The sequence below is a fragment of the Streptomyces sp. CA-294286 genome, assembly GCF_050947155.1.
Taxonomy (GTDB): Bacteria; Actinomycetota; Actinomycetes; order Streptomycetales; family Streptomycetaceae; genus Streptomyces.
Map to the genome: position 1 here is coordinate 2,948,384 of NZ_CP192005.1, position 115,343 is coordinate 3,063,726.

The following is a 115,343-nucleotide window of genomic DNA, read 5'->3' on the forward strand; positions in this document are numbered from 1 at the left end:
TGCGCGGTCGCCGTCGAGGGAGAGGTGCGGCTCTCACTGCGGCTCCCCGGCGCGGCGCGCTCCCGCTGTTCGGCTCCCGCTGTACAGCTCCCGAGGTTCGGCTCCCACTGTGCGGCTCTCGCGGTGTGACGCTCACTCGTAAGGGTGTGAGCGGGCCCCGGTTCAGCGGAATCGGGCGCGCGGCCGTCGGGACGCGCCCCGTCCGCCGATATGTTCGGCCCACCGTCACGATTACCCCGGCAGCCGACAGGTGGGACTCCCCTTGAATATCCGCATGCTCGGACTCTCGTCCGTCGTGGTGTTCACCGTTCTGCTGCCGTTCGCGGGAGCGTCGGCAGGACCTGCCGAACCGGCGGGTGCGCCCGCGGACCCGGTGCAGGCGGCGCCCGCCTCCGTGCAGGAGGGGACGACGGGACCCGCGGCCGGCGTGGCGGCGGACGATCCGAAGGCGGGCCGGCCGGAGCGCGCGCACGCGCAGTGCGGTCCCGAAGTGGCTTCCCCCGAGGGGGTGGAGGCGCAGACCTGCGTGCTCACGGAGGGTCGGGGCTCGTGGGCGCGTACGTACTACCGCAACGCGACCGGGACGGAGCTGGACGCGGTGCTGACCCTCATGGGCCCCGCCGGGCGCTCGGTGCGCGTGCGCTGCCCGGTGGGCGCGGAGGACGAGCCGGGGGCCTGCGAGACGCCGCACGGTCCGGCCGGTCGGACGACGGTGGGCCGGGGGAGTGCGCAGGAGCCCTGGACGGCGGTTGCGGAATTCGCGGGTCCGGAGGCAGACGGTCCGTTGCTGCTGCGATCCGGTAGCAACTCGGCTGTTCCTGACGCCGGATGACCGATCTTTGACCAGTCCATGATCGATACGTGACCGATTCTGCTGAGACTTGATCAGATGCCCGAGCGGGCGGAGATAGTGAAAGGCCCGATCGCTGGCGACGGGGGATGCACCAGCGACCGGGCTCCTAGAACGGTAACAAGAGATCTGCTGTTCGCAAATTCGATCTCGTGTATTCAGACAGGGATTTACCCACCAGTACGGGGAGTTGTGACCGGAGTCACCGCGTCCCCTCCGTCCCGTTGTGCGACATGCAACGGATGCCTCAGCTGAGGGTGACCTGCCGGTTGGTGAGGCCGCCGCGGGAGCGGCGCTCCTCGGCGTTCAGCGGGGTGTCCGAGGCGAGTGCGTCGGCCAGCCGCCCGGCGAACTCGGCGGCTGGCTTCTCGCACTCCTCCGCCGTCATCGCGCTCGGCAGGTCCCAGACCGGGACGGTGATCCCGTGCGCGCGGAACGAGCCGACGAGGCGGGTGCCCTCGCCCAGCGAGGAGGTGCCGGCCGCGTGCAGCCGGGCCAGCGCGTCGAGGAGCTTCTCCTCCGGGTGCGGCATGGCCCAGCGCAGATGGTTCTTCTCGGGCGTCTCGCACCAGTAGGCCGAGTCCACGCCGCTCAGCCGTACGGTCGGGATGGCGGCGGCGTTGGCCCGCTCCAGCGAGGCGGTGACCTCGGCGTTGGCGTTGTCGCTGTCCGGCACCCAGAACTCGAAGCCGGTGTGCACGGTCGGGGCGAAGGGGGCGTCCGGGTCCAGCAGGTCCTGGAGGCGCGGGCCGTCGGCGGGCGCCTTGTCGGCCGCGACCGGGTTGCCCGGCTCGGCGGACAGTGCCCTGGTGAGGGTGTCGGCGAGGTCGCGGCTCAGGTCGCCGGACGGGGTGTCGTTCTGCAGCCCGAGGAGTACGGATCCGTCCTCGCGGCGCAGTGCCGGCCAGGCCATCGGCAGGACCGTGGCGAGCGTGACGGAGGGAACGCCTTCCGGCAGCCCGCCCTTGAGGGTGAGGGCGACGGTCGCGGCCGGGACCAGCTCGCGCAGGGCGACCCAGTCGCACTCGCCGGGCAGGCCCTCGAAGGGGCGCTGGACCAGCTCGGTCACCGCGTGCGAGGCGGCACGGCCGTGACAGGCCTTGTAGCGGCGGCCGGAATCGCACGGGCAGGGCTCGCGCGCCCCGACCACCGGCACCGGCTCGTTGCTGGCGGCCTGCGGCTTGGCTGCCTTGGTCTGCGGGCGCTTCTTGGCCATGCGTGCTTCTCCCCTTGCGGCTGTGCGGTGTCGGCGCGAGCCTAGCCGCAATGGGGGAGCGGGGGTTTGCGGTGCGTACGCGGCTTCGGCCCCAACCGGCGGTCGGCGGGCGCGTGGCCCGCGTACGGCGGTCGCTCGCGTCGGGGCGAGCCGGGCCCCTCCCCGGCAGTGCGCCGGTCGCTTGCCTTCGGGGTCGGCCGTACTCCCCGGCGAGTCGTCCCCGGAGGAGGTCGGCACGTCTCCGCGAGTCGTCGGCGGAGGAGGCCCGTGCGGGGGCGTGCACGCCCCCGCGAACCGTCCCGGAGGAAAGCCCGTACGTCCCTGACGTGGCGTGCGTCTACAAATCGTCCAAGGGGATGGCGAAGTCGAGGGAGGGCGGCGCGACCCGGGTGGCGAAGTCGTGGTGCCGGTGACCGTCGTCGAGCTCCACCCACACCGTCACCTCGCCGGACGCCCTGTCGTCCCGTACGCCCCATGCCTGGGCGAGTGCGCTGATGATGTTCAGCCCGCGACCGCCCCTGGCGGTGACCGACGGAGTGGCCGGAACAGGTCGGGTCGGACCGCCACCGTCCGTCACTTCCACGGTCAGCCGTCCCGTCGGTCCGACCCCCCATGCGGCCCGGACGTCGCCCTCGCCGACCTCCGCCGCGTTCCCCAATGGCCTGCCGTGGCGGCAGGCGTTGCTGAGAAGTTCGGAAAGGATCAGTACCGCATCATCAATGATCGATTCGGACACGCCTTTTGCGTACAACTCCGCACGCATCTGACGTCTTGCCGCTCCCACACCGGCAGGACCATGTGCAATGGCCATGCACGACGACGTGGGCACCTCCTGTGCCTCCACCAACGCCACCCCCGAGACCTCCTTCGCCCCCACGCCACCGTTGAATTCCCCAATGGCCTGGACCGGAAACCGGCCAAGCCCTGGCCAGTGAGGCACTGGCATCGATCGAATACGGTACGGATGCGCCAGCGCACTCCCCGTAGTCACCGCCGGACGGTTCGGGCGTGGGCGACGCCGTGAACCGGGTCAGCCGCGGCCGAGCTGGGCGAGGACCTGCTTGGGGCGGTTGGTGATGATCGCTTCCACGCCGAGGCGCACGCACATCTCGACGTCCTCCGGTTCGTTCACCGTCCAGACGTGGACCCGGTGGCCGGCGCGGTGCAGCCGGGCGATGTACCCGGGGTGGTTGCGCACGATCCGCATGCCGGGACCCGCGATCCCGGCGCCCGCCGGGAGCCGCCCGTCACGCAGCCGGGGCGTCACGAACTGCATCAGGTACACCGTCGGGATCGCGGGTGCGGCGAGGCTGACACGGTGCAGGGAACGCGCCGAGAAGCTCATGATCCGTACCGGCGGCGGCACGTCCGGCTCCCCCGGCGGCTTGTCCAGGCCGAACCGCTTCAACATCTCCAGCAGCCTCCCCTCGACCCGGCCGGCCCACCGGGTGGGGTGCTTGGTCTCGATGGCCAGTTGCAGCGGACGACCCGCGTCCGCGACCAGTCCGAGGAGTCGCTCCAGGGTCAGTACGGAGGTGAAGTCGCCGGGCTCGCTGCTGCGCTCCGGCTCCCGGCCCGGGTCCCAGTCCGGGCTTTCGGCGCTCTCCTCGCGGCCCTTCCAGGAGCCGAAGTCGAGGGCGGCGAGATCGGCCAGTTCGAGGGTGGAGACCGCGCCGCGGCCGTTCGACGTACGGTTCACCCGGCGGTCGTGCACACAGACGAGGTGGCCGTCGGCGGTCAGGCGCACATCGCACTCCAGGGCGTCCGCCCCGTCCTCGATCGCCTTCCGGTACGCGGCCAGGGTGTGCTCGGGGGCCTCCTCGGAGGCTCCGCGGTGGGCGACTACCTGAATGGTCTGCTGTCGTGCGTGGGTCACCGCGACATGGTGTCACCGACGCGGGGCAGGTGTACGCGAAGTGCGGACGCGGCGGCCGGCGCAAGGGGCTCGGCGGCCGGACGGGCTCCCTCGTGGGAGTGCACGGACGCGTCCGTTTGGTCCGTAATAAAGGATGCCCGGCCGACACACAGGTCCCGCTTACAGTGCTCTGACGTGCTGTGGGAAAAGCTGACGCCACACACTTGAACGACGTGCGCGAAAAGTGCGACGAACCGACCCAGGACGACGTGGAACCGAGGAGAGAGCTGTGAGCACCGAGAACGAGGGCACTGCGGTACCGGCCGCCCCGTCGGCACCGCCACCGCCTCCTGCTCCGGTCGAGGACACCCCTCCTGCTCCGGCCGGGGGGCCGGGGACCGCGCCGGACGGCCGGGTCCGGGACGAGGGCGTTCGGGCTGCTCCGGCCGGGGGCGCGCAGGCCGGACCTGCTGAGACTGCTGGACCTGCTGCCGCTTCTGGATCCGCCGGACCTGCCGGGCCTCCGGACGCTCGGACTCCGGATGCTCCGGTTCAGGGGGATCCGCCATCGGTCGCTCCGACGGCTCCGGCCTCGGGAAGCGGAAGCCCGGCGGCTCCCGCGTACCCGCCTGCCTCCGGACCGCTGCCGCCTGCCACGGGAGCCGCTCCCGCTCACGGGGGAGCGCCTACGCCCGGGAATCCTCCCGCTCACGGGGCTGCTCCTGCCCACGGTGCTGCTCCCGCTCACGGGGGTGCCTGGCCGCCCCCGCCGCCCGCCTACCCCTCCTCGTACGGCACCAGCGGCGGTCACGGCTCCGGACAGGGTCACTCCGGCACCTTCGGCCACCCTGGCGACGGCGGGAGCGGTGGCAGCGACCCCTGGGCCGCCCCGCTGATGGCCGACGCTCCGCCGCCCAAGAACAAGGGCCGCGGTGGACTGCTCGCGGCCGTTCTGGTCGCCGCTCTGGTCGCCGGCGGCCTGGGCAGCGGGATCGGCTTCTGGTTGGCGAACCGCCAGGCCGACTCCCCCGGCGGATCCACCACCATCTCCGCGGCGGGGAACCCGCAGGACTTCAAGCGCGAACCGGGCAGCGTCGCGGGGGTTGCGGGCAAGGCGCTCCCCTCGGTCGTCACGATCGACGCGCAGGGCGGCAACGGCGAGGGCGGCACGGGCACCGGGTTCGTCTACGACAAGCAGGGCCACATCCTCACCAACAACCACGTGGTGGCCTCGGCGGCCGACGGCGGCGACCTCTCCGTCACGTTCTCCAACGGCAAGAAGTACGCCGCGGAGGTCGTCGGCCGGGCCCAGGGGTACGACGTCGCGGTCATCAAGCTGAAGAACCCGGAGAACCTGGCCCCGCTGCCGCTGGGCGACTCGGACAAGGTCGTCGTCGGCGACGCGACGATCGCCATCGGCGCCCCCTTCGGCCTCTCCAACACGGTCACCACCGGCATCATCAGCGCCAAGGACCGCCCGGTGGCCTCGGGCGACGGCCAGGGCAGCAAGTCCTCGTACATGAGCGCCCTCCAGACGGACGCCTCCATCAACCCCGGCAACTCCGGCGGCCCCCTGCTCGACTCGCGCGGCGCGGTGATCGGCATCAACTCCGCGATCCAGTCCGTACCCAGCGGCGGCTTCGGTTCCGGAGGCGGTCAGTCCGGTTCCATCGGTCTCGGTTTCGCGATCCCGATCAACCAGGCCAAGTCCGTCGCCCAGCAGCTCATCAGGACGGGCAAGCCGGTCTACCCGATGATCGGCGCGACGGTCGGCATGGAACAGAGGGGCAACGGCGCCAGGATCGCCGACCAGGGCACCGGCAACACCCCCGCGATCTCCCCCAACGGCCCCGCCGCGGCCGCCGGTCTCAAGCCCGGCGACGTCATCACGAAGTTCGACGACCGGGTCATCGACAGCGGCCCGACGCTGATCAGCGAGATCTGGACCCACAAGCCCGGCGACAAGGTCACCCTGACCTACACCCGCGGCGGCAAGGAGGCCACGGCGGAAGTCACCCTCCAGGCACGCGAGGGCGACGGCTGACCGGATAGGCTGTCCTCGCGTCACCGCAGGCGGGTGGCGCGAGGGTGGGTTGCCCGAGCGGCCTAAGGGAACGGTCTTGAAAACCGTCGTGGCAGCGATGTCACCGTGGGTTCAAATCCCACACCCACCGCAGTTGTTGAAGGCCCCTGACCAGGACGTCACGGTCGGGGGCCTTCGTGCTGGGCGGGGAGCGGTGCCCTCCCCGGTCGTACGGGAGCCGGCGCGGGTCGCTGGGGGCCGCTGTGATCCGTGGGGCTCTTGCCGCCTTCACGCGCGCGTGCCTGTAGTTCTCGTCCCCGTGTGGCCGTCCGCTCCCGTCACGCCCGTGTGCCCGTCCGCTCCTGTCACGCGCGTGTGCCCGGGTGCCCGTCCACTCCTGTCACGCGTGCGTGCCCGTCGTCAGGCGGGCTGCCGAGGCGATGGTGGAGCGGGCTTCGTGGAGGCTGAGGCCGGTGTGCAGGGCGGCTTCGGTGAGGGCCGGGGCCAGGGCGGGGCCGAGGCCGTTCTCGTACGCGCGGCATGCGGCCCAGAAGAGGCGGGTGTTGCGTTGGCCTTCGTGGGCGGCGCGGACGAACTCGACGAGACCGTGGCCGCTCGTGCGGCCGGGGCGCCGGTCCTGGCCCGGCGGCGGTAACCGGGGCGGGTTGCGCGGGCCGCGCGGGCGCGGGGACAGGAGGGCGAGGAGGGCCGGCGGACAGGGGGCGACCGGGAGGGCGGCGGTGCCGGGGGCCAGGTGGTAGACGCCTTGACCGGTGAGGGAGCCGGGGCCGACCAGGTAGCCGCCGGTGCCACGGACATCGATGCCGGGGGCGAGACGGCTCGCGGAGTTCGGGACCGCGAGGTCGGGAGGGCCGGCCAGCCAGAGGTGGCGGCCACCGGACGGAGTGAGGACGGTGACCGTGTCCGGAATCGTGAAGCGGTGGTCCCGGGCCAGTCGTTCGAGAGCCGCGGCCGGGTCGGCGCCGTGCTTGGTGTCGAGGTCGATGCCGATGAGGTGGTGCGGCGGGCGGCCGCAGGCGATGCCGTAGCCGGTGGCCCGGGGCGCGGCGGCGAACAGCGCCCGGACGGTGGCCGGGTCGGCGGAGGCGTCGTGCACGCCGTGGCCCGGGAGCCCGCACTCGCCGCGGCAGGGCGGGCTGGGCGGAATGTCGGCGCAGCTGTCGCGCTCCTCGTGGTGCGGTGAGCGCAGGGCCGGAAGCTTGCTGCGGGACAGGGGGATGACGGGTAGACCGCGCTCCGCCGCGGAGAGGGCGTGGGCGAGGGCCAGGGTGGCGGTGAGCCGGTCCGGAGTGGCCATGCCTCCATAGTCGTATGAATGTTCGATTAAGGGAAGTGGGAAAAAGTTGGCCGAAAATCTGCCGGAACGCTTCGCCTTGTGGGGTTATTGGATTGTGTGGGCCCTTTGGGTACAGCCGGAGTGTTTTGGCGCCTGCTTGGGGGTTTATCGACAAATCATCACGCTTGAGCGTGAATAAAGGCGCGATGGGTGGTTCGCCGGGGATTCGGTGGGCGAGTCTGATGGGGCGACGTCGTCACCAACTCCGAGGCGGTCGGCCAACTTCCTCGGAACCAGCCGTACTTACCAGTTCCTGGAGGAATTGACATGGCAAGCATCCGTAACGCCCGCGTTGTCGCCGCTGTTGCCGCTCTCCCGCTGGCCGCCGCCCTCTTCACCGGTGTGGCAGTCGCCGACAACGGTTCCTTCGCGGACGACGGATCGAACGCGGCTGTCGCCACCATTGCCGGCAGCGGCGTGGGCGGCACGAACAACGGCAACTCCACGACCACCCAGCAGGTGGCGAACGGTGCCGGCGCCTCGAACCAGAGCAACAACGCCAGCGTGAACGGCTCCGGCTTCACGGCCATCAACCAGGGCAACTCCAACGTCGCGGTGAACTTCTTCCCCCTCTGGTAGACGGCGCGCCCGATGGGGGCTGTGCTGCGGGGTGAACGACTGCCTGTACGGCGGTGCTTCGGCACCGCCGTACAGGCAGTTCTCGTGTCGGGGCGAGTCTTCTCCCGCGGAACCGGCTGTGCGGGGGCGGGGTGCCGACAGCCTTGACAGGATCCTCGGAACTGACGGACAGTCAGAAAGGTTGCGGCGCGAGTCCGGACGACACGCCGCGCACCGGGTGCGCGGGACCGAGGGCCGGATGCGGAGGGAGCCCGTGAGGGCGGAATCGAGCGCGGGACGCGCCGACGAGTGGGAACGCAGCGGGTTCCCCGCGCGTTTGAAGGAGTACGAGGGGCGGGCGGCGGCCACCTCGGGAGTGGGCAAGGACCTGGTCAACGAACCGATGATCAGGCACTGGTGCGAAGCGATGGGAGACACCAGCCCGGCATACGAAGGGCCGGGGGCGACAGCTCCGCCGACCATGCTCCAGGCATGGACGATGGGAGGACTGTCCGGGCATACGGGCCGGACGTCGGCGTACGAGGAACTGCTCGCGCTGCTCGACGGCGTGGGGTGCACGTCGGTGGTGGCGACCGACTGCGAGCAGGAGTACGTACGGGACCTGCGGCCGGGCGACCGGGTCACCTTCCGTGCGGTCATCGAGTCGGTCTCGGACCGCAAGGCGACCAGGCTGGGCGCCGGGCACTTCATCACGACACGGATGGATGTCTACGGGAACGGGGCGCTGGCAGGGACGCACCGCTTCCGGATCCTCAAGTACGCCCCGGAGACGGGGACGACACGGTCCATAAGACCTCAACAGGAGTCCAAGCAATCCGCGTTCGGGGGCGCGGAGCCAGAAGTGCGGCGGCCCCGCCCGGTGATCAACCGTGACAACGCCGGCTTCTGGGAAGGCGTCGCGGCGCACCGACTGTTGCTCCAGCGATGCGCCGGGCCCGGGTGCGGGACGCTGCGCTTCCCGTGGCTGCCCGGGTGCAATGCCTGCGGGTCCGCCCACTGGGACACGGTCGAGGCGAGTGGCGAGGGACAGGTCTTCTCGTACGTGGTGATGCACCGCCCGGAGTTCCCGGCCTTTGACCCGCCGTTTGCCGTCGTACTGGTCGAACTCGCGGAGGAGGTGCGGATGATCAGCAACGTGGTCGGGGTGCCGTACGACGAGGTGCGGATCGGGATGCCCGTGCGGTTGGAGTTCCGGCAGTACGACGCGGAGCTGGAACTGCCGGTGTTCCGCGCGGTTCCACGCGGTACGGGAGGCACGAACGCGATGGACGGAACGGGCGTTCGGGGTGCGTCGAGCGTCGTCGGGGACTCGGGTGGCCGGGCCGCGGGAGGTCGGAGCGCGGAAGGCGGTCGGGGGTAATGCGGGGGGAGTTTTCGGCCACCGGCGTCGGGTCGGGCCTGACCGCTCCGGGAGAGAACTCGGACAGGTGGGCAGGGGGCACGTCGTGCCGGAAAGAACCAGAGCGGGGTACCGACCGGAGGAGGGGCGAGGGTGAGGGTTGGTGAGGAACTGCCGCCGCTGGAGATAGCGGTGACCCGCACTCTGATCGTCGCGGGCGCCGTCGCCTCCCGCGACTACCAGGATGTGCACCACGACGCGGAGGCCGCGCGGGAGAAGGGGTCTCCGGACATCTTCATGAACATCCTGACGACGAACGGCCTGGTGGGGCGGTACGTGACGGACTGTCTCGGCCCCGGGGCACGACTGCGTGCGGTGCGGGTCCGGCTCGGGGCGCCCAACTATCCGGGCGACACCTTGGTGCTCAGGGGGACGGTCACCGAGGCGGACGAAGCGGCGGGCACGGCGGAGATACGTATCGTCGGCGCCAACGGGATCGGGCACCACGTCACGGGCACGGTGAGAGTGGCACTCCCCACCGTGAACACGGCGAAGACCGCGGGCCGGGAGGCGGGCGCGTGAGCGTTCGCAGCGCCGACAGCCTCGGCGGACGGGCCGCCGTCGCCGGGATCGGAGCCACCGAGTTCTCCAAGGACTCCGGGCGCAGCGAGCTGAAACTGGCGGTGGAGGCGGTGCACGCGGCGCTCGCCGACGCGGGACTGAACCCCTCGGATGTCGACGGCATGGTCACTTTCACCATGGACACCAGCCCGGAGATCACCGTCGCGCAGGCGGCCGGAATCGGCGAGCTGTCCTTCTTCTCCCGGGTCCATTACGGCGGCGGCGCGGCCTGTGCGACCGTGCAGCAGGCGGCGCTGGCCGTGGCCTCGGGGGTGGCCGAAGTGGTCGTCTGCTACCGGGCGTTCAACGAGCGCTCGGGACGCCGCTTCGGTTCCGGCGTGCAGCGGCGCGAACCGTCCGCGGAAGGGGCGGCGATGGGGTGGGCCCTGCCCTTCGGGCTGCTCACACCCGCGTCGTGGGTGGCGATGGCGGCGCAGCGCTACCTCTACGCGTACGGGCTGACACCCGAGGCGTTCGGGCACGTCGCGGTCACCGGTCGACGGCATGCGGCTGGCAATCCGGCCGCGTACTTCTACGGGAAGCCGATCACGCTCGCCGACCATGCCGCCTCGCGATGGATCGTGGAGCCGCTGCGCTTGCTGGACTGCTGTCAGGAGACCGACGGCGGGCAGGCCATCGTGGTGACATCCGTCGAGCGGGCCCGGGACCTCGCGCAGCCGGCCGCGGTGATCGTCGCCGCGGCGCAGGGGGCGGGGCGCGGACAGGAGCAGATGACCGGTTTCTACCGGGACGGACTGACGGGGCTTCCGGAAGCGGGTGTGGTGGCACGGCAGTTGTGGCTCTCCTCCGGGCTCCGGGCAGCGGACATCGATGTGGCGGTCCTGTACGACCACTTCACGCCGTTCGTGCTGATGCAGTTGGAGGAGTTCGGTTTCTGCGCGCCGGGCGAGGCGGCCGACTTCGTGGCATCGGACGAGCTGCCGCTCAACACGCACGGGGGCCAGCTCGGAGAGGCATACCTGCACGGGATGAACGGGATCGCGGAGGCGGTCCGCCAGGTCCGGGGCACCTCGGTCAATCAGGTGCCGGGCGCGGCGCGGACATTGGTGACGGCCGGGACCGGGGTTCCCACATCCGGGTTGATCCTGGGGACGGATCGCTGACCGTACGGCGTGAGTCGTGGACTCCACGGCCGAATGGCCGTTAGCTCACCATATGTACCGAATGAGACTCTCTGCGTACGTACGACAATGGCCGCCCGGACGGGCGCTGGGGTTCGCGGGTGCGTTCGCCGCGATGCTCACCGCGCTCGTGCTGCCTCCCGTCGAAGCGTCGGCGGACAGTGTGCCGGTGGGAACGGCGGCGGCAGCGGACGACAACCGGTCGGTGGGTTTCGTGGAGGCGGGCGGCGGTCGGCCGACCCGGCCCGTGGTCGCTGCGGACGGCGGGCCCGCGACGGAGTTCCACCGGGTGGCGGCCGGTTCTGGCAAGCCCGTGCACTTCAACGGCTGGGGCTTCGACACCTGCGAAGCCCCTTCGCTCGCCACCATGAGGGCCTGGCGGCGCGCCTCCCCCTACCGGGCCGTCGGTATCTATTTCGGTGGTCGCGGTCGGGGCTGCCCGCGCCAGAAGAACCTGAACAAGCAGTGGATCACCGCGGTCGACCGGATGGGCTGGTTCCTGCTTCCGGTGTACGTCGGCTCCCAGTCGCCGTGCGTGCACGCCCGTGACAAGCGCAGGTACGCCATCGGCCGGGCCCCCTGGAACCAGGGCGTCCGGGAGGCGCGCGACGCCGTGAAACGCGCCCGCTGGCACCGCATGATTCCCGGCAGCACGCTGTACCTCGACATCGAGGCGTACGACCTGCGGAACAAGGCGTGCGCGCAGCGGACCCTGACTTTCGTGCGCGGCTGGAACCGCGAGATCCGCCGTCACCGCTATATCCCCGGCTACTACAGCAGCGCGAGCTCGGGAGTGCGGCACATGGAGTGGGCGCGCAAGGCCGGGATGAAGGACCTGCCCAGTGTGATGTGGTTCGCCCGCTGGAAGGTGCGGCCCTCCGTCCAGCACGAGCCGTCGCTGCACCGCCGTGCCTGGATGCCGCACCGTCGCATCCACCAGTATGTGGGCAACGTGCGTGAGACGCACGGCGGCCACCGGCTCAATATCGACCGCAACCGGGTCGACGCTCTGGTGGCCCGTACCTGGGAGTGAGGTCGGCCCCCGGGGCCGGCTCCGGGCCGTACCCGCGTCCGCACCCGGGGTGACCCTCAGGCGGAAGGCGTCCGACCCTGAGGGTCCCCGGGCGCCTCTCCACCTTCAGGAGGTGGGGCCCGCCCCACCCCTACAACCTGAGGCGGACATGGCTTCGGGACCTGGGGCCGATCCCCGGGACGGCCGTCGCTTCTAGCGTGGAACACATGACCACGCCTGTCTGCACCAGCGCATCCAAGGCCGCCACCGGGCATGCCGGGCACGCCGCCTCGTTCACCGGGTACCCGTCGTTCTCCAGCTACGTCCGGGCCCGCGGGCCGGTCCTGCTGCGCACCGCACGCTCGCTGACCGCGAACCCGTGCGACGCCGAGGACCTGTTGCAGACCGCGCTGACCAAGACGTACGTGGCCTGGGAGCGCATCGAGGACCACCGCGCCCTCGACGGCTACGTCCGCCGGGCGCTGGTCAACACCCGCACCTCGCAGTGGCGCAAGCGCAAGGTCGACGAGTTCGCCTGCGAGGAACTGCCCGAGCCGAGCAGCACCGGCTCCACCGCGGTGCCCGTCCAGGACCCCGCCGAACAGCAGGCGCTGCACGACGCGATGTGGCGCGCGGTCATGAAACTCCCCGACCGCCAGCGGGCGATGGTCGTTCTCAGGTACTACGAGGACCTGAGCGAGGTGCAGACCGCCGAGGTCCTCGGCGTCTCCGTCGGCACGGTCAAGAGCGCGGTCTCCCGCGCGCTGGGCAAACTCCGCGAGGACCCGGAGCTGATCCCGGCCCGCTGACGTCCGCTTCTCCTCCCCGCCCGGTCCACCCGCGGTTTCTTCTTCGATCACCTCCGGGTAGTGACATACCGCTGGGTATGTGCGCAGAATCGGCCAGACACGCACTGACGACGTTTCAGTGCCACGTGCCATTCGCGCGCCCACCGGGAGGACGCCGTGCTCAGCACCATGCAGGACGTATCGCTGACCGTGACCCGCATCCTGAAGCACGGGATGACCATCCACGGAAAATCACAGGTCACGACCTGGACCGGCGAGGCCGAGCCGGAGCGCCGCAGCTTCGCGGAGATCGGCGAGCGCGCCACCCGCCTCGCCAACGCCCTGCGCGACGAGCTGGGCGTCGTCGGCGACCAGCGGGTCGCGACCCTCATGTGGAACAACAGCGAGCACGTCGAGGCGTATTTCGCGATTCCCTCCATGGGTGCCGTCCTGCACACCCTCAACCTCCGGCTGCCCGCGGAGCAGTTGATATGGATCGTCAACCACGCCGCCGACCGCGTCGTCGTGGCCAACGGCTCGCTCCTCCCCCTTCTCGCCCCGCTCCTCCCCCACCTGCCGACCGTCGAGCACGTGGTCGTCGCCGGTCCCGGCGACCGTTCCCTCCTCGACGGGTGCACGCCGCGCGTGCACGAGTACGAGGAACTGATCGCGGACCGTCCCACGACGTACGACTGGCCGGAGATCGACGAGCGCTCCGCCGCCGCTCTCTGCTACACCTCGGGCACCACCGGCGATCCCAAGGGCGTCGCGTACTCGCACCGCTCGATCTACCTGCACTCGATGCAGGTCAATCTGGCCGAGTCGATGGGGCTGACCGACAAGGACACCACCCTGGTGGTCGTGCCCCAGTTCCATGTGAACGCGTGGGGGCTGCCGCACGCCACCTTCATGACCGGTATCAACATGCTGATGCCCGACCGCTTCCTCCAGCCCGCCCCGCTCGCCGAGATGATCGAGCGGGAGCGGCCCACGCACGCCGCCGCTGTGCCCACCATCTGGCAGGGCCTGCTCGCGGAGGTCACCGCGAACCCGCGCGACCTCAGCTCGATGTCCCAGGTCACCATCGGAGGGGCGGCCTGCCCGCCGGCCCTCATGGAGGCGTACGACAAGCTGGGCGTCCGGCTGTGCCACGCGTGGGGCATGACCGAGACGTCCCCGCTGGGCACGATGGCGCACCCGCCGTCCGGCCTCACCCCCGAGCAGGAATGGCCGTACCGCATCACCCAGGGCCGCTTCCCCCTGGGCGTCGAGGCCCGGCTCTCGGGGCCGGCGGGCGAGACGCTCCCGTGGGACGGCGAGTCCGCCGGTGAGCTGGAGGTGCGCGGCCCGTGGATCGCGGGGGGGTACTACGGAGGTGCCGGCGGCGAGGACTTCCGGCCCGACGACAAGTTCAGCGAGGACGGCTGGCTCCGGACCGGCGACGTCGGTGTGATCAGCCCGGACGGCTATCTGACCCTTACCGACCGGGCCAAGGACGTCATCAAGTCAGGCGGCGAATGGATCTCCAGTGTCGACCTGGAGAACGCGCTGATGGCACACCCCGAGGTCGCCGAGGCAGCGGTTGTCGCCGTGCCGGACGACAAGTGGGGCGAGCGCCCGTTGGCCACCGTCGTCCTCAAGGAGGGCGCTACCACCTCGTATGCCGAGCTGCGCGACTTCCTCGCCCGTTCAGTCGCCAAGTGGCAGCTGCCGGAGCGGTGGGCGCTGATCCCCACCGTGCCGAAGACGAGCGTCGGCAAGTTCGACAAGAAGGTGATCCGCAAGAGCTACGCGGACGGCAAGTTGGACGTCACGCAGCTGTAGTCGTGCGGCGGTGCGTCGGGCGGTGGGGTGTTTCACGTGAAACACCCCACCGCCCGCTTCCCGGGCGACTTCTGCTGCCTGTTTCACGTGAAACGTCGGCCGCCTGAGATCGGCTGGCGCGGGCGCAGGGAAGCTGGACCGCGAGGAAGCCGGCCACCGGAGGCAGCGGTCTCAGTTGGTGCCGATCTTCGCCAACAGGTCGACGATCCGGCCCTGCACCTCGGCACTCGTGGAACGTTCCGCGAGGAAGAGCACGGTCTCGCCCGAGGACAGCCGCGGCAGCTGGGACTGGTCGAGGCCGGCGGAGGTGTAGACGACCAACGGCGTTCGGTTCAACTGCCCGTTGGCGCGCAGCCAGTCGACGATGCCCGCCCTGCGACGGCGCACCAGCATCAGATCCATGACGACCAGATTCGGCCGCATCTGGGACGCGAGATGGACCGCCTCGGTGTCATCGGACGCGCGGGCGACCTGCATGCCGCGCCGCTCCAAGGTGGCTGTCAGCGCGAACGCGATCTCCTCGTGCTCCTCGATCAGCAGGACCCGCGGTGGGTGCTGCTCACTGTCGCGCGGGGCGAGAGCCTTGAGGAGCACCGCCGGGTCCGCGCCGTATGCGGCCTCTCGCGTCGCCTGCCCCAGACCGGCCGTAACCAGCACCGGGACCTCCGCCGCGACAGCCGCCTGACGCAACGACTGCAACGCCGTACGGGTGATCGGTCCGGTGAGCGGATCCACGAACAGTGCGGCCGGGAAGGCGGCGATCTGCGCGTCGACCTCCTCGCGGGAGTGCACGATCACCGGTCGGTAGCCGCGATCGCTGAGCGCCTGCTCGGTGGAGACGTCGGGCGCCGGCCAGACGAGAAGACGGCGTGGGTTGTCGAGCGGCTCCGGAGGCAGTTCGTCGTCCACGGGCCGCGGAACCGGCCGGTTCGCGACCTCCACGGCACCGTTGGGGCCGTCCAGCGGCTCGGGGCCCTCACTGCCCTCGTCAGGCGCGTCTATGGCGTACGCGCGGCCCTCGGTCGGCGTCTGGATCAGCTGCTGATGGGCGTGCTGGTGCGACTGCTGGTGCGGGGGCGGTGTCGGCTGGGCGGTCTGCGGATCGCCCTGGCGGACACCGGCCTGCTGCGCGCCGGGCTGCGCCGTGCCTGCTGGGCTGGGCCCGGCCTGAGTGCCCTGCTGCGGAACGACCGGTCCCTGTTGCGGGCTGCTCTGCGGGTGCGGGCGCGCGTTCCCCTCGGGAGTCGCAGCCGTCGGACGCTCGTCCGGGGAGGGCGTCGCCAGCTTGCGGCGACGGCCCGAGCCCAGGGTCTGGTTCTGCTGCTGGGTGAGGTGCTGGGCGAACGGCGCGCCCTGCCCCAGCGTCCGCACGCTGAAGGCGCGTCCCTGGGTCGAGTGCGTCGCCTCCGCGGGCAGCGGCTGCGGCTGTCCCTCGCTGTGCGGCTGTGCCTGCGGCAGGGGCAGCGGCTGCGGTGCCGGTACCGGATTGGCCACTTGTCCGGACGGCGTGGGCCAGCCGTTGTGCGCGGCGGACGCCGTCGGCCCCTGCTGCTGGCGGTGCGCGTCCTGCGGTACGTCGCCGGGCGGGGCGGCCATCGAGCGGTCGGCCTCGGCGGGCGGCAGCGCGAACGGGCCACGCGGGCTTTCGGCTTCGGCGGCGGGCGCGGTGGCCAGCGCACGACGCGCCCGCCGCCCACCGGCGGTTCCCTGGGACTGCCCCTGCGCCTGGCCCGTGCCCGGACCGTACGCCTGCCCCTGCTGCTGGGCCGCACCGGCGGACGCCAGGACCTGGCCGGAACCGGAGGTGTCCTGAGCGGAGACGCCCGGGGCTCCCGGGTCCGGGGTGTCCTGGTCGGGCTGCTCGACGCCGCCCGCCGGGGTGCCGCCGATGCCGCCGGGCATGGCGGAGGCGTCCGACCCCGGGGGACGCCGGTCGTGAGGGGCGGGAGCGGGGACCGAGCCGGTACGGGCGTCCGCGCCGTTACGGGGATGCCCCGCCCCCTGGGCGCTGCCGTAACCGTCCTCCACGCCAGTCCCGGACGCACCCGTGTCCCCTGAGCCCGTACCGGCCACGCTCTGCGGACGGGAAGCCGGAGCTTCGTGCGGAGAGGGTGCGGGCGGCAGTGCCGGCATCGGGCCGCCCGTACGGCGGGCTCGTCGGCCGGACGGCGGCTGCGTCTCGTCGGCGGGGGGCGGCCCCTGCGGCGGGACCCCGTGCGCACGCGCCTGCGGGGGCCCCTGCGGAGTGCCTTGGGGAACGCCTTGCGGAGGTACGGGCGCCCCCAGCGCCGCACGTTCCACCGCGCCCTCACCAGCCGTCACCACGGAACCCTCGGAGGGGTTGCGGAGCACCTCGGCGGAAGGGTCGCGAGGTACGCCGACGGGCACGCCCGCAGGCCCGCCGGACGACCGGGCAGGCCCCGCCAGCGCCAGCTCCTGCCCGCCGGGCAAGCCGCCCGCCCCGGGGGCGCGGCCCGCCCCGGGAGCGTCAGGGGAAACCGCAGCTCCGTCGCTGCCGCCCGGCCCCTCGTGTCCGGCTGCGCCATGAGTGGCGTCGCCGCCCGTCCCCGGACCCTCCGCCGGGCTCGGCCGTCCGCGCCTGCGGCCCGTGCCGCCGCCGCCCGCACCGCCCGAGCCTTCGCCCGTGCCCTGGGCCGGGATCAGTTCCTGCTGTTCGTCGCCGGGACCGCGTCGTGCCCGCCGCCGCCCGCTGGGAGCGGCCTGCGCGGCCTGTGCAGCCTGCGAGGACTGTGCAGCCTGCGAAGGCTGTGCGGCGTCCGTGGGCATGCTTCCGGGTCCGCTTCCGGGTGCCGAGCCCGCGCCCGCGGTGCCCCCCGGCAGGCCCGCGTCCAGGAACGCGTCGGTGGAGGCGCGTCGTCCCCGCCGTCCGCCGCCCTGTTGCACGGACGGCGCCGCCGGCTCCCCGCCTTCGGCCGAGGCCGCACCGGTACCCGTAGGAGAAGCGCTGCTCGTACCGGCCCCCGCCGGGCCGCCGGTGCGGGGGTCCCGATTCGAGGCTGGGCGGGCGGCGGCCGACACGCCGTCCGCCGCCGCAGCCTCCACGACTCCCGAGCCCGCGCCCAGCGGTACCTCCAGCACGTACGCGCTGCCGCTCATCCCGGGCACTTCGATCGTCTGGAGCATCCCGCCGTGCGCATCGACGATCCCGCGCACGATCGGCGCGTGGACCGGGTCGCCGCCCTCGTACGGTCCGCGCACCTCGAAGCGCACGACCTCGCCGCGCAGCGCCGCCGCCACCACGATCGTCGAGTCGACGTACCCCCCGGCTGCGGCGGCAGCGGGGGCCTTGCCCGTGGAGTCCACGCCCGCCACATCCGCGACCAGGTGGGCGAGGGCCGTTGCCAGCCGCCCGCCGTCCACCTCGGCCTCGATGGCGGGGGCGTGCACGGCGAACTGGGCGCGCCCGGGGCCGATCAGCTCGACCGCGCCCTCCACGGCCGCCCCGATGATTCCGTCCACCAGCACGTTCGTCTTGACCAGCGGCTCCGCGCCCGACGCCAGCCGCTGGAAGCCCAGCACGTTGTCGACCAGAGTCGTCATGCGCGCGTACCCGGCGGCCAGGTGGTGCAGGACCTGGTTGGCCTCGGGCCACAGCTGCCCGGCCGGGTCGGACGCCAGCGTGCCGAGCTCGCCGCGCAGCTCCTCCAGCGGCCCGCGCAGCGAGCCGCCCAGTACGGCGCTCAACTGGGCGTGCCGACCCGCCAGTTCCTCGTACCGCTCCTGTCCGAACGCGACCTCCGCGTCGTACCGTTCCCGCGTGGCGGCGAGTTCCTCGGCGTGCTGGGCCACCAGCTCGTCGTACGCCCGGCGGTCGGTGAACGTCATGACGGCGCCCACCAACTGCTCGCCGTCGCGCACCGGCGCGGTCGTCAGGTCGACCGGCACCGCCTTGCCGTTCTTCGCCCACAGCACCTGCCCGCGTACCCGGTGCTTTCGCCCGGACTTCAGGGTGTCGGCGAGCGGGGACTCCTCGTACGGGAACGGCGTGCCGTCGGCCCGCGAGTGCACGGCCAGCGTGTGCAGTTCCTTGCCGCCGAGATCGCTGGCCCGGAAACCGAGGATCTGCGCGGCGGCCGGGTTCGCGAGGACGATCCGCCCGTCGGTGTCGGTGCCCACCACGCCCTCGGACGCGGCGCGCAGGATCATCTCGGTCTGTCGCTGGGAGCGCGCGAGTTCGGCCTCGGTGTCGACGGTGCCCGAGAGGTCTCGTACGACGAGCATCAGCAGCTCGTCCCCGGTCAGCGAGGTGGAGCCGGTCGGCCGGTCCGCAGAGAAGGCGTCGCGCCCGTCCTCCAGGTTCGCGCTGGTCACCTCGACGGGGAACTCGGTCCCGTCGGTGCGGCGTGCGGTCATCCGGGTCGGCTTCGTACGTCCCTGCGCGTCCGCGTGGGCGGGCCGTCGCATCGAGCCCGGGATCAGCCTGGAGTCGAAGTCCGGCAGCAGGTCGAGCAGCCCGCGGCCGACCAGAGCGGTGCCGGGGGTCTCGAAGGTCTCCAGGGCGATGGTGTTGGCGTTGACGACGGTCCCGTTGCAGTTGACGAGCAGCAGCCCGTCGGGGAGGGCGTCGAGTATCGCTGCGAGGCGAGCAGCGCCTCGGGACGGCCTGCTGCTCACAACGACGGTTCCTTCCTGATTACTGCACCTTGCCCAGGCGATGCCGCCCGGTCGGCGACCCTCCGGCGGCCCAATTTTTCCCCCGGGTCCGCGCGTTGTCACTGGAAGGAGTCTAAAGGCTGGGGATACCGGCGTGACGGCGGACGAAAGGGAGCACCGGGCCGGACCGGAGCGCCGCCGGAAGTGGATCTCCCGCCGGATCGCCCGGACGGCCCCGGACGCTCCCCGCGACTCCTTCGGGCGCTTGCGCGGAACGACTACCCGAGGCGGGCCGGGGCACTCCCGCGGCCCGAGGAATCCCGCCCCGCGCGCGGCCGCAAGTGCTTTGCCCTGCGGCACCCTCGCCTAGTACCGTGGGGTGCGATTGGTGACACCGCGCAATGCTGTGCCATCATCTGCAACGCACCTACTCGCGATCGCGCAGGCGAACGCGGCTGGGTCGTGCTGGAGGCGTCGCCTAGTCCGGTCTATGGCGCCGCACTGCTAATGCGGTTTGGGTCTTAAAGCCCATCGAGGGTTCAAATCCCTCCGCCTCCGCCAGCACTCGAAGCCCCGGTCCACCAGGACCGGGGCTTCGGCCGTTCCCTGGGGTTCTCGCTCCAACGGCGACGGCCGGCGCATCCCGGAGCCGAGGCGGCGCGCCCGTCACTCGTCTGGGTGTTTTCGCAGGTCAAGCCAGGTGCGCGCAATGGATTTCGCATGACGGCGCAGGTCATGTAATGTTCTTCTTGCAACGCCGACGGGGCGGAAAACGGCCCGAAAGCACAGCGACAAGCACTCGTAGCTTAACGGATAGAGCATCTGACTACGGATCAGAAGGTTGCAGGTTCGAATCCTGCCGAGTGCACAGCCGAGAAGCCCCCCGGACATCGTCCGGGGGGCTTCTTTCATGTGCGGGTGGAGCTGGGGCCCGCGGTCGGGGCGCGGCGTTGTCAGTGGTGGCGGACACACTGGGGGCATGGAACGGCAGTGGCGCAGTGCGGGGGTGGGCTGGGCGGGGGGAGAGCCCGGACTGCGGTGGGAGCCGGGCGCGGGTGTCTCCGGGGCGGGCCCGGTCAGTCCGTTGTCGTACGGGGCGGCGTTCGGCGGCGGGAACGCGTACGGGCGGGAGATCGGCTTCCGGGTGGTCGGGGAGCGGCGGTGCGTGGGGGTGCGGGGAAACGCGTGCCCGTATGCGGCGGCGGTGGCGGGGCGGGCCACCCAGGCGCAGTGTGCGGACTGCGCGCGGCTGGACCGGTCGAGGTCGGTGGCGGCCGACACCATGGCTGATGATCCGCGTCCGTATGCCGTGTACCTGGCGTGGTTCGGGCCGGGGATGGTCAAGGTGGGGATCACCCGGGAGGACCGGGGGCCGGCGCGGCTGCTGGAGCAGGGTGCGGTGGCGTTCAGCCGGCTCGGACGGGGGCCGCTGATGGCCGCGCGCAGGTGCGAGGAGTTGCTGCGGGCGGGGCTCGGGGTGCCGGACCGGATCCCGTACGCGAGGAAGCGGGCGGTACGGGCGGCGCTGCCGGGTCCGGAAGAACGCGCGGCGGAGGTCGAGGCCTTGCACGCGCGTGCGGCGGGGCTGGCGGGGTGGCCGGAGGCGCTGGAGGTGGTGGCGTGCGAGGTGGTCGACCATGCGGGGGTGTTCGGGCTGGAGGGCTTGGCGGGGGCCGGGGGCGTGACGGGTGCGGTGCGGGAGCTGGTGACCGGGGGGAGTGTGGCGGGGCGGGTGGTGGCCGTGGCCGGGCCGGACCTGCATCTGGAGGTGGAGAGCGCGGGGGTGCCGGGTGTGGTGGTGGTGGACAGTCGGTTGTTGGCGGGGTGGGGGCTGGTGCGGGGGGATGCGGGGGGCGGGGTGACGGTGCCGGTGAAGTGGGTGGAGAAGGGGACGGAGGCGGGGGTGCAGGAGGGGTTGTTCTGAGGGGTGGAGTGAGGTGCGGGGCGGCTGGTGCTGGGGCGCGATGAGAGAGCCGTGTAGCCCATCGGGTGAACTTGGGTTTATTTCGCGCCAGTTGCCTTGACTCGTGTGTCAGCTTCCGGGGTGGAGGTGATGCTCGATGTACGAGCAGGAGAACGGGCCGTCGGAAGAGGCGACGGAGCAGAAGCGGGACGCGATCGACATTGGTGACTTCGTGTACGCGGCGACTGGTGCGCGAGTGCGGCGGGTGACGCTGCCGGACGGGGCTCATTGGTTCCCCGCGACGGACTTCGCGACTGGACTCGGCTACACGAACGTCAGGCAAGCGCTCATCCGGCACGTGTCGGAACGCAACCAGATGGCATTCGATGATCTTGAACGAAGTGTCTATAGAGCAGACACGTTGAGCAAGAATGCAGGTCACAAGCTCAAGAAGACCATCAAGATGGTGAACACCCAAGGGCTTGTTCAGCTTGTGAACGGCTGCACCAAACCGGAGTGCCAGCCGTTCAAGAATTGGGTGGCCGAGGTCATCGCGACCGTCCAGCGTGATGGTTCGTACTCTCTCGAACCGGCTCCGGTACAGCAGCCCGTTGCGACCGGCGGCACCGCGTACGTCATGCCGCCCGAGGTCATCGACGCGATTGTTCGACTGGAGGAGCGGAACCTGCGGGCCGACGAGGCGTTGTTGGCCATGCAGGCCGAGAGCGTCGGGCACGCGCGTCGCAGCAACGAGCTGCTGACGGAGGTGGTGAAGACCCAACAGTCCATGGCGGACGCCCTGCACCGGATCGCGCAGACGCTGGGCACCCTCGGTGCGCAGCGGCAGGACGCCGAGCGGGAACCCGAGGTCACCCCGCGGGAGCTTCTCGATGGGTGGCGGCGACGGAAGCTGGTGGTCACCGAGGACGTCCACGCGGTGGCGGCGTACATCGTGCCCGCGCTGATCGGCGGCGAGGCGCGGTACCGGCTCGAAGAGATCGCGGCGCGTACGGGGCTCTCCGCGGACCGGGTGCATGCGTGTCTGCGGATGCTGATCAAGCACCGGTGCATCCGGCAAGTTGGCTGTGCGCCGGACGGTGCGCCGGTTTACGTGCTCGTGTAGGCGGTGCAAGAACGGGCCCGAAGTCGCAAATCGAAGTTGCGGCTTCGGGCCCTGTCGTACCGTACCGGATGTCGCGTGATCTTGAACGAAGCGTCTATGGAGCAGACACGTCACGCAAGATCCCAGGTCAACCCCTGTGGATAACCTGCTGCTTCATGTACCGGTGTTGCGCACGTACCGTCCCGGCATGACGACGAGTGCAGACGAGACAGCACAGGTACGGGCCTTCTGGGGGCGGCTCGGGGTTCCCGGGTTGGTGGATGTGCATACGCACTTCATGCCCGGCCGGGTGCTGGAGAAGGTGTGGGCGTACTTCGATGCCGTCGGGCCGATGACCGGCGTCGAGTGGCCGATCACCTACCGGTACGAGGAAGAGGAACGGGTCGCGCTGTTGCGGGAGTTCGGGGTGGTGGGGTTCACCTCGATGATCTACCCGCACAAAACCGGCATGGCGCAGTGGCTGAACGGGTGGGGCGAGGAGTTCGCCGCGCGTACGCCGGGGTGTCTGCGGACGGCGACCTTCTTTCCGGAGGCCGGGGTCGAGGCGTACGTGCGGCGGGCCGTGGAAGGTGGGGCCCGGGTCTTCAAGTCGCATGTGCAGGTGGGGGCTTACGACCCCAACGACCCGTTGCTGGAGCCCGTGTGGGGGCTGCTTGCGGAGGCCGGGATTCCGGTGGTGATGCACTGCGGCTCGGGGCCGGCACCGGGGAAGTTCACCGGGCCGGGTCCCGTCGGGGAACTGCTGGCGAGGCATCCGCGGCTACGGCTGATCGTGGCGCACATGGGGATGCCGGAGTACGCCGACTTCCTGGGCCTGGCCGAGCGGTACGCCGAGGTGCGGCTCGACACGACGATGGCGTTCACGGACTTCAGTGAGCGGATGGCGCCGTTCCCCCAGGCCGAGTGGGGACGGCTGCGGGACCTCGGCGAACGGGTCCTGCTGGGAAGCGACTTCCCGAACATCCCGTACGGGTACCTGCACCAGTTGGAGTCGTTGGAGAGGCTCCAGCTGGGGGACGAGTGGCTGCGGGCGGTCTGTTACGGCAACGGGGCCCGGCTCTTCGGGATCGGGTGACCGCGTCGCCGTACGGGTGCCGCAAGCCGGTTGCGCCGCCTCGGTGGTTCCGTGCCCCCGTGTGTCCCGGCCTCCTGTTCCGCGTCGGCTAGAGGAGTGCCTTGGCCAGGGCCCGCCACTGCGCGCGAGGCAGGGCCGACTGCTCCTCGTTCGTCGGCAGGGCCTGGAGGGCCAGGTGGTCGGCGCCGGCCGCGTAGTACTCCTCGGCCTTCGCCCGTACGCGATCGGCGTCGCCCAGCGCGAAGAGGGCGTCGAGAAGGCGGTCGCTGCCGTTGTTCTCGAAGTCGGCATCGGCGAAACCGAGGCGAAGGAGGTTGTCGGTGTAGTTGGGGAGCGTGAGGTAGAAGCCGAGCATGGCGCGGGCGACCGTGCGGGCCCGGTCCAGGTCGGGTTCGAGGACGACGGTCAACTCCGGGGCGAGGAACGCGTCCGGGCCGAGGGCCTCGCGCGCCTGCGCCGTGTGCTCCGGGGTGACGAGGTACGGGTGGGCGCCCACCGCGCGGTCGCCCGCCAGGTGCAGCATCTTCGGGCCCAGGGCGGCCAGGACCCGGCGCTCGGCGGGGAGGGCGTCCGGGGCGGCGTCGAGCGCGTCCAGGTAGGCGACCATCGCCGAGTACGGGCGGGCGTACTGGGGGGCGAGCGCGTCGTGGCTCACGCCCAGGCCGAGCAGGAAACGGCCGGGGTGGCGAAACTCCAGGTCGGCGATCTGCGCTGCGACCGTCTCCGCCGTGTGCTCCCAGATGCTGAGGATGCCCGTCGCGACCTTGATGCGGCTCGTCGCTTCGAGCAGCGGTGCCGCGTCCTCAAGGGACGGGCTCCCACCGGACCACACCGTGCCGTACCCGAGGTCCTCCAACTCCGTGACGGCGTCGCTCAGTTCCAGTCGGCCCTCCGGGGTGGTCGGGCGGAGGGCGGCGCTCCAGATGCCGATGCGGCCGTACGTACGGGTGTGACGGGAGGCAGGTGCGTCGGAAGTCATGTGGGGGGAACGGGGGAGCCGGCGGACCTATTCCGCGAGTCCGGAACGGGTTGTCGCCCACCCGGCCCGAGCCGGTTTCTCAGCGGATTCACAGGGACGGGAAAGGGCGCTCTCACCGACCCCGCCCAGGGTGACCGTATGCGGACAGCGAATGGACCAGGGGCGGGCGGGACCCACAGAGGTACCCGCGGAAGCATCCACGGAAGCATGCCAGGCAGTACCCGCCGAAGCACCCGGAGCAGTGCACGTGCCGGTGTGCTCGGGGGTCCTCGCAGCGGTGGTCGCCGCAGCGTCGACAGCAGGATCGGCGGCGGCGACGTGCGGGTGCTGGTGGTGGACGGCGAGGCGGCGTTGGCCGAGTTGTTGTGCGGGGCGCTGCGGTGCGAGGGGTGGCGGACGCTCAGTGCCGGGGACGGCGCGGCGGCGGTGCGCGGGGCGCGGGAGTTCCGGCCGGATGCCGTCGTTCTGGACGTGCTGCTTGCGGACATGGACGGGCCGGCCGTACTGCGGTGCATACGTGAGGACCTGCCCGGGGTGCCGGTTCTGTTCCTGACGGCCAAGGACTCGGTGGAGGACCGTATCGCCGGGCTGACCGCGGGCGGCGACGACTGCGTGACCAAGCCGTTCAGCACGGAAGAGGTCGTGGCGCGGCTGCGGGGGCTGATCAGGAGGACCGGCGGGAGTGCGGCACAAGGGCACGGGCGCGTGCTCGCGCGGCCCGCGTCGGAACTGGTGGTGGGGGACCTGCGGCTGGACGAGGAGAGCCACGAGGTGTGGCGGGGCGATGTCGAAGTACGTCTCACGGCGACGGAGTTCGAACTGCTCCGGTTCCTGATGCGCAACCCGAGGCGGGTGCTCAGCAAGGCGCAGATCCTCGACCGGGTGTGGAACTACGACTTCGGGGGCCGGGCCAATGTGGTCGAGCTCTACATCTCGTACCTGCGCAAGAAGATCGACGCGGGGAGGGTGCCGATGATCCACACCCGGCGCGGGGCGGGGTACCTGATCAAGCCGGAGGGGTGAGGCGACGGGGCAAGGGGGCTCGGGGGCAGGGGGGCGAGGGCCAGGGAACTCGGGGCACGCCGGGGCCGCGGCCACGGGCGGGCGAGCGGCTTCGCGGGTGCCGCGGGTGAGGCGGGCCGAGAGAGATCCTGCGGGCCGGGACGCCATGGCTTCAGGACCGGGCACTGCCGGGGGAGCGGGCCTTGGCTGTTCTGTGCGACCGCCCGGCGGAAAACTCTTTTACGGCGTACAGGCGTCTCTTCTACGGTGTATATCGACCTACCCTTACACCGTAGAGGAGACTCGTATGACGGCGACGACCGCCGAGAACACGCCCGCCCCGCCCCTTCCCGGCGGCTCCCACCCGCAGCGCTGGCTGATCCTCGGCGTCATCTGTCTCGCCCAGCTCACCGTGCTGCTCGACAACACCGTTCTGAACGTCGCGATCCCCTCTCTCACCACCGAACTGCAGGCGTCCAGCACCGACATCCAGTGGATGATCAACGCGTACTCGCTCGTCCAGTCCGGGCTGCTGCTCACCGCGGGCAGTTCCGCCGACCGTTACGGGCGCAAGAAGATGCTGTCCGCCGGACTCGTGCTGTTCGGGCTCGGCTCGCTCGCGGCCGGGCTCGCCCAGACATCCGCCCAGCTCATCGCCGCGCGGGCGGGCATGGGGATCGGCGGAGCGCTGCTGATGACGACCACCCTGGCCGTGATCGTCCAGGTCTTCGCGGAGCACGAGCGGGTGCGGGCCATCGCGCTGTGGTCGACCGTCAGCTCCCTCGGGGTCGCGGCGGGCCCCCTGCTCGGCGGGCTCGTGCTCGACCACTTCTGGTGGGGAGCGATCTTCCTGATCAACATTCCGGTGGCCGTGCTCGCCCTCGTCGCCGTGCTCGCCCTCGTGCCGGAGTCGAAGAGCGGTGCCGGGGAGCGACCCGACCTGGTCGGCGCGCTGCTGTCCACCGTGGGCATGACGTCCGTGGTGTACGCCATCATCTCCGGGCCCGAGCACGGCTGGACCTCCGGACAGGTCCTGGTCGCGGCCGGTGGCGGAGCCGTCGTGCTGGCCGCCTTCGTGCTGTGGGAGCTGCGGAGCGAACACCCCATGCTGGACATGCACTTCTTCCGCAACGAGCGCTTCGTGGGAGCGGTCGCCGGCTCGATCCTGGTGGCCTTCGGCATGGGCGGGTCGCTGTACCTCCTCACCCAGCACCTCCAGTTCGTGCTCGGATACGCGCCGTTGGAGGCCGGACTGCGCATCGCGCCGCTCGCCGTCAGCGTCGTCGTGCTGAACGTGGTCGGAGTGGGCGCGCTGCTGCTGCGCAGGTTCGGCACACCCCGGACGATCGCGCTCGGCATGACGCTGATCGCGGCCGGGCTCGCGGGGATCGCCTTACTCGGGGGACGGAGCTACGAAGGGATGCTGGCGGGGCTGGTGGTGATGGGCGCGGGCATCGCGTTCGCGGGGCCCGCGATGGCCAACGCCATCATGAGCGCGATTCCGCCGGCGAAGGCCGGGGTGGGCGCCGGGGTCAACGGCACGCTGGCGGAGTTCGGCAACGGCCTCGGGGTCGCCGTCCTCGGCGCGGTCCTCAACTCCCGGTTCGCCGCGCTCTTCCCGGCGGCCGCGGGCGCGGTGTCGCTGCCCGTGGCGCTTGCTTCCGCGAACGGGGAAGTGGAACGGCAGCAGGTCCGGAACGCCTTCGCATCGGGTCTGCAGACCAGCCAGCTGGTCGGTGCGGCGGCGGTCCTGACGGGCGGGCTGCTCGCGGCGCTGCTGCTCCGGCGGGCGGAACGAAAGACTCCGGCCGCTCCGCCGCAGGCAGGGCCCTCCGTACCCGTACCGTCCGAGTAGGACGCGGCATACCATCGGGCGGGACGAACCGGAACAACACGGTCCGTCCCGCCTGCCGTCCCGTCGGTCGTCCCACCCGACGGGACAGAACCGAGGAGAGTGGCTCATGGTGCCCGCGGCCGACCGCGTCAAGAAGCCCGGACTCAGCAGCGTGTGGCTCGCCGAGAAGTCGCCTCGCGGGGGCGGCGGGGGCAAGGACGGCAGCGGGGCCCGGAGCGGAGGCCCCCGGGACGACGACGGGGCCCGGAGCGCCGGAAGCGGGCGCGGGTCCGGCGGCGGGGCCGCCGGCACGGGCCGCCGGGCCGCCGATCCGGACCGTCGGAACGACACGGGGCTCGACCGGGACAGGATCACCGCCACGACGGTCGCCCTCCTCGACGCCGACGGGCTCGCCAAGTTCTCCATGCGCCGCCTGGCCGCCGAACTGAACGTCACCGCGATGTCCGTCTACTGGTACGTCGCCAACAAGGACGACCTCCTGGAACTCGCCGTCGACCACGTGGCCGCGGAGCTCGACCTCCCCGACCCGGAGGACGACACCGACTGGCGCGTGCAGTTGCGGCAACTCGCCCAGAGTTACCGGGAGTTGTTGGTCCGGCACCCCTGGGTCGCGCCTCTGATCGGCCGCTTCCTGAACATCGGACCGTGCATGAGGGCGTTCTCCGACGCCACGCTGCGACTGATGCGCAAGACCGGTGTCCCGAAGGAGCGGCACGGTGGAACGACGGCCGCCGTCTTCCAGTTCGTGTACGGGTTCGCGACAAGCGAGGCGCAGTACTACCAGCTGTCGGCGGAGGCGGGCGTCTCTCCGGACGCGTTCTTCCGGGAGGCGATGGGCGTGATCGCCGGGGAGCTGGCGGGCTCGCAACTGCTCCGTGACTCCACGGAGGTGATGGAGGCGCGCGGCGGTGACACGGTCGCGGAGATGTACGGACGGGACTTCGACAACGCACTGGACGTACTGATCCGGGGCATCGAGGCGACGAGCGCGGACGCCTAGCGCGGGGGCGCGAGGCGAGTACGCCGGGGCGAGGAGCGGGGTGCGGGGGCGTGTGCCGGGTGTAGGGCGCGGGTACGCGACGGCGGGCCCTGGGGCGCGGGCGCGGGGTGCAGGGACGTGGGCCGGGTGTAGAGCGCGGTCGTGTGGTGGTCGGTTGGGGCGTCGTGGCTGGGCGCGGGGCGCGCGTACGCAGCGGCGAGGCGCGGGGTGCCGGGTACGTGGGGCCGCCGGGTGCGGGGCGCGGATGCGCGGGACGGACCACCAGGGCCGACGCGTGGTGACCGGGGCTACGGGCGCGGGCGCGTGGTGACCGGGCAGGGGCGTGGACGCGCAGCACCCGTGCGAGGCGACCCGGCCCGGAGCGCCGGTATGCCGGCAGCCTTCACGAGCCGTCCGCGTCTCCCAGCTCCAGCTCCAGTTCGTCCGCCCCTTCCACCGCCTCCAGCACCGTCCCGTACACCGGTAGGTCCCTGCGGATGCCCGTCAGGGTGATCACCCGGTAGGCGGCTCCGCCGGTTTCCGGGGTGCCACCCGCCGCCAGCCGCACCGCGACGCCCGATCGGACCGCATGCTCCCGCGTCGCGGAGACGAGACGGGCGCCGCGGCTGTCCATGAACGCCGTACCGGTGAAGTCGAGCACGAGGGTGTCGATACGGGCGTGCAGCGCGTCCACGGCGGCCCGCATCTCCCCGTACAGCTCCTCGTAGTTGGCCAGATCGATCTCGCCGGGCATGGTCAACAGCAGGCAGCGGCGGGTGCGATGGGGTGCGTCGTGGAGGATCAGAGTCAGACGGAAGGGCACAGCGCTCACCTGTCCGAGGCCGACGGCAGTCGGTGCGCGTCGTGGTCGGTGGGGCCTTTTCCTGACCGGGACCTCCATTGGACCACGCCCGTGCGGCCCGGTCGAGTAGCCGGCATGTGATCGGTACGACGGCCCGCGAGGGCTTCGCCGCAGGACAGAAGCCGACACGGACGGATAGAGTCTGTTCGTCCTTTGCTCGCAGTCGGGAATGTGCTGCGGAGCTCTCCCGGGCACGGTCGCGTCCATGGCCGTGCGCGCCGAAGAGGTTCGTGGTGACTGCGTCCGACATCCCTGAAATTTTCCATGCCCAGGCCGACTTCGGCCTGGCCGAACTGCTGACCTCCCTCGCGGTCGAACTCCACGAGACCGAGGGCCGCGAAGAGACGGCGCGGGCCGCCGTGCGGCTGGCCCGTGACGTGATCCCGGAGGCCGATCACGCGGGCCTCTTCCTGGTGGAACGCTCCGGGCGGGTCCGCTGCCTGGCCGACACGGTCGGGGGCGGCGACGCGGAGGTCGTGCTGCCGGTCCCCGGGGAGGACCTGTGGTCGTCCCCGGTGTCCCGCGTGGCAGACCTCTCCGCCCTTCGGGTCCCGGACGGCAGCCACGGCTCCGACGACCCCTGTGCGCCCGGTGGTTCGAAGGGCCCGGTCGGCACGGCGTCGCCCGGTTCCGCGCTCTTCCTGCGCCTGCGCGGCCACCGCAACCGCTTCAGCGTGCTCACCCTGCACACGACGACCCCGCACGCCTTCGCCGGAGACGAGACGATTCGCCGGGGACGGCTGGTGGCGGCGCACGTCGGGCTCGCCCTCGAAGCCGCCGACGTACAGGAACAACTGACCGAGGCGATGCACACCCGCGACGTGATCGGCCAGGCCACCGGCATCCTGATGGGCAGGCTCGACATCGATGCCGCGCAGGCCTTCGACCGGCTGGTGCGCACCTCGCAGAAGGGGAACGTCAAGCTGCGGGACATCGCGTCCCGCATCGTCAACGCCACCGCCGGAGAGCGACCCGAATGAGGACGCGCAGCGACCCAGTGTGACGATTGTGTGTCTCTTCGCCGCGTTTCCGGGCGGATCTGGGGCATCAGCGGAGACATGACGGACACCACTGACGTAGGCGCGGACCCGGGGCGGTCCAGCACGCCGCACACCGGATTCGACCTCGGCTCGGTGCACGACGCACTCGCCGACTGGCGGGGCCTGGACTCCTTCCTCCAGGAACTGACAGTGCAGGCGGTGCGCATGGTCGACAGCGCCGACTCGTGCAGCGTCACGATGCACAGAGGCGGCCGACTGGTGACGACCGCGACCAGTGACAGCCAGGCGCTGGTGCTCGACGCCCTCCAGTACGAGGTGGAGGCCGGGCCGTGCGTGTGCAGCCTGGAGAAGGGCGTCGAGATGTACGTCGCCGACACGCTCAGTGAGCAGCGGTGGGGGCCCTACCCCCGGCTCGCCGCCGCCCAGGGCATCAGGTCGGTCTTCGCGGCACCGCTGTCCGTACAGGTGAGGGTGGCGGACCCGCCCACGCGTTCCACGCCCGAGGTGCGGCGGAACACGGTGGGAGCGCTCAACCTCTACTCGCGGAAGCCGAGGGCTTTCCAGGAGGACATGGAGGTCGCCCGGCGCTTCTCCGAACAGGCGGCGGGCGCGGTCGCGGTCGCCCAGCGCATCGAGCAGGAGGCGGAGGCGGCGGAGGACCTGCGGGCGGCGATGCGGTCCCGGTACGTCATCGACCAGGCCATAGGCATCGTGATGGCCCGGCAGAGATGTCCGGCGGACGAGGCGCTGGGCGTCCTGCGGAGGGCTTCGCAGGGGCGGAACGTGAAGCTGCGGGAGCTGTGTGCGGAGCTGGTGATGCAGACCGGGGGCAGCCCTCCCAAGCCCGGCTCCTTCGCCAACCGCGGTTGACTCCACGCGGCGGTTGACTGCACGCGGCGGTGCCCGCTCCCACGCGACGGTGCCCGCCTTCACGCGACGGCGCAGTTCGCCTCGTGCGGCCCTCTCGCGTGGGCTTCCGCCGCCTGCGGGCTCGTCGAACGTGGGCTGCTTGCGGGGCGGGGACCTTGGCGGGGCGTAGGGGCGGAGGTGCGCGTTCCGCGTGGGGCCGCCCCCTTGCCCGCCCGTTCCGCCCCCGGGGGGCGGCCCCGCCGCCCAAGGGGGCTGCGCATGACGGCGGCCCCACCGCTCAAGGGGGTACGGCGTGCGGCCCTGCCGCCCAAGGGGGCTGCGTATGGCGGCGGCCCCACCGCTCAAGGGGGTACGGCGTGCGGCCCTGCCGCCCAAGGGGGCTGCGTATGGCGGCGGCCCCGCCGCTCAAGGGGGGTACGGCGTGCGGCCCTGCTGCACGAGAGCTGCGTGTGGGGGTGGCTCCGCCGTCCAGGGGGCTGACAGGGGTCGGGGGCCTCTCACCCCTGCGGCAGCTGGCCCTGTACCGCCTGGACATCGATCTCCACCCTCAGCGTCGCCCCGATCGCCGAGATGCCCGCCTGCACCACCTGGTTGTAGTTCATCGCGAAGTCGTCCCGCCGCAGGTCCGCCGTGGCGTGGAACGCCGCCCGCACGCCGCCCCACGGGTCCGGTCCCGTACCGAGGTAGCCGAGGTCGAGGGCCACGTTCCGTACGACCCCGTGCAGCGACAACTGCCCCTGGACCGTCCACCGGTCCGGACCGGCCGGTACCAGTCCCGTGCTCCGGTAGGTGATCTGCGGGTACGTTTCCGTGTCCAGGAAGTCGGGCGACTTCAGGTGTCCGTCGCGCATCGCGTTCCCGGTGTCGATCGACCCGGCCGAGATGACCGCCTCGACCCGCGAATCCTCCACGTTCTCGGCGATCTCGATCGTCCCCGCGAACTCCGTGAAGCGACCGCGCACGCTGGAGATGCCCAGGTGCTGGGCGACCGCGCCCACCGACGAGTGCACGGGGTCGACGGCCCACGTCCCCGGCGGCGGAAGCTCCACGCCGCCCTGCCGCGTCAGCACCACGTTGCCCGCGTCGATCCGCCCGGCCGCCGTGACCAGCGCGGTCGAGGCGACGGGCGCGTACCCCACGGCGGTCACGATGACCGTGTACGGGCCGGCCGGCAGCGTCGCGCCGTCCGTGACCGTCCCGTCCGCGTCGGCCGCGGCCCGCAGCACCTGCGTGCCGGTCATGTCGGTGACGGTCACCACGGCGTGCTGCACGGCCCAGCCGTCCCGGGTCCGTACCTGTGCGCGAAGTCCCATACCGATACCTGCCTGCATCTCTCTCGTACGTACGAAGCCGGTGGCTCCGGAGGAAGCCCCCGCGGAAGAAGGACGGAACGCCGACCGCGGAAGGCGAACCGGAGGAGGAAAAGGAGGGGCGGCAGGCCGTCCCCTGCCTGCCGCCCCCTCGTCCCCAGGCCCCGGGCCGCGCCTCCGCTCGGCACGCGCCCCCGGGCCGGAGGTGTGCGCTACTCGCCGGGGTGGGCGAGCTCGATGTCGTGCGCGTCCACGCCGCGCCCCGCCACCGTCAGGTTGCCCGCCACCGGCGGGTAGCCGGTCGCGATGACCGTGTACTCGCCCGTGTCCAGGTCGGTGAAGGCGTACGCGCCGTCCTCACCGGTCGTGGAGGTGGCGACGACGTTGCCCGCCGCGTCCACGAGCGTGACGCGGGCGTCCGGCAGCGGCCGACGGGCGGAGCCCGCCCGTACGGTGCCCTGGACCAGCGCACCGGCCCGCAGGACGGCCTCGACCCGGGTGACGCCCGTGCCGCCGATCTCCACCGGGAGGGCCATCGGCCGGAACCCGGCGGCGTTGACCGCCACGGTGACCGGCCCCGGGACCAGCTCGCCGAACGCGAAGTCGCCGCTGCGGTCGGACGTGCCGGTGGCCAGCACGTCGCCGCGCACGTCGGTCACGATGACCATCGCGTCCGGGACGCCCGTCCCGTCGGCGGCGCTGCGCACCGCACCGCTCAGGCCGCTCGTGCCGGAGAGCAGGATGTCGTACGCCATCGGCTCGTCCCCGACGGTCACGGTCGACGCCTGCGGCTGGAAGCCGTCCGCCGAGGCGATCAGCACGTACGAGCCCGCGCTCGGGGCGTCCACGGCGTAGCGCCCGTCGGGCTGGGCCACCGACCGGCCGAGCTGGCGTCCCGCGAGCGAGATCAGCGTGACGGCCGCTCCGCGCACCGAGGTGCCTTCGGCGGTGCGCACGGTGCCGTGCAGCGTCCGTCCGGTGGGCGGGGCGGAGGGCAGGGGCATCGTCTGCTCCTCCCGCGTACGGTCCTCGAAGGTCTCGGCGGTGGCCATCCCCATGCCTCCGGCGGCGGCCTCGACCGGGGTCGCGGCCGGGGCGCGGGTGGCGACGGTGGCCGGGATGTCGCCGTCGTGGGTGGTCTTCAGGGCGACCTCCTTGACGAAGACGACCATGATCAGGCCGAGCAGGGCGATGGGGGCGGCGTAGAGGAACAGGTCCGCGACGCCGTCGCCGTACGCGCTCTCCATGACGGTCCGCAGCGGGGCCGGCAGCTTGTCCATGTCGGGGATGCTGTTGCCCGTGGCCGCGCCGCCGGGCGGGAGCTGGATGTGCGCCTTCTCCAGGCCGTCCTCGACGTAGTGCGTGATCCGGGTGGAGAGGACCGCGCCGAGCGCCGAGACGCCGAGCGTGCCGCCCAGGGTGCGGGTGAAGGTGATCAGCGAGCTGGCCGAGCCGAGGTCCTGCGGCTTGACCTGGTTCTGCGAGGCGAGCACCAGGTTCTGCATCATCATGCCGAGGCCGAGGCCGAGGATCGCCATGTAGATGGCGACCTGCCAGTAGTCGGTGTCGTACGCGATGGTGGACAGCAGACCGAGGCCCGCGACCAGGCCGACGCCGCCGCCGACGAGGAAGCCCTTCCAGCGGCCGGTCTTGGTGATGATCGCGCCGGAGATCGTCGAGGAGAGGAACAGACCGGCGATCATCGGGATGGTCATGACGCCGGACATCGTCGGCGACTTGTCCCGGGCGAGCTGGAAGTACTGGCTCAGGAAGACGGTCGAACCGAACATCGCGACACCCACGAAGAGGCTCGCCGCGGCGGTCAGCGCGATCGTGCGGTTGCGGAAGAAGCGCAGCGGGATCAGCGGCTCGGCGGCCTTGGTCTCGACGACGATGAACAGCGCGGCGAGCACGATCGAGCCGCCGACCATGGCGTAGGTCTGCCAGGAGATCCAGTCGTAGTTGTCGCCCGCGAGGGTCACCCAGATCATCAGCAGCGACGCGGAGGCGGCCAGGAAGAACGCGCCGAGCCAGTCGATCTTGACCTTGCGCTTGACCACGGGCAGGTGCAGCGTCTTCTGGAGGATGATCAGCGCGAGCGCCGCGAAGGGCACGCCCACGTAGAAGCACCAGCGCCAGCCGAGCCACGAGGTGTCGGTGATGACGCCGCCGAGCAGCGGGCCGCCCACGGTGGCGACCGCGAACGTGGCCCCGATGTAGCCGGAGTACCGGCCGCGCTCGCGCGGCGGGATCATCGCGGCGATGACGATCTGGGAGAGCGCGACCAGACCACCGGTTCCGATGCCCTGGAGGACGCGGAAGGCGATCAGGGTCCCGGTGTTCTGCGACAGGCCGGCCAGCGCCGAACCGATCACGAAGATCACCAGGGACACCTGGACGAGCAGCTTCTTGCTGAAGAGGTCCGCCATCTTGCCCCAGATGGGGGTGGTGACCGCCATCGACAGCATCGCCGCCGTGACGACCCAGGTGTACGCGGACTGCGTGCCGTCGAGGTCGCGGATGATCTCGGGGAGGGCGTTCGACACGATGGTCGACGACAGCATCGCGACGAACATGCCGAGCAGGAGGCCCGCGAGGGCTTCCATGATCTGGCGGTGTGTCATCGGTGCGGCGCTGTCGGGGGCAGGAGCCGGGTGGCCTCCGTGCTTGGCGTGGCCGCCCCGCACACCGGTCGGTGTGGTCGTAGCCAATTGAATCCTTTTCCTTTACGCAGGTGTTGCGGGTATCGCGGAAGTCGTGAGGGGGCCGCCGGACGGGGCGAGTGCGCCGCAGTCGTGCGGTGCGGAGGTCCACGAGCGGCAGTCGCCGAAGCTGTCGCGCAGCCGGGCGAGCATGGTGTTGAGCTGCCCGACCTCGTCGTCGGACCAGTCCCCGAGGGTGTGGGCGAGGACGTCGGTGGTGCGCAGGGAGAGCTCGTGCAGCACGGCGCTCCCCGCGTCGGTGAGGTGGAGGATGCGGGACCGCTTGTCGCCCGGGTCGGGCGAGCGGTCGATCCAGCCGCGCTCGGCGACATGGGCGACATGTCGACTGGTCACCGAGATGTCGATGGCCATGAGCTCGGCGAGTCGGCTGAGCCGCATGTTGCCGTGGCGTTCGAGAAGGGTGAGCACCGCGGCGGAGCCGGGCGGGCACTCGACGGGCAGGATGCGGGCGAGCCCTCTCTTCACGGCACCTATGGCACTGAGCTGGCGGGCCAGCTCTTCGTACTGGCTCTTTGCGGCCATGGCACCTCCCGGAACTGCGGTACGTCCAGATCCACGCTGTCGCCCCGAGGGGCATCTTGTTGCTTTAGGCAACCGTATGACTAGATGGTTGCTTCAGACAAGTTAATTTCGGGCCTCTGGGGCAAAGGAATCCAAAAGGCTCCGTGACCGGTCGGTCAAGGAGTCCGTGGGGGCGCGTAAAGCCGCAGCTCAGTACATATGGGCGCACGGGCTGTCGCTGGGGCCCCCACCTTCGCTAGGGTCTCGCGCATGGCACACAACCCCCAGGCCCCCCAGGGCCAAGGTCCCGAGGGCAACTACGACCCGGCGGGCAGCACGCAGATGTTCCGCGCGTTCGTGGACGAGGAGCCCGCGCAGCAGCGCCGTTCCCAGCCGGCCGCGCAGGCGTCGGGTCCCAGGACAGGGCTGATCATCGGCATCGTCGCCGTCGTGCTCGTACTGGCCGCGGTGGCCTGGCTCGCCCTCGGCTGACCTTCTCCGCCCCTCGCGGCCGGGCGGCGGTGACCCGGCGGGCGCCCGTGCGTCCCCGGCGGCACCCGTCGGGCGCGTCCACAGCATCCGAGCACGTCACGATCCTGGTCGCACCCGGTCCGGTCTGCGGGCCGGGTGGGGGCTGGGCGGCGCGCACGGCCGACCGAGCGCCGAGAAGGCGCGTCGAGAACGCCGACGTGCCGGCACGCGCGGTCCGGCGCATCCGGCCGTAGCGCTGCCCGGCGCGCCGGTCCCGGCCTTCGATGACGTACCGCCGGGCGCGCAGCATGCGCCCGGCGTCATGCGGACCGGCTACGAACCTCCGCTGCACGAGGGCGAGTTGCCGACGGTCCGACGAACGGCCAGTTCGCACCCGGAAGTGCGTCGGACGCGTGCGGCGGTAGTGCTTCGTTCGCGTGCGGCGGTGCCCTCAACTCACCCCAGGGCGATACGCCCCCCAGCTCGACCCGGGGCGGCACGGACTCCACCTCGCCCCGGGCGACACGGACCCTCACTCGCCCCCCCCGGGCGACACGGACCCTCACTCGCCCCCCCCGGGCGACACGGACCCTCACTCGTCCCCGGGCGGTACGGCAGGGCCGCACCCGCCCTCCACCGGCACTCGCTGCCGTCGCATCCGGGCACCCCGCCTGGCACGCCGTCATCTCGCGGACGGGGACGGTGACTTCGGCCGCCCGAGTCGCCCCGGTCAGTCGGCGATGAGCCCTTCCCGGAGCTGGGCGAGCGTACGGGTCAGCAGTCGCGAGACGTGCATCTGGGAGATGCCGACCTCCTCGCCGATCTGCGACTGCGTCATGTTCGCGAAGAACCGCAGCATGATGATCTGGCGCTCGCGCGGCGGCAGTTTGGCCAGGAGCGGCTTCAACGACTCGCGGTACTCGACGCCTTCGAGAGCGGTGTCCTCGTAGCCGAGCCGGTCCGCCAGCGAGCCCTCGCCGCCGTCGTCCTCCGGGGACGGCGAGTCCAGGGAGGAAGCCGTGTACGCGTTGCCGACGGCGAGGCCGTCGACCACGTCGTCCTCGGACACCCCGAGCACCGCGGCGAGTTCGGGCACGGTCGGCGAGCGGTCCAGCTTCTGCGCCAGCTCGTCGCTGGCCTTGGTGAGGGCCAGTCGCAGTTCCTGGAGCCGGCGCGGCACCCGCACCGACCACGACGTGTCGCGGAAGAAGCGCTTGATCTCGCCCACGACGGTCGGCATCGCGAAGGTGGGGAACTCCACGCCACGCTGACAGTCGAAGCGGTCGATCGCCTTGATCAGGCCGATCGTGCCGACCTGGACGATGTCCTCCATCGGCTCGTTGCGGGAGCGGAAGCGCGCGGCCGCGTACCGCACGAGCGGGAGGTTGAGTTCGATGAGGGTGTCGCGGACGTACGTGCGTTCCGGGCTGTCCTTCTCAAGGACGGCGAGCCGCAGGAACAGGGAGCGGGAGAGCGTGCGGGTGTCGAGTGCTTCCGGCTGGGTGACGATCGGCGCTGCCTGAACGGACGGCCCGTCAACTCCTGCTGTCGGGGCGTGCGTTGCGCGCTCCGACGTCGGCTGGAGCGGAATAGCAGGGATCACCGGAGCATGGTCGAGCATGTCGGGCGCATCCTTGATGAGCACCTTCGAACTGCCCTGTTCTACGGACATGCCACCCCCTCTTAGGGTCGCGGACGGTAGCGGCAGACGCTTCCCGTCGGAGGAAGCAGCCTCCACCTGAATACCGGAGGCGGAGCTGCGGCAAACGCGGTTCCAGCAGAATGTCACATGTCGGCAACGCGCTGTAGCGCCAAGTCGACAAATACATGCAGGAAAGAGGGGGTGTGCGGCTTTTCTTCCCCCAGCAGCTTTCGGCCGGGTGTACCCGTGGGGATTAAGCCTCGATCCGATTTGCGGATCGCAGTCGGGCGAAGCTGCGGGCGAGCAACCGCGACACGTGCATCTGGGAAACGCCCAGCTCGGCGCTGATCTGGGACTGCGTCAGATTGCTGTAGTAGCGCAGCATCAGGATCCGCTGCTCGCGCTCGGGGAGCTGGACGAGCAGGTGGCGTACGAGGTCCCGGTGCTCGACTCCGGCCAGCGCGGGGTCCTCGTACCCGAGGCGGTCGAGCAGGCCGGGCAGGCCGTCGCCCTCCTGGGCGGCTTCGAGGGAGGTGGCGTGGTAGCTGCGTCCCGCTTCGATGCAGGCCAGCACGTCCTCCTCGGAGATCTTGAGGCGCTCGGCGATCTCGGCGGTCGTGGGAGAGCGGCCGTGCGCGGTGGTGAGGTCCTCGGTGGCCCCGTTGACCTGCACCCACAGCTCGTGCAGGCGGCGGGGGACGTGCACGGTGCGCACGTTGTCGCGGAAGTACCGCTTGATCTCACCGACGACGGTGGGCATCGCGAAGGTCGGGAACTGCACGCCCCGGTCCGGGTCGAACCGGTCGATGGCGTTGATCAGACCGATGGTGCCGACCTGGACGACGTCCTCCATCGGCTCGTTGCGGGAGCGGAAGCGGGCGGCGGCGTACCGCACGAGCGGGAGGTTCGCCTCGATGAGTGCGGCCCGTACCCGGGCGTGTTCGCGGCTGCCCGGCGTGAGGTCCTTGAGCTGGCCGAACAGGACCTGGGTGAGGGCCCGGGTGTCGGCTCCCCGGGTGCGTGCGGCGGGGGTGCCGGGAATGCGCTCGGGGGTCTCGGTGAGGACGGCGTCGGTGGGGGTTCCTTCCGGGGACGTCCCCTGGGTGGGCGGCGCTTGCGGAGCAGTACTGGCCGGCACAGTGCACGCCACCCCTTTTTCGGTCGCTACGTTGACACTTCGTTTCATTCATCCGTCAAAAGCGGTCATAGCATCACAAGACATGTGCACCGTAATCAAGCACCACATAACGTCGTGTTGTGTGCAACTTCGGGCATAGTTACGCAAAAACCCCGCATCGAGGCGATGCGGGGCCGGGCGTTTCCTGCGGTGCGGGGCCGAAGTCCCGGCGACCGGTGCCGGACCGGTGCCGAACGGGGCTCCAGTGGCCGGTTCCGACCGGTTCTGGCCGGAACTCCAGCAGCCGGTTGCGGCCGGGACTCCGGGGGCCGGTTCCGGCGGGGGACTCCGGGGCCCGGTACGGGCGGTGACCTCGGCGACTAGAAGGGGTAGTCGGCGATCACCCAGGTGGCGAACTCGCGCCACTGCGCGGCGGCGGCCTGGTGGGCCGGGTGCTCCACGTAACGCGTCAGGGCGTCGGCGTCCGCGACCGCGGAGTTGATGGCGAAGTCGTACGCGATGGGGCGGTCGCTGATGTTCCAGGCGCACTCCCAGAACTCCAGCTCCGGGATGACACCGCCGAGTTCGGCGAAGGCCTTCGCGCCGGCCTGCACGCGCGGCTCGTCGCGGTCGACGCCTTCGTTGAGCTTGATGAGGACCAGATGGCGGATCACGGAGCACTCCTTGGGGAAGAGGAGCGGCCTCTTGCTGGTCGGACGGGCTCACTGCACCGGCCTGGTCACTTCACCGGGCCGGTGATTGCGCCGGGTTGGTCAGTTCACCAGGTTGGTCATGAACGTGCCGATGCCACGGGCCGCGTCGGACAGGCCCTGGAAGCCTAGCCCGACCATGTTGGCGGCCTTGTCCGGGGAGACGATGATCGTGTACAGCACGAAAACGATCAGGATGTACAGAATGGCCTTCTTGATGTCCACGCCCAGACCCTCCCCTGTGGCCCGCTGAGCAGTCGCGAGAGTCTAACCGTACGGACGCACAACTCAAGTGGCGGTACGCGTTCGACCAGCGGGCTCTTTGCGCCCCGGGCATGCCTTCACAGGGGACCAAGGACCTGCCGGGACGGGCCGTTCGGCGTGGATGTCGTGCGCGCGGAGGGGGCAGGATCATCCGTGAGCCCGAAGGGATCTGGCAGGAGTCCCCCGGGCGAGGAGCCGGCCTCATGGCGGGGTCCGTGCCGTGCGGTCCCCCGACCGTGGCGCGGGCACCGAGGCCCGTTCTCATCGGGGGAAGCGGCTTGTCCCCCGGTGCCGCTTCCCCCGTCCCACACTCCCCTCCCGCCCCTTCGCCCCCATGCGTGCCGCGTGCCGTGTGCCGTGTGCCGTGTGCCGTGTGCGAGCCCACCTTGTCCCCCGGTGCCGCTTCCCGTGTCCCGGACTCCCCTCTTCGCCCTCACCCGTGGCGTGCGCGAGCCCACCTTGCCCCCCTGTGCCGCTCCCCCCGGCCCCGGGCTCTCCTCCCCGCCCCCATGCGTGCCGCGCGCGAGCGCACGGAGCGCCCGCAGGCCGTGCCGAACTCAGCCCGTTCGGGCTCAACGGGTCCCGTCCGCGCCGCAGAGGTCCCCTCCGCGCGCCCCGGGACATGAAGAAAGCCCCTCCGGTCTCCCGGAGGGGCTCTTCGATGGCGGTAGCGGTGGGATTTGAACCCACGGATAGCTTGCACCATCACACGCTTTCGAGGCGTGCTCCTTAGGCCACTCGGACACGCTACCGAGACAGAGTCTAGCCCACCGCGGGCAGTGCTTCGAAACCCGAGCCCGCCGGTCCGGCTGCACTCATGTCCGCCGGACGGGCCGACTCGTCCGCGCCGGTCCGGCTGCACTCATGTCCGCCGGACGGGCTGACTCGTCCCCGCCGACCCGGCTGCCCTCATGTCCGCCGGTCCGGCTGCCGTTCCCGGAAGAAGGCCGTCAGCTGCGCCGCGCACTCCTCCTCGCGCACCCCCGCGATCACCTCGGGCCGGTGGTTGAGCCGCCGGTCCCGCAGGAGGTCCCAGAGCGATCCCGCGGCGCCCGCCTTCTCGTCGTGCGCCCCGTACACCACCCGCTCGATCCGCGACTGCTGGATCGCGCCCGCGCACATCGTGCACGGTTCCAGCGTGACGACGAGCGTGCACCCCGCGAGACGCCACTCGCCGAGCTTCCCGGCCCCCCTGCGCAGTGCCAGTACCTCGGCGTGCGCGGTGGGGTCGCCGTGCAGCTCGCGCTCGTTGTGTCCGAGCGCGAGCACCTCCCCGGCCGGGGAGAGCAGGACGGCGCCGACCGGTACGTCACCGGCTGCCGCCGCCGCTGCCGCCTCGGCCAGGGCGAGCGTCATCGGCGTACGCCACGGGTCCCGTACGGGGTCGTGCTCCGGTACGGGGACCTGTTCCCGCGCGGGGCCGTTGCCGGGCCCGCGCTCAGGGTCGTGCCCCCGTACCGAGGAGCGCCCGGCGCCGTGCTCCGGGTCGTGTCCGGGAATCGCGACGTGCCGCACTAGCGGACTGCCTCCAGGATCTCGGCTGCGCCCAGTGCGTCCGTGATCTCGGACAGCGCCTCGCCGTCCAGGCCCAGGAGCTGCTTCTCGCCCAGGCCCAGATCGGCCAGGATCTGCCGGTCGCCGACCGGGCCCGCCGCGACCGGGACGGCCGGGCCGCTGTCGTGGGCGAGGCCCCCGGCCGCCTCACCGCTCGGTTCGCCGGCGCTCTCCTCGCCGGTGCGGTCGGGGGTCTCGCCGTCCTCGGTGCCGTCGAGGTCCAGCGCGTCCAGGTCGGCGGCGGCGTCGTCGCCGTTCCCGCCGAGCAGTTCGTCGGTGAGGATCTCCCCGTACGAAGAACGGGCCGCGGCGGCTGCGTCGGAGACGTAGATCCGCGGGTCCTCCAGGTCGTCGGTGCGGACGACGCCGAACCAGGCGTCCTCCTGCTCGATGTAGACGATCACCGTGTCGTCGTCGACCGAGCCCTCTCGGGCCAGTTCGACGAGATCCGACAGCGTTTCGACGTCGTCGAGCTCTGTGTCGCTCGCTTGCCAACCGTCTTCGGTGCGCGCGAGCAGTGCGGCGATGTACACCGTGACTCCCACTGATCAGAGGTGTGACGATTCAGCGGTGCTCCGCTCGGCCCCGCCCACTCGGAATCGTGGCAGAAACCGCGGCCGAGCGAGAGGTCTTCGGCTCTTGCGTCGTGCATCAGTCCGCCGGGTGAGACGTACGGACGTGATTTTCCCCCGTCTTTCCCGCACCTTCCCCGTCGCTTCGGCGCAGCTTTCCGCGGTGTCCCGGGTGCGTCCGCGGGCGCGGCGGCTACCAACGGAAGGTGCGCATCCGCATCTGTTGCCGCATCCTGGCCGCCCGCGCCCGCCGTGGCTGGACGCGGTCGCGGAGTTCCTTCGCCTCGTTGAGCTCGCGCAGGAACTGGGCGCGTCGGCGCCTGCGGGCCGCGTCGTTCTCCTCCGCCGACTGCGCCGTCTGCCGGGCGGTGGTCTGTGCGACGTCCTGGTCTGGCTGCTGTGTCATCGGGCGGACCGTCCCTGTGAGGCGGGGTTGGGTACGTCTTCACCTTCCCTCCGAATGCGGGGATGATGCGACCGCAGGGCGGCGACGGGCGCGCCGTCGGCACGTCCGGATACTGTGGAAACATGCGGATACACGTCGTCGACCACCCTCTCGTGGCGCACAAACTCACCACGCTGCGCGACAAGCGCACCGATTCCCCCACCTTCCGGCGCCTCGCCGACGAGCTGGTCACCCTGCTCGCGTACGAGGCCACCCGGGACGTGCGCACCGAACTGGTCGAGATCGAGACGCCGGTCACCCCGACCACGGGCGTCAAGCTGTCGCACCCGCGCCCCCTGGTCGTCCCGATCCTGCGCGCCGGCCTCGGCATGCTCGACGGCATGGTGCGGCTGCTGCCGACCGCCGAAGTGGGCTTCCTCGGCATGATCCGCAACGAGGAGACCCTGCAGGCGGAGACGTACGCGACCCGGATGCCCGAGGACCTCTCCGGCCGCCAGGTCTACGTACTGGACCCCATGCTCGCCACCGGCGGCACCCTGGTCGCGGCGATCCGTGAGCTCATCAAGCGCGGTGCGGACGACGTCACCGCGGTCGTGCTGCTGGCCGCGCCCGAGGGCGTCGAGGTCATGGAGCGGGAGCTGGCGGGGACGCCGGTGACGGTCGTGACGGCCTCGGTCGACGAGCGCCTCAACGAGCACGGCTACATCGTGCCGGGCCTCGGCGACGCGGGCGACCGGATGTACGGCACCGCGGAGTAGTCGGCCGGAGCGCCGGACACCGATTGGCGCGGGCGCGGCGGCCTCGGCGACGAGCCCGAGCAGGTGACGGGCCTCGGCATGCGACGAGCCCCGAGCGGGTGACCGGCCTCGGCGTGCGACGAGCCCGAGCAGTCGACGGGCCTCGGCGTGGACGAGCCCCGAGCGGGTGACCGGCCTCGGCATGCGACGTGCCCGAGCAGCCGCCGGGCCGCGGCCGACGTCACGCCTCGGCGGACGTCGAGCTTCTAACAGGTGTCACCGGAGGGCGCGGGGGCGGGCTTGGCCAGGGCGGCCAGGGCCGTGTCCGCGTCCTTCTTCGTGTCCAGGGACGTGAACTTGTCCCCGATGATCAGGTCGACCTCCTGCCCGGCGCGGGCGTCGGCCTTCTTCTCGGCGCCCTTCAGCTGGGTGGCGAGGACCGGGAGCTGGACGTCGAGGGACTTGGGGGCGCCGATCAGCAGCGCGGCCCCCTTGACCTTCTTGTCGTACTCCTTGGGCGCGTTCGCGAACTTCACGACCTGGAACCCGCGCTTCTTGAGCTCTTCGCCGACCTGCTTGGCGAGACCGCTGCGCGGGGTCGCGTTGTAGACGTTGACCTTGATCTCGGAGGGCTTGGGAGGCTTGGCCGCGGTGACCGCCCGCGCGGTGGTGGCGGGCTTGCAGTCGTGCTGCTTGCCACCCGCGACGGCCTTCTTCTCACCGCCCGTGAACACGTCGATGAGCTGCAACGTTCCCCAGCCGACGAGACCGAGGGCCGCGACGGCGGCCACCGCCAGGAGGGCGATCCGGCGTCGGTTACGGGGGCGGCGCATCCGAGGGTAGGCGTTACCCGTGATGCGGTACTTTCCGCCCATGCCGGGGGGAGTCAGCATGCTCATGGGCGCAGCGTAGTGCGGTCCGGCCGACTTGCGTACTAAATGATCAACGAATGGGTCAATGGCCGACCCAAAAGGGCCAATGGGACACCCGAGTGCCGTACGACCGGCGGCTGCGTGGTCGTCCGGTCGGGTGAGGAAGGGCCGCGCGGACCTCCCGGCGCGGGCCGGCTGACCGGATCCGCCGGGCACGGGTCGCCCCGGGCCGACGCGGGGCGGCCGAGCGGACCGACCGGCACGGCCGACCGAGCGGACCGGCTGGTGCGGGTCGGCCGGGCTCGGGTCGATGCGGGCCGCCTGCCGTGTGCGGACCGTTTGTGGGGCCGGTCGTGCGGACCGTTTGTGGGGCCGGTCGTGCGGACGCGGTCCTGCCGGGTCAGCCCAGGTCGAGGACGCGGGCGTGGAGCACCTGGCGCTGCTGGAGTGCGGCGCGGACGGCGCGGTGCAGCCCGTCCTCCAGGTAGAGGTCGCCCTGCCACTTCACGACGTGTGCGAAGAGGTCGCCGTAGAAGGTGGAGTCCTCGGCGAGAAGGGTCTCCAGGTCCAGCTGTCCCTTGGTCGTGACGAGCTGATCGAGGCGGACCGGGCGTGGCGCGACGTCCGCCCACTGGCGGGTGCTTTCCCGGCCGTGGTCGGGGTACGGCCGGCCGTTTCCGATGCGCTTGAAGATCACACGGAAAGCCTACCGGGCGAGGTGCTGCGGGCGCAGCCATGAGGCAGGGGTGCAAAGGTCGTATCCAGTGCCAGAACGGGAGCAAACGATGAGCGGAATTACCTCCTCCGGTGACCCGGGCAGTGCTCCTGCCCCTGCGTCGCCCTCTGCTTCGGCTTCCGCTCCGGGCTCCGGGGCGAAGACCGTGGCCGCGGGATACGCCTTCACCGGGCCCGCTCTGGATCTCGGGGCGCTGCTGTGGGACGGCAGGTGCCTCCCGGAGGCGCAGATCCGCGTCCCGCTCGCGATGCTGAACCGGCACGGTCTCGTCGCCGGGGCGACCGGCACGGGCAAGACCAAGACCCTGCAACTGATCGCCGAACAGCTGTCCGCGCAGGGGGTGCCGGTCTTCCTCGCCGACGTGAAGGGCGACGTGTCCGGGATCTCCGCCCCGGGCGGGGAGAACGAGAAGGTACGGGAACGGGCGGCGGCCGTGGGGCAGGAGTGGGCGGCGACCGGCTTCCCGTGCGAGTTCTACGCCCTGGGCGGCATCGGGCCGGGTATCCCGCTGCGCGCCACGGTCACCAGCTTCGGTCCCGTACTCCTGTCGAAGGTGCTCGGGCTCAACCGGACGCAGGAGCAGTCGCTCGGGCTGATCTTCCACTACGCCGACCGCAAGGGTCTCGAACTCGTCGACCTCAAGGACCTGCGGGCGGTCGTCGCGTTCCTGGTGTCGGACGTGGGAAGGCCCGAACTCAAGGGAATCGGCGGGCTGTCGACGGTGACGGCCGGTGTGATCCTGCGGGCGCTGACGACGTTCGAGCAGCAGGGGGCGGGGGAGTTCTTCGGGGAGCCGGAGTTCGACACGAACGAACTGCTGCGGCGGGCGCCGGACGGACGCGGACTGGTGTCGGTGCTGGAATTGGCGGCCGTGCAGCAGAATCCGCAGCTCTTCTCCACCTTTCTGATGTGGCTGCTCGCGGACCTCTTCCACGACCTGCCGGAGGTGGGCGACCTGGACCGGCCGAAACTCGTCTTCTTCTTCGACGAGGCGCACCTGCTGTTCAACGGGGCGTCGAAGGCGTTCCTGGAATCGATCACCCGGACGGTCCGGCTGATCCGCTCGAAGGGGGTGGGCGTCTTCTTCGTCACGCAGACCCCCAAGGACGTCCCGGCGGACGTCCTCGCCCAGCTCGGCAACCGGGTGCAGCACGCGCTGCGGGCCTTCACGCCGGACGACGAGAAGGCGCTGCGGGCGACGGTGAAGACCTTCCCGAGGTCGCCGTACGCGCTGGGAGAGGTGCTGACCGGCCTGGGCACGGGGGAGGCGGTCGTCACCGTACTGAGCGAGGAGGGCGCCCCGACGCCCGTGGCGGCCGTGCGGATGCGGGCGCCGCAGTCGTTGATGGGGCCGGTGGGGGCGGCGGAGCTGGACCGGGCGGTCAGGTCGTCGTCGCTGTACGGGCGCTACGCACAGGCGGTCGACCGGGAGTCGGCGTACGAGAAGTTGCAGGCGCCGCCGGTGACGGAAGCGCCGGCGGAGGTGCCCGCGGGGACGGTGGCTCCCGAGCGCGCCGACCCGTCGTTGCTGGAGCAGGTCGTCGGGAGCGGAATGTTCAAGTCGCTCACCCGGTCGATCGGAACGCAGCTGGGCCGGGAGATCAGCCGGTCGCTCTTCGGCACCTCGCGCCGAAGGCGCTGAGACGGCGGGTGGGGGCGCTTCCGGCGATGAGTTTCGCGGGCTGCCGGAGTCTCTACTGGCAGACCGATTCACTTCTGGTTCCGTATGCGGTTCCGGTGAGGAGCACACGATGAGTACTCGCGGATTCACCACCTGCCTGTGGTTCGACGGCCGGGCACAGGAGGCGGCGGACTTCTATCTGTCCGTCTTCAAGGACGGCTCGCGCGGGCAGACCCTGCACTACACGGACGCCGGGCCCGGCCCCGCGGGCTCGGTCCTGACCGTCGAGTTCGAGGTGAACGGCCAGAAGTTCATGGCCTTGAACGGGGGCCCGCAGTTCACGTTCAACGAGGCGGTCTCCTTCGTGATCGAGACCGACGACCAGGCGGAGACCGACCACTACTGGAGCAGGCTCACCGAGAACGGGGGCGAGGAGGGCCACTGCGGATGGCTGAAGGACAGGTTCGGGGTGTCCTGGCAGGTCGCGCCCAAGGAGGTGACCGAACTCATCGCTGACGAGGACGGTGCGAAGGCGACCCGGGCGACGAAAGCGCTGTACACGATGAAGAGGATCGACATCGCCGCGGTGCGCGAGGCACACGCGGGCGAGTAGAAGGGCCACCCGACGGGTCCCTGTTTCACGTGAAACACGGTCCCGTCCCGGGCGATGTGCGGACGGGACCGCGCACCCGCGTACAGGCCGGAATCGCTCACATCGCCGGGATGTCCAGGTGACGGAGCTTCTCCGGGTTGACGACGACGTCGATGCCGGTGATGCGGCCGTCCGCGCCGACGGTGAAGGAGAACGCTCCCGTCCAGCCGTCCGCCCTCGCGTCCAGGACCAACCCGGGAGCGCCGTTGACCTCGTACGGCAGCAGGCGCAGGGTCCCCGGGTCGAAGTCGCGGTACAGCCGCCCGGCGAACTGCGCGACCCGTTCCGCTCCGACGAGCGGCTTGCGGGCGGCGGTGACGACTCCACCGCCGTCGGAACGCCAGACGACCTGCGGATCGAGGACGGTGAGTAGCGCGTCGAGGTCGGCGCCCCCGGTGACCGCGGCGAGGAAGGACTCCACGGCCCGCCGGTGCTCGGTTCGGTCGACGGTGCGACGCGGCTTGCCGTCCCGCACGTGCTTGCGTGCCTGCGAGGCGAGCTGCCTGACCGCCGCCGGTGACTTGCCCAGCGTCTCGGCGATCTCCGGGAACGGCACGTCGAAGACGTCGTGCAGCACGAAGGCGGTGCGCTGTGCGGGGGTGAGGTTCTCCAGGAGGGCGAGCACGGCCGTGCTGACGGACTCGTCGAGGGTGGCGCGTTCCTCGGGTCCGTCGGCGGCGGGCGCGGTGACCAGCGGCTCGGGCAGCCAGGGTCCGACGTAGCGTTCGCGGCGGGCGCGGGCGGAGGTCAACTGGTCGTAACAGATGCGGCTGACGGTGGTGGTGAGGTACGCGCGGGGGTTGTCGGCGGTTCCGTCGTCGAGCGCGTGCCACCGCAGCCAGGCCTCCTGCACGGCGTCCTCGGCGTCGGAGACCGAGCCCGTGATGCGGTAGGCCACAGCGCGCAGATGCGAGCGATGCGTCTCGAACTGGGCCGTCTCCGCCATGAGTTGAGAATAGGCAGGGCGGACGCGGAGCCGAGGGGCGGGGGCCTGTATGTGTGGCGACCGGCGTGCCGAAACGGCCGGGGGGACCCGCACAGAAGCCGAACGCGAGACTCTGACCTGCGGCGATTCAGCTGGCAGGACTGATTGTCAGACCCCTGTGGAAGCATTCTCGGTGTCAGCTGTAAACGACACGGTTTGCGGGTGGGGGTCATGGTTGCTTCGTACGGATGTGACGCGTGCGGCGGGCCGCACGGCAGGTGGCGGTCGGTACTGGGGCGGGCCGTGTGTGCGTCGTGCGCGCGGGCCGACGGAGGCAGGGAGCCGGTACCGCTGGCGGAGGTGCTGGCGGTGGCCGCGATCGAACTGGGTACGGCGGCGCGGCAGCTGAGGGCGGTTCCCGATCCGCGTACCTCCGGCGGCACCTCGTGCAAACGGTGCGGGGCGTCGGCCGAATGGCATCGCACGGTGCGCGGGAAGTGGATCCTGATCGAGCCGGGCGAGCGCGCCGTCGGGTCCGTGCCGGCTGGCAAGCGGTGGCGGATCGCGGGTGACGGGACGGCCGTCAACCTGGGGTCGGCCATACCGGCGGACACCTGCCGGATCAGCCACTTCGACCTGTGCCCGGCCCGGTCGGCGGGAGCGGCGGCAGCCGTCGCCTGAGGGGGCGCAGAGGCAGGGCAGGGGGCGGGGTGCCGAGGGCAGGACCACTCTCTCAAGCCGCTCTCCGGCCGGGCGGCGTCGTGGGCCGACAGCGTCCTGGTGCTGTCCTGCGCCGGAGCGGTCGCCGTGCTGTTCTGCGCACCGGGGCAGTGGTTCGCCTTGCAGCGGCGGGGGTGCGGGCGGTGGCCCGGCCCGGGAGGCCCCGGGGCGTACCACCGCCCGACTGTCCCTCGTGCGTTACGACGTCAGCGCGTCGTGCCCGTGGCCCGAGTGGCCGCCCGAGCCGCTGTCGCCGCCCGTGGTGGGCTTGGAGACGACCGGCTTGTCGAGCGAGCTCAGGTCGTGCGCGTAGGTGCCGACCGCGTTGGCGATGACGTCGACGTTGATGTCGAGCGCCTTGTGGTTGATGTTCGTGATGTCGTCGCACTTCGCGTGGTAGCACTTGTCGTACGCGACACCCGCCTCGCCGCCGAACTTGGCGGCCTGCGCCGGCGTCTTGATGCCCTCGGCGCCGGTGAACGTGCCGCCCGACGGGATGCCCACCTCGATGAACGGGCCGTAGTCCGAGCGACCGCTGAAGTCGGTGCCCTCGTGCGGGAGCTTCTTGCTGTCGAGGAAGTCGGTGATGTCCCTCTCCAGCTGGGCCGAACCCTCCGGGCCCGGACCCGCGCCGACGCCGTCCGAGTCGTCGCCGTCGTACACGAACTGGCCGAAGTTCGGCGAGGCGATCATGTCGAAGTTGAGGTACAGCTTGATCTTCGCGCGCTGCTCGGGGGTGAGCTTGGCGACGTAGTCCTCGGCGCCGAGCAGACCCAGCTCCTCCGCGGACCACCAGGCGAAGCGGACCTTGTTGGCGGGCTGCTTGCCGTTCTTGGTGGCCTTGGCGAGCTTGAGGGCGACCTCGATGAGGCCCGCCGAGCCGGACGCGTTGTCGTTGATGCCCGGCCCTTCGGCGACCGAGTCCAGGTGTGCGCCGAGCATGACCGTGTTGGCGGCGTTGCCGCCCTTGGTCTCCGCGATGACGTTGCGGGTGGTCTTCTTGGACTGGGCCTGGCGGATGTCCAGGTTGACCGTGACCGGGCCCTTGGCGACGTCGGCGGCCAGCGCCTCGCCGTCGGCCTGGGAGATGCCGCCGGTCGGGATCTTGCCGTCCTCGGGGCTGCCGAGGGTGCCGTTGAGGTCGCCCGCCTCGTTGTTGTAGATGATCGCGGCGGACGCGCCCGCCGTCGCCGCCGTCGCCTGCTTCTGCGCGAAGCTGCAGCCGCCGCGCTTGATCAGGGCGATCTTTCCGGCGAACCCGGCGGCGTAGTCCTCCGCCTCGCAGCCCGTGGTGGCGTCCACGGGTACGGCCGCGACCGCCGCGTTCAGACCACCGACCGGGGTGGACTTGGTGTACGACATCGCGATGACCTTCACGTCGCGCGGCGCGGGTGCGACCACCGACAGTTTCTCGGCCTGCGTCACGATGGACGTGAACTCGAACGCCTCGTAATGAACGTCGTAGCCCGCCTTCTTCAGCAGGCTGAAGACGTACGCGCCGGACGCGTCGTGACCGAGCGAGCCCGCGGCACGGTTGCCGCCCGCCGAGTCGGCTATCGCCTGGAACTGTTTCAGGTGCTGGTAGGCGCCCGGACCTGAGGAGTCGTTCACCAGCTTCTTCGCCAGTTTGGCCGCCTCCTTGCCCGGGGCCGAGCCGCCGCGCTGCGCGGTGGCGGGGGATGCGGCGGCGAGCATGAGGGGGGTGGCGATCGCCAGGGATGCGACGGCTGCCACAGCTCTGCGACTGCGGGATGAAGCGTTCACAGGAGTCCTCTCGGTGCGAACAAATGTGAGGGGAAGTTAACGATTCTTGAGGCTTCTGGGAATGGTTACGTCGTAACTCGTGGGCCTGAGTGTCGATACGTGTCACTCCGTCCGCCCGCGACGACGGCCGAATGGCGCTCCTCAGTCACCCGAGGCGTGCGGGCGCGGAGTTGATGCGTGGCACGGGGCGTGCGAGTACGGCGTCGGCGCGTGGCATGGGGCGTGCAGGTGCGGAGTCGGGGTGCGGCACGGGGCGTGCGGGTGCGGAGTCGGGGTCCGCGCGCCGAGCGTGCGGGTGCGGAGTCGGTGCGTGGCACGGGGCGTGCGTGGGCAGAGACGGGGTGCGGCGGGCGTGCGTAGGCCGAGGGTGGGGTGCGGAGGGCGTGCGCGTGCGGAGCTGGTGCGCGGCACGGGGCGTACGTGGACAGAGTCGGCGGGGTGCGGAGGGCGTGCGCGTGCGCGGAGCCGCGTACGACACCGGTCGGGAGGTTCGGCCCTTCTCACCGGCCTCGGCCCCAGGCAGCACCCCGTTCGGTGACGTTCGGCGATCCCACCGGCCTCGGTGTGGGCCTCGGCCTCGGTGTGGGCTCCGGCCTCGGTGTGGGCTCCGGCCTCGACGTGGGCTCCGGCCGCGGCCCCGACCGAGCGCGCGAGCCACCCCTTGCCACCCGCCCGTGCACCGCGTGACCACCCGCCCGTGCACGCCATGACCAACCGCCCGTGCACGCCATGACCAACCGCCCGTGCACCGCATGACTACCCGCCCGCGCACCCCTTTGTGAAACACCTCACAAAGAATGCGGCAGCCCCGCGGGCAACTGACCGGAACGTCCGCGTTCGGTCAGCGGGTTTGTCTCGCCGTTCGTTCACCGCGGGTGGACTCCCCTTACCCCGGCTCCTTGCCCGGCCGTACGATCTCCCAGCAGCCGCCCGCGTGAGCAGGGCTCCGCAGCGGCGCCCCACTCTTTCGCTCCCCCACGTGCTTCCGGTCCGCCTCGGACCGCTCACCGTGACGACGCCCGGGTCGAGGCGGTCGGCAAGCTCGCTGCCGCGGCGGCGGCCCTGGAGACCGCCAAGGCGGTCAAGGACCTCGCCGACAAGGCGCTGAAGGCCGCCGAGGCGGAGGCCGCCAAGCCCGACCCGACCCAGCCCCCCGTCGACCCGACGAAGCCGCCGGTGGAGCCGACGAAGCCGCCGGTGGACCCGACCGAGCCGCCCGGCGAGCCGGGCGAGGACGACGAGTGCGTCGTCGACAGCTCCCTCACCACCACCCTCAACGGCCTGCCGTCGAAGGTCGTCGCCGGTACGACGGTGGACTTCACCCTCCGCGTCACCAACGGCACCGGCAAGGAACTCGACGAGGTCCAGCCGTTCGCCGCCGTCTTCGCCGACCCGAAGTCCGGCTCCGGCGACGTCGATTCGCTGCTGCGCCTCCAGGCCGCCACGGCCGGCTCGAACTCTTTCAAGGACGTCGAGGCAGCCGCGTACGCGGGCACCCTCACCCACCTGAAGGACGGCGCCTCCGCCGACCTGAAGCTGCGGCTGATCGTCGACGCCAAGGCCCCCGCGGCCGACGGCTACGGCTTCGTCGCCGGTGACTACTGGAACAACGACGGCTCCTGTGGTGGCAACGACTTCAGGGAGTACAACTTCTCGATCCTCGCGGCGGGCAGCAAGCCCGGCAAGGTCACCGAGTCCAAGCCCGGCAAGGTGAAGGACACCACCAAGGTCACCCTCCCGCAGGGCGGCCGGTCCGCCACGCCGGTCACGCCGGTCACCACGGACGCCTCCGGCAACCTCGCCGCGACCGGCTCCTCCGGCACCTCGCAGCTCGCCCTCACGGCCGGCGCGGCGATCGCACTCGGCGCCGGCGCGGTCTTCGTCGTCCGCCGCCGCAAGGCCGACCCGCGACCCTGACACCGAGAGCGGCGGCGAACCGGGCGACCTGACGTCCGAGCCTGACGTGCGGGCCTGACGCGGGGGCCTGACCTCCGGGCCTGCGCCGCGCGGGCTGGGGTCTGGGACTCGGCGGCGAGCCGCCGAGTCAGAAGAGTCAGAACCCTCGCAGCGCGGCCCACAGAACCACGCAAGGACGCCCGCCGCACGGCACAGGGCGGGGGGAGGACCGAAGCCGGTTTCTCCCCCGCCCTTCGTCGTTCACCTGTCCGGGACAGGTGGGCACCCGGGACAGGGCGACCGAAGTTCGGACACATGACGGGCCCGCCCGCCCGGCCCGAAGCGCAGGATCCCGGACCGGAGTCGCCCGGTCCGGGATCCTGCGCGCCGCACCGCGGGGGCGCTCAGCGCCCGAGCAGCCCCCGTACCGCCGCCCGGTCCACGCTCGTCAGGGCGCGCACTACCTTCGGGGTGAGGAAGACGATCGCGAACCCCACCAAGGACACCGCGGCGAGCTGGACGGGCGAGGTGACGTCGTACGTGTGGCGGACGCCGCCGGCGGTGAAGTCGTACACCCGGTAGCCGGTCCAGCCGTCGATGTAGCGGGCGAAGACCCAGTTGTACGCGGGCAGGAGCGCGACCGCCCAGCCCACGGACCAGATGGTCACCGTCGTCACGAAGCTGAAGAGCCGCCACGGGAACAGCAGTACCTGGAACAGCAGCGCCTTCCAACCGGCCGTGTCCAGAAGGCGGTTGCCGATTGCCGCGAAGAACCCGCGGCCCTCGGCCCGCGCCACCGGCTCGGGCCCCTCCACGTACAGTCCGAGCCCGTGCCGCGCCCTCCCGCGTTCGGCGGCGCCGAGTCCGCGCGCCCCCGCCAGCATCGCGGCCAGCACCGGCAGCCCGAGAACCGTGACGACGAGCCCGGCCCCCGCGGCGAACATCGACACGGCGAAGGCGAACCCCACGACCGCCACCGGCAAAGAGGTGAGCACGTACCCGATCTCCCGGTACGTGGCCGCGGCGAACGGGGCCTGGAAGAAGCCGCCGACGGGCGCGGCGTCCGCAGGAGCGGGGGCAGAGAGGGAGACGGTGGTCATGGCGGGCCTCGAATCATCGCGGTGGGGACGTTTCGCAACGTTCCGTGCTGATGAGGAGAACGATCCCGGAACCGGCGCCCGATGAGGATGGTGCCGCCCGGCCGATCAAAGGTGGTGCCAGCCCCCGTACCGACCTCCGGTAACCCTCGGTCCCTGCCGTGCCCCCGCCCACATCCGTCGGCGCCGACAGGCATCACGGACCGGCGTACGGCCCGATTCCGCGGTTGCGTCACCACATGTCTCGTGGGGCTCGCCGACCGCTCAACGGTCGGCGTACGGCCCATGCGTCCGGGCCCGCCGCCCGGCCGCGGATCCAGCGATCGCCGTGTCGGACAGGTCCCCCAGGATCCCGAGCGACCCCGGCACCACCCACCCGGGGAACCCGTTCTCCACACGTCCCACCACCCCCGAAGCCCCCGATACTTCCCGACCGGTTGGCGAGGAAGAACCGTGCGTCGTTCGCGCTCACCCGGTGGTCGCCCAGCAGGAACAGCCGCCCCTCCGGCACCTGCACGTCGTACGGCGCCGCCCTCCGGTTCACGTTGCCACGCATCACGGTTGGAAAAGCGGGAGGCCCGGACCGATTGACCGGTCCGGGCCTTCTAGCTGTGGAGGATACGAGATTCGAACTCGTGAGGGGTTACCCCCAACACGCTTTCCAGATGTTCGTCCGTTTGGGAACGTACGGGAACGTCCTGACCTGCGGTGGAGGCGGGGACGGTGGGGCTTGTGAACGGTGCTGTACGCCGGTGAACGCAACCAGAACTGCAACCACGAATCTGAGCGGCCGGTGCGGTCGACAGCGGCTTCCGTGCGGCGTCACGCGACGGCGTCAGACGTCCCGGATGATGACGCGGTCGCCGCAGAGCCGGGCCCAGTCGTCGCGGTCCGAGGTGAGGACCAGGGCAGGGGAAGGCGAGCGGAGGGCCATGGCGGCGACCAGGGCATCGATCGCGTACTTGTGGCCGTGCAGTCCGTCGGCGTCGCGCAACAGGCTCACGGCAGCGAGCGCGTCCTCCGGCGTCACGGGCTCCAGCCGCAGGCGGGCGAGGTACCACTGGAGGCGAGGCAGGTCGGACTTGCCGTGCACCGCCTCGACGACAGTCAGCGCCGAGACGCGGACCGGGATACGTGCTCGGCGGGTCGCTTCGATGCGTGCCGTCAGGGCGCGGTCGTGACGAAGCAGCAGGGAGAGCGCCTGGGAGTCCAACACGACCGAGCGCGCGGTCACTTCTTTTCTTTCATGCGGCGTGCTGTCCCGCGTCGTCGGCGTGGCCGAAGAGTTCCCGGGCTGCGGCTTCGATCTCGGCCTCGGTCAGTGGGCCGTGTTCCGCCTCCTGGGCAGAGACGATCTCCGTCAGCCCGTCCATCTCCAGCTGGTGCCGTACTGCGTCGGTGACGTAGGACGACAGGCCGCGCTTCCCCGTCCGCTCTCGGAGAGCCGAGAGCAGATCGGCCGGCAGGGAGACGGATACGTTCTCGGTGTGTCCCGCACGCTGGGTCGACATGCCATCAATGTAGTACAGGAATTATTACAGCGCCCGGGTGTTTGGCAGAAGTCATGAGTGAGGTTCCCGGACGCTGGCGCGGTACCTCCATGTCCCGGAGGCCATGCTCCAGGACTGACCCGGAAGATCGCAGACGCCATCTGGGAAACCCCGGCCCCCTCGTGCGGACGAAAACCAGGACAGCGAGGGTTGAGAACAACGACGAAGGCCCCGGCCGGCGAACCGGTCGGGGCCTTCGTCTGCCCTGATGGGCGGGTGCGGAGGATACGAGATTCGAACTCGTGAGGGGTTGCCCCCAACACGCTTTCCAAGCGTGCGCCCTAGGCCACTAGGCGAATCCTCCGCCGCAAACAATACAAGACGTTGGGGAGTGCTTGCGACCGCGTTCGGTGGGTGGGGGGCCGGGAGGGGGTTCGGGGGGATGCGCAGGTGGGGGCGGGTCGATTTGGGGGGAGGGGATCGGCTAGGGTGGGCATCAGCCCCTCACGTGGCGCTATCTGACTGAACTCCCCCAGGGCCGGAAGGCAGCAAGGGTAGGTTGGCTCTGGCGGGTGCGTGGGGGGTCTTTGCGTTCCCGGGCGATGGCCTCCGGGCCGGGGCGGGGCCGGTTGTCAGTGGGTCCCGATAACCTCGTATGTGTGTCGTCCCTTGCGCTGTACCGCCGCTATCGCCCCGAGTCGTTCGCCGAGGTCATCGGGCAGGAGCATGTCACTGCCCCGCTGATGCAGGCCCTGCGGAACAACCGGGTCAACCACGCGTACCTGTTCAGCGGGCCGCGGGGTTGTGGAAAGACGACCAGCGCGCGCATCCTGGCGCGTTGTCTGAACTGTGAGCAGGGGCCGACGCCCACTCCGTGCGGGGAGTGCCAGTCCTGTCAGGACCTGGCGCGCAACGGCCGCGGGTCCATCGACGTGATCGAGATCGACGCCGCTTCGCACGGCGGTGTGGACGACGCGCGCGACCTGCGGGAGAAGGCGTTCTTCGGGCCGGCCGGCAGCCGGTACAAGATCTACATCATCGACGAGGCGCACATGGTCACCTCGGCGGGCTTCAACGCCCTGCTGAAGGTGGTCGAGGAGCCGCCGGAGCACCTGAAGTTCATCTTCGCGACCACCGAGCCCGAGAAGGTCATCGGGACGATCCGGTCGAGGACGCACCACTACCCGTTCCGGCTCGTGCCGCCGGGCACGCTCCGGGACTACCTCGGCGAGGTGTGCGGCAAGGAGGGCATTCCGGTCGAGGACGGAGTGCTGCCGCTGGTCGTGCGGGCGGGGGCCGGTTCCGTACGTGACTCGATGTCCGTGATGGACCAGTTGCTCGCCGGCGCGGCCGAGGACGGCGTGACGTACGCCATGGCGACCGCCCTGCTCGGCTACACGGACGGGTCGCTCCTCGACTCGGTGGTGGACGCGTTCGCTTCGGGGGACGGGGCCGCGGCCTTCGAGGTCGTGGACCGCGTCATCGAGGGCGGCAACGACCCCCGAAGGTTCGTGGCGGACCTGTTGGAGCGGCTGCGCGACCTGGTGATCCTGGCGGCGGTCCCGGACGCGGGGGAGAAGGGGCTTATCGACGCACCCGTCGACGTGGTCGAACGGATGCAGGCACAGGCGTCCGTCTTCGGCGCCGCTGAGCTGAGCCGGGCCGCGGACCTGGTGAACTCCGGGCTGACCGAGATGCGCGGGGCCACCTCGCCCCGGCTGCAACTGGAGCTGATCTGCGCGCGGGTGCTGCTGCCCGCGGCCTTCGACGACGAGCGTTCCGTGCAGGCCCGGCTGGACCGGTTGGAGCGCAGCGGCCCCGCAGCGGGCGGCTTCGTCGCGGGCGGAGCGATGCCGGGGATGCCCGCGATGGGGTACGTACCCGGGCCCGAGGCGCACGCGGCGCCCGTGCCGGGGGGTGCCCCCGGTGCCGGGGCGGGGCGCGGGTCCTCCCCTGCTGCCTCCGGTCCGCCCGTGGCACCCGGTGGCCCCGTGGCTCCGGCCCCCGTGGCCGCCCAGGCGCCGCCTGCACACGCGCCGGAGGCCCCGCCCGCCCAGGCTCCGGCCCCGCACGCCCCGATCCCGCACGCCCCGACTCCGCCCGCGCCTGCTGCCGAAGCACCCGCCGCTCCCGCTCGTCGACCCGGCGGGTGGCCCACCGCGTCCGCCCCGGGGCAGGGCCGGCCCGAGCCGGTGGCACCGCAGCCGAGCCAGCCGCAGGCCACCGCCGCCGCTGCCCCTCCGGCGGCGGGTCCCGGTGCGGCCGCGGCGCAGGGTGCCGCCCAGGTGCAGAACATGTGGCCCGGGATCCTGGAGGCGGTCAAGAACAAGCGCCGGTTCACCTGGATCCTGCTCAGCCAGAACGCCCAGGTCGTCGGTTTCGACGGAACCACCCTCCAGGTGGGGTTCATCAACGCCGGCGCCCGTGACAACTTCGCCAGCAGCGGCAGTGAGGACGTACTGAAGCAGGTTCTCGCCGAATCCTTCCAGGTGCAGTGGCGGATCGAATCCGTCGTCGACGCGAACGGCGGGGGAGGCGGCCAGCCCGCCGGTCCCCCCGGGGGTCAAGGCGGCGGTGGCTTCGGCGGGGGCAGTGGCGGCTTCGGTGGCGGTGGTGGCGGCTTCGGCGGTGGGAACAGCGGTGGCGGTTACGGAGGTGCTCCGGCGACCCCTCCGGCTCCTGCCCCGGCGGCGGCACGGCCTCCCCGGGCGGCGGCCCCGCAGGGAGGCGGCGGGGGAGCCCCGACGCAGCCGGGAGCGTCCGCGCAGGCACCCGCACAGCCCTCGCAGGGGCAGTACCAGGGGCCCCCGTCCGCTGCCGAGACGCCGTCGCGGCGCGACCCCGTGCAGCGTCAGTCGGTCTCCGTCGAGGACGACATGCCGGAGGACGACGATCCGGATCTCGTCGACTCGGCGCTGTCCGGACACGACCTGATCGTGCGGGAACTGGGGGCGACCGTCGTCGAGGAGTACGTGAACGAATAGCACGGCTCCGGTGGGGACGAGTAGCGCGGGCCGGTGGAACGACTAGCGCGGCCCCGGTGGAACCGAGCAGCGCGGCCCTGGTGGAACCGAGCAGCGCGGCCCTGGTGGAACGAGCAGCACGGCCCTGGTGGGAACGAGCAGCATGGCCCCGGCTGGAACGAGTAGCGCCGGTGGGCCGGGGAGGTGTCGCGGTCGTCCGGGAAGCGCGACGCCGGCCCCGACCGTGAGGCGTGACGCAATTCGCGCGGAGGGGGCCGATCCGGCTGCCCTCCCGGTCCGACGGCGGTCGGTTGGCCGTGGGACGCCGGTCGGTCGGCCTGATGTGGGCCGCTCGGGGGGAGGAGGTGTCCAGGGCCCGTACGGGCGAGACGTCACCAGGTGCGGCGTCAAGGCCCGCTCGGGCGAGGCGTCAGGCCCACTCGGGACGGGCGGGTGTCGCGGGGCCTGTCCGGGGAAGACGTCAGGACCCACTCGGGGCGGGTCAGGGTCCCTTCGGGCGGGGCGTGAGGGGCCGCCAAGGGGCGGGGCGTCGTAGGAAACCACAAAGGGCGATTCGGCGCCGTGTCGGCGGGATCTCCAGCCCCGTGCGTCCCCGTCTCCGTGCAGGCTCTAGGCTGCACCCCGTGAAGGTCCTCGTCATCGGCGGCGGCGCCCGCGAACACGCCCTGTGCCGCTCTCTGTCCCTCGACCCCGACGTCACCGCCCTCTACTGCGCCCCCGGCAACGCCGGCATCGCAGAAGTGGCGGAGCTGCACCCGGTCGATGCCCTCGACGGGGCCGCCGTGGCGCGCCTCGCCACCGAACTCGACGCCGGTCTCGTCGTCGTGGGCCCGGAGGCCCCGCTCGTCGCGGGGGTCGCCGACGCCGTGCGCGAAGCCGGGATCCCGTGCTTCGGGCCGTCCAAGGAGGCGGCCGAACTGGAAGGCTCCAAGGCGTTCGCCAAGGACGTGATGGCGGCGGCCGGTGTGCCCACCGCACGCAGCTACGTCTGTACGACGCCGGAGGAGATCGACTCCGCACTGGCCGCGTTCGGGGCCCCGTACGTCGTGAAGGACGACGGCCTCGCGGCGGGTAAGGGCGTCGTCGTGACCGACGACGTCACGCAGGCGCGGGCGCACGCGCTGGCCTGTGAACGGGTCGTCATCGAGGAGTTCCTGGACGGGCCGGAGGTGTCGCTCTTCGCCATCACGGACGGGGTCACCGTCCTGCCGTTGCAGCCCGCCCAGGACTTCAAGCGGGCCCTGGACGGTGACGAGGGGCCCAACACCGGCGGGATGGGCGCGTACTCGCCGCTGCCGTGGGCCGACCCGAAGCTCGTCGACGAGGTCATGGAGTCCGTTCTCCAGCCGACCGTCGACGAACTGCGGCGGCGCGGCACGCCGTTCTCCGGGCTGTTGTACGCGGGACTGGCGATGACGAGCCGGGGGGTGCGGGTCATCGAGTTCAACGCCCGCTTCGGCGACCCCGAGACCCAGGTCGTCCTGGCCCGCCTCCGTACGCCCCTCGCGGGCGTGCTGCTGGGCGCGGCCAACGGCACCCTGGACGTCCAGCCACCGCTGGCCTGGCGCGACGAGGCGGCCGTCACGGTCGTCGTCGCTTCGCACAACTACCCCGGCACCCCGCGTACCGGCGACCCGATCGAGGGCCTCGACGAGGTGGCCGCACAGGACGCCCCCGAGGCGTACGTCCTGCACGCGGGCACCAGGCAGGACGCCTCCGGCGCGGTCCTGAGCGCCGGTGGCCGAGTGCTGTCGGTGACGGCCACGGGCGCCGACCTGACGGTGGCACGCGAGCGGGCGTACCGGGCGTTGGGGCGCATCCGGCTCGACGGCTCGCAGCACCGCACCGACATCGCGGCGAAGGCGGCGGCGGACGCGGACGTGCGGACCCCGCAGGGCTGAGCGGGAACCCCGTCGGGAAGTGGCGGGGAGCAACAGCCGGAGCCCGATCGGGCTCCGGCTGTTCGGCTTGCCCGGCCCCCGACGCATGTGTCCGGCCTTACCGCCCGTGTCCGGTCGCACCGCATGTGACCGGCCCTTACCGCGCGTGCCCGGTCCGGGCCCGCACGTGCCCGGCCGCACCGCCCAGGTCCGGCCCGGGCCCGCACGTGCCCGGCGCGAGCGTCGGTGTCTGCTTCCTTCCGCTTCCCTCCGCTCGTGCCCGGTCCGGGCCCGCATGCGCCCCCACCGCCCCGGTCCGGGCCCGCATGCGCCCCCACCGCCCCGGTCCGGGCCCGCATGCGCCCCCACCGCCCCGGTCCGGGCCCGCATGCGCCCCCACCGCCCCGGTCCGGGCCCGCATGCGCCCCCACCGCCCCGGTCCGGGCCCGCATGCGCCCCCACCGCCCCGGTCCGGGCCCGCATGCGCCCCCACCCCCCAGGTCCGGGCCCGCATGCGCCCGGCCCCACCACCCGCGCCTGTTTCCACCCGCACGGTCGGCCCACCCGCACGCGCCCGGCCCCACCGACGGTGCCCGCTTCCCTCCGCACCGGTTCGACCACGCGTCCTCACGTGCGGTCTACCCGCCCGTCCACCTGCCCGCCGGTCCACTCACCTGTGCAGCCAACCCATCCGTCCGGTCCACCCATCCGCGCAGTCAACCCGCCCGTGCGTCCCACCACCCCCCCACCCACCCGTCCGGTCCACCCATCCACCCACCCACCCGGCCCGTCCCACCCACCTGTCCCGCCCACCGCTCCCGGTTACGCGTTCCGTCCTCGCCCCCTCCCCGTCTTCCTTGCCGTATCCCGTTCCCGGGTTCACCCCAGAAGCCAGCACCTTTACCCAAAGCCATTCCATCGGGTGACGGCTCGCCCATCCGGATGACGGGTGCCGAAGCCCCAACTAGGGTGCCGCGCAGGCGTTCCGGCACTTGGCCCATCGACATTGCGATGTCAGAGGCGGGTGCCACAGTGGGGAGTGAACAACCCGTCGCAGGGCAGAGGGGGTGAATCCGGTCGTGTCCGGTGTGTCTGACTCCGGTGCCAGTTCCACTGGCCCCGGTTCTCGGTCCGGTTCTGGAACAGGGTCCGGCTCCGGAGCGGATCCTGGCTCCGGTACGGGACCCGGCGGAAGTGCGCCGCGTTCCCCGGACGACCTGGGTGCGGAACAGGGTGCGCAGGCCGCGCGGGCCAGGGCGCTCGCCGTGCTGCGGGTGCGCAGCCGGGCGCTCGCCGCGTCCCTGCTGCCGGCCGCCGTGGCCGTCGTGCTGCTGGTCGGCGGCGCGTCCGGGCGGCTGACGGGCGTGGGCTGGGACGTGGCGCGCTGGACGGTGTCCGCGGTCGCGTTGGCCGTGCTGCTGGTCGCCCTGGTGGTCGCCGCGGTGATCGCGCGTGCGCGGCCCGCCGTGACGCCGACCGTCGAGCTGTCCGAGTCGTCCGCGCCCGACCTGTACCGGCTGGTGCGGGACCTGGCGGAGCGGCTGGAGGTTCCCGCCCCGTCCGCGATAGCCCTGACCCCGGACTGCGACAGCTGGCTGGAGGACCGCTCCCACCCGGCCGCCGGGGGCGCGGCCCTCGCCGGTGGACCGTCCGCGACCGGTGGGGCGGCCTCGGCCGCGGGAGGAGTTCCGTCCGGTGAGTCCATACGCAGCGGGGTCGGCGCCCCCGCCCCGGTTCTCGTGATCGGGTCGCCCTTCCTGTGGTGGATGCGCGTCGCCGAGCTGCGGGCGGTCCTCGCCCCGGTGGTGGCCGGTACGGGCCCCGCCGCGCATCCCGACATAGCCGCCGCCCGTCGTTTCGTACGGGGCCTGGACGCGGCCGCCGCGGTGGCCGCGGAGCCCGGCCGCGGTGTCGTGCGGCGGGTCGCGCTGATCCCCCTGGGGCGGATCTCCCGGCTCCTGCTCGGTGCTTGCCGCGAGCACATCACCCAGCTGGAGCGGGGCGTCGCCGCCGCCGCGTCCGAGCGTGCACGGACGGTGGACTACGGGCTGCGGATCGTGGCGCAGGAGCAGGTCGGCCTCGCCTACGCGGGCTGGGACCGGCTGCTGACCCGGGTCGCGCTGCCCGCCTGGCGGATGGGCCGCTGGCCCTCCCGGCTCGACGCCGGAGTGGTTTCCGCCCTCACCGAGCTGTCCCGCCGCGACCGCCTCGCCGACCAGTTCGCCTCCCGGCTCGGCGAACGCCCCGCCTGCGACCTGCTGGAGGAGCCCGGCACCGTGGACGGGACCGTCTCGCTGCTGGCCGCCCGGCTCTTCCACGGCGGCCCGGCCGCCCCGGGCCCCGACTGGTCCCCGGTGGACTGGCAGGCGTACCCCGAGGAAGTCGTCGACCGGAAGTGGCGTACCGAGGCTGCCCGGCTGCACCGCGTCCTGGACGCCCTGGACACCGACACCGTGGGTGCCGGATCCCGCCACGACGGCACCGGCCGTGACCGTACGCCCGCCACCGGCAGCCCCACGCTGGCCCGCGTCATGGACCACCTCGCCGCCGCTCCGGTGCCATTGACCGGAGCCCCGGGCCCCGACGACGGGCGCCCCGACGAGGAGCGCACCGACGCCCTCGCCGCCGGTATCGCCGCCGAGGCCGCCCGCGACGAGGCCGCCGCGCCGCCGGCCGCCCCGGTGCCCCTCGGCGGGGGCCGGGAGGACAGCGCGGCCTGGGCCGAGGGTTCGCTGCCGGTCTTCCCCATCCAGCCGCCGCGCACCGGGCGCGACCTGCTCGCCGACCACGTCACCGCGATGGTCTGCTGTGCGGCGGTCGACACCGCGGGCGCGGCCCCCGGCCTGGACTGGCTCGACGGCCCGTCCCTGCTCGTCGGCGGCAAGCGCCGCTCCGACCTCACCGGGCCCGTCCTCAGTCTGGTGGAGGACGGCGATCCGGTCCCGTTGCGCGGCTGGCTGACGGCGGTCGGCGTACGGCCGGAGAAGCCGGTGCGGTTGGTGTGAGCACCCGTCAGCACACCGCGTCCGCGCGTCGCCGCAGACCCGCCGACGGGTCCCACGAACGGAGCACCGAGTTCCGGTTCACGCCAATTCGCGACGAACGGTGACGGAGTGAGTGCGTTATGTGATGTGCTGGGCTCCTGGAGCTGACAGGTGCTGCACCCCTGTGACTCCAGGGATCCGAAGTTTTCCCGGGGGGCCGAGGGAGGGATGTGACGTGGGGGCGGAGCAGATTCGCTGGGACTCGGGGGCGCTCGCGCACGCCGTCTCGGACCCGTTCGGACAGGGCCCGCTGCCGTGGCTGCGCGGCGGCGACCAGTACCTGGACGAGGAAGGCGCGGTCGTCCCCTGGTACGCGGAGCTGGATCCGGCCACCGGCGCCCGGGTCCCGCAGCCGCGCCGCACCTCGGGGCCCCGTACGGCCGACGACGTGAACTGCCAGATCAAGGGCTTCACCTCGTCCGGATCGGTCTCCCCCGGCGGCTCGGTCGACTTCCACGTCACGGTCAACCCGCCGCAGGAATTCTCCGTGTACGTCTACCGGATCGGCCACTACAGCGGCGCCGGCGCCACCAAGGTCGACACCAGTCCCCGGCTGTCCGGCATCGTCCAGCCCGCCCCGCTGGCCGCCGAACGCACCGTCTCGTGCCACCACTGGTGGCAGTCCTGGCGGCTCCAGATCCCCGAGTACTGGAGCCTCGGCGCGTACGTCGCCGTGCTGACCAGCGCGGACGGCCACCGCTCGCACATCCCGTTCACGGTCCGCGACGACCGCCCCGCCGACTACCTGCTCCTGATGCCCGACATCACCTGGCAGGCGTACAACCTCTACCCGGAGGACGGCCGGACCGGCGCCAGCCTCTACCACGCCTGGGACGAGCGGGGGCGTCTCCTCGGCGAGGAGGACGCCGCCACCACCGTCTCCTTCGACCGGCCGTACGCGGGCCAGGGACTGCCCCTGCACGTCGGGCACGCCTACGACTTCATCCGATGGGCCGAGCGGTACGGCTACGACCTCGCCTACGCCGACGCACGCGACCTGCACGCCGGCCGCATCGACACCTCCCGCTACCGGGGCCTGATCTTCCCCGGCCACGACGAGTACTGGTCGGTGCCCATGCGCCGGGCCGCCGAGCGCGCCCGCGACCAGGGCACCTCCCTGGTCTTCCTCTCCGCCAACACCATGTACTGGCAGGTCGACCTCGCCCCCTCGCCCTCCGGCGTCCCCGACCGCCTGCTGACCTGCCACAAGCGCCGCGCCCCCGGAAAGGCCGCGCTCTGGCGCGAAGTGGACAGGCCCGAGCAGCAGCTCCTGGGCATCCAGTACGCCGGACGGGTCCCCGAGCCCAGCGCGCTCGTCGTGCGCAACGCGGAGCACTGGCTGTGGGAGAACACCGGCGCGGGCGAGGGCGACGAGATCGAGGGCCTGGTCGCGGGCGAGGCCGACCGCTACTTCCCGCGCACCGCCCTCCCCCAGCACTGCGGCCGCATCCTGCTCGCGCACTCCCCCTACCGGGACAGCGAGGGTGCGCTACGTCACCAGGAGACGTCGTTGTACCGCGCGCCCAGCGGGGCACTCGTCTTCGCGTCGGGAACCTTCGCCTGGTCCCCGGCGCTGGACCGTCCCGGTCACGTCGACTCCCGCATCCAGAAGGCGACGGCGAACCTCCTGGACCGCGTCGCCAAGGGCACCTGATCCCTCCCCCGGGAGGCGAGCGCACCGGCCCCGAGCGGGCGGAACCCACCCTGACCGGGCCTTTCCCTCTCCCGTACGGGAGAATCGTGCTCGATCGGCCATAACCACGGGGAGGAACCGTGTCCGGATTCGTAGTAAAGCCCGAGCCCCAGCAGGTGCCGGGCCTGGTACATCTGCACACCGGCAAGGTGCGCGACCTGTACCGGAACGAGGCGGGCGACCTCGTGATGGTCGCCAGCGACCGCACCAGCGCCTACGACTGGGTGCTGCCCAGCGTCATCCCCGACAAGGGGCGCATTCTCACCCAGCTGTCGCTGTGGTGGTTCGACCAGCTCCAGGACCTGGTCCCGCACCACGTCCTGTCCACCGACGTCCCGGCGGGCGCCCCGGCCGACTGGGCGGGCCGCACCCTGGTCTGCAAGTCGCTGCGCATGGTCCCCGTCGAGTGCGTCGCCCGCGGTTACCTGACGGGCTCCGGTCTCGTCGAGTACCAGGATTCCCGTACGGTCTGCGGCCTCGCGCTGCCCGAGGGCCTGGTCAACGGCTCGGAGCTGCCCGGCCCGATCTTCACGCCCGCCACCAAGGCGGCCGTCGGCGATCACGACGAGAACGTGAGCTACGAGGAGGTCGCCCGCCAGGTCGGCGCCGAGACCGCCGCCCTGCTGCGCCAGACGACGCTCGCCGTGTACGGCCGGGCCCGCGACATCGCCCGCGACCGGGGCATCGTCCTCGCGGACACCAAGTTCGAGTTCGGGTACGAGACGGTGGCCGACGGCGAGGACCGCCTCGTCATCGCCGACGAGGTCCTCACCCCGGACTCCTCGCGGTTCTGGCCGGCGAGCAGCTGGGAGCCGGGCCGCGCGCAGCCGTCCTTCGACAAGCAGTTCATCCGCGACTGGCTGACCTCGGACGACTCCGGCTGGGACCCCAGGTCCGACAGCCCGCCGCCCGCCCTCCCGCAGGAGATCGTGGACGCCTCCCGCGCCAAGTACGTCGAGGCGTACGAGCGGCTGACCGGCCTGAGCTGGTCGTAGCAGACACGAAGAAGGCCCCGGTCGCCATGACCGGGGCCTTCTTGCGCGGAGCGGACGACCAGGTTCGAACTGGCGACCTCAACCTTGGCAAGGTTGCGCTCTACCAACTGAGCTACGTCCGCGTTGCGCCGTGGCGCGAGGACAACTATACCCAACCCCGCTCCCGTGCGAGACGCACCGCCGCATGACGGTTCTCCGCCCCCAGCTTCGACGCCGCCGACGACAGGTAGTTCCGGACGGTGCCCTGGCTCAGCGCCGCACGCGCGGCGATCTCCGCGATCGGCGCTCCGTGCGCGGCCAGCTCCAGCACCTCCGCCTCCCGCACGGTCAGCGGTGAGTCCCCGGCCGCGATCGCGTCGGCCGCCAACTCCGGGTCCACATAGCGGTTTCCGGCCCGTACGGTACGGATGATCTCGGCCAGTCGCTGGGCGCTCACCGTCTTGGGCACGAACCCCCGCACGCCCGCCGCGAGCGCCCGCTTCAGGTGGCCCGGCAGCCCGTGACTGGTCACGATCATGGTCCGGCAGTCCGGCAGATCGGTCCGCAGCCGTGTGGCCACCGCCACACCGTCCAGCCCCGGCATCTGCAGATCCAGCACGGCGACGTCCGGCCGGTGCTGGAGCGCCATCGCCAGGGCCTCGTGCCCGGTGGCGGCCTCGGCGACCACTTCCAGGTCGTCCTCCAGGGCCAGCAGCGCGGCGAGCGCTCCCCGGATGAGGTGTTCGTCGTCGGCGAGCAGGATGCGCACGGCGCTCATGCGGCACCGGCCTTCGGTCGGCCGAAGAGTCTCAGGAACTTCGCGCCGGTGGCGGGCGCGGGCGGTTCTGCGGGCTGCGGGCTCATGGGGCCGATCTTTCCTTCGTCGGGGGGAGTGGATGGGTCCGGTGCGCTCAGCGGCACCTCGGCCGTCACCCGGAACGTGCCCTTGGCGGTCGCCCCCGCGGCGAGCGTGCCGCCCACGGCGGCGAGCCGCTCGCGCAGCCCGGCCAGACCGGAGCCGGTCGCACCGACGGCGGCAGCGGCCGTCGCCCCGTCGTTCTCGACGACCAGGACCGCGCTGAGCCCGTCCGCGGTGAGGCGCAGCGTGCAGCTCTTCGGGTTGCCGTGCCGCAGGACGTTGGTGGTGGTCTCGCGGACGACCCAGCCGAGCGCGGACTGCACCCCGGTGGGCAGGCCGGAGGCCGGCGCGTCGTCGATCGTGCACGTGATGCCGGCGGCGGCCAGAACCCCTCGCGCCCCTTCGATCTCGTTGCGCAGGTCGGCCTCCCGGTACCCCCGAACGACCTCCCGCACCTCGCGCTGCGACTCCTGGGCGATCCGCTGCACCTCGGCCATCTGCTCGGCCGCCTCCGGCCTGCCGCGCCGGGCGAGTTGCATGGCGAGTTCGCTCTTGAGGGCGATGACGGCCAGGTTGCGGCCCATCACGTCGTGCAGGTCCCGGCCGAACCGCAGCCGCTCCTCGGCGACGGCGAGGCGGGCCTGGGTGGCCTGGGCCCGCTCCAGTTCCCAGGCCATGCCCGCGAACCAGAGCGACGAGCGGTAGGCGGCCAGTCCGTAGAAGCCCGCCAGCAGGATCGCCATCCCGGTGGCCACCCCGAGTCCGAGATCCTGAGTCGTGGCGTGCACCGCCCCTGCGGCCAGCAGCGCGAGCACCCCCGTTGCCAGAGCGAGCCGTCGTGCCGTCGACAGGGCGCACACCGAGACCGCGGTCGGGGTGAGGCCGAACATGAGGAGCATGATGAAGTCCCCGCTGTCGTCTTTCCTGGCACTGAGCCCGCCGGTGGCCTGGAGTATCACGGCCAGGACGAGGACGGCAGTGCCCAGCACCATGGAGACCGCGGCGGTGACACGGGCGGGCGAGGCCCCGTGCAGGCGGTGGGCGAAGCCGCGCCTGACGGCGTGCATCGAGAGCACGGTCTGCGCGAGGACCACCGCGAAGAGGCCCTGAGCCATGGCGACCGGACCGGGCTCCAGCACCAGGTTGGCGGGGAAGGGCCCCAGGACGCCGAGGCACATGAACCAGGGCAGCACGTACAGCGTGACCCGCATGTACAGGTCCATCTTCGCGGCCCGCCCGCGTCCGCGCCAGAAAGCCTTCATTCCCGTCCCGCCTCCTCGAAACCGGTTCTGCCCGGAGTGCCGTGGGGCACTTCCGGGCAGGGAGCCGCTCGTCGGTACTACCGCCGCGGCTCCCAGCGGAACCACTTCCTGATCGTGAACACCGACAGTACGATCCAGGCCGCCGCGACGGCCACGGCGCCGAGCGCCCCGGTCCCGCTCAGGCTGCCGGTCCAGCCGCCGCGCATCAGCTCCACCACGGGCGAGAACGGCAGCAGTTCGCAGAGGGTGGCGGCGGTGTCCGGGAGGGCGTCCAGCGGGAAGAAGAGCCCGGAGCCGAACATGGAGAGGAACATGACGGGCGCGATGGTGAGCTGCGCGCCCTCGGTGGACTTCGTGAAGCACGCGGTCGCCGCGGCGAGGAGCAGCGCCAGCACGGTTCCGAGGAGCACGCCGCCGGCCACGAACAGCACGTTGGACGGCATGTCCACGTCCAGCAGCAGGACCCCCGCGATCAGCAGCACCGCGCACTGCGCCAGCCCGGCCGAGAGCGCGGCGATCGAGGTGCCGGCCAGGATCTCCACGTCACCGGGCTCCCCGGTCCGCAGCCGCTTGAGCACCAGCTCCTCGCGGCGGGTGACGTAGGTGCCGACCAGCGTGCTGTAGATGCTGACGATCAGCACGTACGTCAGGGCTGTCGGGATCAGCATCGTGCCGAGCGACAGCCCGTACTGCTCCAGATCCATGCCCTGTGCGGCCGACAGGGACGCGACGGTCAGGACGACCGGCATCACCAGCAGCGTGACCAGGCCCGCCTTCTGCCGCCCCAGCAGGGTGAGTTCGGCCCGGCCGAGAGCCTTCATCCGGCCCGCGGCAGTGGTGCGCGGCTCCGTCGTCGCCGCTGTGTGACCTGCCTGCGTCAGCGTGCCGCTCATCGCGCCGCCACCTCGTCCCTCGTCGTGTTCGCCGTCGTGCCCGTCGATTCCTTCGCCTCCCGCGCGATGTGCAGGAAGGCCTCCTCCAGCGAGGCAGACCGCACGTCGAGCCCGCGCAGCTCCACCCCCGCGCCGTCCGCCCAGACCAGCAGGCCGGTCGCCGCACGCTGGAGCTGCTGGGTCGACAGCTTCACGGTCCGGCCGTCCAGGTGGTGCTCGGTGACGCCCAGCGTGCCCAGCGGCGGCAGGTCGCCCAGGTGGTAGCCGGACGGCAGCTCGAAGCTGATCTGCGAGGGGTGCGCGGCCACCACGTCGTCCACCCGGCCCTCGGCGGCGATCCGTCCCTCGTGCATGATCGCCAGCCGGTCGGCCAGCTCCTCGGCCTCTTCGAGGTAGTGCGTGGTCAGCAGTACGGTCGTGCCCTCGTCGCGCAGGTCCCGTACCAATTCCCAGGTGGCGCGCCGCCCTTCGGCGTCGAGCCCGGTCGTCGGCTCGTCCAGGAACAGGACCTCGGGCCGGCCGAGGACCGCCATCGCCAGGTCGAGCCGCCGCCGCTCACCGCCGGACAGCTGGAGCACCCGTACGGCATGGCGCCCGCCGAGTCCCACCAGCTCCAGCGCCTCCTCGACCGGGCGGGCCCCGCTCGTGCAGCCGGCCCACATCCGCGCCGTCTCCAGCACGGTCAACTGCGAGGGGAAGCCGCCCTCCTGGAGCATCACGCCCACCCGGGGCCGGACCTGGGACCGCTGCGTGTACGGGTCGTGCCCCAGCACCCGGACGCGGCCGGCGGTCGGGGCGGCCAGGCCCTCCAGGAGTTCCAGCGTCGAGGTCTTGCCCGCGCCGTTCGTCCCCAGGAGCGCGAAGAGTTCGCCCCGGGCGACGGAGAGGGAGACGGAGCGGACGGCCTCGAAGCCTCCGGCGTACGTCCGCCGCAGCCCTTCGACGTCGATGACAAGCTCTGCGTTCGTGGTCATGACTCAAGGCTCGGGCCCGGACGCCGCCGACGGCAGTGCAGGCTGTCATCGCTCCCGATGACAAATGTCATGACGGGGTACGGGAACGCCGAAGGCCCCAGTCGGATGACTGGGGCCTTCGGTCTCTGAGCGGACGACCAGGTTCGAACTGGCGACCTCAACCTTGGCAAGGTTGCGCTCTACCAACTGAGCTACGTCCGCGAGGTGGTGCTGGTACTGCTCTGTGGTGCGGCATCACCTTACCCGATGTGCCGGGGTGACCGGCAACCGGTGGAGCGATGCAGAGCGGGTGACAGGAATTGCACACTGCGCCTTCCCCCTGGAAGAGGGATGTTCTACTACTGAACTACACCCGCACGCTGCGTGGGGCGGGGCCTTGCGGCCTTGCCCTTCGGCGTGCTCCAGACTTTAGCCCAGGTACCGGGGTGTGATGCAAATCGGTTCCCGGCCGACCCGCGCGGCCCCCCGAGAGGGCCTCGGCCGGGACCGCCCCTCGCTCCTGTCGTTCCGTCAGGAGGCCGCGGCCGAGGGTCAGGAGGCTTCCGCGAACGCCTCGTAGACCTTCTTCGGGATGCGGCCCCTGGCCGGCACCTCCATGCGGTGCGACCGCGCCCAGGCGCGTACCGCCGCCGGGTCGGGGGCCACCGCCGTGTGCCGGTACACATTGCCCGACTTCGAGTGCTTTCGGCCTGCGTCGACGTACGGCTTCAGTGCCGCGCGCAGTTTCTTTGCATTGGCGGGATTGAGGTCGATCTCGTACGACTTCCCGTCGAGGCCGAAGGTCACCGTTTCCGCCGCTTCTCCTCCGTCGATGTCGTCGGAGAGCGTGACCACTACGCGTTGCGCCACGGATATCGGTCCTTCCTGCGGACGAGTGCCGGTCGAGGAGCCGGGGGCACCGCGCTGACGTGCGGTGATGTCGGCCCACCAGCGTTTTCTGGTGAGGTGGTGAGCAATGTTGCTTTCTCTTGCATTCCTTTGTACAGGGGGAGTCATTGCATTGTGAAGCCCAGTCAATTCCCTCAGCGTGTCCAGGGCAATGCAAGGGCCTGTTTTTTCGTCGATTTTTCCCCGCGTTGTCTGCTCCGATACCGGAGCGTGATCACCCGACGGGATAGTCGGGACATATCTACCCGCGTAGAATTTTTGGGCGGGTACGCTGGTGAAACCGCCTTAAGCACCACACCACACCGGGAGTGCCAGTGGCACGCGTCGTAGTCGACGTCATGCTCAAGCCCGAGATTCTCGACCCGCAGGGACAGGCGGTGCAGCGTGCACTGCCCCGTCTCGGCTTCGAGTCAATCGCGGACGTCCGTCAGGGGAAGCGTTTCGAACTGGAGGTGGAGGGGCCGGTCGACGACGCCGCCCTCGCCCGCATCCACGAGATGGCCGAAACCTTCCTCGCCAACACCGTCATCGAGGACTTCACCGTGAAGGTGGAGGAAGAGAAGTGACCGCCCTCCCGTCTCCCAGCACCCTCGACGGAGACCCTGCGGGCCTCGGCAACGCCCGCATCGGGGTCGTCACCTTCCCCGGGACGCTCGACGACCAGGACGCGCTCCGCGCCGTCCGGATCGCGGGCGCCGAGCCGGTGTCCCTGTGGCACCGCGACAAGGACCTCCACCAGGTCGACGCGGTGGTCCTCGCCGGAGGGTTCTCCTACGGCGACTACCTGCGGGCCGGCGCCATCTCGCGCTTCTCGCCCGTGATGGACACGATCATCGAGCAGGCGAAGGCCGGCATGCCGGTCCTCGGCATCTGCAACGGCTTCCAGATCCTCACCGAGGCACACCTGCTGCCCGGCGCGATGCTCCGGAACAACCACCTCCACTTCATCTGCCGCGACCAGAAGCTGCGGGTGGAGAACGCGGAGACTGCCTGGACCGCCGACTACGAGGCCGGCCAGGAGATCTCCGTACCGCTCAAGAACGTGGACGGGCGGTACGTCGCCGACGAGCGCACGCTCGACGAGCTGGAGGCGGAGGGCCGGGTCGCCTTCCGCTACCTGGACGGCAACCCCAACGGCTCGCTCCGGGACATCGCCGGCATCAGCAACGCGGCGGGCAACGTCGTCGGTCTGATGCCGCACCCCGAGCACGCCGTCGAGCCGCTGATCGGTACGGGCCGTACCGACGGGCTCGGGTTCTTCACCTCGATCCTGAAGAAGCTGGTCAACGCATGAGCCTGGACACGGTCAAGCACGCTGCTTCGACGCCCGACGTCGAGCAGCCCTGGAAGGAGCTCGGCCTCAAGGAGGACGAGTACGCCCGGATCCGCGAGATCCTCGGCCGCCGTCCCACCGGCGCCGAGCTCGCCATGTACTCCGTGATGTGGTCCGAGCACTGCTCGTACAAGAGCAGCAAGGTCCACCTGCGGCAGTTCGGCGAGAAGGTCCCGGCCAACGACGCCATGCTCGTCGGGATCGGCGAGAACGCCGGCGTCGTCGACGTCGGCCAGGGCTACGCGGTCACCTTCAAGGTCGAGTCGCACAACCACCCCTCGTACATCGAGCCCTACCAGGGCGCGGCCACCGGCGTCGGCGGCATCGTCCGCGACATCCTCGCCATGGGCGCCCGCCCGGTCGCGGTCGTCGACCCGCTCCGCTTCGGCGCGGCCGACCACCCCGACACCCGCCGCGTCCTGCCCGGCGTGGTGGCCGGAATCGGCGGTTACGGCAACTGCCTGGGCCTGCCGAACATCGGCGGCGAGGTCGTCTTCGACGCCTGCTACCAGGGCAACCCGCTGGTCAACGCCGGCTGCATCGGCGTCATGAAGCACGAGGACATCCACCTCGCAAAGGCTTCCGGCGCGGGCAACAAGGTCATCCTGTACGGCGCCCGCACGGGCGGCGACGGCATCGGCGGCGTCTCGGTCCTGGCATCGGAGACCTTCGACGACGCGAAGCCCACCAAGCGCCCCGCCGTCCAGGTCGGCGACCCGTTCCAGGAGAAGCTCCTCATCGAGTGCACCCTGGAGATCTTCGCGGAGAAGCTGGTCGACGGCATCCAGGACCTGGGCGGCGCCGGTCTCTCCTGCGCCACCAGCGAGCTGGCGTCGGCCGGTTCCGGCGGCATGCGCGTCGAGCTGGACACCGTGCCGCTGCGCGACTCCTCCCTCTCGCCCGAGGAGATCCTCATGAGCGAGTCGCAGGAGCGCATGTGCGCGATCGTCGAGCCGCAGCACGTGGACCGCTTCATGGAGATCTGCGAGAAGTGGGACGTCATCGCCACCGTCATCGGTGAGGTGACCGAGGGCTCCCAGCTGGAGATCTTCTGGCACGGCGAGCAGATCGTCGACGTGCCGCCGCGCACCGTCGCCCACGAGGGCCCGGTGTACGAGCGCCCCTACGCCCGCCCCTCCTGGCAGGACGCCCTCCAGGCGGACGACGCGAACCAGCTGCCCCGCCCGGCAAGCTCCGAGGAACTGCGCGCGCAGGTCCTCAAGCTGGTCGCGTCGCCCAACCAGGCGTCCAAGGCGTGGATCACCGACCAGTACGACCGCTTCGTGCAGGGCAACACCGTCCTGGCGATGCCGGAGGACGCGGGCATGGTCCGCATCGACGCCGATACCGGTCTGGGCGTCACCATGGCGACCGACGGCAACGGCCGGTACGCCAAGCTGGACCCGTACGCGGGTGCGCAGCTGGCGCTCGCCGAGTCGTACCGCAACGTCGCCACCACCGGCGCCAAGCCCCTCGCGATCTCCAACTGCCTCAACTTCGGCTCCCCCGAGGACCCGGACGTGATGTGGCAGTTCGCGGAGGCCACCCGGGGCCTCGCGGACGGCTGCCTGGAGCTGGGCACCCCGGTCACCGGCGGCAACGTCTCCCTCTACAACCAGACCGGCGAGACCGCGATCCACCCGACGCCGGTCGTCGCGGTCCTCGGTGTCATCGACGACGTCTCCCGCCGTACGCCGATGGCCTTCGCCGAGGAGGGGCAGCTGCTGTACCTCCTCGGTGACACGCACGAGGAACTGGGCGGCTCCGCCTGGTCGGAGGTCGTGCACGGCCACCTCGGCGGTCTGCCGCCGAAGGTCGACCTGGCGCGCGAGAAGCTGCTCGCCGAGATCCTGATCTCGGCCTCCCGCGACGGCATGATCGACGCCGCCCACGACCTGAGCGACGGCGGTCTGATCCAGGCGGTCACCGAGTCCTGCCTCCGGGGCGGAAAGGGTGCGCGACTGGTGGTGCCGGACGGCATCGACCCGTTCGTGTTCCTGTTCTCGGAGTCGGCCGGCCGCGCGGTCGTGTCGATTCCGCGCAGCGAGGAGCTCCGGTTCAACGACATGTGCGGGGCGCGCGGTCTGCCCGTCGCCCGCATCGGCGTCGTGGACGGCTCCGGCGCGGATGCGTCGATCGAGGTCCAGGGCCAGTTCGGCATCCCGCTGGCGGAGCTGAAGGAAGCGCACGAGGCGACCATTCCGGGCCTGCTGGCCTAGTGCCCGCCCGGCGGCGGACGGCTCTCGTCCGGCGCGTGCGGGAGTGCGGCCCCACCCCGGGGTGACCGGGGCGGGGCCGCACTCGCGTTCCGTGGTCATAATGCGCGGGTGAACGATCAACTCCCGCCGCCTGTGCGGCTTCCGGGTGCGTGCATACCCGAGGGCACCGCCCCCTGGCGGTCCGCCGACGCGCGCCGCTGGCTGACCGCCGTGCCCTCCCGCAGGTGGGCGCACCCGGGATGGCCGCTGCTGACGCTGGTGCTGGCGGGAGTGCTGGTGTGGCTGCTGCCGGATCCGCCGCCGGAGCTCCTTCTGGGCACCCGGTCCGAGGGGAGGACGGCACCGGCTCTGGCAGCGGTCGAGATCGGCGACGGGTACGTGCCCCTGACCGGAGAGGGCACCGTAGCCGTGGGCTCGTTTCCGGCAGGCATCGCGTGGCCCTTCGGGACCGTCCGGGTGTGGACGCTGACCACGCTGTTCCTGGGCCTGGTGCTCCTGGAGGCGTACTGGATCCTGCGGCGGCCCGCTCTCGCACTGGCCGTGCTCGGACCGCTGACCGCCGTCGCGCTGCTCAGCGACGCGGGGGTGGCCGGCGCGGGGCCGGCAGCCCGGACCGTGGTGGGCGCCGCCGCTCTCCTGGCCGGGCTGCTCCTGCTGTACCGGCTGCGGGCACGCGCACGCCGGCGGGCGCACGCGGCGGCGGCCGCCGGTGCGTACCGGCACGCCCCGCCGCCGGTGCCGGTACGCCGGCCCCACCGGCTTCTCGCGCCGGTCGCCGCCGCTGTTCTGCTGGCCGTGGCGGGGTACGTCGGCACGACCGAGAGGCCGTTCGGGGTGAACTGGCTGCTGCTGGTGTCCGGGACGCTCGGCACCGGTCTCCTGGTCCACGTCCTCGCCGACCGATGGGCCGCCCGCCGGTTCACCCGGCACCCGCAACCTGTGCTGCGCGTGCTGGTCCGGGAGGCCGAGGACGGCAGGGTCCGCGTGTACGCGGCCGACGACCACGCCGCGTCCGAGCCGCTGCTGCGCTTCCGGTCGTGGGGAGGGTACAAGGGGGAGCAGGCAGGACAACCGGTGCCGCACGGCGCCCTGCGCGAGGCGGTGCTGTACGGACTTCCCTGCCCGGGAGCGGAGTTGACGTACGTCGCCGCCGTCGACGGACCCGAAGGGCGCGTCGCCGTCGAACGCTCCACCGCCCCGGCGGCTCTCGCCCCCGCCGTCCCCGACCCCCACTCCTCCCGCACCGTAGAGCCGATCGAACGCGCCGAGTCGGCGTCCACCGGGTCGGCGCCCACCGAGAAGGAAACCGTGTCGCACCCCTCCGCCCCCAGCAACCCCCGTACTCTCGCGCCGAGCTGGTCGGCCGGGCCGGTGAGCCGCACGGCCGGCGCACTGGTCCTCCTCTTCGAGGCGGCGACGATCTGGAACCTCTTCGACAACGAGCACACCCTGCGGACCTGGCTGCTGCTGGTCACGCTCCCCTTCGCCCTGACCTGGGCGGCGACCGCGCTCAACTGGCGTGTCACGGCCGACCGTTCGGGCGTGTGGGTGGCGGGCGGCTGGCGGGTCGAGCTGGTGCCGTGGGCGAAGATCGAGAAGGTCGAGTGCGGCGAGGACGGCCTGGTTCTCCAGGGCCCCGACGGCACGCGGACCGCCGTCCGTCCCACCGGCTGGGCGAGCCTGGACCGCCGTACCGCCAAGGGCCATGTGGCGGGGAGGGCGGCCGAGGGGATCCGCGCGATGCTCGCCGACCCCGCATCCCGTCCCGCCGTGGACAGCACCCCCGCAGACCAGGGGATGCCGCTCGGCCCGGTGATCGTGCTGGTGGCGGCACTGGTCGCGGCCGGGCTGATGTGGTTGTCGTAGGGGCGCGGACCGGGCCCCGGCGGAACCTCACCGGGGACGGTCTGCTTACGTGACCCCGGGGCCCTGCCCGACGGGGACCCGCCGCGGACCGCCGCCGCGGGACACGGTCCGAGGGAGGCTGCCATCACCGCACGTCGAGCCGCACTGCACCTCAGCCGCGTCCTGTGGGCGTACTTCTTCGTACAGGCGATCGCGCAGTTCTTCGTGGAGCTGCCGTACGGGTACCTGGCCGGCTGGATCCCGTGCGCCCTGGCCCTCGCGCTCAACGGCTGGCGTTTCCAGGACGCGAGGCGCCGGCGTCTCGCGCTGGGGGCTCCGGCACCCGTCGAGGTCGCCCCGCCCGTGACCGGCCGCTGGGTCGCGCTCAACAGCCCGGCGGACAAGCTGCCGAGCCACGGCACGCACACGTACGGGCAGACGTACGCGATCGACGTCCTGGCCGAGCCGGCCGGGGGAGGGCGGCCCGCGCCGGTGTGGTTCTGGCCGCTCGCCCGCCGCAACGAGGAGTTCCCCGCCTTCGGCAAGCCGCTGCTGGCCGTCGCCGACGCCGCCGTCGTGCACGCCGAGGATCGCCAGCGCGACCACCTGAGCCGCACGTCGCTCCCGGGGGTGCTGTACCTCCTCCTCGTGGAGGGCGTCGCACGGACGCTCGGCGGGCCGCGCCGCATCGTCGGCAACCACGTCGTGCTGGACCTGGGAGGCGGTACGTACGCCCTGTACGCGCACCTGCGGCGCGGTTCGCTCACCGTGCGCACAGGGGACCGGGTGGGGACGGGCCGGCCGCTCGCGCTCTGCGGGAACAGCGGCAACTCCACCGAACCGCACCTCCACTTCCAGCTGATGGACGACCCCGACCTGGAGGTGGCCCGGGGCCTGCCCTTCCGCTGGCGCGGGGTGGGGGTGCCGGCGGCGGGCGAGCCCTTCGACGTCCAGGCGGACGGGGGCACGTCCGGCGGCGTTGTCGGTGGCGCCCTCTAACCTCGTCCGTATGCCAGCGAACGCCGCGAAGAAGAAGCGCCCCCGCACCTACGACCCGGCCAGGTCCCGGGCCGCCGTCCTCGCCCAGTTCGGCCACCTGCGCACGGTGGTGGTCGGGCTGTCCGACGAGCAGCTCGCGGCGCCCGGCGGACTGGGGGACTGGTCGGTGCGGGAGCTGGCGGCGCACGTGTCCCTGGGGGTGGAGTCGGCCGTACGGGCGCTCGCGGATCCCGCGCCGGAGGGGGGCCTCCCGGGCTCGGCGACCGGGGAAGGGCCCGCGGGGAAGGCGGAAGTCGGCCTGCTGGACTGGCCGTTCGCGACCGCGGACCTGGCGGGGCGGATCGCCGAGGACACCAGGGGAGCCGCGGCGGACGCCCCCGTGGCGGAGCTGTACGCACGTGCCGCCACGATCGCTCAGGTGCTGCCGGGCGCGGACGACGAGCGGGTGGTACGCACCCGGGTCGGCACTATGCGTTTCGCGGACTTCCTCGTCACCCGCCTCGTCGAACTCGTCGTGCACAGCGACGACTTGGCGCGGGCGACCGGGGTGGCGGTGCCGTTCGACCGCCAGGCGCTGGCCGCCTGCACCCGGCTGCTCGCCGACGCCCTCGCCGCGAAGGCGCCCGGCGCGTCCACGGAGGTCCGGATCCCGCCGTTCGCGGTGGTGCAGTGCGTCGAAGGGCCGCGGCACACCAGGGGAACCCCGCCGAACGTCGTGGAGACCGATCCGCTGACCTGGATCCGGCTTGCCACAGGACGTACACAATGGGCCGAGGAAATCGCGAACGGGCAGGTCAGAGCCAGTGGAGAGCGTGCCGATCTGGTGGGGGTGCTGCCGATCATGGGCTGACGGGCGGGCCTGCGCGGGGACAAGTGGAACCGTTCGCCCCACCTGTTCCGTCACACCGGCATGCAGACGAAGCCGAAGCTCAGGACGCGGAAGATGCTGACCGTTCCCGTCACCGCCGTGGCGCTCCTGGCCCTGGGGGCCTGCGGTACGGAAACGGGTGCCGGCTCCGAAGGGAGCGGGAAGGAGGGTGGCGACGACACCGTGCAGACCGACGTGCCGCTGACCGGCGTGCGGTGGTCGGTCGAGAGCGCGACCGTGGGCGGCAAGAAGGCCCCGGCTCCGGACGGCGTCTACGTCAGGATCGACGACAAGGGCGCGGTCACCGGCCACTACGGCTGCAACTCGTTTACCGGCAAGGCCACCGTCAAGGGCGACACCGTCGACTTCGACAAGCTGCTGTCCACCCAGATCGCCTGCGAGGACCAGGACTTCGAGCTCGCGATGCGCAAGGCCCTCGAAGACCCGTTGAAGGCGGAACTCGACGACAGCCGGCTGACCCTCACCACGTCGAAGGGCGGCACGATCGCCCTCACCTCGAAGCCGGTGGAGCCGACCGCCCCCCTCACCGGAACCAAGTGGAACGTCAGCGGCTTCCAGGAGGGCGAGACGGCCAGGTCGCTCCCCGAGGGCACCGGCGGAAAGGCGTACCTGACCTTCGGCAAGGACGGTACGGTCCGCGGGCACACCGGCTGCAACTCCCTGAACGGCAGGGCCCAGCAGGGCGACGGCACGCTCGAATTCGGTCGCGTCGCCACCACCCGGATGCTGTGCCAGGGCGCCGAGGGGACGGTGGAGAAGGACCTGCTGAAGGTGCTGACGGGCAAGGTGAAGTACAGCGTGGACGGCCGCTCCCTGACCCTCACGGCAGCCGACGGCAAGGGCCTGGAGGCGAAGGCGGCGAAGTAGCCGCCGCCCTCGCACGGCTCGTACGCCGGTGGTGCAGGTCAGCCGCGCAGGCCGGCGGTGCCGGTTGGCCGCGCAGGTCGGCGGTGAAGTCCGGCCGCGCAGGTCAGCCGTGCGGGCCGACCGCGCAGGTCAGCCGTGCAGGCCGACGCCGCAGGTAGCCGTGCAGGGGCCGTGTCGTGGGCGCGCCCGCACGCCGACGCCCGGACGCCGTACGCGCGCCCCGTACGACCGGTCTGCGTGCGCCTCATACGGCCCGCACGGCGCCCGTACGGCTCTCTGCGGTGCCGGGCTCGCCCGTAGGGGCAGCGGACCGGCCGCGCTCGGGCTCGTCGGGCTCGTCGAGGGGCGGTGCTCGACGACAGCCCGTGCGCCCCCCGCACGCCGCCCGCAGCGCCGGTTCTGTACGACTTCGGCATGTTCGGCATGGCCCCGCAGAGAGACCTGCCGGGCCGCCCTTACCGGCCGCCCAGTCGGCCACCACGGGCCGCATGCATCGATGCCCCGGGAGATCCGGCCACCGGGCTTCGATCCACGCGCCCCCGCCCCCCGGCCCGTGACCCATCCCCGGATCCGGAAGCCGGAACCCGCACTGGCAGCTTCTCCCCGGCCCGGCCCGGAAGCCCGGCCGGAAACCGCGCCACCGGCCCCGAATCCGAGCCGGGACCCGTCCCACCGGCCCGGAGCCGTCCGTGCCCCCGGCCCGCGACCCGCCCCGGGCCCGGACGCCCGAACCCGCACCCACAGCCGCTCCGGCCCGGAACCCGTACCGCTACCCGCCCCACCGGCCCCGATGCGCGCGCCCGTGCCTCCGAAACGCGCTCCGGCCCGGCCCGGCCCAGCCCGGACGCCGGGCCCCGGACCGGACCCCAGCCCGCGCCCGGTCCGGACCCCGGGCCCCGGACCGGAAACCCGTCCCTGCGGCCTGCTCCAGCAGGACCGTTTCGCCCCGGGGTGTCGCCCGCCCGTATCCCCAATTCGGACCAGTGGTCGATCTCGCCTACACTCGGTGCCGTGCCTCGTGGTGATGGACGACTCAACCACGACCTGCTCCCCGGTGAGAAAGGCCCCCAGGACGCTTGCGGCGTCTTCGGTGTCTGGGCTCCCGGCGAAGAGGTCGCCAAGCTCACCTATTTCGGACTGTATGCACTGCAGCACCGCGGACAGGAATCCGCGGGAATCGCAGTAAGCAACGGGTCCCAGATCCTGGTCTTCAAGGACATGGGACTGGTCTCGCAAGTCTTCGACGAAACCTCTCTCGGCTCCCTCCAGGGCCATATCGCGGTCGGTCACGCCCGCTACTCCACCACCGGAGCCTCGGTGTGGGAGAACGCGCAGCCGACGTTCCGTGCCACCGCGCACGGCTCGATCGCGCTCGGCCACAACGGAAACCTGGTGAACACGGCACAGCTCGCCGAGCTGGTCGCCGAACTCCCCAAGGAGAACGGCCGCGCCACCCAGGTGGCCGCCACCAACGACACCGACCTGGTCACCGCGCTCCTCGCGGGCCAGACCGACGACGACGGCAAGCCGCTGACCGTCGAGGAGGCCGCCGCAAAGGTGCTCCCCCAGGTCATAGGCGCCTTCTCCCTCGTCTTCATGGACGAGGGAACGCTGTACGCGGCCCGCGACCCGCAGGGCATCCGCCCGCTGGTGCTGGGCCGTCTGGAGCGCGGCTGGGTGGTGGCCTCCGAGTCCGCCGCCCTCGACATCTGTGGTGCCGCGTACGTCCGCGAGGTCGAGCCGGGCGAGATGCTCGCGATCGACGAGAACGGCCTCCGCACCTCTCGATTCGCAGAAGCGAAGCCCAAGGGCTGTGTCTTCGAGTACGTCTACCTCGCGCGCCCCGACACCGACATCGCGGGCCGCAACGTCTATCTCAGCCGGGTCGAGATGGGCCGCAAACTGGCCGCGGAAGCTCCTGCCGAGGCCGATCTCGTCATAGCGACGCCCGAATCCGGCACCCCCGCCGCGATCGGTTACGCCGAGGCCAGCGGGATTCCGTACGGCTCCGGGCTCGTCAAGAACGCGTACGTCGGCCGGACCTTCATCCAGCCGTCCCAGACGATCCGCCAACTCGGCATCCGTCTCAAGCTCAACCCGCTCAAGGAAGTCATCAAGGGCAAGCGCCTGGTGGTCGTCGACGACTCGATCGTCCGCGGCAACACCCAGCGCGCACTGGTCAAGATGCTCCGCGAGGCGGGCGCGGCGGAGATCCACATCCGGATCTCCTCCCCGCCGGTGAAGTGGCCCTGCTTCTTCGGCATCGACTTCGCCACCCGCGCGGAGCTGATCGCCAACGGAATGACCATCGAGGAGATCGGCACCTCGCTCGGCGCCGACTCGCTGGCGTACATCTCCATCGACGGCATGATCGAGTCGACGACGATCGACAAGCCGAACCTCTGCCGCGCCTGCTTCGACGGCGAGTACCCCATGGATCTCCCCGACCCGGAGCTCCTCGGCAAGCAGCTCCTGGAGACCGAGCTCGCGGCCGGAGTGGCGAACACCGCCGCCGCCGAAGCGCTCCGTCGCCCGTAGCGGGCCCGTAGACCCTCGCTGTTCGACACGAAAGTTCTCACCTCCCCATGTCTGAGAAGTCTGAGACCACCGGTGCCAGCTACGCGTCCGCGGGCGTCGACATCGAAGCCGGCGACCGCGCCGTGGAACTCATGAAGGAGTGGGTGAAGAAGACGAAGCGGCCCGAGGTGCTGGGCGGCCTCGGCGGATTCGCCGGCCTCTTCGACGCCTCCGCCCTCAAGCGCTACGAGCGTCCGCTGCTCGCCTCCGCGACCGACGGCGTCGGCACGAAGGTCGACATCGCCCGCCGGATGGGTGTGTACGACACCATCGGCCACGACCTGGTCGGCATGGTCGTGGACGACCTCGTCGTCTGCGGCGCCGAGCCGCTGTTCATGACCGACTACATCTGCGTGGGCAAGGTGCACCCCGAGCGGGTCGCCGCCCTCGTGAAGGGCATCGCCGAGGGCTGCGTCCTCGCCGGCTGCGCCCTGGTCGGCGGCGAGACGGCCGAGCACCCGGGACTGCTCGGCCCGGACGACTTCGACGTGGCGGGCGCCGGTACCGGTGTCGTGGAGTACGACCAGCTCCTCGGCGCGGACCGGATCCGCGAGGGCGACGCCGTGATCGCGATGGCCTCCTCCGGCCTGCACTCCAACGGGTACTCGCTGGTGCGCAACGTCGTCTTCGACCGCGCGGGCTGGTCCCTGGAGCAGGAGATCGAGGAGTTCGGCCGCACTCTCGGCGAGGAGCTGCTGGAGCCCACCAAGATCTACTCGCTGGACTGCCTGGCCCTCACCCGCACCGCCGAGGTCCACGCCTTCAGCCACGTGACCGGCGGCGGCCTGGCCAACAACCTGGCCCGGGTGGTCCCCGACCATCTGCACGCCACCGTCGACCGCTCGACCTGGACCCCCGGCGCCGTCTTCGACGTCGTCGGCAGGGCCGGGAACGTCGAGCGCCTCGAACTGGAGAAGACCCTCAACATGGGCGTCGGCATGATCGCCGTCGTGCCCGAGCAGTCGGTGGACGTGGCCCTGGCCGCCCTCGCCGACCGCGGCGTCGACTCCTGGGTGGCCGGCGAAATCACCGCCCGCGGCGACCACCGCGAGGGCGCGGCCCTCACCGGCGACTACGCGAAGTAGGACGCACAGAACCCGGCCCGGGGCGCGAGCCCCGGACCGGGTCCGGTGGTCAAACGGTACTGCTCAAACCTTATGAATATGTTCGAGGTGTACGAACGCCAAAGGTGAGGCGTCAAGCGCCGCGGCGCTGCGACGAAGGTCCGGACTCATCGTCCTCGTCCTCGTCGTTGTACTGCGACGCGTACTGTGCGTACGGGTCGTCTTCCTCGTCATCGTCCTCGAACGGCTCGCCGTTAGGCGGCTGTTGCGAAGTCGAAGCGCCCAGCTCGCTGGCCAGACGCGACAGGTCGGTGCCGCCGCTGCTGTACTTCAGCTGGCGGGCGACCTTCGTCTGCTTGGCCTTTGCCCGGCCGCGCCCCATGGCTCGACCCCCTCGGTGACGGGGCTCGACGGCCCCAGAGTCTTGACACGCGTTCATGGTTGGGAACGGGCCCTCCGTGGAGAGACCGGTCCGCAGGACTTCAACGGTACCTGCTTCTTTGGCCATACGGTACGCCGCCCGCACGAGACGCCTCGAAGCACGACCGGCGAGACGTACCGTCCCCGCTGGTCAACCGCGATTTTAGCCCCTTCCTGACGCCCGACCCGCCGAGGGGGGTGAGCGATGTCTCCCCGCCCGGCGGTCCGTCCCCTCCTGGGAGCCCTCCGTCAGCGTTCGGCGCGGGCCTCGGCCATCCGCTGTTCGGCGATCCGGTCGGCCGCCGCGGCTGGAGGAACGCCATCGCTCTTCGCACGTGCGAAGATTTCCAGTGTGGTGTCGAAGATCTTCGCGGCCTTCTTCTTGCACCGGTCGAAGTCGAAGCCGTGCAGCTCGTCGGCCACCTGGATGACCCCGCCGGCGTTCACCACGTAGTCCGGCGCGTACAGGATCCCGCGGTCGGCCAAGTCCTTCTCGACGCCCGCGTGCGCGAGCTGGTTGTTGGCCGCCCCGCACACCACTCCCGCCGTCAGCACCCGCACGCTCTCGTCGTTCAGGGCGCCGCCGAGCGCGCACGGGGCGTAGATGTCCAGGCCCTCGACCCGGATCAGCGCCTCGGTGTCGGCGACCACGGTGACCTGGGGGTGCCTGTCGGTCACGCGGCGTACGGACTCCTCGCGCACGTCCGTGACGACGACCTCCGCGCCGTCCTCCAGCAGGTGCTCGACCAGGTAGTGGCCCACCTTGCCGACGCCGGCCACGCCCACCGTGCGACCGCGCAGCGTGGGATCGCCCCACAGGTGCTGGGCGCAGGCGCGCATGCCCTGGAAGACGCCGAAGGCGGTCAGTACGGAGGAGTCGCCCGCGCCGCCGTTCTCGGGGGAGCGGCCGGTCGTCCAGCGGCACTCGCGCGCCACGACGTCCATGTCCGCCACGTACGTGCCGACGTCGCACGCGGTCACGTAGCGACCGCCGAGGGAGGCGACGAAGCGGCCGTACGCCAGCAGCAGCTCCTCGGTCTTGATCTGCTCCGGGTCGCCGATGATGACGGCCTTGCCGCCGCCGTGGTCGAGACCGGCCAGCGCGTTCTTGTAGCTCATGCCGCGCGAGAGGTTCAGGGCGTCCTCCAGGGCTGCCGCCTCGCTCTCGTACGGGTAGAAGCGGGTGCCGCCCAGGCCCGGACCGAGGTCCGTGTTGTGCAGGGCGATGACGGCCTTGAGGCCGGAGGCGCGGTCCTGGCAGAGCACGACTTGCTCGTGGCCTCCCTGCTCCGAGCGGAACAGGGTGTGCAGGACGCCGTCGGAAGATGCGGTCACTGTGGTGACTCCCAAGTACGAGGCGGTGGGCCCTCTTACGGGTGGAGAGGGCCCGTTGGGCATGAGATTAGGCCCCGGGGGCAGCTCGCAAGGGCGGAGTGCCGCAGATCACCTCCTTCCGGGGGACACCGTGGGACGATTTGTTTCCGGTCGTCCGTGGCCGGACGGGCGGCCCGGTCGTGGGTCCGGTCGCAGTGAGGAGCAGGCGTGCCCCTGGCGTCATCGGTGATCGTCCCGTACGTGTCGTCCCTGCGGGTGTACGAACCGCTGGCCGCCTTCCCGGAACCGGAACGGACCCACTGGGCCCGCTACGCCCGCCGCGCCGCCCTCCCCTCCGCCCAGGACGAGCTCCGCGCCGCCCTGGCCGGTCTGCTGCCCACCCCGCCCGTCGCGGTGCCGGTGCACGAGAGCGGCGACGCGTACGTGGCCGAGGTCGACGAGGTGGTGGTGGTCTGCCCGTGGCGCACCCGGCTGCGCGGCTGGCTGGCCCTCCAGGAGGCGGCCGGGCAGTACCCGGGGCCGTTGCTGGACGCCGCGGTGCCCCCGCTCGTACGGGAGCAGGCGCGGGCCGACCACGAGCGGTGGCGGGAGCGGAACCCGGACGCGCGGCCGTGGATCAAGACCTCGGTGTGGCACGTGCCGGTGCGCTGGTTCGTCCTCTTCGAGGACCAGGAACGGGAGTACGTGAAGGGCTGTGCCGACTGCGCGCCCGTGCTGCGCTACCGGACGCCGATGGTGCAGGCGCGGCGACGGGTGGCGCGCGGGCTGCGCACGCTGCGGGAGCACACGGGCGAGGGGCCGCTGGTGTCGGGGCTGGTGGAGGTGGGGCGCTGGCTGGAGGAGTTCCACCCCCGTTCCCTCGTCGAACTGGACTACGGCGGACTGGCCCACGTACTGGACGAGACGCAGCTCGCGACGGACCGTTCGGCGGCGGACGTGGAGGCCGGGCTGGGGGCGTTGCGGGACGGCGACCCGGACGGGGCGGCGCGGGCGTACGGCAGGCTCGCGGAGCGGTGGCGGGTGGTCCGCGACCGGCAGTTCGCGAACTGAGCCCGTACCGGTTCGTTTCCGGAAGTGGGCGCATGTGTGCCGTTTTGTTCCCTCCGGGCCGTCGGAGGGCCGTGGGCAGAATGCGATTTGAGCGAAACCTGAGCTAACGGTGAACCGGACCGTGATGTGGTGCGTGAGACAGGTCGTGGGACACGTCGTGAAATAGGTGGGAGCGAGGGGGTCGGGACCTACGTCCTGATCCGGGCTTTTGTGTCAAGCGTGACGGACAGCACTAAAGCACCCCTTGCGCCCATCCCCGTCCCTCGTGTCAAAATAGGACAAGGAGTCCGGAGAGGGCTCCTTCCGTCCAACTAAGGGCGGATTGCTCGGCATTGCACTCTATGGGGGGTCTGACGACTCCTGATCGCTCTGTGACTGATCGTCACAGTGGCGTGACTGTCCGCTATGGCATGGTCCATCGGCTTCCGTCGCGGATGAACACCTCAGAGGGCAATTCCATCGGTTTGGCCCACGCGGCTGGACGGATGGTGTAGTTGTAGTGCCGAGGACAAGCCGTTCGTCCTATAACCGACTCGGCCCGCGTCCGCCATTTCGGGCAACGCGGGTCAAGGTGCAGAATTTAGAGGAAAGAACCGTGATGGTTCGGTTCTCCCGAGGAGGCCGCTCATGACCGCTCGCACCCCTGACGCCGAGCCGCTGCTGACCCCGGCTGAGGTCGCCACGATGTTCCGTGTGGACCCGAAGACGGTGACCCGCTGGGCCAAGGCAGGCAAGCTCACGTCCATCCGCACGCTGGGTGGGCACAGGCGCTACCGCGAGGCCGAGGTCCGCGCACTGCTTGCGGGTATTCCGCAGCAGCGCAGCGAGGCCTGAGGCATCGCATTACCTCGCACTACCGCTTCATCTTCTCCACCCGCAGCACCGCACCACACGCAGTGCATGGCAACACCCCCGCATTGCAGGGCACTTCGGACACGGGTCCCCCAACTCGGTCCGCCGCCCACCCCAAGCTCCACATGACCGGCACCCGCCCCAACGGGAGCCGGGTCATTGATCGCGCTGGACTCCGCCGGGTCCAGCGCGATTTTTTTGTGCCCGGGAGGGGCCTGTGTCGCCCTGTACGGCCCTGCGGCACCTCGGACTCCCGGGGGGAGGTCGCTCGTGCCCACCGGGCCGCCTGTGGCTGCCCCGGGCCGGAAGGGGGGGTCGGGGGAAAGCCGGGGGGAGTGCAATTGCATATATTAAATTGGCGGATTGTAAGGCGGGGGTAAATACCCCGACTCAAAGAACTCTTTGGGTGACACCCGTCACAGCCCCTGGTGCTTGCCGAACCGATCCTGCCACCGGGAGGAAAGCCGGTCCGGCGGCGATGGTCACGAGTCCGGAGGGCTTTCGTCCTGCAATCCCTCCCCGGTCGCGGGCCGGCTCCCGGCGGGCCGGTGCGGGGAGTCCGGGTCCTCGGGGGTCCGGGTGTCCGGCTCCGGTTCCATCGCGAGCCGCAGCAGCTTGCGGCAGACCGGACAGTGCTCCGTGCGGTGCCGGTAGCCGGTGGCTGCGGACAGGTGGGCGCGCAGCAGTGCCCGCGTCGCGTGCCGTGCGGTGGGAGCCGTCACTCGTCACCTCCCGATCCCCTGATGTCCGGGGTACCGGTGGCAGATGCCCGCGTCAAGACGCGGGGAGGGACCGGTCCGAAGGGCCGGGTCGGGACGGGGCACACGCGCCGAGGCCCGCATCCGGTGCGGATGCGGGCCTCGAACTTACTGCGGTCCTGACGGGATTTGAACCCGCGGCCTCCACCTTGACAGGGTGGCGAGCACTCCAAACTGCTCCACAGGACCTTGATTCGCAGCCGTTCACTCCACTTGCGCGGTGTGTGCGTGTTGCTGCGAGACAGACTGTACAGCAGGTCAGAGGGTGCAGTCGAACCAGCTTCGAAGCGGCTCCCCGTTACGGGACGGCCGCGTCGATCGCCTTCACGATGCGCTTGTCGGAGACCGGGTACGCCGTGCCCAGCGCGTGCGCGAAGTAGCTGACCCGCAGCTCCTCGATCATCCAGCGGATCTCCCGTACCTCCTGCGGAACGGGCCTGCCCTGCGGCAGTTGTTCCAGCAGCCAGGCGTACTCGTCCTGCATCTCGTGGACCTTCTCCATGCGCGCGGTGTCGCGCTGGGCGCCGGTCGGCATCTGCTGGAGGCGGCGGTCGGCGGCCACGAGGTAACGCATCAGGTGCGGCAGCCGCTTGAGGCCGGTCCTCGTCACGAACCCGGCCGGCATCAGGGCGTCCACTTGCTTGCGCACGTCCGCGAGGTTGGGCAGCAGCACGGGGCTCTTCGTGGACTTCAGACGGCGCTCGCAGGCCTGCCAGGCGGCGAGCACCTGCTGGACCTGGTGCACGGTCCGCACGGTCGCGTCGACGAGGTCGGCGCGCACCTTGTCGTACAGCTTCCGGAACGACTCCTCGTCCCAGGCGGGGCCGCCGTGGTCGGCGATCAGCTTGTCCGTCGCGGCCGTCGCGCAGTCGTCGAAGAGGGCCTGGATGGAGCCGTGCGGGTTGCTGGAGAGGGCCAGCTTCTGCTGGTTGGTGAGCTTGTCGGAGGCGAACTTGGCGGGGTTCACGGGGATGTTGAGCAGGATGAGGCGGCGGGTGCCGGCCCACATCGCCTGCCGCTGCTCGGCCTCGGTGTCGAAGAGCTGCACGGAGACCGAGGCGCCCTTGTCGACGAGCGCCGGATACGCCTTCACCGGCTGTCCGGCGCGCTTGGTCTCGAAGACCTTGGTCAGCGTGCCGATGGTCCAGTCGGTGAGGCCGGTGCGCTCGATGGTCTCGCCGCCGGAGCGTTCCGCCGTCGCGGCAGCCGCCTTGGAGAGCGCCTGGCGGGCCTTGGGGCGCAGTTGCAGCCGCAGGGCCTCCAGGTCCTTGTCCTCGGCGAGCTTCTTGCGCCGCTCGTCGACGATCCGGAACGTGATCCTGAGGTGGTCCGGAATGCGCGAGAGGTCGAAGTCGGCGGGGGAGACGGGCACCCCGACCATCTTCTGGAGCTCGCGGGCGAGCGTGAAGTGGATCGGCTCCTGCAACGGAACCGCCCGGTCCAGGAACCTCTGCGCATAGTTCGGCGCGGGCACGTAGTGCCGGCGGACCGGCTTCGGCAGCGACCGGATCAGCTCGGTGACGACCTCCTCGCGCAGCCCCGGGATCTGCCAGTCGAAGCCCTCGTCGGTGACCTGGTTGAGCACCTGGAGCGGAATGTGGACGGTCACGCCGTCCGCGTCCGCGCCCGGCTCGAACTGGTAGGTCACCCGGAACTTCAGCGGGCCCTGCCGCCAGGAGTCCGGGTAGTCGTCCTTGGTGACCCCCGCGGCCTTCTCGTTGATGAGCATCTCGCGCTCGAAGTCGAGGAACTCGGGCTCCTCGCGCTTCTTGTGCTTCCACCACGAGTCGAAGTGCGCGCCGGAGACGACGTGTTCGGGGATGCGCTGGTCGTAGAAGTCGAAGAGGGTCTCGTCGTCCACCAGGATGTCGCGGCGGCGGGCGCGGTGCTCCAGCTCCTCGACCTCGGTCAGCAGCTTGCGGTTGTCGGCGAAGAACTTGTGGTGGGTGCGCCAGTCGCCCTCGACGAGCGCGTTGCGGATGAACAGGTCGCGGGAGACCTCGGCGTCGATCCGGCCGTAGTTCACCTTCCGCTGCGCGACGATCGGCACCCCGTACAGCGTGACGCGCTCGTACGCCATGACGGCCGCCTGGTCCTTCTCCCAGTGCGGTTCGCTGTACGTGCGCTTGAGGAGGTGCTGGGCGAGCGGCTCGATCCACTCCGGCTCGACCTTGGCGTTGACCCGGGCCCACAGCCGGGAGGTCTCCACCAGCTCGGCCGACATGATGAACCGGGGCTGCTTCTTGAACAGCGCGGACCCGGGGAAGATCGCGAACTTGGCGTTCCGTGCGCCCAGGTACTCGTTCTTGTCGGTGTCCTTGAGCCCGATGTGGGAGAGGAGACCGGCGAGGAGGGAGGTGTGGACGGAGGTCTCCGGCGCGTCCTCCTCGTTCGGGTGTATTCCCATCTGCTTGGCGACGGACCGCAGCTGGGCGTAGATGTCCTGCCACTCCCTGATCCGCAGGAAGTTCAGGTACTCCTGCTTGCACATCCGCCGGAACGAGGACGAGCCGCGCTCCTTCTGCTGCTCCCGGATGTACCGCCACATGTTCAGGAACGACAGGAAGTCGGACGTCTCGTCCTTGAACCGGGCGTGGTTCTGGTCCGCCTGCTGCTGCTTCTCGACGGGGCGCTCACGCGGGTCCTGGATGGAGAGCGCGGCGGCGATCACCATGACTTCCCGTACGCAACCGTTCTTGTCGGCCTCCAGGACCATGCGCGCCAGACGCGGGTCGACGGGCAGCTGGAACAGCTTGCGCCCCTGCTCCGTCAGCCGCTTCTTCGGGTCCTTCTCGTTCGGGTCGAGTGCCCCGAGCTCCTGGAGGAGCTGCACGCCGTCACGGATGTTGCGGTGGTCCGGCGGGTCGATGAACGGGAACTTCTCGATCTCTCCGAGCCCCGCGGCGGTCATCTGGAGGATGACGGAGGCGAGGTTCGTGCGGAGGATCTCCGCGTCCGTGAACTCGGGACGGCTGAGGAAGTCGTCCTCGGAGTACAGCCGGATGCAGATGCCGTCCGACGTACGCCCGCAACGCCCCTTGCGCTGGTTGGCGCTCGCCTGACTGATCCGCTCGATGGGCAGCCGCTGGACCTTGGTGCGGTGGCTGTAGCGGGAGATGCGGGCGGTGCCCGGGTCGATGACGTACTTGATGCCCGGGACGGTCAGCGAGGTCTCGGCGACGTTGGTGGCCAGGACGATGCGTCGGCCCGTGTGGCGCTGGAAGACACGGTTCTGCTCGGCGTGCGAGAGGCGCGCGTAGAGGGGGAGCACCTCGGTGTGGCGCAGATTCCGCTTGGTGAGGGCGTCGGCCGTGTCGCGGATCTCCCGCTCCCCGGAGAGGAAGACGAGGACGTCGCCGGGGCCTTCGGCCTGGAGCTCGTCCACGGCGTCCGCGATGGCGGTGATCTGGTCGCGGTCCGAGTCGTCGCCCTCCTCCTCCAGCAGCGGCCGGTAGCGGACCTCGACGGGGTACGTACGGCCGCTCACCTCCACGATCGGCGCGTCGCCGAAGTGCCGGGAGAAGCGCTCGGGGTCGATGGTCGCGGAGGTGATCACGACCTTGAGGTCGGGGCGCCGGGGGAGGAGCTGGGCGAGGTATCCGAGCAGGAAGTCGATGTTGAGGGAACGCTCGTGGGCCTCGTCGATGATGATCGTGTCGTACGCGCGCAGCTCGCGGTCCGTCTGGATCTCGGCGAGCAGGATGCCGTCCGTCATCAGCTTCACGAAGGTCGCGTCCTGGTTCACCTGGTCGGTGAAGCGGACCTTCCAGCCGACGGCCTCGCCCAGCGGCGTCCTCAACTCGTCCGCGATGCGCTCCGCCACCGTGCGGGCGGCGATGCGGCGGGGCTGGGTGTGGCCGATCATGCCCTTCACGCCGCGGCCCAGCTCCATGCAGATCTTCGGAATCTGCGTCGTCTTGCCGGAGCCGGTCTCGCCCGCGACGATCACGACCTGGTGGTCGCGTATCGCCTCGGCGATGTCGGCCTTCTTCTGGCTGACGGGGAGGGACTCGGGGTACGTGATCGTGGGCACGCGGGCGGCGCGGGCCGCCACTCTGCGGGCGGACTTCTCCGCCTCGGCGGCGATCTCGTCCAGGACCGACTGCCGGGCCTCCGGCTTGCGGATGCGACGGGCGCCTTCGAGTCGGCGGCCGAGGCGGTGGGCGTCACGGAGCGAGCTCTGGGCGAGGGTGGCCTGGAGGTCGGCGAAGGAAGTAGACATACCTGGTTCAGGATCTCACTTCGCGGTGAGGTGTGGCGAACCGATTTCCGGGGCGGGGCGGGACGGGGCGGGATGGGACGGGGGTGCATGCGCGTACGGGGGCGGGGGCGTGCGCGTACAGGGGGCGGGGCGTGCGCCTGCGGGGGCGTGCGCCTACCGGGGGGCGTGCGCGTACGGGGGTGGCTGGGCGTAGGGCGAGGGGGGCACCTCCGGTGGGGGGCCGCCCCCTTGCCCGCCCGTTCCGCCCCCGGGGGGCGGCCCCGCCGCCCAAGGGGGCTCACGGGACGCGGAGCCCTCCAGCCCGTCCGGCGTTCGAGGACGCGCGGCGGAGCCGTGCAGGGGTCCGGGGCGCAGGCCACCGCAACCCCCTGCGGCGGCGAGCGGCACGTACCCTCGTGGGCGGGCGGAATGCCGCCCACCGCAACGACAGAAACTCCGCCGCCCCGCTCCGGAAAGGCCCCGCCGTGTCCCTCGCCGCGCCGCACGCGCACTGGCGCCGACTGCTGGCTGTCGCCGCCGTCGTGCTGGGCGTGCTCGGCGTGCTCTGCGGTCCGGCGGCACCACAGGCCGTGCCCGCCCCGGCAGCGGCGCGCACGGCGACGACGGAGCACACGGTACCGGCGGCGGCGCGCACAGTGACGGCGACGCCCAAGCCCACGGCCCCCGCACTGGCGCGCACAGCGACGGCGACGCCCAAGCCCACGGCCCCCGCACCGGCGCGCACAGTGCCGGCGACGACGGAGCACACGGTACCGGCGGCGGCGCGCACAGTGGCGCGCACGGCGATGGCGGCGGCGACACCGAGGGCGGATCCCACGGTCCCGGCAGATGCGCGCACAGTGCAGGCGACGGCTGCCCGGCCCGCGACCGCGACGGCCGAGCCCACCGCCCCCGCGGCGCAGCCCCCCGCCCCCGCGGCGCCCGCCGCCTCCGCCCCCGTGCCCGGCTGCCACGACCGTGCCCCCGCGGACGGCACCGCCGCCCCCGCCGCCCCTGTCAGGCCCTCCACCGCGTACGAGCTGCTGCCCGCCCTCTTCGAGGCGCGCGGGGCCGTCGGCGGCTGGGGGCCGGAACAGGGCCTCGTACCGCAGCACGTCAGGCGTGCCCCGCCTTCGGCCGGTCCGCCGACCCCTGTGGATCTCTCCGTACTCCTGCGCGTCTAGGGAGCGGGCTCCGCCCGCGTTCCCGCACTCCCTCTCGTACCGCCAGGAGAAGAACACCCCCATGTCCCACCCCCCGCAGCCCCAGAAGTCCGGCAAGTCCCCGCAGTCCCCGAAGCCTGCGAAGACCCCGAAGTCCTCGCAGTCCGGCAAGTCCGGCCAGACCGCCAAGCGCGGCCGTGGCGTCCTCATCGGTGCCGGGGTCGCCACCGCGGCCGTCCTGCTCGGGCTCGCCTCGTACTCCGCGACGAAGCCCGCGGACCGCGACGACACGCCCGCCGCCGTCGCCACCGGCCCCTCGGCCGCCCCCGACGCGGCCGGGCCCCAGGGAGACGGCGCCTACCCGGAGCTGGAGAAGCTCGCCCGCCGTACCGAGGGCGACCCTCTCGCGCAGGGGAAGGCGGACGCGCCCGTCGTGCTCGTGGAGTACGCCGACTTCAAGTGCGGCTACTGCGGCAAGTTCGCCCGCGACACCGAGCCGGACCTGGTGAAGAAGTACGTCGAGAAGGGCGTTCTGCGCATCGAGTGGCGCAACTTCCCGATCTTCGGCGAGGAGTCCGAAGCCGTCGCGCGCGCCGCCTGGGCAGCCGGGCAGCAGGGCGAGTTCTGGCGCTTCCACCAGGCGGCGTACGCCGAGGGCGCCAAGGAGAAGGGGTACGGGAAGGACCGGCTGACGGCGCTCGCGAAGGAGGCCGGGGTGAAGGACCTCGACAGGTTCACCGCCGACTCCGACGGCGCGCAGGCCCGCGCCGCCGTGAAGAAGGACCAGGAGGAGGCGTACCGGCTCGGCGCGACCTCCACCCCCTCCTTCCTGGTCAACGGCCGTCCGATCGCCGGCGCCCAGCCCGAGGAGGTCTTCCACCAGGCCATCGAGGCCGCGGCGGACCGGGCCGGGAAGTCCGGGGCGAAGCAGCGGTGACCGCGGACATCGGTTACTTCGCCGCCTTCCTCGGCGGCCTGCTCGCGCTCGTCAGCCCGTGCAGCGCCCTGCTGCTGCCCGCCTTCTTCGCGTACTCGATCGACTCCACGTCCCGCCTGCTGGCCCGTACCGGCATCTTCTACGCGGGCCTGGCGACCACGCTCGTCCCGCTGGGGGCGGCCGGTTCGTACGCCGGAAGGTTCTTCTACGGCAACCGGGACCTGCTCGTCACCGTCGCGGGCTGGGTGATCATCGCGCTCGGCGTCGCGCAGATCCTCGGCATGGGCTTCGCCTCGAAGAAGATGGCCGAACTCTCCGGCCGCATCCGTCCCACCACCGCCCTGTCCGTCTACGCCCTCGGCGCGGTCTACGGGCTCGCCGGTTTCTGCGCGGGGCCGATCCTCGGCAGCGTCCTCACCGTCGCCGCCGTCAGTGGCAGCCCGGTCTACGGGGGTCTGCTGCTCGCCGTCTACGCACTCGGCATGGCGGTCCCGCTCTTCCTCCTCGCCCTGCTCTGGGAGCGTTTCGAGCTGGGACGCCGCCGTTGGCTCCGCGGTCGCACGCTCGCCCTGGGGCGCTTCGAACTCCACACCACGTCGCTGCTTTCGGGGCTGTTCTTCGTCGCCCTGGGCGTCCTGTTCCTCCGCTTCGACGGCGCGACCGCGCTGCCCGGCCTGCTCGACGTCGACGACTCGTTCGCCGTGGAGCAGTGGGCGAGCGGGCTCGGCGAAGCGGTCCCGGACTGGGTGCTGCTGGCGACGGTGGTGGCCGTGGTGGGAGTGGTGTTCGTGGTGCGGGGGGTGCGTGGCCGGGGCGGTACGGAGACCCCCGACGCGGACAGCCTGCCGCATGACGCGTGAGGGACGCCCACCCCCGCAGCCGGTCGCGCCCGGGCCGGCGGCGGGAGGCGGGCGGTGACCGTCGCTGGAGACCGGCCGCAGATGCCGGCCTTGGAGTTGGAGCGGTGTCGACCTGCCGTACCGGAGCAGTCGACGATGGTTCCGTCCGGATCGAAGGACAGCGCAACCCCCATCCGGAATTGCTCTGCCGGACCTGGAACCGAAGGGTCTCATCGACCCGCACCGCATTCCCGGAACGTCAAGCATGCGGTTCTCCCTCTCCCTTGGGCGTTTTGTTCACTGGTGCACTGAGCGAACCGATGTGATTGCATCCTCGTGTCAGAGTCTGAGACGGACCGCAACTCCGTGAGTACGCCCGGATATGCACAGTTCACCGGCGGCGGGCAGGGCGGTACTCAGCCGCTCAACACAACGGACGCCTCCGGGCTCCTCGGAGGCGCAGGTCAGAGGTGGGCGTGGGCGGCAGGCGCGGGGGCGCCACTTGAATTGACCGTGAATTCGGCTGGATGCCCTTTCGCCGGGTGCGACTGCCGGAATTGTGCCCACTTCTACTCAACTCCCCTGTCCGAACCGTGAGATGGCGGATTGTGAGGTGCTGACTTCCGTGGGGAGTTCATCGGCCCCATGGGAAGATGCCGACGGCTGGCCCGAAGAACATCTGCGATGAAGGAGCAAGATGACTGCGATCACCCGAGTTGTCGGACGCGACGTCTTGGACAGCAGGGGCAACCCGACCGTCGAGGTCGATGTCCACCTGGAGGACGGCTCGCTGGGCCGTGCCGCGGTTCCCTCCGGTGCGTCCACGGGCGCCAACGAAGCCGTGGAGCTCCGGGACGGCGATGCCTCGCGTTTCCACGGCAAGGGCGTTCGCACGGCGGTCGAAGCGGTCAACGGGGTCATCGCCGACGCCTTGGCGGGAGTCGAGGCGGAGAACCAGGCGCTGGTCGACGAGGTGATGATCTCCCTCGACGGCACGCCCAACAAGGGGAAGCTGGGCGCCAACGCCATCCTCGGCGTCTCGCTGGCCACGGTGAAGGCTGCGGCCGCGGCGCACCGGATGCCGCTGTACCGCTACGTCGGCGGATCGGGCGCCCGACTGCTCCCCGTGCCGATGATGAACATCATCAACGGTGGCGCACACGCGAACAACGCCCTGGACTTCCAGGAGTTCATGATCGCGCCGATCGGGGCGGAGAACTTCTTCGAGGCCGTACGCATGGGCTCCGAGGTCTTCCACACCCTGCGCAAGTCGCTGTCGGACGCCGGCCACAGCACCGGGGTGGGCGACGAGGGCGGCTTCGCTCCCGACCTCCGTACCTCCGACGAGGCGCTGCAGTTCGTCGTGGACGCCATCGAGAAGACCGGATACACGCCGGGTGAGGACATCACCCTGGTCATGGACCCGGCGACGTCGGAGTTCTACAAGGACGGGGTCTACGACTACACGGGCGAGGGCGTCAAGCGCTCGATCGAGGAGCAGGCGCAGTACCTCGCGGGCCTGGTCTCGCGTTACCCGATCGCGTCGATCGAGGACGCCATGGCGGAGGACGACTTCGAGGGCTGGAAGCTGCTGATGCAGCTCATCGGCGACAAGTGCCAGCTCACCGGCGACGACGTGTTCTGCACCAATGTCGACCGGCTCACCGACGGAATCCGGGACGGTATCGCCAACTCGATCCTGGTGAAGGTCAACCAGATCGGTACGCTCACCGAGACCCTCGACACCGTGGAGACCGCGCACAAGGCCGGCTACACGGTGGTCATGTCGCACCGCTCCGGCGAGACCGAGGACACCACCATCGCGGACCTCGCGGTCGCCACGGGCTGTGGCCAGATCAAGACCGGTTCGCTGTCCCGTTCGGATCGCACCGCCAAGTACAACCAGCTCATCCGCATCGAGGAAGAGCTGGGCGCGCAGGCCCGGTACGCGGGTCGGTCCGGGCTGTACATACGTTCCTGACCCGTACGGCAGAGCGCCGGGTCCCTTCGACGGGGGTCCGGCCCTGCTGCCTGCTCGGCAGGGCGTGGGGAGGACGTCGGGCAGTCCGGATCGGGGCCACGGGTCCGTCGGGGCGGGCCGGTGCGCGGCTTCCAGAGGGTCAGCGGCCCTCGGGTTCAGGCATGGGCAGCTCGTCCAGGTCGAGAGGGTAGGTCCGGCCGTCCGCCAGCTCGATGGGCAGCTTGCCGGTTCCGTACTTGTGGGTGCGCGCCGTGATGTAACCGGTCCCGGTGGGCTCGGTGTGGACGACGACCTCCCCGGCGTACGGGTCCACGATCACGTAGACCGGGATGCTGTAGCGCCCGTACTTGGCGGTGCAGTCGTCGTAGTCCCTGCGTGCGGAGGAGACCGAGACGACTTCGGCGATCAGCAGGACGTCCTCGAAGCTGTAGCGCTTGCCCTGCTTCTGCGCGTCCTCGCGCAGAATGGCGAAGTCCGGGGCGGAATTCTCGTCGGCCGGGAAGTCGAGGCAGACGTCGGAGGTGGTCTTCGCGTGACGCCCCAACGCAAGAGAGTCCATCTGCAACGACTTGATCGTGTGGGAGTGCTCAAAGCCCTGCGGGGTCATGATCACCTTGCCGTCGGCACCGAAGAAGACCGTGTATCCGGCGGGGAACTCGGTGCGCAGAATCGCATCGACGCTCATCGACTGCTTCTTCCCATCGCTCCCCAGAATACGGTGGGTACGCCGGTCCGCAGCGGGTGCCGGCCGACGAGGTCAGGGGCCGACGGCCAAGGAGGCCGGGGTGCAACACCGGCGTGGCAGCGACCTGTCGCTGTGCCCTTGGCCGGAGTTGCGGGAGCTGCGGGCATGGGTGCACCGGTCGACGGCGATGACGGCCAGGCCACGTCCGGCCCCGGTCCGTGCCGTACTCCCGAGGAGCGGGCCCCGTAAGCAGACGACCGTGCGGCAACCTCGTGGAGAGCTGGGCGGCGGTCTTCCTGCCCGGCGGACCCGCCCGTCCCGGCCGTCTGCTGCTCCGCCCGCCCGTCCCGGCCGCCTGCTCCGCCCGGCCGTCGGCAGCCGCCTGACCGCGCTGCCACCGTCCGCGCAGAACCCGGCCGTCCCCCCACCCCGCCGAGGGTCGGGCACATGGGCCCGGACGCGTGAAAAAGCCCCGGACGGAACCCGTCCGGGGCTTTCACCTGCAATGTCAATGGTGGCTGGGGCCGGGATCGAACCGGCGACCTATCGCTTTTCAGGCGATCGCTCGTACCAACTGAGCTACCCAGCCACTGCGGCCGAAACCGCAAGCGGTCCTGACGGGATTTGAACCCGCGGCCTCCACCTTGACAGGGTGGCGAGCACTCCAAACTGCTCCACAGGACCATGCAAGTGCGAGACGTGCTGTCGCAAGTTTCGCACAGGTGTTGCGTACCCCCAACGGGATTCGAACCCGTGCTACCGCCTTGAAAGGGCGGCGTCCTGGGCCACTAGACGATGAGGGCTAATTGGCCCGCCTTTGCGCTTCGCAGCGCGTCGGGGACGTCAGAAGCATATGGGATGCCGGGTGGGTTCGCCAAAACGGTTCACCGGGAGGGCGGGGCGGAGGTCTCCTCCGGCCGGGCGTCCGGGCTGTTCTCGTCGGGGAGGCGGCGGCTGACCTCGGCCGTCGACAGGCCCAGGCCGCCCAGCGTGATCTCGTCCCAGGCCTGGAGGCGGCGGGTGTCGCGGTCCAGGTAGAGCAGCGAGGCGCGGATCTTCTGCGGGTCGTCCTTCTCCACGGCGCGCAGGCCGCCGCCGCCCGTGGAGCCCTCCACCATCAGGCGGGTGCCGCGCTTCATGATCTCCGTCCGGCGTTCGTGGGTGTGGCCCGCGAGGGCGAGCGGAACCTCGCCGTCCGTCTCGGCGACCGCGATCCGGTTGTGGGCGACCGCGATGTCCACGGGGGTGCCGGCCGCCTTCTGGTCGCGCAACGCGGCGGCCAGCTGGACGCCCGCGACGCGCTCGCCGGCGTCGCCCTGCGGCTCGACGGAGCGGTCCGGGGTGAACTGCGGGTCGCCGATGCCCGCGACGCGCAGGCCGTCCGCGACGGTGACGGCGTCGCCGTGGTCGAGGACGTGCACGTTCTTCAGCCGCGACATGTACGCCTGGGTCTCGGCCGAGTCGTGGTTGCCGCGGACCCAGATGTACGGGGCGCCGAGGTCCGGGATCGGGTCGAGGAAGACGTTCTCGGCCGCGCTGCCGTGGTCCATGGTGTCGCCGGAGTCGATGATCGCGTCGATGTCGTACTGCTCGACGAGCGAGCCGATGATGTGCCACGACGCCGGGTTGAGGTGGATGTCCGAGACGTGCAGGACGCGCATCGTGGTGGGCGACGGCTGGTAGGCGGGGAGGGTGGAGGTGGCGTCGTACAGCTTCGTCACATTGGTGACCAGACGGGCCAACTCCTGCTGGTAGACGTCGAATTCGGCCACGATGTTACGGGCGTCGCCGACCACGCTGGGGGCCGAGGAGAGCAGGCCGGAGAACTTCGGCTCCAGGACGGACTTGGGGTTCCAGGTCGCGTACGCGGTGATCCCGGACGCCGTCAGGAGTGCCAGCGCGAGCCCTCCGGCGGCGAGGGCGCGGCGGGGGCGGCGGTAGACGGCGAGGCCGAGCGCGGTGGCGCCGGCGACGACGGCGACGCAGGAGCGCACCGCCAGGTCGAGGGTGCCGTCCACGACGTCCTCGGTGATCTGCTCCTGGAGGCCCGAGATCCGCTCCGGGTGGTTGACCAGGGCGGACGCGCGGTCGGCGTCCAGTTGGTCGACGTCCACGTCGAGCCGGATGGGGGCGACGTGGGAGTCGAGTTCCAGGGCGCCCAGGGGAGACACGTTGATCTTGGTGCCGCCGGCGAAGGAGGGGCGCAGGGTCATCGTGGTGTCCACGGGACCGACCGGTGCGCGGACGTCGCCGACGACGAGGAGGCCGAGCCAGGCGCCGAACAGGACGACCACGATCAGGCCGAGACTACGGGCCCAGGGGTGCGGGGCGTGCGCCAGGGTGCTGGTGGGGGCCAAGTGGTGGGAGCGGTAGCGGTGCAGCAGACGGGCGGGCAGGGCTCGGACCATTGGGGGCGTATGCCCGGCAGCGCCGGGGGTCATGCGGGCCGGGCGGGGCGGCTCGCCGGGCGAGGGGGCCGGGGAGAACCGGGGGCGGGGGAGCTGTGGCGGCACTGGGCGTAGGGGACGCGGTGGCCGCAGAATGGTCGCGTGCTGGAGATGACGCGTGAGGAGTTCGAAGAGCTGGTCGCCGAGGCGCTGGACCGGATACCGCCCGAGCTGACGCGGTTGATGGACAACGTCGCGGTGTTCGTCGAGGACGAGCCGGCGAAGGACGATCCGGAACTGCTGGGTCTTTACGAGGGGACGCCGCTGACCGATCGCGGGGAGTGGTACGCGGGCGTGCTGCCGGACCGGATCACGATCTACCGGGGGCCGACGCTGCGGATGTGCGAGGACCGGGAGGACGTCGTCGCGGAGACGGAGATCACGGTGGTGCACGAGATCGCCCACCATTTCGGGATCGACGACGAACGGTTGCACGCGCTGGGGTACGGGTGAGCGCACCGCGGGAGGCCGCCGCCGGGTCCGCGCTGTCAGGTTCGGGGGTGTCCTGGGCGGTGCTCGCCGCCGTCTCGGCGGGCGGGGCGCTCGGCGCGCTGGCGCGGTACGGGGCACTGGTGGCGTGGCCTGCCCCCGTCGGCGGTTTTCCGTGGGCGTTGTTCGGGGTCAACGTGCTGGGGTCCGGGCTGATCGGGGCGCTGATGGCGCTGGTCGCCGAGGGCGGCCGGGACCGGTGGGCGCCGCCGCTGGCGCGGCCCTTCGTGGGGGTGGGAGTGCTGGGTGGCTTCACCTCGTTCTCGACGTACGCCATGGACGTGAGCGGCCTGCTCGCGGGCGGTGAGGCGGTGAAGGCGACGCTCTACGCGCTGGGGACGGTCGGCGGGGCGCTGGGCGCGGTGGGGGCGGCGGCGACGCTGACGCGGCGGGTGCTCGGCCGACGGAGCGGCGGGGTGCCCGGGAGTCGGGGCGGCGGGGCGCCCGGGAGTCGGGGCGGCGGGGTGCCCGGGAGGCGGGCGGCGTGAACTGGGTGCTGGTCGTGCTCGGCGGGGCGGTCGGGGCGCCGTTGAGGTATCTGACGGACCGTGCGGTGCAGGCCCGGCACGCGTCCGGGTTCCCGTGGGGTACGTGCGTGGTCAACGCGGCCGGGAGCCTGTTGCTGGGGGTGGTGACCGGAGCGGTCGCGGCCGACGCGGCCTCCTCGTACGCGCACCTCCTCGTCGGGACGGGCCTGTGCGGGGCCCTCACCACGTACTCCACCTTCAGTTACGAGACGCTGCGGCTCGTCGAGGGCGGGCAGCGGCTCCTCGCGGTGCTGAACGTGACGGTGTCGGTGCTGGTGGCGTTGGGCGCCGTCACCCTCGGGTCGGCACTCGGGGGCGCGGTCGGCGGGTAGCGCGGGCGGCGTTCCGCGGCGCCGGGCGGGGCGCGACGCGTGGGGGAGCGGTGTGCCGCGCGTGGCGGGGCCGTGGCGGTCGGGCGTCGGCGCGTGTCCCCGGCGGGTCCCCGGGAGTTGAGTGGGCATACCCCGACCGCCCCACGGCTCCGGGGGTGTCGTGGACCCGGACGCAGACCCGCAGCCCCGTGCGCCGTCTGCTCGGAACCTCCACCCTCCCGGGCCGTCATCCCGGAGGTGCGCCCGTGCGCCAGCTGCCCACCCCTGTCCGACTCGCCGCCGCGGCGCTCGCGGTGGCGGCTTCCGCAGGCTGCATGAGCGTGAGTGACGGCGGGGGCGATCCCGTGCCGGTCCGGCCCGCCGCCCAGCAGGAGCAGGCGGGAGAGGACGGCGGAGAGCCCGCGGCGGACGGCGGGGGGCAGCGGCGCACGGACGGCAAACCGGTGTCCGGACCCGCCGCCGGCACGGCGGCCGAGGAGGCCGGGGGCGACTCCACGGTCAGCCCCAGTGCCTCGCCGGGACCGGAGGCCACCCCCTCGAAGGGCGCGTCGGGTCCGGCCGCCACGCCACCCCCGGGGGCCGGTGGCGGGAAGGCCACGCCGCCGCCCGCACGGCCCGGGGCGCCGAAGCCGTCCTCGTCCCGGCCGCCCCAGGAGCCGCCGCCCACGCCGCCCGAGCCGACCCGTGAGCCCGAGCCGACGCCGACGCCACCGTCCGAGCCGCCGACGGAGCCCGTGCCGACGACGACCCCGGCGGCGGAGAACCGTGCGGCCGAGGGGACGCAAGCGGCGGCGGAGTACCGGCGGGACACCGCGGGAAGAGCGGTAAAACCGCAGGTGAGGGCGGTGTAGGGCGGTCGATTTGCCAGGTGTGGGGGAGGGTGCGTATGGTTATAGATCGTTTGATCCCATTGCCCGGCGCCGAAAAAGAAGAGCGCCGTGTGGCGCGTACTCTCCCTTGCCGTGACTGACCGCATCGAGGCGGTTTCACTTGCGATTCACGGAGTTTGGGCGCGTGCCGAGACTCCGAGAGGTTTCGCATCCGCATGTCTGTTTCCAGTTCTGACCGCACCGCCATGCCCACCGAGGCCGCCGAGCAGCAGCTCGACGCCGCCACGGTCGAGGCTGCCGAGACGGTCACCGTCGACGTCGAGAGCGTCGACCCCACCGAGGTCGTGGAGGCCGCCGCCGAGATCGTGGCGTCGGCCCAGACCGAGACGGCCGCCGAGCCGGCCGCCGACGAGGCGCCCGCCGCCGAGGCCCCCGCCGACGACGTCGACGCCGAGCCCGTGCACACCGGTCCCACCTTCGGCGACCTGGGCCTGCCCGAGGGCATCGTCCGCAAGCTCGCCCAGAACGGTGTCACCGCGCCCTTCCCGATCCAGGCCGCGACCATCCCGGACGCCCTGGCCGGCAAGGACATCCTGGGCCGTGGCCGCACCGGCTCCGGCAAGACCCTCTCCTTCGGTCTGCCGACCCTGGCCTCGCTGGCCGGCGGCACCACCGAGAAGAAGAAGCCCCGCGCGATCATCCTCACGCCGACCCGTGAGCTGGCCATGCAGGTGGCCGACGCCCTCCAGCCGTACGGCGACGTGCTCGGCCTGAAGATGAAGGTCGTCTGCGGCGGTACGTCCATGGGCAACCAGATCTACGCCCTGGAGCGCGGTGTCGACGTCCTCGTCGCCACCCCGGGCCGCCTGCGCGACCTGCTGAACCGTGGCGCCGCGTCCCTGGAGAACGTCCAGATCGCCGTCCTCGACGAGGCCGACCAGATGTCGGACCTGGGCTTCCTGCCCGAGGTCACCGAGCTGCTCGACCAGATCCCCGGCGGCGGCCAGCGCATGCTCTTCTCCGCCACGATGGAGAACGAGATCTCCACCCTGGTCAAGCGCTACCTGACGAACCCCGTCACGCACGAGGTCGACAGCGCGCAGGGCAACGTCTCGACCATGACCCACCACGTCCTCGTCGTGAAGCCGAAGGACAAGGCGCCGGTCACGGCCGCGATCGCCGCCCGCAAGGGCCGCACGATCATCTTCGTCCGCACCCAGCTGGGCGCCGACCGCATCGCCGAGCAGCTCCAGGACTCGGGCGTGAAGGCCGACGCGCTGCACGGCGGCATGACGCAGGGCGCCCGTACCCGCGTCCTCGAAGACTTCAAGAAGGGCTACGTCAACGCCCTGGTCGCCACCGACGTCGCCGCCCGCGGCATCCACGTCGACGGCATCGACCTGGTGCTGAACGTGGACCCGGCCGGCGACCACAAGGACTACCTGCACCGCTCGGGCCGTACCGCCCGCGCCGGCAAGTCCGGTGTCGTCGTCTCCCTGTCGCTGCCGCACCAGCGCCGCCAGATCTTCCGGCTGATGGAGGACGCGGGCGTCGACGCCTCGCGCCACATCGTCGGCGGCTCGGGCGCGTTCGACCCGGAGGTCGCCGAGATCACCGGTGCCCGCTCGCTGACCGAGGTCCAGGCCGACTCCGCGACCAACTCGGCCAAGCAGGCCGAGCGCGAGGCCAAGGAGCTGGCCAAGGAGCTGGAGCGCGTCCAGCGCCGGGCGACCGAGCTGCGCGAGGAGGCCGACCGCCTGGTCGCCCGCGCCGCCCGTGAGCGCGGCGAGGACCCGGAGACCGCGATCGCCGAGGCCGCTGCCGCGGCCGAGGCCGAGGCGGCCGAAGAGGCACAGGCCGCTGCCGCCGCAGCCGCGAAGGCGGCGGAGGAGCAGCGTCAGCGCCGCGACGACCGCGGCAACTTCGAGCGCCGTGACGACCGCGGCGGCTACCGCGGCAACCGTGACGACCGCGGCGGCGACCGTGGTGGCTACCGGGGCGGCGACCGCAACGACCGTCCGTCCGGCGGCTACCGCGGCAACGACCGCAACGACCGCCCCGCGTCCGGTGGCTTCCGCGGCAACGACCGTCCCGCGTCCGGCGGTTTCCGTCGCGACGACCGCGGCGACCGTCCCACCGGTGGTGGCTTCCGGGGCAACGACCGTCGTGACGACCGCGGCGGCGACCGTGGCGGCTTCCGTCGCGACGACCGTCCGTCCGGTGGCTTCCGCGGCGGCGAGCGCAGCGGCAGCGACCGCCCGGCGGCCAGCGGCTACCGGGGCGACCGTCCGGCGTCCGGCGGTTTCCGCCGCGACGACCGCAGCGACCGTCCGGCCTCCGGCGGCTTCCGTCGCGACGACCGCGGTGACCGCCCCACCGGCGGCGGCTTCCGCTCCGGCGGCAGCGACCGTCCGTTCAACCGCGACCGTCGTGACGAGCGTCCCTCGGGCTTCCGCGGCGGCGACCGTCCGTCCACCGGCGGCGGCTTCCGCGGCGGCGACCACCGCGGCAGCTCCACCGGCACCGGCACCGGCTCCTTCGGCCGCCGCGACGACAAGCCGCGCTGGAAGCGCAACGGCTGAGTCGCCGTGAACCCGCAGTAACTCCCTGAAAAGGGCCCGCTCTTCCCGAGCGGGCCCTTTTCTCTTTACCCCTCCGGTTACCCCTCCGGTTACCTCTCCGGTTACACCTCCGGCACAGGCGGAACGGCTGCCACGCCCCGGCCACTGGTGCGGGAAGCGACCCGGAGGCCGACCAAAGCCGTTCACCCTCGCCCCCGCCATTGGTGCGGGAAGCGAGTCGGAGGCCGACCAAGACCGTTCGCCCTCGCCCCGGCCGACCTTCCCCACCGGCGGCACCCCGCACACCCACCAGCCCGGCACGAACAACTCCGACTCCCCCACCCGGCCCCGGTCCCGACAGCCGGCCCACGGCGGGCACCTCCGTCCCGTACGGAGACCTCACCGGCGACCGTGGCAACGACGCCCCGGTGCGTGACGCCGCCGGAGCGCTCGACCGCCACGACGGCTCCCGCACGGGCGCGATCGCTCCATCCGGCCCCAGGCCCCGGTTCGGCACCGGCTACTGGCAGGACGACGTGCTGCCCCGGACGACCCCACCGGCGACGACCGCCCCGATCTGATCGCCGACGACACCGCGGGCCGCGTCTTCCGCAACGAGAGCGACGACAGGGTCGGCCTCGGGGCGCGTGAGGGGCTGACGGCGAGGGCCAGGGATACGACTCTCCGTTCCGACGAGGAGTGTCGAACGTCCGGAGCGGATGCACACACCGGCTCCGACCAGGGGTTCCGCCCCGGACCGGAGCGGGACACGCGGGGGCTTGCGTGACATGCTGACCCTTCCGTGTGCGATACCCGATCGGTTGGCGGGGCAGGGGCAGCTATGCTTCTGGGTGTCCTGCCGCGGGCCATTAGCTCAATTGGCAGAGCAGCGGACTTTTAATCCGTTGGTTGTCGGTTCGAGTCCGACATGGCCTACAGGACGCGGGTTGACGGTATGCCCGTCTGACCTGCGCTTTAGCGCCCCGTCCGGTTTCCCCGGGCGGGGCGCTTTGCTGTGTCCGCCCCCTTGATTCTTGCCGTGTGAGCCCGAGGTGAGCCCGGCGGTACGGGAAGCCTGGCGCGGTACGAGCCGCGCGGCATCCTGGGCGGCCTTCCGCGCGACCTCGGGAAGAACGCTCGTGTACGTGTCCGAGGTGATCGTGATCGAGAAGTGCCCGAGCATCTCCTGCACCACCTTCATGTCAGCGCCGGCCGCGAGGGCGAGCGTTGCCGCACCGTGGCGCAGGTCGTGCAGCCGGATCGGGGGCAGCCCGGCCTCGGCAGCCAGTCGCTGGAACTGGTCGGTCACCCATGCCGGGTGGAGCCACTCGCCGTTCTCCTGTGTGAAGATCCGCCGGTCTCGACGTATGCCTCGCCCCACTGGAGACGCTCGGTCATCTGCCGCTTGCGGTGCGCCTTCAGGACTTTCACGGTCTCGGAGTCGAGGGCGACCACACGCTCGCCGCTGTCCGTCTTGGGCGCCGACTCCTCGACCTTCCAACCGCGCTGCACGAGCTGTGTGGCGACCGTGAGCAGCCCGGCGGAGAGATCGGTGTCGGCCCACTGCTGGCCGCATCCCTCGCCCCGCCGCAGGCCCCGGAAAGTGATCAGGTGGTACAGCGCGTAAAGGCGGTGCTTCGCCGCCCGGTCGAGGAACTGGCCCGTCTGCTCAGGCGTCCAGACCATGACCGGCGACGGCTTCTCTCCGGTCCGCTTCCACTGAGTGATCCGATCCTCGGTCCAGACGAGTGCCTTGGGCCGCTTGCCGGTCTCCAGCTCCACGTGTGATGCCGGGTTGAAGGTGATGAGCTGCTGGGCGATGGCATCGTTCAGGGCCGCACGCAGGGTGGCCCTGATGCGCTGGCGGGTCGCTGCTCCAGTGACCTTGCGGAACGGCTTCATCCCGGCGAGCGCACGGCGGGCTCGCTGTGGTCCGCCTACGAACAAGCACATCCCCGCATCCTCGGCGCGCTGCTCGACCTCGCCGCCGCCGTGTGGGCCGACCTTCCGCACGCCGCTGCCGACTTGACCGAGCGGCCCCGGCTCGCCGACTTCGCCGAGCTGCTGCACGCACTCGACCGGGTCACCGGCTGGCACAGCCTCGCCACCTTCAACGGTGCGCAAGACGCGCTGAACGATGCGGTCCTCGACGGTCACCCGGTGGCCGGTGCCCTGCGCGAGTGGGCCACCTCGCACAACTTCCGCCCGGTGGGTGGCAGGGAACCATGGGCGAGCTGCACCGGCTGGTCGGCAACAACGGACAGGGCTTCAGCGACAGTTGGCCCAAGACGCCAGCCGTACTCAGCGCCCGTATCCGCCAGGTCGCCCCCACGCTCCGCGCCCGAGGTATCCACGTGGCCCGAACTTCGGGAAGCAATAAGCACGGCAAGGTCTACGCCGTCACCTGCGACCCAGCCTCATGACCCCGGCACCCCTATGCGCCCCGGTAAGGCAACCGCCGCCCGGGGCGCACTCATGTCCGGGGGACGCGCAGGGGATGCCCCACGGACGCAGGGGACGCACCCCGACCGCGAGGCGTCCCCATCAGCACCCATGAGAACGGGCGCATCACGCGATACGGGGGACGCGGGGGACGTATCGGCACCCCTTCCCCTCTGTCTCAGTGAGAAAGGGAAGAGAGAAGGAGAGGGGGACCCAGCAACTGCGTCCCCCACGTCTCCACAGTCCCCTGCCAGGGTCTCAAGTGTCCGCGCCGCGACCGGTCGTGATCTTGCGCGCGCGGGCGCGTGTGAATACCGCACGCCACTGACAACAGACAGCGCCAACCCTCCCCGGCATAGCAGTACCTGCGCGCGCAGCATCCGGTTCCGCCCCCTCTCGCGCGCAAGAGCGTCAGCCCTTCCTCGGGCCAGTACGCGCGCGCCGCGACCGGTCGCAGCACTCTCCGCGCGCGGGAGCGTCAGCCTCTCGTCGCGCGCTCGGGCCAATGGCCTTGTTCACGAGATTGGGCTCTGGCTCTCTATCCGGAAGGGCTGACTGAACGTAATGTCGACCTCCTTTGACCAGCGATGAGAGGCTGACGTGAGCCAGTACTACGAGTTGGGCGACCGAACCCTGTGGAATCCGTCCAACGGAGCGTCGCGGCTGTTCATGAGCCAGGTCACCGTCTATCAAGCCGAAGTGGGGATTCCATCCGGCATCGGCCCCATGGAATCTGATGAGTGTCAGATTGACCCCATCGCATTCGAAGCGTTCGTAGTTGCCCTGCTCGCCTGGCACAGCAAAGCCAGGCAAAACGTCATGGCCAGCCTGTCCGAAGGGTTCGTTGCCACGGTGCTGGCCTTGGCTGAGATAGCGAACGTCGAGGTGAGCTGGCAGGAGGCCAAGCGCGCCGAGATCCACCATCTCAAGACGACTTTGGACCCCCATGCAAAGGAGTGGACAGGCGCACTGGAGCAGAAGGCACGGGAGCTCGTCCGACACATGGCGTGCTGAGCCACGTCTGCCGGCACCTCTGGCGACTCGGGAACGTGGCCCTACGTGTAGAGCAGGACACACCTGCGGCTTCGGGCACGCCCCTCGGCACGGAGCCTCTCGGGCGTACCGTGGAAGCGAGGGAAGGGGACACCATGGCCAGTGCGCTCGCTCAGAACGTCCGCAAGTACCGTCGCGCCGTTGGTTTTAGCCAGGAACGGCTAGCCGAAGAGTCCGATCTTTCCATCGGCACCATTCGGAAGATCGAGCAGGGCGGGGACGTACGCACGGACACGCTGCACGCCCTCGCTCGGGCGCTCGGGGTGCAGACGAGTGCGCTGTTTGCGACGGATGCGCCGGAGCCTGTCGTGGGCGATGAGGGCACCCGGCGCTCCCTGGTGGAGCTGCGCAAGGCGCTGATGCCCCCGGTCGGACTGGACGCACCCGCTGCGCTGCTCGGGCAACCTACGGACTTGGACGAGCTGCACCACCGGATCAGCGACTGTCACACGCTGTACTGGGCGGACCGATACGACTCGGTCGCAAGGGAGTTGCCCGCGCTACTGCGTGAATCCGAGGTGACAGCGGCGAACGCCGAAGGGGAAGAGGACCGACGTTCCGCCACGACCGCACGTACGCATTCGCTGTTGCTGGCGGGCAAGTACCTGACCCAGGTTCGGCAGTACGACTTGGCCTATCACTCCCTCTCCGAAGCAATCCGGCTCGCCCGGGAAGCAGGGAAGACCCTTACGGCTGGCACGGGCATCGTCGGCTTGTGCTGGCTGCTGCTGCGACAGGACCGCTTCGACGAGAGCGAGGCTCTGGCCGTTCAAACGGCGGATGCCATGGAGCCCCGGATGTCGTCCGCCACTTCCGGACAGCTCGCGGTGTGGGGCGAGTTGTGGCTGCGCGTCGCGTCCAGCGCCATACGCAACAACCGCCCCGACGTAGGTGTTGAAGCCCGCCGGATGGCAGGTACGGCCGCTAGCGCGTTGGGCAGGGAACACAACAGCTTCCCGAACCACTGGGGCGGTTTCGGGCCCGTCACTACGGCCATGAAGGCGACCGAGGATCTGGCGTTGGTCGGGGACGCTCGCGGAGTGCTTCGGACTGCGGACGACGGAGTGTTGAGCGGAAAGGCTCTGAAGTCCCTCGGGAAGCCGACCGCCCCGAACTGGGGCCGGCATCGGCTGGACGTCGCCCAAGCTCACATGCGGCTCGGGTCGCACGGGGACGCCATGGCCGAACTCGTCGGACTCCGCGGCACATCCGGCGCGTGGCTTCGGCACCAGCCGCTCGCCCGGTACGTCATGTCGGACGTTCTGAAGTCCCGTAAACGCACCCTGACTGCGGAGATGCGCGACATGGCTTCCTTCCTGGGCGTTTACGAGTAACTACTACGGGGCGTAGCACCTCCGCCGCGGGCCAGCCCGAACTACCGCGAACAGAACGTGGTCTGACGACTTGTCACAGTCCTACGGTCGACTCATGAGCAGCGAAGCGCGGGCAAGACTCGCGGCCCTCATGGCGGAGCACGGATCGGATGGCGTGCTGTACATCGAATCCGTGCCGGTCGAGGTCGTCACCGCCGAGGACGCCGACCAGGGCCCGCCGGCGAGCGTGCTGGACGAGTTGGGCGAACGCGTCGCCGAGTACAACGCGCGTCGCCGGGCGTTCGGGGGTCTCGGATGAGCACCCGCAGCGCCATGCGGTACGTGACGTACAAGTTCCACCAGGACGAGAGCGCGGAGCCCACATACGAATCCGTGTGCGTGACGGGCGAGGACTCCGACTGTGGCGCCACGTCGCCTTGTTGTGCCGGTCTCGACGACCTAGGCGCGTGGCAGGTCGACCACGCCAAACAGACCGGTCACACCCGCTTCCGCAACGCGTTGGCGCAGTACGTCGTACTCGCCCCGGTCGACGGATCGGCGTGCACGGTCGTCCCGACGAGATCGGGGGATGGATCATGATGCACCCCCGCTTACCCGTGCAGTCCGGCGGCATCCTGTGCACGGTCGCCGCGCACGGCTCGGCGGACAGCAAGCCCGTGGAAGTCCAGTTGGGGCAGCACCGGGCGCACTCGCCGGCTCTCGCCTGCCAGTGGCTCCGAGGCCGGGCACGTTGGATCGCGGACCGGTTGGACCCCGAGCCCGAGCACGCTCCCGTACCCGCTGCTGCACTCTATGAAGTGCCCTATGGCGTACCGGACGCTCCCACGGCCTTACGCGACTGGTGCGCGGACGTGATGCGGCAGTCCGGTGCGGTGTCGGGTCTCGACCATGGGCAGCGCATTCGGTTCATGGCACGCGACGACACGACGGTCTACGAGCTGTCCGCGGTACCAGTGGCCGCGCCCTCGCCGTGGTTGCGGCAGGTGCAATTTGACCACTGAGGGGAACGCGAGCGTCGTCCTCATCTGCGGGACGGAACCCATGCTGTCCGATGTGCTCGTTACCGCTGCACTGGAAATCTCGGGAACGGCGGACCGCAAGCACGCCCACCCCAAGATGCGCTGCGATCTCGAACGGCGCCACCAAGGCGAACACCTTGGGATCGTCTGTGAAATCGGCGGTCCCGATACGGGCGCGGTGTGGACCCGGTGGACGGACACCCACCCTCCCTACGTCGTTCTCGTACTACGGGACTGCCCCGCCACCCGAGACGACCAGGACGCCCCGTGTGGGCTGTTCGCCGACCACCCGGGGGCGCACTCGTGGGCACTTTCCGACCCCGAATGCGAAGCGGTCGACGAGCTGTTCAAGCTGTTCCGCCCGCAGCTCGCCGCACGGTTGTTGCTGGTGGAACCGGACACCCCCGAGCCCCTGCCCGAGCACACCAGGGCCGATCCATAGAGCTTCCGCCCCGGCCTGAGTCCACCGCTCGGACTCACCCGGTGACCGGGGCGGAACCCGTCCGGCTGCCCTAGCGAAACGGCCGGCAGCCGGACGGGGCCCAAGTCGAATGCCACAAGACGAGAGGGTGACCATGGAAGCTTCGGAACGGGCACGACTAGAGACCTTTTGGCGAAAGATCGCCGAACTGTTCACCCCGGCGGAACGCCCGTCCTCGCTCCTGGTGACTCACCTGTTGCCCGAGCGCCCCGCGTTCGTACGTGCGGTCGGCACGGTCTCGGAGCTTCGGGCCGTGCTCCCCAAGCCCAAGTCCATCACCGCTGTCGCCCGACGAGAAGTCGAATCCAGCTTCACCGTGGACGAGTTGACCCGTGAGCTGTTCGCCGACCCGGATCAGGCCGTGGCGTACCTCGAATCCCGGGCAGCCGGCGAGTCGCTCGTCCTGCTGGACGTTGGCGGGTACTTCGCCCCCGTGCTGGACGCGCTCTGTGAACGGTTCTCGGGAACCATCCTCGGGGTGGTCGAGGACACCGAGAACGGGCACCGACGCTACGCCGAGCGGGACAAACTGCCGTGCCCCGTGGTCTCCGTCGCGCGGAGCCCGCTCAAAGATCCGGAAGACTTCCTTGTCGGTCAGAGCGTGGTGTTCTCCACCGAAGCCCTGTTGCGAGGGCGAGGGGACATCCTGCACGGGCGTCCGGCCCTGGTGATCGGCTTCGGCAAGCTCGGGTCCAGCATCGCGCGTCTGCTGCACGCCAAGGGTGTGCACGTCACGGTGTATGACATCGACCCCGTACGGCGCGCACAAGCTCTCTCGCAAGGGTTCGCCGTAGCGAGAAACCGCGAAGCGTCGTTGAGCATGGCGGGACTGGTGCTCTGCGCTACAGGCTCCATGGCGCTGCGGGGCGAGGACTTCCCGCAGCTCAAGAACGGGGCGTACGTCGCCACCGTGACCAGCTCGGAGGACGAGTTGGAGCTAGTCGGCCTGCCGGACGGTTACACCCGGAGCAGCGCGCAAGAGCACGTGACCCGGTTCGAGACGACCGGGCACTACTTCTACTTGCTCAACGGAGGTGAGGCGGTCAACTTCATCCACGGCGCAAGCGTCGGGCCCTTCATCTTCCTTGTCCAAGCCGAGATCCTCGCGGGCGTCCGTGCGCTTGCTCGCGGAGACCTCACCCCCGCCGTGCACGAGATCTCGGCGGACGAGCGAAGCACCATCGCCCTTACCTGGCTCAACTACTTCAACAGGTGATCACCCCATGGCCATCACGCCCGAGCACATCCGAGAGACGTTCACGGAGTACGCCGACGCGCACCCCGACGAGAAAGCGGCGCTGTCCCTGGTGCTGGAATCACTGGACAAGGACGCCGACTTGACCAGCCGCAAGACCGAGCCCGTACACGTCACGGCGGGGGCCGTGCTCGTAGACGACAGCGGCGAAGTGCTGTTCATCCACCACAAGGGATTGAACAAGTACCTCACCCCCGGCGGCCATCTGGAGCCCGAGGACCCGAACCTGTTGGGCGCCGCTCTCCGCGAACTCAGCGAAGAGACCGGCATCCGGTCCAGCATCGCCCCCCTTCTGCCGGTGCCGGTGCACATCGACGTGCACGAGATCCCGGCGAGCAAGAGCAAGGGCGAGCCCGCACACCAGCACGCGGACGTGCGGTACCTCTTCCGCACAACCGGGCCCGTGGAAGTCGAGTTGCAGGAAGAAGAGGTAAGCGGCTTCGTATGGCGGAGCCCCGACACCCTCACCGACGAGCGGTTGCGGACTCGAGTCCTCGCCGCGCTCCGCTAACCCGTGCTACTGCCCCGGCTGCTCCCACCCCAGAGGGAGGTGGCCGGGGCTTTCCGTAGCAGGATGCACGAGCGCTGATAGAAAATCCGTGCGCCTGATGAAGGTTTTCCCGAGGGGAAGATCGGATTCCGTACACTGGTTGAGAGAAGTGCATTATTTCGATCATGGCCTGTACGTGACCTCGATGGGCATCATGCCTGCTGAAGTGAACTGTTTCTCGCCAATTAGATCTTGGCTCGATTCGTCCGGAGAGGATGGCTTGTAAGCCACTCTTTCTCGCTGGGTGAGCCAGCTCTATGATCGCCCACTTGTGTCGCTGAAAGCTGCGAGGCTTTTTGTTGTCACTTGGGCGGTTGAAGCTAGGTGGGGGCTGCGAGTGAGTCAGGGAAACTTCGAGTCGAATGAAATCTCTGAGGAGGAGGAATCTAGGCGACAGGAGGAGTACCGAAAGAAGGTCAAAGAGTTTGACCAAATCGAAGACGATCTCAGGACTTCGAGGACTCTTCAAAGAATCTATGCACTGTGCCTGCTCGGCGGCATAATTCTCACCTTCCTTCTTGGCTACACCGTCATCGTGGGGCTGTGGAAGACGCAGCCAGGTTTCACGCGCTGGGCTGGCCTAATCATCGTCAACTGTCTTTGGATAGCGATGGGGTGGGCGATCTGGAAGAACCGCAAGAAGGTCGTTCACGGAGCTGGTGCGCTGCGCAATGCACTCCAGGACCGGCAGACAGCTGCTGCCAAGCTGCCTCTTGACTCGCCTTCAGGCCTCCGGATTTACCGCGAGGCCTCGCTTGATCTAATTGATCAGTACCGAAAAGCAGCGAATAAGAATCGACGAACTCACAACGTATTTCAAGGCATCATCATTACTGGGTCCATCGTTACTTCGACGCTCGCGGCGATGAACGAGGGTAGTAGCGAGGTGCTGCGTATCTCTGCGGCTTCCCTTAGCGCGCTCGTCGGAATCTCGGCAGGTGTGACTGGCTACTTTAAGTTCCGCGAGCGTGGGTACAACCTCCAATCGACGGCAGACGACATCGAGAAGCACTACAACGCCTCGCAGTTCATGTTGGACGAATATGCCGGTCGGGATGGTGAGCCGCCGCTTTCTGAAGCCGAGCGGCTTCGGATATTTGCACGTTATGTGGAGCAGCTGAAGGAAGAGCAGCGGAAGCGCGAGCTGCAGCTTGAAACGTCCAGTTCCGGGAACGAGGAGCGGGCGAGCTGATGTGTGTTCAGTGCGCCCCGGCCCGCGTCGCCATGGTCAGGCACCTGATGCGGATTGCTGGCGGCCCGGAGTGAGGCCGCAACGGGTCAGGTGGCTCCTCGCCCCACTCTGGCAATGGCGGGCGCGCCGTCTCATAACTGCTCACGGCCGACCTATGTCCGACTCAACTGCCTGGTGTCTTGTAGCCCTCGCGCGCGACCCAGCGGAATACCTACCGCTTGTGCGGCACGTAGCGCGTCGTCGAGCGGAGTGCGGATCGCTAGCTCCTGGGGTAACCCTCGATTTATGGCGAGACCTTGAACAGCGTGAGCAGGCGAGGCGCATTGCCTGGCTCAACCGACATGGAGCTACGCCTCTGCACCGGTTAGGTGTACCTGAGGAGATCATCGAGTTGGCGGGGCTGCATGTAGTTGAGTGGCAGCTTCCGCCTGGGTGGACCGCGGCTTCCATCGTTGCTCAGAACCGCCCTCGCTCTTCGGGCGACGTCTCGTAGTGCGGCAACTGGCCCCAGACAGGTAGCCACGCTGTGCCGCTTACCGCGGTACAGCGGGAACGGCACACGGCGCTCTGTGAAGCCGCCATAGGGCGCGACTACCCGTACAGCTACCCCGAGGGCTCCCACGGAATGCCCACTCTGGGTAGGTCGGCCCTCGCTAAGCGAGGGTGCCGCATCATGTGTGGCCACGGGCGTTCATCGAGGTGCACTGGAGCACGGCGCACCACTCCCGTTCAGCCCGGACGCAGGCGAGGATGTACGGCGTGACAGCAGACGTTGGAGACACGGACGAGGTGGAAGCCGCATGGCAGGCCCTGCTCCGCTACGACCAGGTGAGCGCCGAACTGGTGGCCGCGGCGTACGCCGAGCCGAGGCTGCGGCAGCTTTTCCCCTGGACCGGCATGTGGGAGTTGCATTTCAGCCGGTGCACTGAGTTCCCCTGGACTTGGGACGTCCCGTACATCGGGCCGCGCTCGGCCGGTGCGTCTCACGCCGGGCCCTTCTCCGTTGAAGGGCCTTCCCGGTCTGAGCGGGTTGGCGAAGCTGCCACGGCACGGCAAGCAGTCGCCATGGTGGTCGAGCGGCTGCCGGCCGATTGCGGCCCTGCGTTCGTCGGGACCGCGCACGAACTGGCCGCGCGGGACGCTCAGGAGCGGTAGCTCCCACGCGTAATGGGAAAGAGAGAGCGGTCGGATGAGCAGGTCAGAGCGCGTACGAAGTGAGCCCGCTGTGAGCCCGGACGCTTTCGGACGGGGTGTCATGGGCCGATAGCCGGATGGCTGGGGCACCCGTTCTGAACAGCCGAAACGGCATGGGCAGGCACGGCGCCGCAGCCAACATCACTCGGGCTCCTCGACTTTTAATCCGTTGGTTGTCGGTTCGAGTCCGACATGGCCTACAGGACGCGGGGAGGCTTTACCGCCTCTGACCTGCGGGGGAGCGCCTCGACCGGTTCGCTCCGGTCGGGGCGCTCCTTCGTTTCCGACGCGTGCGCCACGGGTCGGACGGCCCGGTGGCGGGAGCGGCGGTGAGTTCGCGGACCGCGGCGGCGACGGCGACGAATCCTTGCGCAGGATCTCGGAGTCGTTGCTCGGGAACCTGGCGCTGAGACGGATGTGCGGGTTGCGGGCGACGACCGCGCCGAGTTGGCGCGGATCTTCTCCATGAGCTTCGGGTTGCCGCCGAGGTTGCCGCCGGAGGCGACACGGAGCGGGTGGGAACCGTGATGCGGTCGAAGACGGGAGCTAGGGCGGCGGGGGTGCTGGGTGTGGATCTGCTCCCGGTCGGCGTCGTCGAGCCACTCGTGGGGGAGTGCGCCGTCCCCTGAGACCGCGCCCCGGGTGCGGTCCGGGTGCCGGGCGGCCCAGTGGACGGCGATCATCGCGCCGTAGGACCGGCCGACGAGGAGCGGGCGGTCCACCCCGCGGGGCGGCGAGGACGGCGTCGAGACCCGCAGGCTCGCCTCGAAGCTGTAGTCGGAGGCGCGCTCCGGCCCCGGGGTGCGCCCGTCGGCGGGGCGGCTCCCGGTGGGCACCTGGTCGAGGGTGCGGTCAGGATGGCGTAGGGTTGTGTTCACCGACGCGGGGTGGAGCAGCTCGGTAGCTCGCTGGGCTCATAACCCAGAGGTCGCAGGTTCAAATCCTGTCCCCGCTACTGAAGAAGTAGTGAAGGCCGGAGGCCCGGAACTCGAAAGAGTCCCGGGCCTCCGGCTTTTCCCGCGTCCGAGCGAGTGGTTGCGTGCACGAGCGGTTCCTTGCGGGGGCGCCCGCGCGCGCCGTGCGCGTCCCCCACATGGCGGATGCCGATTCGCTCTGCGGCGCGGCTCCGGCCAGCCTGGGCGGGGAGCGGTACCGTCCGCACCCGGTGCGGACCTGGGCAGGGGAGCAGACGGTGGCGGGGTACAGGCGCGGCGGGGACGGTACGGGGGCGGAGCGCGGGGCGTCGGTGGTCGCCGGCGTCGGCGGGAAGAGGACGAGGCGGTTCGTACGGGCGCTGCCCGCCCTGATGATCGCGGGCGCGATCCCCTTCGACCTGCTGACGCCGACCGACTTCACGGCCGCCCCGATGTTCACGGCGGCGCCGCTGATCGCCGCGCCGTTCTTCTCGCTGGCCGGTACCGGTCTGATCGCCTGTGCGGGCGTGCTCGCGGTGCTGGGGCTGCGCCTCCATGACGACACCCTCACGTCGGTGATCGGCATGACCGAGCTGGTGACCCTGGTGA

The 115,343-nt window shown here is 71.0% G+C and carries 96 protein-coding genes, 14 tRNA genes, 1 other RNA gene and 1 pseudogene (1 of these 112 cut by a window edge); 65 read left to right on the forward strand and 47 right to left on the reverse strand.

The window, feature by feature from the left end:
- The first annotated feature begins 274 nt into the window (after positions 1-274).
- Positions 275-832: a hypothetical protein gene (locus ACQPZG_RS17850; RefSeq protein ID WP_433546746.1), complete on the forward strand. Its 558-nt coding sequence runs from the start codon at positions 275-277 to the stop codon at positions 830-832.
- 265 nt (positions 833-1,097) lie between these two features.
- Here the strand turns inward: ACQPZG_RS17850 and ACQPZG_RS17855 are convergent, their stop codons facing one another.
- The 3 genes from ACQPZG_RS17855 to ACQPZG_RS17865 all read right to left on the reverse strand — a co-directional run bounded on the left by ACQPZG_RS17855 (position 1,098) and on the right by ACQPZG_RS17865 (position 3,942).
- On the reverse strand, positions 1,098-2,066 hold the full coding sequence (locus ACQPZG_RS17855; RefSeq protein ID WP_433546747.1) for a DUF5926 family protein: 969 nt from the start codon (positions 2,064-2,066) through the stop codon (positions 1,098-1,100).
- A 337-nt stretch (positions 2,067-2,403) separates the two neighbouring features.
- Complete coding sequence (locus ACQPZG_RS17860; RefSeq protein WP_433549450.1) at positions 2,404-3,012, reverse strand: ATP-binding protein; 609 nt, start codon at positions 3,010-3,012, stop codon at positions 2,404-2,406.
- Between the two features lie 84 nt (positions 3,013-3,096).
- A complete protein-coding gene (locus ACQPZG_RS17865; RefSeq protein ID WP_433546748.1) occupies positions 3,097-3,942 on the reverse strand; it encodes a glycerophosphodiester phosphodiesterase in 846 nt (281 codons plus the stop codon).
- Between the two features lie 268 nt (positions 3,943-4,210).
- Between ACQPZG_RS17865 and ACQPZG_RS17870 the strand changes: the two genes are divergently transcribed.
- Together ACQPZG_RS17870 and ACQPZG_RS17875 are read left to right on the forward strand one after the other, a co-directional pair.
- Complete coding sequence (locus tag ACQPZG_RS17870) at positions 4,211-5,965, forward strand: S1C family serine protease (protein WP_433546749.1); 1,755 nt, start codon at positions 4,211-4,213, stop codon at positions 5,963-5,965.
- Positions 5,966-6,008: 43 nt separating this feature from the next.
- A tRNA-Ser gene (locus tag ACQPZG_RS17875) sits at positions 6,009-6,095 on the forward strand.
- Positions 6,096-6,344: 249 nt separating this feature from the next.
- Here the strand turns inward: ACQPZG_RS17875 and ACQPZG_RS17880 are convergent.
- Complete coding sequence (locus tag ACQPZG_RS17880) at positions 6,345-7,262, reverse strand: bifunctional DNA primase/polymerase (RefSeq protein ID WP_433546750.1); 918 nt, start codon at positions 7,260-7,262, stop codon at positions 6,345-6,347.
- 306 nt (positions 7,263-7,568) lie between these two features.
- On the opposite strand from ACQPZG_RS17880, the gene ACQPZG_RS17885 reads away from it, so the two are divergent.
- The 7 genes from ACQPZG_RS17885 (at position 7,569) to ACQPZG_RS17915 (ending at position 14,606) form a co-directional block, all read left to right on the forward strand.
- The gene (locus ACQPZG_RS17885; RefSeq protein WP_185032354.1) at positions 7,569-7,880 is read left to right on the forward strand and encodes a hypothetical protein; all 312 of its coding nucleotides are present in this window, start codon (positions 7,569-7,571) and stop codon (positions 7,878-7,880) included.
- Positions 7,881-8,118: 238 nt separating this feature from the next.
- Complete coding sequence (locus ACQPZG_RS17890; RefSeq protein WP_433546751.1) at positions 8,119-9,240, forward strand: bifunctional MaoC family dehydratase N-terminal/OB-fold nucleic acid binding domain-containing protein; 1,122 nt, start codon at positions 8,119-8,121, stop codon at positions 9,238-9,240.
- Positions 9,241-9,372: 132 nt separating this feature from the next.
- On the forward strand, positions 9,373-9,801 hold the full coding sequence (locus ACQPZG_RS17895; protein WP_433546752.1) for a MaoC family dehydratase: 429 nt from the start codon (positions 9,373-9,375) through the stop codon (positions 9,799-9,801).
- On the forward strand, positions 9,798-10,964 hold the full coding sequence (locus tag ACQPZG_RS17900) for a lipid-transfer protein (protein WP_433546753.1): 1,167 nt from the start codon (positions 9,798-9,800) through the stop codon (positions 10,962-10,964). Before ACQPZG_RS17895 ends, ACQPZG_RS17900 begins: the two co-directional genes overlap by 4 nt.
- A 61-nt stretch (positions 10,965-11,025) precedes the next feature.
- The gene (locus tag ACQPZG_RS17905; RefSeq protein WP_433546754.1) at positions 11,026-12,015 is read left to right on the forward strand and encodes a DUF1906 domain-containing protein; all 990 of its coding nucleotides are present in this window, start codon (positions 11,026-11,028) and stop codon (positions 12,013-12,015) included.
- Positions 12,016-12,221: 206 nt separating this feature from the next.
- Complete coding sequence (locus ACQPZG_RS17910) at positions 12,222-12,803, forward strand: SigE family RNA polymerase sigma factor (RefSeq protein WP_433546755.1); 582 nt, start codon at positions 12,222-12,224, stop codon at positions 12,801-12,803.
- A gap of 156 nt (positions 12,804-12,959) precedes the next feature.
- The gene (locus tag ACQPZG_RS17915; protein ID WP_433546756.1) at positions 12,960-14,606 is read left to right on the forward strand and encodes a long-chain fatty acid--CoA ligase; all 1,647 of its coding nucleotides are present in this window, start codon (positions 12,960-12,962) and stop codon (positions 14,604-14,606) included.
- A gap of 171 nt (positions 14,607-14,777) precedes the next feature.
- Here the strand turns inward: ACQPZG_RS17915 and ACQPZG_RS17920 are convergent, their stop codons facing one another.
- Complete coding sequence (locus tag ACQPZG_RS17920) at positions 14,778-19,241, reverse strand: PAS domain-containing protein (RefSeq protein ID WP_433546757.1); 4,464 nt, start codon at positions 19,239-19,241, stop codon at positions 14,778-14,780.
- A gap of 446 nt (positions 19,242-19,687) precedes the next feature.
- Here ACQPZG_RS17920 and ACQPZG_RS17925 point away from each other — a divergent pair.
- The 5 genes from ACQPZG_RS17925 to ACQPZG_RS17945 all read left to right on the forward strand — a co-directional run bounded on the left by ACQPZG_RS17925 (position 19,688) and on the right by ACQPZG_RS17945 (position 23,321).
- Positions 19,688-19,781: transfer RNA gene (locus ACQPZG_RS17925), tRNA-Ser, on the forward strand.
- Positions 19,782-20,015: 234 nt separating this feature from the next.
- Positions 20,016-20,088, forward strand: a tRNA-Arg gene (locus ACQPZG_RS17930).
- A gap of 111 nt (positions 20,089-20,199) precedes the next feature.
- Positions 20,200-21,144, forward strand: coding sequence for a DUF2797 domain-containing protein (locus tag ACQPZG_RS17935; protein WP_433546758.1), 945 nt, complete (start codon positions 20,200-20,202; stop codon positions 21,142-21,144).
- Between the two features lie 136 nt (positions 21,145-21,280).
- The gene (locus ACQPZG_RS17940; RefSeq protein ID WP_433546759.1) at positions 21,281-22,246 is read left to right on the forward strand and encodes a BRO-N domain-containing protein; all 966 of its coding nucleotides are present in this window, start codon (positions 21,281-21,283) and stop codon (positions 22,244-22,246) included.
- A 187-nt stretch (positions 22,247-22,433) separates the two neighbouring features.
- On the forward strand, positions 22,434-23,321 hold the full coding sequence (locus ACQPZG_RS17945; protein ID WP_433546760.1) for an amidohydrolase family protein: 888 nt from the start codon (positions 22,434-22,436) through the stop codon (positions 23,319-23,321).
- A gap of 88 nt (positions 23,322-23,409) precedes the next feature.
- On the opposite strand, the gene ACQPZG_RS17950 is transcribed toward ACQPZG_RS17945, so the two are convergent.
- Positions 23,410-24,300, reverse strand: a complete 891-nt coding sequence (locus ACQPZG_RS17950; protein ID WP_433546761.1) for an LLM class F420-dependent oxidoreductase — start codon at positions 24,298-24,300, stop codon at positions 23,410-23,412.
- Positions 24,301-24,507: 207 nt separating this feature from the next.
- Between ACQPZG_RS17950 and ACQPZG_RS17955 the strand changes: the two genes are divergently transcribed.
- The 3 genes from ACQPZG_RS17955 (at position 24,508) to ACQPZG_RS17965 (ending at position 28,157) form a co-directional block, all read left to right on the forward strand.
- Positions 24,508-25,323 carry a response regulator transcription factor gene (locus ACQPZG_RS17955; RefSeq protein WP_433546762.1) on the forward strand — a complete coding sequence of 272 codons (816 nt, stop codon included), beginning with the start codon at positions 24,508-24,510 and terminating at the stop codon, positions 25,321-25,323.
- 286 nt (positions 25,324-25,609) lie between these two features.
- Positions 25,610-27,157, forward strand: coding sequence for an MFS transporter (locus ACQPZG_RS17960; protein ID WP_433546763.1), 1,548 nt, complete (start codon positions 25,610-25,612; stop codon positions 27,155-27,157).
- Between the two features lie 106 nt (positions 27,158-27,263).
- Positions 27,264-28,157, forward strand: a complete 894-nt coding sequence (locus ACQPZG_RS17965) for a TetR/AcrR family transcriptional regulator (RefSeq protein ID WP_433546764.1) — start codon at positions 27,264-27,266, stop codon at positions 28,155-28,157.
- 382 nt (positions 28,158-28,539) lie between these two features.
- Here the strand turns inward: ACQPZG_RS17965 and ACQPZG_RS17970 are convergent, their stop codons facing one another.
- Positions 28,540-28,959, reverse strand: coding sequence for an STAS domain-containing protein (locus tag ACQPZG_RS17970; protein WP_433546765.1), 420 nt, complete (start codon positions 28,957-28,959; stop codon positions 28,540-28,542).
- 272 nt (positions 28,960-29,231) lie between these two features.
- On the opposite strand from ACQPZG_RS17970, the gene ACQPZG_RS17975 reads away from it, so the two are divergent.
- Together ACQPZG_RS17975 and ACQPZG_RS17980 are read left to right on the forward strand one after the other, a co-directional pair.
- Positions 29,232-29,978, forward strand: a complete 747-nt coding sequence (locus ACQPZG_RS17975) for an ANTAR domain-containing protein (RefSeq protein WP_433546766.1) — start codon at positions 29,232-29,234, stop codon at positions 29,976-29,978.
- 78 nt (positions 29,979-30,056) lie between these two features.
- Positions 30,057-30,869, forward strand: a complete 813-nt coding sequence (locus ACQPZG_RS17980) for a GAF and ANTAR domain-containing protein (RefSeq protein ID WP_433546767.1) — start codon at positions 30,057-30,059, stop codon at positions 30,867-30,869.
- 497 nt (positions 30,870-31,366) lie between these two features.
- Here ACQPZG_RS17980 and ACQPZG_RS17985 read toward each other — a convergent pair whose 3' ends face one another.
- The 3 genes from ACQPZG_RS17985 to ACQPZG_RS17995 all read right to left on the reverse strand — a co-directional run bounded on the left by ACQPZG_RS17985 (position 31,367) and on the right by ACQPZG_RS17995 (position 35,424).
- Positions 31,367-32,182, reverse strand: a complete 816-nt coding sequence (locus ACQPZG_RS17985) for a YceI family protein (protein WP_433546768.1) — start codon at positions 32,180-32,182, stop codon at positions 31,367-31,369.
- A 209-nt stretch (positions 32,183-32,391) separates the two neighbouring features.
- A complete protein-coding gene (locus ACQPZG_RS17990) occupies positions 32,392-34,890 on the reverse strand; it encodes an MFS transporter (RefSeq protein WP_433546769.1) in 2,499 nt (832 codons plus the stop codon).
- Positions 34,891-34,905: 15 nt separating this feature from the next.
- Positions 34,906-35,424: a MarR family winged helix-turn-helix transcriptional regulator gene (locus ACQPZG_RS17995; RefSeq protein WP_433546770.1), complete on the reverse strand. Its 519-nt coding sequence runs from the start codon at positions 35,422-35,424 to the stop codon at positions 34,906-34,908.
- 249 nt (positions 35,425-35,673) lie between these two features.
- Here ACQPZG_RS17995 and ACQPZG_RS18000 point away from each other — a divergent pair, with 249 nt between their 5' ends.
- A complete protein-coding gene (locus ACQPZG_RS18000; protein WP_185032288.1) occupies positions 35,674-35,895 on the forward strand; it encodes a hypothetical protein in 222 nt (73 codons plus the stop codon).
- A gap of 709 nt (positions 35,896-36,604) precedes the next feature.
- Here the strand turns inward: ACQPZG_RS18000 and ACQPZG_RS18005 are convergent.
- The 8 genes from ACQPZG_RS18005 to ACQPZG_RS18040 all read right to left on the reverse strand — a co-directional run bounded on the left by ACQPZG_RS18005 (position 36,605) and on the right by ACQPZG_RS18040 (position 42,139).
- The gene (locus ACQPZG_RS18005) at positions 36,605-37,546 is read right to left on the reverse strand and encodes an RNA polymerase sigma factor SigF (RefSeq protein WP_433546771.1); all 942 of its coding nucleotides are present in this window, start codon (positions 37,544-37,546) and stop codon (positions 36,605-36,607) included.
- Positions 37,547-37,769: 223 nt separating this feature from the next.
- Positions 37,770-38,654, reverse strand: coding sequence for an RNA polymerase sigma factor SigF (locus tag ACQPZG_RS18010; RefSeq protein ID WP_433546772.1), 885 nt, complete (start codon positions 38,652-38,654; stop codon positions 37,770-37,772).
- 359 nt (positions 38,655-39,013) lie between these two features.
- Positions 39,014-39,307: a Dabb family protein gene (locus tag ACQPZG_RS18015; RefSeq protein ID WP_433546773.1), complete on the reverse strand. Its 294-nt coding sequence runs from the start codon at positions 39,305-39,307 to the stop codon at positions 39,014-39,016.
- A 99-nt stretch (positions 39,308-39,406) separates the two neighbouring features.
- Entirely contained in the window at positions 39,407-39,568 is a 162-nt protein-coding gene (locus tag ACQPZG_RS18020) for a hypothetical protein (protein ID WP_433546774.1), read from the reverse strand.
- Positions 39,569-40,269: 701 nt separating this feature from the next.
- Positions 40,270-40,359, reverse strand: a tRNA-Ser gene (locus ACQPZG_RS18025).
- Positions 40,360-40,516: 157 nt separating this feature from the next.
- A complete protein-coding gene (gene tadA, locus ACQPZG_RS18030) occupies positions 40,517-40,963 on the reverse strand; it encodes a tRNA adenosine(34) deaminase TadA (RefSeq protein WP_433549451.1) in 447 nt (148 codons plus the stop codon).
- Positions 40,964-41,121: 158 nt separating this feature from the next.
- Entirely contained in the window at positions 41,122-41,694 is a 573-nt protein-coding gene (locus ACQPZG_RS18035; RefSeq protein ID WP_433546775.1) for a hypothetical protein, read from the reverse strand.
- A gap of 232 nt (positions 41,695-41,926) precedes the next feature.
- The gene (locus ACQPZG_RS18040; RefSeq protein WP_185032276.1) at positions 41,927-42,139 is read right to left on the reverse strand and encodes a hypothetical protein; all 213 of its coding nucleotides are present in this window, start codon (positions 42,137-42,139) and stop codon (positions 41,927-41,929) included.
- Between the two features lie 122 nt (positions 42,140-42,261).
- On the opposite strand from ACQPZG_RS18040, the gene upp reads away from it, so the two are divergent.
- Positions 42,262-42,897: a uracil phosphoribosyltransferase gene (upp, locus tag ACQPZG_RS18045; protein WP_433546776.1), complete on the forward strand. Its 636-nt coding sequence runs from the start codon at positions 42,262-42,264 to the stop codon at positions 42,895-42,897.
- A 245-nt stretch (positions 42,898-43,142) separates the two neighbouring features.
- On the opposite strand, the gene ACQPZG_RS18050 is transcribed toward upp, so the two are convergent.
- On the reverse strand, positions 43,143-43,775 hold the full coding sequence (locus tag ACQPZG_RS18050; protein ID WP_433546777.1) for a LytR C-terminal domain-containing protein: 633 nt from the start codon (positions 43,773-43,775) through the stop codon (positions 43,143-43,145).
- Positions 43,776-44,148: 373 nt separating this feature from the next.
- The gene (locus ACQPZG_RS18055; RefSeq protein WP_096626547.1) at positions 44,149-44,445 is read right to left on the reverse strand and encodes a type II toxin-antitoxin system VapB family antitoxin; all 297 of its coding nucleotides are present in this window, start codon (positions 44,443-44,445) and stop codon (positions 44,149-44,151) included.
- 88 nt (positions 44,446-44,533) lie between these two features.
- On the opposite strand from ACQPZG_RS18055, the gene ACQPZG_RS18060 reads away from it, so the two are divergent.
- Together ACQPZG_RS18060 and ACQPZG_RS18065 are read left to right on the forward strand one after the other, a co-directional pair.
- A complete protein-coding gene (locus ACQPZG_RS18060) occupies positions 44,534-46,126 on the forward strand; it encodes a helicase HerA-like domain-containing protein (protein ID WP_433546778.1) in 1,593 nt (530 codons plus the stop codon).
- 109 nt (positions 46,127-46,235) lie between these two features.
- Positions 46,236-46,718, forward strand: a complete 483-nt coding sequence (locus ACQPZG_RS18065) for a VOC family protein (protein ID WP_433546779.1) — start codon at positions 46,236-46,238, stop codon at positions 46,716-46,718.
- Between the two features lie 97 nt (positions 46,719-46,815).
- On the opposite strand, the gene sigJ is transcribed toward ACQPZG_RS18065, so the two are convergent.
- Entirely contained in the window at positions 46,816-47,703 is an 888-nt protein-coding gene (gene sigJ / locus ACQPZG_RS18070; RefSeq protein ID WP_433546780.1) for an RNA polymerase sigma factor SigJ, read from the reverse strand.
- Positions 47,704-48,051: 348 nt separating this feature from the next.
- On the opposite strand from sigJ, the gene ACQPZG_RS18075 reads away from it, so the two are divergent.
- Complete coding sequence (locus ACQPZG_RS18075; RefSeq protein WP_433546781.1) at positions 48,052-48,363, forward strand: DUF6083 domain-containing protein; 312 nt, start codon at positions 48,052-48,054, stop codon at positions 48,361-48,363.
- A gap of 237 nt (positions 48,364-48,600) precedes the next feature.
- Here the strand turns inward: ACQPZG_RS18075 and ACQPZG_RS18080 are convergent, their stop codons facing one another.
- Positions 48,601-50,136, reverse strand: a complete 1,536-nt coding sequence (locus tag ACQPZG_RS18080; protein WP_433546782.1) for a M28 family metallopeptidase — start codon at positions 50,134-50,136, stop codon at positions 48,601-48,603.
- A 1,206-nt stretch (positions 50,137-51,342) separates the two neighbouring features.
- Between ACQPZG_RS18080 and ACQPZG_RS18085 the strand changes: the two genes are divergently transcribed.
- Complete coding sequence (locus ACQPZG_RS18085) at positions 51,343-52,083, forward strand: LPXTG cell wall anchor domain-containing protein (protein ID WP_433546783.1); 741 nt, start codon at positions 51,343-51,345, stop codon at positions 52,081-52,083.
- A 383-nt stretch (positions 52,084-52,466) separates the two neighbouring features.
- Here the strand turns inward: ACQPZG_RS18085 and ACQPZG_RS18090 are convergent, their stop codons facing one another.
- The 4 genes from ACQPZG_RS18090 to ACQPZG_RS18105 all read right to left on the reverse strand — a co-directional run bounded on the left by ACQPZG_RS18090 (position 52,467) and on the right by ACQPZG_RS18105 (position 55,013).
- Entirely contained in the window at positions 52,467-53,162 is a 696-nt protein-coding gene (locus ACQPZG_RS18090; protein ID WP_433546784.1) for a sensor domain-containing protein, read from the reverse strand.
- A gap of 832 nt (positions 53,163-53,994) precedes the next feature.
- Entirely contained in the window at positions 53,995-54,393 is a 399-nt protein-coding gene (locus ACQPZG_RS18095; protein ID WP_433546785.1) for a type II toxin-antitoxin system VapC family toxin, read from the reverse strand.
- 10 nt (positions 54,394-54,403) lie between these two features.
- Complete coding sequence (locus ACQPZG_RS18100; protein ID WP_405779050.1) at positions 54,404-54,670, reverse strand: hypothetical protein; 267 nt, start codon at positions 54,668-54,670, stop codon at positions 54,404-54,406.
- Between the two features lie 258 nt (positions 54,671-54,928).
- Positions 54,929-55,013: transfer RNA gene (locus ACQPZG_RS18105), tRNA-Ser, on the reverse strand.
- A 131-nt stretch (positions 55,014-55,144) separates the two neighbouring features.
- Here ACQPZG_RS18105 and ffs point away from each other — a divergent pair.
- The 6 genes from ffs to ACQPZG_RS18135 all read left to right on the forward strand — a co-directional run bounded on the left by ffs (position 55,145) and on the right by ACQPZG_RS18135 (position 65,245).
- Positions 55,145-55,241, forward strand: an RNA gene (gene ffs, locus ACQPZG_RS18110) — signal recognition particle sRNA small type.
- 67 nt (positions 55,242-55,308) lie between these two features.
- Positions 55,309-57,633, forward strand: coding sequence for a DNA polymerase III subunit gamma and tau (locus tag ACQPZG_RS18115; RefSeq protein WP_433546786.1), 2,325 nt, complete (start codon positions 55,309-55,311; stop codon positions 57,631-57,633).
- A gap of 623 nt (positions 57,634-58,256) precedes the next feature.
- Entirely contained in the window at positions 58,257-59,534 is a 1,278-nt protein-coding gene (gene purD, locus ACQPZG_RS18120; RefSeq protein ID WP_433546787.1) for a phosphoribosylamine--glycine ligase, read from the forward strand.
- A gap of 1,196 nt (positions 59,535-60,730) precedes the next feature.
- On the forward strand, positions 60,731-62,518 hold the full coding sequence (locus ACQPZG_RS18125; protein WP_433549452.1) for a hypothetical protein: 1,788 nt from the start codon (positions 60,731-60,733) through the stop codon (positions 62,516-62,518).
- Positions 62,519-62,732: 214 nt separating this feature from the next.
- Positions 62,733-64,211, forward strand: coding sequence for a N,N-dimethylformamidase beta subunit family domain-containing protein (locus tag ACQPZG_RS18130; RefSeq protein ID WP_433546788.1), 1,479 nt, complete (start codon positions 62,733-62,735; stop codon positions 64,209-64,211).
- A gap of 119 nt (positions 64,212-64,330) precedes the next feature.
- Positions 64,331-65,245 carry a phosphoribosylaminoimidazolesuccinocarboxamide synthase gene (locus ACQPZG_RS18135; RefSeq protein WP_433546789.1) on the forward strand — a complete coding sequence of 305 codons (915 nt, stop codon included), beginning with the start codon at positions 64,331-64,333 and terminating at the stop codon, positions 65,243-65,245.
- A gap of 49 nt (positions 65,246-65,294) precedes the next feature.
- Here ACQPZG_RS18135 and ACQPZG_RS18140 read toward each other — a convergent pair.
- The 8 genes from ACQPZG_RS18140 to ACQPZG_RS18175 form a co-directional block, all read right to left on the reverse strand.
- Positions 65,295-65,367, reverse strand: a tRNA-Gly gene (locus ACQPZG_RS18140).
- A 23-nt stretch (positions 65,368-65,390) separates the two neighbouring features.
- Entirely contained in the window at positions 65,391-66,002 is a 612-nt protein-coding gene (locus ACQPZG_RS18145) for a response regulator (protein WP_433546790.1), read from the reverse strand.
- On the reverse strand, positions 65,999-67,345 hold the full coding sequence (locus ACQPZG_RS18150; RefSeq protein WP_433546791.1) for a sensor histidine kinase: 1,347 nt from the start codon (positions 67,343-67,345) through the stop codon (positions 65,999-66,001). Before ACQPZG_RS18150 ends, ACQPZG_RS18145 begins: the two co-directional genes overlap by 4 nt.
- 77 nt (positions 67,346-67,422) lie before the next feature.
- Positions 67,423-68,238 carry an ABC transporter permease gene (locus tag ACQPZG_RS18155; protein ID WP_433546792.1) on the reverse strand — a complete coding sequence of 272 codons (816 nt, stop codon included), beginning with the start codon at positions 68,236-68,238 and terminating at the stop codon, positions 67,423-67,425.
- Positions 68,235-69,212, reverse strand: coding sequence for an ABC transporter ATP-binding protein (locus ACQPZG_RS18160; RefSeq protein WP_433546793.1), 978 nt, complete (start codon positions 69,210-69,212; stop codon positions 68,235-68,237). Before ACQPZG_RS18160 ends, ACQPZG_RS18155 begins: the two co-directional genes overlap by 4 nt.
- Before the next feature lie 128 nt (positions 69,213-69,340).
- Positions 69,341-69,413, reverse strand: a tRNA-Gly gene (locus ACQPZG_RS18165).
- 83 nt (positions 69,414-69,496) lie between these two features.
- Positions 69,497-69,568: transfer RNA gene (locus ACQPZG_RS18170), tRNA-Gly, on the reverse strand.
- A gap of 175 nt (positions 69,569-69,743) precedes the next feature.
- A complete protein-coding gene (locus ACQPZG_RS18175; RefSeq protein WP_433546794.1) occupies positions 69,744-70,061 on the reverse strand; it encodes a histone-like nucleoid-structuring protein Lsr2 in 318 nt (105 codons plus the stop codon).
- 353 nt (positions 70,062-70,414) lie between these two features.
- Between ACQPZG_RS18175 and purS the strand changes: the two genes are divergently transcribed.
- From purS to purM, 9 genes are all read left to right on the forward strand, one after another.
- The gene (gene purS, locus ACQPZG_RS18180; protein WP_433546795.1) at positions 70,415-70,666 is read left to right on the forward strand and encodes a phosphoribosylformylglycinamidine synthase subunit PurS; all 252 of its coding nucleotides are present in this window, start codon (positions 70,415-70,417) and stop codon (positions 70,664-70,666) included.
- A complete protein-coding gene (purQ, locus tag ACQPZG_RS18185; RefSeq protein ID WP_433546796.1) occupies positions 70,663-71,394 on the forward strand; it encodes a phosphoribosylformylglycinamidine synthase subunit PurQ in 732 nt (243 codons plus the stop codon). Before purS ends, purQ begins: the two co-directional genes overlap by 4 nt.
- Positions 71,391-73,652, forward strand: a complete 2,262-nt coding sequence (gene purL, locus ACQPZG_RS18190; protein WP_433546797.1) for a phosphoribosylformylglycinamidine synthase subunit PurL — start codon at positions 71,391-71,393, stop codon at positions 73,650-73,652. The genes purQ and purL overlap by 4 nt, the downstream gene beginning before the upstream one ends.
- A 108-nt stretch (positions 73,653-73,760) precedes the next feature.
- Positions 73,761-75,518, forward strand: a complete 1,758-nt coding sequence (locus ACQPZG_RS18195) for a hypothetical protein (protein ID WP_433546798.1) — start codon at positions 73,761-73,763, stop codon at positions 75,516-75,518.
- Between the two features lie 123 nt (positions 75,519-75,641).
- A complete protein-coding gene (locus ACQPZG_RS18200; protein ID WP_433549453.1) occupies positions 75,642-76,496 on the forward strand; it encodes a M23 family metallopeptidase in 855 nt (284 codons plus the stop codon).
- A gap of 10 nt (positions 76,497-76,506) precedes the next feature.
- Positions 76,507-77,346, forward strand: a complete 840-nt coding sequence (locus ACQPZG_RS18205; protein WP_433546799.1) for a sterol carrier family protein — start codon at positions 76,507-76,509, stop codon at positions 77,344-77,346.
- A gap of 60 nt (positions 77,347-77,406) precedes the next feature.
- The gene (locus ACQPZG_RS18210) at positions 77,407-78,252 is read left to right on the forward strand and encodes an META domain-containing protein (RefSeq protein ID WP_433546800.1); all 846 of its coding nucleotides are present in this window, start codon (positions 77,407-77,409) and stop codon (positions 78,250-78,252) included.
- Positions 78,253-79,263: 1,011 nt separating this feature from the next.
- On the forward strand, positions 79,264-80,790 hold the full coding sequence (gene purF, locus ACQPZG_RS18215; protein WP_433546801.1) for an amidophosphoribosyltransferase: 1,527 nt from the start codon (positions 79,264-79,266) through the stop codon (positions 80,788-80,790).
- Positions 80,791-80,837: 47 nt separating this feature from the next.
- Positions 80,838-81,914, forward strand: coding sequence for a phosphoribosylformylglycinamidine cyclo-ligase (gene purM / locus ACQPZG_RS18220; protein WP_433546802.1), 1,077 nt, complete (start codon positions 80,838-80,840; stop codon positions 81,912-81,914).
- A gap of 112 nt (positions 81,915-82,026) precedes the next feature.
- On the opposite strand, the gene ACQPZG_RS18225 is transcribed toward purM, so the two are convergent.
- Both ACQPZG_RS18225 and ACQPZG_RS18230 read right to left on the reverse strand, forming a co-directional pair.
- The gene (locus ACQPZG_RS18225) at positions 82,027-82,275 is read right to left on the reverse strand and encodes a DUF3073 domain-containing protein (protein WP_185032232.1); all 249 of its coding nucleotides are present in this window, start codon (positions 82,273-82,275) and stop codon (positions 82,027-82,029) included.
- Positions 82,276-82,562: 287 nt separating this feature from the next.
- On the reverse strand, positions 82,563-83,648 hold the full coding sequence (locus ACQPZG_RS18230) for a Leu/Phe/Val dehydrogenase (RefSeq protein WP_433546803.1): 1,086 nt from the start codon (positions 83,646-83,648) through the stop codon (positions 82,563-82,565).
- Positions 83,649-83,855: 207 nt separating this feature from the next.
- Between ACQPZG_RS18230 and ACQPZG_RS18235 the strand changes: the two genes are divergently transcribed.
- Both ACQPZG_RS18235 and bldC read left to right on the forward strand, forming a co-directional pair.
- A complete protein-coding gene (locus ACQPZG_RS18235; protein ID WP_433546804.1) occupies positions 83,856-84,698 on the forward strand; it encodes a hypothetical protein in 843 nt (280 codons plus the stop codon).
- A 627-nt stretch (positions 84,699-85,325) separates the two neighbouring features.
- The gene (gene bldC, locus ACQPZG_RS18240) at positions 85,326-85,532 is read left to right on the forward strand and encodes a developmental transcriptional regulator BldC (protein ID WP_003949541.1); all 207 of its coding nucleotides are present in this window, start codon (positions 85,326-85,328) and stop codon (positions 85,530-85,532) included.
- A gap of 500 nt (positions 85,533-86,032) precedes the next feature.
- Here the strand turns inward: bldC and ACQPZG_RS18245 are convergent, their stop codons facing one another.
- The 3 genes from ACQPZG_RS18245 to hrpA all read right to left on the reverse strand — a co-directional run bounded on the left by ACQPZG_RS18245 (position 86,033) and on the right by hrpA (position 90,530).
- Positions 86,033-86,272, reverse strand: a complete 240-nt coding sequence (locus ACQPZG_RS18245) for a DUF6274 family protein (RefSeq protein WP_433546805.1) — start codon at positions 86,270-86,272, stop codon at positions 86,033-86,035.
- A gap of 150 nt (positions 86,273-86,422) precedes the next feature.
- Positions 86,423-86,497 (reverse strand) — tRNA-Asp (locus ACQPZG_RS18250).
- 109 nt (positions 86,498-86,606) lie between these two features.
- Positions 86,607-90,530 (reverse strand): ATP-dependent RNA helicase HrpA, encoded by a 3,924-nt coding sequence (gene hrpA, locus ACQPZG_RS18255; RefSeq protein ID WP_433546806.1) that lies wholly within the window; start codon positions 90,528-90,530, stop codon positions 86,607-86,609.
- Positions 90,531-90,994: 464 nt separating this feature from the next.
- Here hrpA and ACQPZG_RS18260 point away from each other — a divergent pair, with 464 nt between their 5' ends.
- The 4 genes from ACQPZG_RS18260 (at position 90,995) to eno (ending at position 95,429) form a co-directional block, all read left to right on the forward strand.
- A complete protein-coding gene (locus ACQPZG_RS18260; protein WP_433546807.1) occupies positions 90,995-91,693 on the forward strand; it encodes a hypothetical protein in 699 nt (232 codons plus the stop codon).
- Between the two features lie 61 nt (positions 91,694-91,754).
- Positions 91,755-92,609, forward strand: a complete 855-nt coding sequence (locus ACQPZG_RS18265) for a DsbA family protein (RefSeq protein WP_433546808.1) — start codon at positions 91,755-91,757, stop codon at positions 92,607-92,609.
- Positions 92,606-93,469 carry a cytochrome c biogenesis CcdA family protein gene (locus ACQPZG_RS18270; protein ID WP_433546809.1) on the forward strand — a complete coding sequence of 288 codons (864 nt, stop codon included), beginning with the start codon at positions 92,606-92,608 and terminating at the stop codon, positions 93,467-93,469. The genes ACQPZG_RS18265 and ACQPZG_RS18270 overlap by 4 nt, the downstream gene beginning before the upstream one ends.
- A gap of 676 nt (positions 93,470-94,145) precedes the next feature.
- Positions 94,146-95,429: a phosphopyruvate hydratase gene (gene eno, locus ACQPZG_RS18275; RefSeq protein WP_433546810.1), complete on the forward strand. Its 1,284-nt coding sequence runs from the start codon at positions 94,146-94,148 to the stop codon at positions 95,427-95,429.
- A 139-nt stretch (positions 95,430-95,568) separates the two neighbouring features.
- On the opposite strand, the gene ACQPZG_RS18280 is transcribed toward eno, so the two are convergent.
- From ACQPZG_RS18280 to ACQPZG_RS18300, 5 genes are all read right to left on the reverse strand, one after another.
- Positions 95,569-96,114 (reverse strand): Uma2 family endonuclease, encoded by a 546-nt coding sequence (locus tag ACQPZG_RS18280; RefSeq protein ID WP_433546811.1) that lies wholly within the window; start codon positions 96,112-96,114, stop codon positions 95,569-95,571.
- A gap of 512 nt (positions 96,115-96,626) precedes the next feature.
- Positions 96,627-96,703, reverse strand: a tRNA-Phe gene (locus tag ACQPZG_RS18285).
- A gap of 20 nt (positions 96,704-96,723) precedes the next feature.
- A tRNA-Asp gene (locus tag ACQPZG_RS18290) sits at positions 96,724-96,798 on the reverse strand.
- A gap of 46 nt (positions 96,799-96,844) precedes the next feature.
- Positions 96,845-96,917 (reverse strand) — tRNA-Glu (locus ACQPZG_RS18295).
- A gap of 81 nt (positions 96,918-96,998) precedes the next feature.
- Entirely contained in the window at positions 96,999-98,522 is a 1,524-nt protein-coding gene (locus ACQPZG_RS18300) for a metallophosphoesterase family protein (protein ID WP_433546812.1), read from the reverse strand.
- A 141-nt stretch (positions 98,523-98,663) separates the two neighbouring features.
- Between ACQPZG_RS18300 and ACQPZG_RS18305 the strand changes: the two genes are divergently transcribed.
- The 7 genes from ACQPZG_RS18305 (at position 98,664) to ACQPZG_RS18335 (ending at position 104,236) form a co-directional block, all read left to right on the forward strand.
- A complete protein-coding gene (locus ACQPZG_RS18305) occupies positions 98,664-99,014 on the forward strand; it encodes a metallopeptidase family protein (RefSeq protein ID WP_185032214.1) in 351 nt (116 codons plus the stop codon).
- 32 nt (positions 99,015-99,046) lie between these two features.
- Complete coding sequence (locus ACQPZG_RS18310) at positions 99,047-99,538, forward strand: FluC/FEX family fluoride channel (RefSeq protein WP_433549454.1); 492 nt, start codon at positions 99,047-99,049, stop codon at positions 99,536-99,538.
- Positions 99,535-99,909 (forward strand): fluoride efflux transporter CrcB, encoded by a 375-nt coding sequence (gene crcB / locus ACQPZG_RS18315; RefSeq protein ID WP_433546813.1) that lies wholly within the window; start codon positions 99,535-99,537, stop codon positions 99,907-99,909. The genes ACQPZG_RS18310 and crcB overlap by 4 nt, the downstream gene beginning before the upstream one ends.
- A gap of 245 nt (positions 99,910-100,154) precedes the next feature.
- Positions 100,155-100,760, forward strand: coding sequence for a hypothetical protein (locus tag ACQPZG_RS18320; RefSeq protein WP_433546814.1), 606 nt, complete (start codon positions 100,155-100,157; stop codon positions 100,758-100,760).
- 194 nt (positions 100,761-100,954) lie between these two features.
- Positions 100,955-103,321 carry a DEAD/DEAH box helicase gene (locus ACQPZG_RS18325; RefSeq protein ID WP_433546815.1) on the forward strand — a complete coding sequence of 789 codons (2,367 nt, stop codon included), beginning with the start codon at positions 100,955-100,957 and terminating at the stop codon, positions 103,319-103,321.
- Positions 103,322-103,728: 407 nt separating this feature from the next.
- A complete protein-coding gene (locus ACQPZG_RS18330) occupies positions 103,729-103,881 on the forward strand; it encodes a hypothetical protein (RefSeq protein WP_433546816.1) in 153 nt (50 codons plus the stop codon).
- A 282-nt stretch (positions 103,882-104,163) separates the two neighbouring features.
- Positions 104,164-104,236, forward strand: a tRNA-Lys gene (locus ACQPZG_RS18335).
- A 256-nt stretch (positions 104,237-104,492) separates the two neighbouring features.
- Here ACQPZG_RS18335 and ACQPZG_RS18340 read toward each other — a convergent pair.
- Positions 104,493-104,681, reverse strand: a pseudogene (locus tag ACQPZG_RS18340) (hypothetical protein); the annotation flags it as partial.
- Positions 104,606-105,457 (reverse strand): site-specific integrase, encoded by an 852-nt coding sequence (locus ACQPZG_RS18345; protein WP_433546817.1) that lies wholly within the window; start codon positions 105,455-105,457, stop codon positions 104,606-104,608. The pseudogene ACQPZG_RS18340 and the gene ACQPZG_RS18345, both read right to left, overlap by 76 nt.
- Before the next feature lie 885 nt (positions 105,458-106,342).
- On the opposite strand from ACQPZG_RS18345, the gene ACQPZG_RS18350 reads away from it, so the two are divergent.
- The 9 genes from ACQPZG_RS18350 to ACQPZG_RS18390 all read left to right on the forward strand — a co-directional run bounded on the left by ACQPZG_RS18350 (position 106,343) and on the right by ACQPZG_RS18390 (position 113,781).
- A complete protein-coding gene (locus tag ACQPZG_RS18350) occupies positions 106,343-106,756 on the forward strand; it encodes a DUF6086 family protein (protein WP_433546818.1) in 414 nt (137 codons plus the stop codon).
- A 134-nt stretch (positions 106,757-106,890) separates the two neighbouring features.
- Positions 106,891-108,129, forward strand: coding sequence for a helix-turn-helix domain-containing protein (locus ACQPZG_RS18355; RefSeq protein WP_433546819.1), 1,239 nt, complete (start codon positions 106,891-106,893; stop codon positions 108,127-108,129).
- A gap of 94 nt (positions 108,130-108,223) precedes the next feature.
- Positions 108,224-108,427, forward strand: a complete 204-nt coding sequence (locus tag ACQPZG_RS18360; protein WP_433546820.1) for a hypothetical protein — start codon at positions 108,224-108,226, stop codon at positions 108,425-108,427.
- A 277-nt stretch (positions 108,428-108,704) separates the two neighbouring features.
- Positions 108,705-109,130, forward strand: coding sequence for a hypothetical protein (locus tag ACQPZG_RS18365; protein WP_433546821.1), 426 nt, complete (start codon positions 108,705-108,707; stop codon positions 109,128-109,130).
- Positions 109,120-109,590, forward strand: coding sequence for a hypothetical protein (locus ACQPZG_RS18370; protein WP_433546822.1), 471 nt, complete (start codon positions 109,120-109,122; stop codon positions 109,588-109,590). Before ACQPZG_RS18365 ends, ACQPZG_RS18370 begins: the two co-directional genes overlap by 11 nt.
- A 133-nt stretch (positions 109,591-109,723) precedes the next feature.
- Positions 109,724-110,845 carry an adenosylhomocysteinase gene (locus tag ACQPZG_RS18375; protein WP_433546823.1) on the forward strand — a complete coding sequence of 374 codons (1,122 nt, stop codon included), beginning with the start codon at positions 109,724-109,726 and terminating at the stop codon, positions 110,843-110,845.
- 7 nt (positions 110,846-110,852) lie between these two features.
- Entirely contained in the window at positions 110,853-111,395 is a 543-nt protein-coding gene (locus ACQPZG_RS18380) for an NUDIX hydrolase (protein WP_433546824.1), read from the forward strand.
- Positions 111,396-111,678: 283 nt separating this feature from the next.
- A complete protein-coding gene (locus ACQPZG_RS18385) occupies positions 111,679-112,626 on the forward strand; it encodes a DUF4231 domain-containing protein (protein WP_433546825.1) in 948 nt (315 codons plus the stop codon).
- Between the two features lie 750 nt (positions 112,627-113,376).
- A complete protein-coding gene (locus ACQPZG_RS18390; RefSeq protein ID WP_433546826.1) occupies positions 113,377-113,781 on the forward strand; it encodes a DUF6193 family natural product biosynthesis protein in 405 nt (134 codons plus the stop codon).
- 236 nt (positions 113,782-114,017) lie between these two features.
- On the opposite strand, the gene ACQPZG_RS18395 is transcribed toward ACQPZG_RS18390, so the two are convergent.
- Positions 114,018-114,698, reverse strand: coding sequence for an alpha/beta fold hydrolase (locus ACQPZG_RS18395; RefSeq protein ID WP_433546827.1), 681 nt, complete (start codon positions 114,696-114,698; stop codon positions 114,018-114,020).
- Between the two features lie 3 nt (positions 114,699-114,701).
- Here ACQPZG_RS18395 and ACQPZG_RS18400 point away from each other — a divergent pair.
- Both ACQPZG_RS18400 and ACQPZG_RS18405 read left to right on the forward strand, forming a co-directional pair.
- Positions 114,702-114,775, forward strand: a tRNA-Met gene (locus ACQPZG_RS18400).
- 138 nt (positions 114,776-114,913) lie between these two features.
- Positions 114,914-115,343: the start of a PP2C family protein-serine/threonine phosphatase gene (locus ACQPZG_RS18405; protein ID WP_433546828.1), read on the forward strand. Its footprint extends 857 nt past the window's final position; only the first 430 of its 1,287 coding nucleotides appear in the window; its start codon is at positions 114,914-114,916; its stop codon lies beyond the right edge, outside the window.

Coding starts and splice junctions, on each gene's coding strand:
- ACQPZG_RS17850 (WP_433546746.1), top strand. CDS start 275: ATGCTCGGACTCTCGTCCGTCGTGGTGTTCACCGTTCTGCTGCCGTTC.
- ACQPZG_RS17855 (WP_433546747.1), bottom strand. CDS start 2,066: ATGGCCAAGAAGCGCCCGCAGACCAAGGCAGCCAAGCCGCAGGCCGCC.
- ACQPZG_RS17860 (WP_433549450.1), bottom strand. CDS start 3,012: ATGCCAGTGCCTCACTGGCCAGGGCTTGGCCGGTTTCCGGTCCAGGCC.
- ACQPZG_RS17880 (WP_433546750.1), bottom strand. CDS start 7,262: ATGGCCACTCCGGACCGGCTCACCGCCACCCTGGCCCTCGCCCACGCC.
- ACQPZG_RS17885 (WP_185032354.1), top strand. CDS start 7,569: ATGGCAAGCATCCGTAACGCCCGCGTTGTCGCCGCTGTTGCCGCTCTC.
- ACQPZG_RS17890 (WP_433546751.1), top strand. CDS start 8,119: ATGCGGAGGGAGCCCGTGAGGGCGGAATCGAGCGCGGGACGCGCCGAC.
- ACQPZG_RS17905 (WP_433546754.1), top strand. CDS start 11,026: ATGAGACTCTCTGCGTACGTACGACAATGGCCGCCCGGACGGGCGCTG.
- ACQPZG_RS17910 (WP_433546755.1), top strand. CDS start 12,222: ATGACCACGCCTGTCTGCACCAGCGCATCCAAGGCCGCCACCGGGCAT.
- ACQPZG_RS17935 (WP_433546758.1), top strand. CDS start 20,200: ATGGAACGGCAGTGGCGCAGTGCGGGGGTGGGCTGGGCGGGGGGAGAG.
- ACQPZG_RS17940 (WP_433546759.1), top strand. CDS start 21,281: ATGTACGAGCAGGAGAACGGGCCGTCGGAAGAGGCGACGGAGCAGAAG.
- ACQPZG_RS17945 (WP_433546760.1), top strand. CDS start 22,434: ATGACGACGAGTGCAGACGAGACAGCACAGGTACGGGCCTTCTGGGGG.
- ACQPZG_RS17950 (WP_433546761.1), bottom strand. CDS start 24,300: ATGACTTCCGACGCACCTGCCTCCCGTCACACCCGTACGTACGGCCGC.
- ACQPZG_RS17955 (WP_433546762.1), top strand. CDS start 24,508: ATGCCAGGCAGTACCCGCCGAAGCACCCGGAGCAGTGCACGTGCCGGT.
- ACQPZG_RS17960 (WP_433546763.1), top strand. CDS start 25,610: ATGACGGCGACGACCGCCGAGAACACGCCCGCCCCGCCCCTTCCCGGC.
- ACQPZG_RS17965 (WP_433546764.1), top strand. CDS start 27,264: ATGGTGCCCGCGGCCGACCGCGTCAAGAAGCCCGGACTCAGCAGCGTG.
- ACQPZG_RS17980 (WP_433546767.1), top strand. CDS start 30,057: ATGACGGACACCACTGACGTAGGCGCGGACCCGGGGCGGTCCAGCACG.
- ACQPZG_RS17985 (WP_433546768.1), bottom strand. CDS start 32,182: ATGGGACTTCGCGCACAGGTACGGACCCGGGACGGCTGGGCCGTGCAG.
- ACQPZG_RS17995 (WP_433546770.1), bottom strand. CDS start 35,424: ATGGCCGCAAAGAGCCAGTACGAAGAGCTGGCCCGCCAGCTCAGTGCC.
- ACQPZG_RS18000 (WP_185032288.1), top strand. CDS start 35,674: ATGGCACACAACCCCCAGGCCCCCCAGGGCCAAGGTCCCGAGGGCAAC.
- ACQPZG_RS18005 (WP_433546771.1), bottom strand. CDS start 37,546: ATGTCCGTAGAACAGGGCAGTTCGAAGGTGCTCATCAAGGATGCGCCC.
- tadA (WP_433549451.1), bottom strand. CDS start 40,963: ATGACGCTCGCCCTGGCCGAGGCGGCAGCGGCGGCGGCAGCCGGTGAC.
- ACQPZG_RS18040 (WP_185032276.1), bottom strand. CDS start 42,139: ATGACACAGCAGCCAGACCAGGACGTCGCACAGACCACCGCCCGGCAG.
- upp (WP_433546776.1), top strand. CDS start 42,262: ATGCGGATACACGTCGTCGACCACCCTCTCGTGGCGCACAAACTCACC.
- ACQPZG_RS18050 (WP_433546777.1), bottom strand. CDS start 43,775: ATGAGCATGCTGACTCCCCCCGGCATGGGCGGAAAGTACCGCATCACG.
- ACQPZG_RS18060 (WP_433546778.1), top strand. CDS start 44,534: ATGAGCGGAATTACCTCCTCCGGTGACCCGGGCAGTGCTCCTGCCCCT.
- ACQPZG_RS18065 (WP_433546779.1), top strand. CDS start 46,236: ATGAGTACTCGCGGATTCACCACCTGCCTGTGGTTCGACGGCCGGGCA.
- sigJ (WP_433546780.1), bottom strand. CDS start 47,703: ATGGCGGAGACGGCCCAGTTCGAGACGCATCGCTCGCATCTGCGCGCT.
- ACQPZG_RS18090 (WP_433546784.1), bottom strand. CDS start 53,162: ATGACCACCGTCTCCCTCTCTGCCCCCGCTCCTGCGGACGCCGCGCCC.
- ACQPZG_RS18100 (WP_405779050.1), bottom strand. CDS start 54,670: ATGTCGACCCAGCGTGCGGGACACACCGAGAACGTATCCGTCTCCCTG.
- ACQPZG_RS18145 (WP_433546790.1), bottom strand. CDS start 66,002: ATGAGCGCCGTGCGCATCCTGCTCGCCGACGACGAACACCTCATCCGG.
- ACQPZG_RS18150 (WP_433546791.1), bottom strand. CDS start 67,345: ATGAAGGCTTTCTGGCGCGGACGCGGGCGGGCCGCGAAGATGGACCTG.
- ACQPZG_RS18155 (WP_433546792.1), bottom strand. CDS start 68,238: ATGAGCGGCACGCTGACGCAGGCAGGTCACACAGCGGCGACGACGGAG.
- ACQPZG_RS18160 (WP_433546793.1), bottom strand. CDS start 69,212: ATGACCACGAACGCAGAGCTTGTCATCGACGTCGAAGGGCTGCGGCGG.
- purL (WP_433546797.1), top strand. CDS start 71,391: ATGAGCCTGGACACGGTCAAGCACGCTGCTTCGACGCCCGACGTCGAG.
- ACQPZG_RS18205 (WP_433546799.1), top strand. CDS start 76,507: ATGCCAGCGAACGCCGCGAAGAAGAAGCGCCCCCGCACCTACGACCCG.
- ACQPZG_RS18210 (WP_433546800.1), top strand. CDS start 77,407: ATGCAGACGAAGCCGAAGCTCAGGACGCGGAAGATGCTGACCGTTCCC.
- purM (WP_433546802.1), top strand. CDS start 80,838: ATGTCTGAGAAGTCTGAGACCACCGGTGCCAGCTACGCGTCCGCGGGC.
- ACQPZG_RS18225 (WP_185032232.1), bottom strand. CDS start 82,275: ATGGGGCGCGGCCGGGCAAAGGCCAAGCAGACGAAGGTCGCCCGCCAG.
- bldC (WP_003949541.1), top strand. CDS start 85,326: ATGACCGCTCGCACCCCTGACGCCGAGCCGCTGCTGACCCCGGCTGAG.
- hrpA (WP_433546806.1), bottom strand. CDS start 90,530: ATGTCTACTTCCTTCGCCGACCTCCAGGCCACCCTCGCCCAGAGCTCG.
- ACQPZG_RS18265 (WP_433546808.1), top strand. CDS start 91,755: ATGTCCCACCCCCCGCAGCCCCAGAAGTCCGGCAAGTCCCCGCAGTCC.
- eno (WP_433546810.1), top strand. CDS start 94,146: ATGACTGCGATCACCCGAGTTGTCGGACGCGACGTCTTGGACAGCAGG.
- ACQPZG_RS18280 (WP_433546811.1), bottom strand. CDS start 96,114: ATGAGCGTCGATGCGATTCTGCGCACCGAGTTCCCCGCCGGATACACG.
- ACQPZG_RS18300 (WP_433546812.1), bottom strand. CDS start 98,522: ATGGTCCGAGCCCTGCCCGCCCGTCTGCTGCACCGCTACCGCTCCCAC.
- ACQPZG_RS18325 (WP_433546815.1), top strand. CDS start 100,955: ATGTCTGTTTCCAGTTCTGACCGCACCGCCATGCCCACCGAGGCCGCC.
- ACQPZG_RS18355 (WP_433546819.1), top strand. CDS start 106,891: ATGGCCAGTGCGCTCGCTCAGAACGTCCGCAAGTACCGTCGCGCCGTT.
- ACQPZG_RS18360 (WP_433546820.1), top strand. CDS start 108,224: ATGAGCAGCGAAGCGCGGGCAAGACTCGCGGCCCTCATGGCGGAGCAC.
- ACQPZG_RS18365 (WP_433546821.1), top strand. CDS start 108,705: ATGATGCACCCCCGCTTACCCGTGCAGTCCGGCGGCATCCTGTGCACG.
- ACQPZG_RS18375 (WP_433546823.1), top strand. CDS start 109,724: ATGGAAGCTTCGGAACGGGCACGACTAGAGACCTTTTGGCGAAAGATC.
- ACQPZG_RS18380 (WP_433546824.1), top strand. CDS start 110,853: ATGGCCATCACGCCCGAGCACATCCGAGAGACGTTCACGGAGTACGCC.
- ACQPZG_RS18390 (WP_433546826.1), top strand. CDS start 113,377: ATGTACGGCGTGACAGCAGACGTTGGAGACACGGACGAGGTGGAAGCC.